The following is a 115,343-nucleotide window of genomic DNA, read 5'->3' on the forward strand; positions in this document are numbered from 1 at the left end:
GGGGAGATGGGGAGAAAATCTAAAATTTAAAATCTAAAATCTAAAATTGTATGAATATTCGTATTGGAAATGGCTATGATATCCATCGCTTAACTACCGAGCGTCGGTTGATTTTGGGTGGTGTGGAAATTCCTCATTTTTTAGGCTTATTGGGACATAGTGATGCTGATGTCCTGACTCATGCGATTATGGACGCAATGTTAGGAGCGCTTTCTTTGGGAGATATTGGACATTACTTTCCCCCTAGTGATCCCCAATGGGCTGGTGCTGATAGTTTAATGCTTTTAGATCAAGTTAATAATTTAATTCAAGCACAAGGTTGGCGAGTCGGTAATATTGATTCGGTAATAGTAGCAGAACGTCCTAAGTTAAAACCCCATATTGAAAAAATGCGCGAAAAGTTAGCCGGTGTTTTGCAAATCGAGCCAAATCAAGTTGGTGTCAAAGCCACTACTAATGAAAAATTAGGTCCCGTTGGTGAAGAAAAAGGGATTTGTGCTTATGCTGTTGTTTTGTTAATTAGATAAGTTAGTAGTAAGGGCTTTAGCCCTTTATTCAATCACTAAACAAGGCTAAACATCGACTGACATTTGATTGGGGATATGGGAGCGCCTTCACCGTGATCGTCAAAGGTAATAAATCAAGTGAAAGCTTGTCTTTGGTTATAATTTTGTAACTTTACTTTTGGTGTCTACCACCAATTTGATAAGTTATGGAGCGTCCATCAAGGTCAACAAATACCATTCCTCCCCTATTTTTGTCCACTTGTCGCCATACTTCGTAGCCCATAAGGATTGCTTTCTGCCAATCATTTGGGGAACACTGAGAGACTTCTAAGTGCGATGTCATATTTTTTATAGTTTTCAAAAGTTGTTCATCTACTGCACAAACGCCTTCTAAAAAATTATGATCCTTGGCATAAGCGAATACAAGTGCTGATATACCTTCCTCAATTGCTATTGCACGTCCCCCATCTTCTACTTCATCAACACGGGGATTGCTTTTACGTTTACGTTTAACTTCATTACATTTTAAGTTACTGCGAAGAACTGGCGACCAACCTAAAATAGCCGCATATGAAAGATGGAAAATGTCATGAAAACGATAACCATCGGTGAAGTAGGAGTTATCAGTAAGGTCATTCCCAATCTGTTCTCCGTCAATGAATGCCTTCATCTTTACAGAGTTATCTTTATTGACTTCAGTAATCTCTACCTCCAATTGCCTTGGCAACCTTTCGTGTTTTGGAAATTCTCTATCGAAGTTGTAGCCTGTAGCTTTAGCTTCTATTTGTAAATCTTTACATCCCCAACGGTCGCGACACTTCTCTAAATTATTATCAGCAATTTTTTCTAAATCTAAGTCAAATTTACTTGCTACATTCGCAACATACCAAAGCAAATCCCCCAGTTCTTCTTCTACACAAGCCTTAAAACGCTTATGAGAATCTCCATCACGAAGGTATTTTTTGTACTCTGTAAGCAGCGAACCTGCTTCACCTACCAAACCAAGTAAAGGCACTACAATTCCATTCTTAGTTCCTTTCGGAACTTGGTCACTTATCAACGCTTTTTCTTGATACTCGCGGAAATCCATTATTTACTCAAACTAGAAGTTACGAGTTAAATTTTACACCTTGTATTAAGTTCCGATTAAGGCACTATTTATACAAAGAATAGAAAAATTAAATATACCGAATTGTTATCCGAGTTATCAACTCTAAATTCAAAAGTTTTCTTGAAGCGTAATTTTATATTAGGTGTGATGAAAAAGAATTCTTTGTGTACTATATCCAAGAGGTCTTGGATGGCATGGATGTCCGTCTTTTGTTAAACCCAAGCAATAAAGAGGTTGTTGACTAGAAGAAATTAGACTTAGTACTTCTTTATTGCGGTTCTGAATTTTGGGATACATACCGCAGCCCCAAGCCACAATAATTAAGTCAGCGTGTTTTGTTGCTAATTCAATATAATTATCATTTTTTGAACCTATCGGGTCAGATACTTTACAAAGTTCATTTGGATCTGTCGCACGGTAAGCAAATAGGTTCACTACTTCAAGAGAACCATAATCCCAAGTTTTTGCAAAGTTAACACACTTAGTAAGCGTATTATCATTTTTGTTAGCATCGGCGGTACTTGGGTTAAGCATCACAAAAGTAACCTGCGGTTTCTTTTCATCCCATTTTCGCCCCAATATGTAGCGGTAATTTCCATCGATACAAGCATATTTTTCCATACTAATAAAATTTATAAGTCAGAAGTTACTTTATTGAGAAACAATTACTTTGATTAGAATAGACACAATTGCTGAGATTGTTCTGTCTTTATATTTTGTGCTTTCTGGGCGTTTTTATTCTTTTTATGCCCAGACTGAGTTTCTTGCTGATTTTTTTTCTTTAGTGTTGATATATTGTCTGCACTCTGATGAATGTTGTTCCCTATAGGAGCTAATAAATTATCAATTATCGTATCTTCCAAAGATAATTGTTGATAATTACTCTCATTCTCTGGCTTAGTCTTCTTAATGTTCCGCTGTTTCGGAGTAAATTTTAGCTCAATGATTTGCTGCTTGTGAGGCTCTAAATTTGGTAGTCTTTGGGCTAAAAATTTTTTAACTTTATCGTTTATACGCCATTTTGGCGGATAAAAATAATCTATTGGTTGAGGTGTTACAGTAAACTTTGATTTTATCTTTTTACGATTGCTTTTTAAATTAGGAAATGCTTCTCGGCAATATTTATCTGTTTCACAAAAAAGATTTTGACAGTCTATAGCCTGTAAGGGACGACCCCAGAGTGATTGAAAATTCAATCCCAAACGTTGAAATTCCTGTTCTTGGTTTTCAGTCATCCAATGAATGATATCACTGTAAGTTTTACCACCAGTATCAAGAAAACATTTGTCGATACCACGTTCAGCACCAGGACCTGCTATGGTAAAGCTATTGTCGTCAAAGTCTACAATTTCGCTATAATTAATATCTGTTGCTAATTGGTAAGCCATAAATTTACCAAGTAGCGGATATTCTTGAATAATAGAAAAAACTCCTTCAAGTGTTTTGGCTTTGACAATGCGAGTAATTACTTTATCTTTAAAAATCATCTTTTGAATTAATGCCAGATGATTCTGGTGCTTCTTTTCATAACCGAATTCTTTGCTGGCACAAGACATATATGCACTAGTATAAATGGCATATCCCGAATCCATCGCCTCTTCTAATATTTTTGAATATAGGTTAAAATCAAAATTAGATAATGTAATATAATCTCCTATCCTATTTTCTAAATATTTCCAAGTTTCTATTTTGTTGAAAATTTTAAATAGTAATATTCTGCATAGGACTTCTTCTTCATTTTGACTCCTATTATCATCGTAAATTACGTTTTTAATCAGATATTGGGAAACGCGATCGCTCACTCGATAAGCGTTACAAAACTTATAAGTATTAAGAATAGGGTCACTCGTCCAAGGTGGTGGTACATTCTTCAATTTGTTAAAAAATATTTCCTGACGCAGGGTAGCGAATCGCCAATAGGTATCAAAAGTTTCCTGTCTTACTCGCATATACTGTTTTCCTGGCTTGCTCTGCCTGAACTATTGTAAGGGACTTTCGGTGTTTGGTTCATATTATCTCCCATAAAAAGGGCGATCGCGTTATTTATCGAAAGAATTTGGTAAAGGTAAAGTTATAGAGATTTGACAAAACACCAATATCAATTACTTTAATTAGATACAAAACCGGACTCGGTTAGTTAAAATCACAATCTATATAACTATTCGTATATCTACCTAAATGTTCAGAAATCCTTGCATTTTCCCCAACTTTCGGCGTTTGCGTTTACCAATGATTCTGGCAACTATCACAGCACTCTTGGTTACCGCTTGCAACCCAGCTAATTTTAAAACCGAAGCCGCACAAAGAACACCACAGTTAATACTTAGTACTCTAAGCGACCCGAAAACATTTAATTATGCTCTGTCTCAAGAATCACCTAATATTTTCCCTTATACTTTTGAAGGTTTAACTACTCAAAACAGTATAACTGGAGAGATTGAGCCAACTTTAGCCCAATCTTGGGACATTTCTGATGACGGATTGCGGTTTGTTTTCACCTTACGTGAGAATTTGAAGTGGTCTGATGGTAAACCTTTAACCGCAGAAGATGTCGCATTTACTTACAATGACATTTATTTTAATCACGAAATTCCCACTGATGTTAAAGATGCTTTTAAAATCGGTGAAAGCGGTCAATTACCCAAGGTGAAAAAACTCGATCAACGGCGGATAGAATTCATTTTACCAGAACCTTTCCGACCTTTCTTGCAAAATATGACGACTCCTATTTTACCCGCTCATGCCTTACGAGAATCAGTAGAAAAAAAAGATGGAGAAGGAAAGCCGTTATTTCTACAAAAATGGGGTGTTGATACTCCTGTTGACCAGATTGTCACTAATGGTCTTTATAAATTAGGACGTTACAATACTACTCAGCGAGTTATATTTGAGCGTAATCCCAATTACTGGCGCAATCCCCAACCTTATATCGAAAAAGTAAATTGGGAAATTGTTGAATCTCAAGATACTTCCTTACTACAATTTCGTTCCGGTAGTTTAGATTCTATAGGAGTCACTCCAGATTACTTTTCTTTACTCAAACGAGAAGAAAAGCGCGGTAATTTTAAAATATACAACGGTGGTCCGGCAACTGGTACATCTTTTGTGTTTTTTAATTTAAATAAGGGTAAAAGAAACGGTAAACCTTTAATTAATCCCGTAAAATCAAAATGGTTTAACAATAAGGAATTTCGTCAAGCTGTAGCCTACGCTATCGACCGTCAAACCATGATTAACAACACATTTCAAGGTTTAGGTCAAACGCAAAATTCGCCGATTTCTGTACAAAGCCCTTATTACCTTCCTCCAGAAAAAGGATTAAAAGTCTACGATTACAACTTGGATAAAGCCAGAGAATTACTCAAAAAAGCCGGATTTAAATTTAATTCTCAAGGTCAATTATTAGACGATGCAGGAAATCGCGTCCGCTTCACTTTATTAACGAATTCTGGTAACAAAATTCGCGAAGCTATGGGAGCGCAAATTAAAGGAGACTTGAGTAAAATTGGTATTCAAGTTGACTTTACACCTCTTGCTTGGAACACTTATTTAGATAAAATATCGAATAGCTTGGACTTTGAGATGGCATTACTTGGTTTAACAGGTGGTTTGGAACCAAATGATGGTGCCAATGTATGGAAACCCGAAGGTGGTTTGCATATGTTTAATCAAAAACCCCAACCCGGACAAAAACCCATTGAAGGTTGGGAAGTTAGTCCTTGGGAAGCCGAGATTGCAAGGCTTTATGTCCAAGCTACACAAGAATTAGACGAAGCTAAAGTCAAGGAAATATACGCAGAAACTCAACGAATTACTCAAGAAAACTTACCTTTTATTTACTTAGTCAATCCTCTTTCACTATCAGCCATCCGTAATAAGTTTGAAGGCATCCAATATAATGCTATTGGCGGTGCTTTTTGGAATCTTCACGAAATTAAAATAACAGAAGAATAGGAATTGGTAATTGGTAATTGGTAATTGGTAATTGGACATAGAATAAACAACTAGAGAGCCGTTCGGCTTCCACTACAAATAGCTGATAAATCGTTCCCTTTCTCTCCTTATCTCCCCATTACCCATTACCCATTACCCATTACCCATTACCCATTACCCATTACCCATTACCCTCTCCTCTATGACTTCGGAAAAAGCTCTCCAATCTCTATTAAATGCCGTTGCTAGTGGTAATTTATCAACCGACGCAGCGTTTTTACAATTAAAAGATTTAGCTTATGAATCTGTAGAAGAGTTTGCCAAAATTGACCATCATCGCTCTTTAAGAACTGGTTTCCCGGAAGTAATCTGGGGTTTGGGTAAAACTCCTGAACAAATTGCTCGCATTATCGAGGTGATGCGTTTACAAAATCAAGTTGTTATGGCTACTCGCATCACTCCGGATGTTTACACGATTCTAGAATCCAAAGTTAAGGGATTGCGTTATTACGGATCTGCAAAAATCTGCGCGATCGCACCTCCTAATATTGAAGTTCGATATTCCGGTAATATTGGAATTATTTCTGCTGGAACTGCTGATTTAGCAGTTGCCGAAGAAGCCGCAGTTACTGCGGAACTTTTTGGTTTTCAGGTACAGCGGTTATGGGATGTGGGAGTTGCGGGAATTCACCGCTTGTTAAATAATCGCCACGTAATTGAATCAGCGACGGTATTAATTGTTGTCGCGGGAATGGAAGGTGCTTTACCAAGTGTTGTCGCCGGTTTAGCAGACTCTCCCGTAATTGCCGTTCCCACCAGTATTGGTTACGGTGCAAATTTTGGTGGTTTATCAGCTTTATTAACAATGCTCAACTCTTGTGCTGCGGGTATCGGAGTCGTGAATATCGATAATGGATTTGGTGCAGCCGTTTTAGCAGGACAAATTTTGCGTTCAGCCGAGAAATTACGGATGGCATAATTTATATATTTGGGATATCACGGTGATACTAACCAATAAATAAGTTAAAAATGAAACTTTGGTCAATTTTGGGTGGATTTGCTCTCAGTTTTTGGACGACTATTTTATTCTCAAATACTGTTAATGCGACTAGCCAAATACCTGTAAACTGGACTGTATTAGCTCAAAATATTTCCGACCCCGACCTTTTGGGTCAACTGCAAAAAGCTTTTAATAACTTTGTCGAAACAGGTCAAGTATGGGCGCTTTTAATTGGATTAGTCGTTGGTTATTTGATTCGTAATTTGACAAGCTATGGTTAACAGGTTAAAGGTCAAAGGTTTAAGGTTTAAGGTTTAAGGTTTAAGGTTTAAGGTTTAAGGTTTAAGGTTCAGGGGAACGCGACCATTACCAATTACTCAATTAACTGTCAACTGTCAACTGTCAACTGTCAACTAACTTTTATGACACAACAACAAACTTGGAGTCAGCGATTTGAATCAGCGTTACATCCTACTATTGCTCGCTTTAATGCCAGTATCCATTTTGATATTGAATTAATTGAATATGATTTAACTGGTTCTCAGGCTCATGCCAAAATGTTGGCGAAATGTGGCATTATTTCTTCTGAAGAAGGAGAGCAGTTAGTTACTGGTTTAGAACAAATTCGCCAAGAATACCGCCAAGGTAATTTTAACCCAGGTGTCGATTCGGAAGATGTACATTTTGCCGTTGAACATCGTTTGGTAGAAATAGTTGGTGATGTCGGGAAAAAGCTGCATACGGGACGTTCTCGTAATGACCAAGTAGGTACGGATACAAGACTTTATTTACGCGCACAAATTCAGCAAATTCAAAATTTAATTCGGGAATTTCAAACTGTTTTGGTTGATATTGCCGAACAAAATGTTGAAACTTTGATTCCCGGTTACACTCATTTACAACGCGCTCAACCTGTAAGTCTGGCTCATCATCTGTTAGCTTATTTCCAGATGACACAACGAGATTGGGAACGACTTGGAGATGTGTATCGCCGTGTAAATATTTCACCTTTGGGATGCGGTGCTTTAGCCGGAACTACTTTTCCCATTGATAGACATTACAGCGCCCAACTATTGCATTTTGACAAAGTTTATGATAATAGCCTTGATGGTGTTAGCGATCGCGATTTTGCGATTGAATTTTTGAGTGCAGCTAGTTTAATCATGGTTCATCTGAGCCGTTTGTCCGAAGAGGTAATTTTGTGGTCTTCTGAGGAATTTGGCTTTGTCACCCTCAAAGATAGTTGCGCGACAGGTTCGAGTATTATGCCTCAAAAGAAAAATCCTGATGTACCGGAGTTAGTACGGGGTAAAACTGGGAGAGTATTCGGTCATCTGCAAGCAATGTTAGTGATGATGAAAGGATTACCACTCGCTTATAACAAAGACCTACAAGAAGATAAAGAAGGTCTATTTGATGCGGTAAATACAGTTAAAGCTTGTTTAGAAGCAATGACAATTTTACTACGAGAAGGTTTAGAATTTTGCGATCGCCGTTTAGCAGTAGCCGTAGCGTCGGATTTTTCTAATGCTACCGATGTAGCAGATTATCTAGCAGCGCGGGGTGTTCCCTTCCGAGAAGCTTATAATCTCGTAGGTAAGGTAGTGAAAACCAGTATTGCAGCAGGTAAACTTCTTAAAGATTTGAGTTTATCCGAATGGAAGCAACTCCATCCCAAGTTTGAAAATGATATCTATGAAGCAATATCACCTCGTCAAGTAGTTGCTGCACGCAATAGTTACGGTGGAACAGGTTTTGAACAAGTAAGCAAGGCTTTACAAGCTGCTCGCGATCAAATTAATCAAGATTGAGCAAATTCATAGCGATTTTTACCGAGATGCTTCGCACGATACATCGCAGCATCCGCTTGCTTAAGTAATGTTTCTGAATTGTAAGCAGTATATGGATAAATACTAATACCGATACTAGCGGAAATTTTAGCAGTATGACCTTGTAAACTAATTGATTCTGTGATACTTGTGAGAATTTTGTCAGCTATTTTAGCAGCAACTTTTGGGTTGGGAATCCGACGTAAAATGATTGTAAATTCGTCCCCACCCAAACGGGAAACAGTATCGCTACCACGCAAACAATTGTTGAGTCGTTGAGCAACTGTTACTAATAAAAGGTCGCCCATTTCATGTCCTAAAGTATCATTTACTTGTTTAAAACCATCTAAATCTAAAAATAGTAATGCGAGTAAATAATTACCGTTTTTTGCCCAAGATAAAGATTCATGAAGTTCTTCTGCAAAAGCTTTACGATTAGGTAATCCGGTAAGAGCATCGTGATAAGCGATATAACGCAAATGGTCTTCTTGAAGTTTTAATTCATTATTAGAACGAGATAATTCATCGGCAGTACGCTTAAGTTGTTCTTCCAGAAGTTTACGTTTGGTAATATCACGAATAACTCCCACTAAGAATAAGTTACCAGCAGCATCTTTATGCAGGGAACGTTTAGTGGCAATGAGATGAAGTTCACCATTCACATCTGTAAATTCTTCTTCGTGTTCTAATAATTTTTGAGTGCGGAAAACATAGTCATCTTTTTTTCTAAAATCATCAGCTTCATTTTTCGGGAAAAAATCATAATCCAATTTATCAATTAACTTGTTTTTAGGACAGCCAATCAACTCACAGTAAGCATCGTTTAAAACAATCCATTGATGCTTTTCATTTTTAACATAAATAGGGTCAGCGACTGTATTAATAACTTGTCCTAAAAACTCCCTAGAACGCTTAAATTCTTCTTGGGAATGAGCGATTTGACCAGTAATAAAAATCACAGAAATAATATAAGTTATTAACGCCGGAATCAGCGGTATCCACCAACCTTTTAAAAAGAAAAAATACGCACTAACTGTTAACACAAAACTGAAAACTAATATTAATAATAAATTAGTACTTGAACTTCTAATTCGCCATCTAGTTATTGCCCCTACATAAGCCCAAATTCCAATCCATAAACATTCCATAAGTTCAGACCATACTTTAAGTAATTTCCTTCCTTCAAGAGCAGCGGAAATAATTTCATGGGTAAAATAAGCTTGTAATTCTACACCAGGTATAGACTTAGGTTCTTTGCTCATAAAACTACTAGAGTATGGAGTTAGTTTTAAATCCTGTAAACTGGGTGCAGTAGAACCAATTAGCACGATACGGTCTTTAATCCAACTTTTAGGTACCTCTCCATTTAATACTTTTCTTAAAGATATTTTGCGAAAACCATAAGATTTACCATCACAGCTTTCTTGACAAGCAGGTTTGGAAAAATTAGATAAAAATTGATAACCACCATCATCAGCTTTGACGTAGCCACCGTCATTATGTTGAAATCTAGTAAATGTAGCTTTACCCAATTGTAAATAGTTAGAATTTTTGGCTCTTTTAGGTGTAATACCCTCAGATTTTAAATACAGTCGCGCCAATTTTAAAGCAAAGCTTTCATATGCATTATTATCAATATGTAAATACAGCAAACCACGACGAACTTTACCGTCACTATCCACTACCACATTATTAAAACCTACTTGGTTTTTTTGACTTAATATAGATGGTGGACGAACGCGGTCATTTTGATTATCTGAGAGTAGTTCAATGCCAACTAAATTCGGTGTTGATTTAAATATTTTTTCCAGATTTTCATTACCAATTGATACTGGTAAATCTCGATAAATATCTAAACCAATTGCACGAGGTTGATAAGCTTTGATTTTTTGTAATAATTCAGCAACTTTACGATCAGAAACTGGCCAAGAACCTAATTCTTGCAAAGAAGCTTCATCTATAGCCACTATGGTAATCCGCTCTTGATATCTTTCAATTGGACGTAATTGAAAGAATTGGTCTAAAGCAGTCCATTCTAAAGATTGCAATAACCCTAACCAACGCAATACAAGTATGCAAAATACTACGCTGGAAGCCGTTATTAATTCTCTGTGTCTTTTGAAAAGTTTTTTTTGCAGTACAAAGATAGATTTTTGTAAATCTTTGCCTAGCTTTTTTCTTATTCCCATTACCCGTTCGGGAGAAAAATTGTCAAGTTAATCATTTGCTAAATAATTAATACAGTTAGGATGCTAACTATACTTTGTATTTAGGGATTTTGGTCAATTTCAATCGAATATCTGGATTAAATTCATTTAATTGGATGTAATTAACTGTTTACTCAAATCCTCAAAAATCTTCTTGCTGAATATGGTTCATGAGAAAAACTTACTTAGCTCTGTATTTAATGACGGTAATTATATCTATGAAGCAACAGGAGGTTTTAAAGTAACTATAAGTATTTGCTTAGTACAACTACTGATGTTACATAATAAAAGGGTACTTACAGAAACATACTATCGGCAAGTGCTAAATATTAAATTATTGATGTTTGTATGTGAATTTTAGTTTCCCTATACTATCTAGTTATAGGCTAATCATTTATATCAGTCTGTAAAAAATTTTATTTTACAATTAAATGTAAATTACTGAATAATCTGATTTTATTCCTTTGCTGACATGGCTTACAAATATTTTCTACTTGGGGATTTTTAAGTACTTTAACTTATCTAGCAGAACAGATAAATATTGTTTTTATACATTAAATTCTAATTGTGTTTGTGAAAACAAAATTTAGGCTAAAATAGCAGTAGCCACAATTGTTAGGACATTTTCCCGTTAAGAGTTATCTGTTGCCTGTTCCCTGCTTTTACAGAAGTTGGATTTTTAGAATAAGTATCTGTAAACAAGCTGACAAATTTGATCAAAACCCGACTTGCCACCCATAGGACTCCACCAGGGATAATCAGAATAACCAAAGCGCGATCGCAATAAAAACAGATATGGAAAATAAAAAAGCCAACAGAAGTAGATACTTCGGTTGACTGTTTGGACTTGATTTTACAAATTCAAATTGATCTAACTATTTCAACGATTTAGATAATACTTGAAATTAGTCGGACCTTTATAACCGGAGGCTTTAGCTAACTCTTGAAGATTTTGCGCTCCAGTATAGGTTTTACCCTTAATTTTCCAAGTGGGATAACTTTCAATACCAGCTGCTTTACACTCAGGTTTTATATTGTTGGGATTATCCGCAGGAGCGCAATCTATATGAGGTACTTCTTTGTAGGCTTCCTTACCAAATAATAGCTTTTGGTCGTGACAATGAGGACACCACCAAGCAATATATTCCATAGCTCCAATTTCTTTAAGATGACGAGCTAAGGCTATTTCTGCTTCCCCAGAAGTGGTAGTAACTTCCCAACCAACTCCCGGTATTGGATTTTGTTGCGGAACAAAATTAATTGCTCCACCTTGACTAGAATCAGTTTGAGCAGCAGTTCCATTAGGAGTGACACCAGCATAAACACCTAATGTCCCAATCAGCGTTACCATTCCGACAATAATTGCAGTAAAGAAAATTTGTCCTATATCTTCCCAACTACGACCAATAATAGTTAATACCAGCATCGTTAAAGAAAATAGAGCCGATGCAATACAGTAAGGACAAATAGTTTTGATTTGGCTAAATAACACATACATTAAATAGCTGCTGAAAACCGTCATGGAAATTGAGCCAATTAGCAAAAACATCCATGTTAAGTTTTCTAACTTCTGACGCTGTTCTTTATTTTCTCCGCTTTTGAAAAGCAAAGGTGCCAGAGCAAATACTAGCATACTAAAATATGCCAGAAAGCCGAACAAAGCTAGTGGTTGTCCGAGAATTGTAGCCCAAGGGCTAGAAAGAACACTGTTACATCCAGCAGCAGAACCGGCAGTTGCAGAGGAAGCGGTACAAGCAGCTTCTCCTCCGCTCAACTTAACGATGGTTAGATAACCAGTTACTAAAGCGCCACAGGAAGCGATTCCTGCGATTAGTAAACGCGAGAAGCGATGAATCCAAGGAGTAGAACGACGACGAATCATAAGCTAAAACATTATTAATTGGGAATAATAAATCGGAAATAGGGAATAAACTCGGATGTTATATTCTCAATCTCCATAACACTAGCAATTAAAACCTGATATCTTATAGCTTAATTTAGTTAAAACTAACGGATGCTGCAAGAACCGAAATTAAGTTTAGCTAACTTCACTAAAAAGAAGTAACGATGACGGTAATTCAGACAATATAGCGTTAGCCACAATTTTTAGGACATTTGCCTGTCAAGAGTTTCCTATTCCCTTAACAACAAAAGATGATGTCCTAGCCAATATGACCATTGCCATACAATCAATATTATTGTTTTGCTTGTTGAATGACCATTACTAACTACTACAATTGCTAACCACTACAATTCCCAATTTCCGTTGTTAAGAATGTAGCTTCAGAGAAGAAATTGATTCGGTTTGACCTTTGGAATTAAAATTAGACCGAGCAGCTTCTACAAACTGGCTGACACGGATTGGATCTATAGTTTGGTGGCGATTCCCGTGACGTTTCAAAGAACTCGAAACAATTACACCATCCGCAGCTTGCATTAGTGTAGCAATATTATCCCAACTCGCCCCACTACCAACAAATACCGGAGTCCCTTTCGCTGCTCTCGATGCTAATTCCAAATCTTCAGGATTGGGAGGATTACCTGTAGCCCAACCCGATAAAATCACTCCATCCGCCAATCCCCGCTCAATTGTATCTTCAACGGCATTCGTTAAATTAACCGAACCCAACGGACGAGCGTGCTTCACCAACACATCCGCAAGAATTTTCACATCAGAGCCTAATTCTCGCCGGTATCTGAGTACTTGATGCGCTTCTCCTTCAATTAATCCTTGGTCTGTTGCCATTACTCCCGTTAGCACATTAACCCGGATAAATTCAGCTTGGGTACAACTCGCGATCGCGATCGCACTTCTGGCATCATTCCTTAACACATTCAAGCCGATGGGTACAGTTACAAGATTTTGTATGCGCTGTACTACAATAGTCATGGCACTGACAATCGCCGGGTCTACCTGACTCTTGGTAAACGGGGCATCAAAAAAATTCTCGACAATAATACCATCAATTCCCCCGCTAGCAAGGGCGACTGCTTCTTGTTCGGCACGGTCAATAATGGCTTTGAGACTACCTCCCCAGCGCGGTGAGGTAGGCAGTGGTAACAGATGAACCACACCAATAATTGGTCTTCGGGTTTTAAATAACTGATATAGATCCACGTCTTTTTCTTTTACGGACTTTATGTGGTTTCCCGACTTGAAGGTAAATGTCACCTGATAATAAAGTAACCTTAGTTGCTACAATCGATATTATCGTGTATCATGTTTGACTCGCAGGAATCAAAAAATAATGTGCTTACAGTCTAGTCCGGGAATCAACCAGTATGCTCAGCGATTCGTACCATAAGTTTGGGTTTTACCCAAGCAAAAAACACACAAAGACTATTTTACCTGGATTACCGTCATCTCTTGACCAATAATTCCTCAATGGTACAATCTCCCAGATTTATCAATTACTGTAAGCCTGAAAACCTTTGCTTGAAATGACTTGAATCCTTTTCCTTATTTAAAGAGAGGTAAAAAATCTCAAAGACCTCCCCCAATAGATGTAAATTGACATCAAAAATTTCATAAGATATGTTAAGATAACAAGTGATACAAGAGGAGTCTGCCGCTCAAATTCCTGCGGCTTGCAGCTTTACCTAGAATAGTGTATGGTCTGCCACAGATACAGGCAATCGTTCGGGAAAATGCCAAAGCGTAACTCAGCCTGCGATTTCCTTTAGGGTAGCGACTTCTCTACAAAAGCCGATATTATTCGGCTGCTTCCTAACGAGCAAATGAGCGTGTTGTTTACGGACTGAGGTAATGTAAAATACCATAAATTAACAATATCTAAATAAAGTTAAATAGATTCAATAACAGATTTAAAAGCTGTTTTAGGTCTATGGAGAATGAATAAATTTTAGGTAAGGTCGAAATGATGTTTTACCTAATGTGGGTGTATATTGCTTAAGAATAGAAACCTTTAGCTCGAAACAGCAAAATATCTTTTATAATATGGGTGATAAGCCAACAATTGCAATTTCTCACCTAGGCTGCGAGAAAAATAGAATTGATACAGAGCATATGCTCGGTCTGCTTGTAGAAGCAGGTTACAGCGTAGATTGTAATGAAGAATTAGCAGATTACGTTATTGTCAATACTTGTAGTTTTATCGCAGCAGCGCGAGAAGAATCTGTTAAAACTCTAGTAGAATTAGCAGAAGCGGATAAGAAAATAGTGATTACTGGCTGCATGGCGCAGCATTTTCAAGAGCAATTACTAGAAGAGTTGCCAGAGGCAGTAGCCGTAGTAGGTACAGGCGATTACAATAAAATCGTCAATGTAATTGAGCGAACCCAGCTTGGTGAACGTGTCAAGCAAGTAAGTGCCGAGCCTACCTTTATTGCCGATGAAACAACGCCTCGCTATCGGACAACTTCAGAAGGTGTCGCTTATTTAAGGGTCGCGGAAGGGTGTGATTATCGATGTGCATTTTGTATAATTCCTCATCTACGGGGAAAGCAACGTTCGCGTACTATTGAATCAATTGTCGCAGAAGCAGAGCATTTGGCATCTCAAGGAGTACAGGAGATTATATTAATTTCCCAAATTACGACAAATTACGGTATAGATATTTACAATAAACCTCAGTTGGCAGAATTGTTGCGCGGTCTGGGCAAGGTAGATATACCGTGGATTAGAATGCACTATGCTTATCCAACGGGATTAACCCCAGATGTAATTGCGGCGATAAAAGAAACACCAAATGTTTTGCCTTACTTAGATTTACCATTGCAGCATTCCCATCCTGAAATTCTTCGTACCATGAATCGTCCCTGGCAAGGACAGGTGAACGATGCAGTCATTGAACGCATAAAACAGGCGTTACCAAATGCCGTGCTGCGAACAACGTTCATTGTGGGTTTTCCTGGGGAGACAGACGAGCATTTTAATCATCTGTGTGAGTTTGTCAAACGTCATGAATTTGATCATGTAGGTGTTTTCACTTTTTCAGCGGAGGAAGGAACAGAAGCGTACAACTTGCCAGACCAGCTGCCGCAACAAATCATGGATGAGCGGCGAGATACACTAATGGAAATTCAGCAGCCAATTTCTGGGAAGAAAAACCAACTTGAAATTGGCAAAATAGTTGATGTGTTAATTGAGCAAGAAAATCCGATTACGGGAGAACTAATAGGTCGTTCTGCTAGATTTGCGCCGGAGGTAGACGGACAGGTATATGTTCGTGGAGAAGCCTGCTTAGGGGCGATTGTGCCGGTAAAAATAGACAAGGCTGATGCATATGACTTATACGGTAAATTTGTTTGAATTTGACAGGGGAACGCCTATGGCCTTTCTGCCCGCCGAGAATCGGCTCCCGTACCGGCGACTTGTCGGCGTTGGCTAAGCCGACAAATGAATTAACACAAATATCGATTGAAAATAAAACTTAAAACATAGGAGAATTGATGAGTCTTACATTTGAAGATTTAGGAATTTCAGAACAGCGTCTTGCACAATTAGAAAAACTCGGTTTTACAACACCGACTAATATTCAAGAACAGGCAATTCCTCAACTTTTATCAGGTCGTGACGTAGTAGGTCAATCCCAGACGGGAACTGGTAAAACCGCAGCATTTTCTCTGCCAATTTTAGAGCGGATAGATGCTAATGAAAAAGCAGTACAAGCGATAGTTTTAGCTCCAACTCGTGAACTTGCAATGCAGGTTCATAGTGCGATCGCAGAATTTGTTGGTACTCAAAAATTGAAAGTTGTGGCAATTTATGGTGGTCAGTCAATCGACCGCCAAATGATGCAATTAAAGCGTGGTGTTCATGTTGTTGTGGGTACACCGGGACGAGTAATTGATTTATTGGATAGAGGTTGTTTGAAGCTCGACCATGTAAAGTGGTTTGTGTTGGATGAAGCCGATGAAATGCTGAGCATGGGCTTTATTGATGATGTAGAGAAAATCCTTTCTAAAGCGCCAAAAGAGCGCCAGACAGCTTTATTCTCGGCAACAATGCCGCCCTCAATTCGCCAGTTGGTGAATAAGTTTTTAAATGATCCCGTAACAGTAACAGTTCAACAACCAAAAGCAGCTCCGAATAAAATTAATCAGGTAGCTTACCTAATACCGCGTCACTGGACGAAAGCAAGAGCTTTGCAGCCTATTTTGGAGATGGAAGATCCGGAAACTGCGTTGATTTTTGTTCGTACTCGACGTACCGCAGCAGAATTAACCAATCAGTTACAGTCAGCTGGTCACAGTGTTGATGAATATCACGGTGATTTGTCTCAACAAGCACGGGAAAGATTGTTAGGACGTTTCCGCAATCGTCAAGTTCGTTGGGTAGTTGCAACTGATATTGCTGCAAGGGGTTTAGATGTTGATGAACTTTCTCATGTGATTAACTTTGATCTACCTGATAGTGTAGAAACTTATGTTCACCGTATTGGTCGTACTGGTAGGGCTGGTAAAGAAGGAACCGCTATTTCATTAGTACAACCCTTTGAGAGGCGCAAACAGCAAGTTATTGAACGTCACAACCGCCAGAATTGGCAAATGCTTCCTATTCCTACCCGCGCTCAAATTGAAGCACGACAGTTGGAAAAACTGCAACTTCAGGTTAAAGAAGCTTTGAGTGGTGAACGTTTGGCTTCGTTTTTACCGATAGTGCGCGAATTAAGCGAAGAATATGATGCTCACGCCATTGCAGCAGCAGCTTTACAAATCGCTTATGACCAAACCCGTCCGGATTGGTTAAAAGCAGAGAGCATTCCCGAAGAAGAAGAGAATTATTCTTCTTCAGGTAAACCCAGACTGCGTTCTTCTTCACCACGTCGTTCTTCTGGGGATAAAAGCCGCCGTTGGGTGCAATCGGAAGGTAACAACAGAGATGGAAATGGTAAGCGTGGTGGTGGAACTCCCAAACCCAAACTTAAAACAAACCATCGAGAAACTTCTTCCGTACATCAGAATCAATTCGGTTCTACCACCGCAAAAGAATCGGCATCTTCTTAACTACTAAATTGATTTTGTTTTAGAAATAATCTCTACTAGTTAGTAAATTTCAGATTTAATTTAGAACAACTTTACTGGTAGAGAAATCAAATTTTCATCAATCAGCAAGTAACTGGTTCCAATGCAAATTTCATGCTTCCGAATCGGGAAGAAGAAAGTTTAAAAGATAGCAATGGAGCCAGTAATTATTTTATTTTGGATTTTAGATTTTAGATTTTGGATTAGTTAGGAGTTAGTACCACCGCAGTTAATTATTACACCTTTAACCTTTGACCTTTAACCTTTGACCTTTAACCTTTAACCTTTAACCTGATTAATTCAACCAAGGACGACTAATTTCATCTAACTGAATAACTTCATCATCGCTTAATTTCCACCCTAAAGCACCAGCATTTTGTTTGACTTGTTCTGCTGTTTTGACTCCAGAAATGGGAATTACATTACCTTGAGCAATTAACCAGTTGAGAGCTACTTGTGCGGGAGTACGATTGTATTTTTCGCCAATAGTTCGTAATAATGATATAACTGGCTCAATTTTTTGTAAATTGTCTTTATTAAATCGCGGGTCTATTTTTCTGGCACCAGTCGGATTTATATTACTATCCGTGGCATATTTCCCTGTAAGTAATCCTTGAGCTAAAGGACTATATGCCAAAATTGTTATACCTAATTGTTTTGCTGTGGTAATAATTCCTTGGGTTTCAACTTGACGAGTTAATAAAGAATAACGCACCTGATTAACTGCTAAAGAGATGCCGCGACGAGCTAAAATTTGGTGTGCTTCTTGCATTTGACTTTGGGAATAATTACTCACACCAATTGCTTTAATTCTACCTTTTTCCACCTCCGTGGCTAAAGCATTCATCAATGTTTCTTGGCTCATAAAAAAAGTAAAAGGCCAATGTACTTGATACAATGCAACTTGTTCTAATTGGAGACGCTTCAGACTTTCGGTTAATGCATCGCTAACAGATTGAGCCGAAAATCGCCAAGGTAAAGGACCAAACTTAGTGGCAATTTGTACCTGTTTGTCCGTTTTTTTAATAAACTTTCCCAGCAATTCTTCTGAAAGTCCTAACCCGTAGACTTCCGCAGTATCAAAAAACGTAATACCCGCTTCAATTGCAGCATTAAAAGCTTGTTCTACTTGTTCTGAACCGTAATCATTGCCATAATTCCAAAATAGTTTATCACCCCAAGCCCAAGTACCCAGACACAAAGGGGTAACTGATATTGCATTTTGTCCTAATGTGATGCTTTCCACTGTTACTTAAATATTTTGATAATTTTGATAATACTTTATATCTAAGTGTAGCGCTGTTAATGATATTGAAAGCTTTCTTGATCAATAGTTAGTGAGATAATAGCAGAGTAGCTACCGATTAAATTAGATAATTGTGTCAGTCTAATTGTAGTGACTTCCACTAATCATTGATATTTTTACATTTAAATAGTAAATACTTATGACAAGTAGCAATTCTCTACCCAATCCAGAATCCAATAACTCCGAACAAATCAAATCTCTTCCTCGAATCAATATTTTAACCATGTTCCGTTTGGGTTTATTTCAAATGGGACTGGGGATTATGTCCCTGCTGACATTGGGAGTACTTAATCGAGTTATGATTGACGAACTTAAGGTTTTGCCCTTGATTGCAGCAGGTGCGATCGCCATGTACCAGTTTGTCAGTCCAGTACGAATCTGGTTTGGTCAGATGTCCGATACGAAACCGATTAAGGGCTATCATCGTTCTGGGTATGTATGGATTGGTGCAGTTTTTTTTACTATTCTTTCTTTTGTAGCGCTACAAGTTGTGTGGCAGTTGGGCTATAGCTTACAAGCAAGTGGATGGAGTTTTCAAACCTCCGGTTGGGCTGGAATACTAGCATTAATTTTTGCACTTTACGGTTTAGCTCTCAGTGCTAGTTCTACACCTTTTACGGCATTATTAGTAGATGTAACTGACGAAGACAACCGTTCTCAATTGATTGGGGTTGTGTGGTCAATGTTGATGGTTGGGATTGTGATTGGTGCGATTATCAGTTCTAGATTGCTAGAAACACCAGAAATTTGCGGCTCTGCTATTTTATCTTACGACCCTTCTCAAACTGGAAAAGTAGCGAATATATCGCAATTAAAAGCTACAATTAACCCCGTATTTATAATTATGCCAGCGTTAGTTTTCGGGCTATGTATTTTGGCAACATTCGGGGTAGAAAAAAAATATTCTCGTTACTCTTTACGTTCGCAAGTTGTAGAAAGAGAAGACCAAATAAGTTTAAAAAAAGCCTTCAGAATTCTGACTGCTAGCCGTCAAACTGGATTATTTTTCAGTTTTTTGCTGGTATTAACTATCAGTCTTTTTATGCAAGATTCAATTTTAGAACCTTATGGTGGAGAAGTGTTTGGAATGTGTATTGCTGAAACCACCAGATTAAACATTCCTTTTGGAATTGGTACTTTAATTGGAATTGCTTCGACGGGCTTTTTATTAGTACCACGTTTAGGGAAGAAAAATACAACTAAATTTGGATGTATCAGTGCAGCACTCTGCAATGGTTTAATTATTATGGCTGGATTTAGTGGTAGTAAAACTTTGTTAATGGGTAGTTTGTTGTTCTTCGGTTTAGCATCTGGAATGCTGACAGCAGGGGCTACTAGTTTGATGTTAGATTTAACAGCAGCGGAAACTGCGGGAACCTTTATAGGTGCTTGGGGATTAGCGCAAGCAATGGCAAGAGGTTCGGCAACGGTACTTGGTGGAGGATTTTTAAATTTAGGAAAAAAGCTGTTTGAATTACCAGTAATGGCTTATGGATTAGTGTTTTTTCTACAAGGAATTGGAATGATTTTTGCGATTTTATTATTGGGTAGAATTAACGTTAAAGAATTTCAAAAAAACGCTAAGTTGGCAATTAGTTCAATTTTAGAAAATGAATTAGATTAAATTAGTGGACAATTGACAGTGGACAGTGGACAGTGGACAGTTGACAGTTGACAGTTCATTGAATTATTGGTAGTGGTTGCGTTTCCTTTAACCTTTAGCCTTTAACCTTTAACCTTTAACCTTTAACCTTCATGAACGATTTGTGGAATAATATTTTAGAATTTTCTCAAAGTACTACTACTAGAATTGGAAAGCAATTAATGCAAGATTTTGGTAGGGTACAAGCTGATAGTAAAGCTGATGGTAGTTTGGTGACGAAAGCGGATAAATGGGCTGATAATCAAATTCGAGATGCGATTAGTACCCAATTTCCTAATCATGGTATTCTCAGCGAAGAAAATAATACGGTTTTTCCCGATAATGAATGGTGTTGGATAGTTGACCCTTTAGATGGTACTACTAACTTTACAAGGGGAATTCCTATTTGGTGTATTTCTTTGGGGTTACTCTACAAAGGTAGCCCTGTATTTGGCTATGTTTACGCACCACCAACTGATGAAGCTTTTTATGGATATTGGCAAGGTGATTCTGAATTAAGTTTACCTTCAGGAGCATTTTGCAATCATCGTCCAATCAAAACCAGTGACGATAATATAAGTAAAAATCATTTTTTCAATGTATGTTCTCGCAGCACGTCGGTAATTAATTCAGATTTTCCCTGTAAAATAAGAATGCTAGGTGTTGCTAGCTATAATTTCCTTACCATCGCTACAGGAGCGGTATTAGGTGCGATTGAAGGGACACCCAAAGTATGGGATATAGCCGGTGCTTGGGTAATTTTACAAGCTGCTGGAGGTTGTTGGATATCTTTGAAATCCCAGCCTTTTCCTTTGGTAGTAGGTGAAGATTATAGTTCTAAATCTTTACCTACATTAGCTGTAAGTAAACCAGAATTAATTAAGATTTTTAAACCTTTGGTGGATTAATTAGGTAATAGGGAATAGTTGTAGGTTCGCTTAGGCGTACAAAGAATGATAGTTTTTAACTAGAAATTAATCTATGCGCCGTAATCCAACATCTTGGTGATTGTTCAAATTATTTGTAAAAAAATGTTGTGTTACGACAGAATAATCATAATTGACGTTGCTTGTTTAACTTATTTTCCTGTCTAACCCAACCTAGGAGCTAACATATTTGTAGTGCGAGCATCTTGCTCGCTATTAGACATCTCCGAGAAAGAATCTAGAAACGCAAGGGTTCGCCTCTCTACAAGGTTTCTGAATGACGCATATTTAATTTCCGGAGATGTTTATTAGTTAGCAAGCAAGATGCTCGCACTACCTTAAATCCACTAGAATTAATAACATAAACCATTAAGAATTTATGCGTAAGTCCCGATCAAGTCCATATAATTAGTTATTATTCCCACATATGTACTAAAAACTAAAAATCCTTCTTCTCTTTATTCCCAATTACCAATTACCAATTACCAATTACCAATTACCCATTACCAATTACCAATTACCAATTACCCATTACCAATTACCAATTACCAATTACCCATTACAAATAATTATCGGTAATTTCACCATCTTCCAAGAATGCCACATTGTCAGCAAAACTCTGAATTCGGGAATCGTGAGTTACCATGACAACGGTGCTTCCACCTTCTTTAGCTAAATTACAGAGTAATTCTATAACAGCTTGTCCGTTATGAGAATCGAGTGCGGCAGTTGGTTCATCTGCCATAATTAATTGGGGATTTCCTGCTAAAGCACGGGCGATCGCAATACGTTGTTTTTGTCCACCAGATAAGTCACGGGGAAGCAAATTGGCTTTATTGGCTAATCCTACCATATCCAATAACTCTAAAGCCTGATGAGTGGCGGATTTTCCCTTAATACCTTTAATTTCTAAAGCGACTTGCACATTTTCGACTGCATTTAAAGCACCAAAAAGGTTGAAGCCTTGAAAAATAAAACCAATATTGTCTCTTCTAAAGCGAGATAATTTTTTACGAGACATCCGCGTAATTTCCTCCCCCAAAAGATAGACTTTCCCATTCGTAGGAGTCAAAATTCCTGCCAAAATTGATAATAAAGTGGTTTTTCCCGAACCGGAATGTCCCATTAACAGTTGAATGGTACCCTTGCTCACATCCAAATCGATTCCTTTGAGTGCTACGTAGCGCTGTCTGCCAGATTGATATACCATTTCTATTCCTCTAGCAGAAATAGCAGAGGTTTTCAATTTACTTACATCAGTAGATTGTGAATTATTCCAACTGTCTATTCTGTTCGTCACTATACATTGATTTTGAGAAATAGTCATTTCTTTTAGGGAAGGATATTAATTTTTAGGCTTTGTACAAGGAAGAGGTAAAATTACTTATAAGTTTTTCAGATGAGAACAAAAATTCACTCTTAAGATAGAACAGTTTACTTAGGAAAAATACTATGCTTTGAATACAATTGCCGGATCAACTTTGCTGACTTTCTGAATTGCAAATAAAGCTGAACCCACGCACATCAATACAGTTACACCAAAAACTCCCACGGCTGTGAATGGAGTAATTAAAATTACGATGCCTTGAGTTGCTAGTGTCCAAGCTCCTAACCCCCAACAAAGCAACATTCCGGGAATATAGCCAAGAATTGCCATCCACAAAGCCTGCTCGATGATAATGCCGTATATGACTCTATTGGACGCTCCCATTGCTTTGAGTGTTCCAAATTCTTTGAGATGGTCGGCAACTGCTGAGTATAATATCTGACCGACTATTACGACTCCAACAACTATACCGACAGCGGCACCCAAGCCTAAAATAAAACCGATTCCCGTTGACTGCTGCCAAAATACACGTATCTTTTGAGACAATTCTGCGGTGGTATATGCTTTAGTTTCAGGGAAGGTAGCTTCTAAACGTTTTTTGAGTTGGGGGATATTTTCACCGGGTTGTGCTTGAATTAACACGTAAGAAATGGGAGTATTTAAGCTTAATGTTGGTGGTGGTTCATTGGCAGATTGTTGTTTTTGAGCATTAGTATCTTTTTGGTAAACGTTTCGACATTGCAGTTCTTCTCCAACCCAGGTACAGTTAACATTCGTCGTCACGCTAGCATTAGCGTAAGCGTTGGCTGTTTCTAAGGAAGTAAACAGGACGGAACTTGAAACAACTGACTGGGTATTTTGGGTGAATCCGACTACCTGTACTGGTAAGGAGCCAACTTGAGCGGTATCTCCAATTTGTTTGACTTTGAGAGACTTCAAGTTGCTTTGATCAACAATTACCGTATAAGGGTTTCTCAGAGATTTTACATCACCTTCAACCATCTCTCCGGGTACAAATAGTTGTCCTGTGGGAGGAAATCCGAATACTTTGACTACATTGAGTTTTCCATTGGGTACATTCCATCTAGCAGAACCTTGGAGTAAAGCTTCGGCTCGTTTTACACCATCAACTTTTCTCGCTCTAACGGCATAATCGAATAGAAGTTGTTGAGTTAGTTCGAGGTGTACCATCTTATCGGATGCTAACCAGATATCGGCTCGAGAATTTTCTACTAAAGTTACGGTAGAACGAATCACCCCATTGAAGACTCCAGTTTGGATAGTCACTAAGCTAACAGCAAACATAATTCCGGCTTGAGCAACTAAAAACCGAGGAATATCTTCAAATAAGTTTTTGCGAGCAATAGAAACCATGAACAGAATTACCAAGAGAATTTATTTGATTTGCAACTTATACCCTAAATTAGATTTTAGATTCTAAAAAAGCTTTTAAGATTCCATCTGTCCCCATTATTTTTGATGCTTGGTATTATTTTTCCCCGTTAATTGATGCAATTTTAGTAATACTTAAGTAAGTAGGCATAAATAATTCATAAATAATTATCGTTGTGTAGCATACAAGGTAAACTTGGCTCAAAACTTTACCTCTAATCCCTACTCTCTACTCATAACAAGAATTTTGAACGCCTATCTACTTAGGGGTGGGAATTGATTTAAGATGCAGATTTTTTGAATTTTAGATTTCATCTTATATTTCATGAAAATTTCTCCTAAAAAATGGTTTTAATCGGTGTTAAAGTAAATATCTCTAAATAAATTCACCAATATAACAGCAACATTTTCCTCAAAGAATGCCTATTATAAATGAATTCAAGCACTTGAGAATATGGAACTTTTTGATAATTTTCAAGTCTAGCGGATAAAATATTTTATCTCACAGACTTGATGTCAATTTAAAATCCCTGCATCCAAAATTTATTGACTGTAGGTTAAATTGCAAAAGTTCCGGAGATTAATACACCATGCACGAAAACCGATAAAATATTCGTACATATGTACGCTATGCGTGAAACTACTTAAAATATCATAAGTTCTTTTATTGTAGATTAGCTCTCTCGACAGACCGCAATATGAGTAGTAATATCTTCCTCACTTTAGAACTTTAGTTAGTTTTAAATAGTTTTGTAAAGTCGCTTCAAGGATTGTTTATATTTACTTAATAATTAGTGTGGAGGTGAAATGGTAAATTTTACATTAGCGTTACTTACTAATGCAGCAAGATTATCCAAAGCAAATTTTGTACGCAAGACTCGTAAAACTGCCTTTGTTCAAGAGCAATTTTTGCTGTCGCTGCTTAATGCTTATCAAGAAACCGAATTTGGACAAGAGTATCGGTTTGCAGAAATTAAAAGTGTCGATCAGTTCCGAGAACGTCTACCAATTTTACCTTACAGCAGCTACGAACCTTACTTAGAGCGTATTGCCAAGGGAGAGCCAAATATTCTCACGCCCAACCCCGTTATTTACCTGAATTTAACAAGCGGTTCCACTGGTAAACAAAAATTGATCCCAGTCACCCAACAATCCCGTAAAATCTTGAATCGTAATAATCAGGTTAGTATTGGTTTTGCTGCTGAAGCCGCGCAAAAACGGGGTTTACCGATTGGTACAATACTTTTAACAAGTTCGGTACAATTATACGGACGTACCAGCGGTGGAATTGATTATGGCCCGGTTAGCGTTGGTGATTTACGTCTGAACAGTTTTCTTTATCAGCAAGTATTTGCGCTTCCTTATGAAGCATTGCAGCCACAAGATAATTTAGCACGTCATTACGTTTGTTTGCTTTTTGCTTTAAAAAATCCGTCTTTGAGGATTATCGCTGCCAATTTCCCGGTTTTAGCACTACAACTGTGTCAGTATTTGGAATCTCAAGCTTTAGAACTAATTGAAGATTTAGAACAAGGAACTATTGCTCCCTGGTTGAATTTGAAACCGGAATTACGAGCAAAATTAGAAAATAAATTATCTCCATCCCCGAAACGAGCTGCTCAATTACGTCAGATTTTACAAGACGAAGGAAGACTTACACCAAAATTAGTTTGGCCAAATTTGTCATTCATTACTACTGCTCGTGGTGGAACATCCGATTTTTATCTGCAAAAATTTCCCGAATATTTTGGTGATACCCCAATTTTTGGCGGAGTTTATTCTTCTGCGGAAGGTACTTTTGGCATTTATCCCGACTTTAATCATGATGGAGCCATTTTAGCGATTCAAACTGGTTTCTTTGAATTTATTCCCGAAGAGGAATGGGGTGTTTCCCAACCAAAAACACTTTTAGCTCATCAAGTAGAAGTGGGAAAATATTATCGTATTTTGTTGTCTAACTATAGCGGTTTGTATCGTTACGATATTGGGGATGTAGTAGAAGTTGTCGGCTGGTACCAAAAAACTCCTTTAATTACATTCCGACATCGTAAGGGAGGTGTGTTATCCTCAACAACAGAAAAAACCTCCGAATTTCACGTTACTCAGGTAATGCAGCAGTTAGAAAAGAAATTTAATTTATCTTTAGAAAACTTTTGTATTACTTTATCTGAAGATGGAATTCCTCCTCATTATTTAGTAAATATTGAATTAGCATCGGGTCATAGTCTTAATAATCCTCAACAATTTATCATTGAGTTCGACCGTTTGTTACAAGAAATTCATATTTCTTATGCAGCTAAAAGACCAAATCCAATACCATCACCCAGGCTAAGAATTATGGCTGCGGGAAGTTTTGCGACTATTCGACAGCGGCTTTTAAACACAGGAATTCCGGCTTCGCAATTAAAATTTCCTCATCTAAGCGACGATAGACAATTTCTCGCTGGATTAACTGTTGAGAAAGAAATAACTCTAGTATAAATTAATAATGAATAACAATTTAATGTCATCTTTATGAGGAAAATATTGTAAATTAAAATAGTATTGGTAGACGATAAAAAAATGTGACTTATCCTACCAATTACTTATAGATAACAATCGATTAATGATTGTTTAAAAAATAGTTAATTTGTCGATTGTTAATTAAGAAAAATAAAATCAACTAAAATTAAATAAAATTAAACTAAATTAATTTTATTTAACCTTACTTGTTAATTTAAATAAATAGAAAAATGAGGACACCATCACAAGAGAAGCATCTATCAGCAACTGAGAGCAAAAAGCAAATTGCAAGGGTTGATGGAAATACTTTAACTCCAGAGATTTTTGCAACAAAATATCAAAAATATGGTATCCCAGTTGTAATTACTGGTTTACTAGATTCCGACGAACTTAATTGGGATTTAGACTATTTACGCAAAAAATTGGGACAAAAAAAGTTTCCGGTTAGATTTTACGGACGTGAAAGATATCAGCAAGACAAGCGAAACTGGGAAAATATGGGAAGTGGGGTAGAATCACGCACTATACCTTTTAGCGACTATGCTGAAAAACTGTTAAGTGGAGAAGCTGATGAAAAAGATATTTATTTAGGTAAATGCTCCCTCACAAATACTCCCCTTGCAGATAACCCTAGTTTTGAGCGTTTAGAATCGCAACTTGGTTTGAGCATACCCGTAACTCCTTTAAATCTTTGGCTTGGTTTGGGGGGACATACAACTTGTCTGCACTGCGATGCCTTTGATGGTACTTTAATTCAACTCTATGGAGCTAAGAAACTGATTCTGTTTCCACCCAATCAATTATATAATCTATATCCTTTTTCACTATTAAATAATTTAATTTATGGGTTCAAACGACGAGCTTCTTACAGTCAGGTATATCCCCAAAAACCTGATTTTCAAGCCTTTCCTAAATTCAAAAAAGCACTTTCCCAATCTTACGAACTAGTTCTTAATCAAAGAGAGATTCTCTACATACCTGTAGGATGGTGGCATGAAGTTACTTGTTTGGGTGATGGAGTAGTGTGTTCGGTAAATCGTTTTTGGCGAGTATTGCCTATTTACCGTTCGTTTTTTTCCTGGAATAAATGGCGTATTCATTTATCTAGTATATTAGCGATACCTCATTTTTTTGCGATTGGGTTAACAAATATTATCGGTAAAAATAGAACAGAAAATCTCAAACGATTATTGCAAAGACTTTAATTAGTTAGGAGTTAAGAATTGGTTGTAGAGACGTAGCAATGCTACGTCTTTTATTGAGTTAGTAGTTCCTTGTTTTTTATCCTCAAGTAAATACTTGACATTTTATATATTTCAAATATGCAAAACTTATCTCAGATTATCGTTAAACAATTAGAAAAATTACTTACTAAAGATGGTTGGTTAGAAACGTTAGTTGCTAATAATTCTAAGGTAGGCAATTCCGTCTTTTTTGATGTCGAACAGTTCCCTTGGGCTAAAGATTTAGAAACTAATTGGATGGTGATTCGTAAAGAATTAGAACAAGTACTTGAAAGGGTAGACGAATTACCGAATTTTCAGGATATTTCTAAACGTCAATATCGCATTGCTAATGATAATCTTTGGAAAACCTATTTTTTATACGCATTCGGATTTAAAGCTACTAAAAATTGTGAAAGATGTCCGCAAACTACTAAATTGATTGAACAAATTCCGGGAATGAAAGTGGCATTTTTCTCAATTCTTGCTCCTGGTAAACATATTCCCAAACATCGTGGTAAACTCAAGACTTTGATTCGCTATCATTTGGGTTTAATTGTTCCAGAACCAAAAGAAAAATGTCAAATTCAAATAGCAGATGAAATTCGATATTGGGAAGAGGGTAAAAGTTTAATTTTCGACGATACTTTTTATCATGAAGTTTGGAATGATACGGATGGATATCGGGTAGTCTTATTTTTAGATATTGCTCGTCCTTTAAAATTTCCTCTTTCTGTGGTTAGTTCTTTAGCCAATAAGTTAATTACTGCTTCTCCCATCGTTCAAGAAGCTAAAGCTAATCATAAGTCTTGGGAAAATAATTTTGAAAAAGATGATAAAGGGAGTAGGGAGTAGGGAGCAATTCCCAAGAAGTCGGGTTTTTTTGAATTTACAACTGTGTAACAAGTACGTATTGTAAAAACCCGACTTTTCACCGAAAAAAAACCGCAGAGACGCAAAGAACGCAGAGGAAAGAGGTTTTTAGAGATGAACTGCACCCTACGGCTAAAAACCCAAGCTTCTCAAAAACGGTCATATTTTGCTTTTTCAAGGGCTTTACTTTGCTTGATGCTCAAAAATGTAGTTACTAAAGATACTGCTGCACCGACAAAAAATACTGCTATTCCACCATTTTTCCAAACTGGACCAAGAAAAATTGGCGAGAAAAATTGTCCTAAATTACTCGCTCCCGTACCAATTGCTAAAACGCTAGAACGTACTTGTGGAGGGTTTGATTTTGATAACGCATCATATAAATTGGGCATAACGATACCGAATCCCATTCCGAAAATAATCGCCGTGGGTAGAATCAGATAAATTTGTTCCACAAACGGTATAGTTATTAATGTTACTGCCATTAAAATAAAGCCTAGAGCGATCGCCTTTGCACTTCCCAAACGCTTGGCTAACTTGCTTGCACCCACGGCAGAAATTACAGCCGCACCAATGGCTCGCGATGCTAAAATTGCTCCATTAAGTACTGTATCGGCTCCGATTGCTTGTTTAAAATGTAGGGGAGCGTAGATAATTACTACATAAAAGATTGCAGATGTCAATGCTAAGGCTATAAATAAAGTTAAAGTACTTGAAGATGTCAAGCTTTGAATAAGTTGGTCTTTTTGATTTAGACCTATTGATAAAGTACTTTGACGCTTTTGCTTTGGTAATATTAAATAGGCAATGAGGGCGGCTGGTAAACCTAAACCATAGAGAAAAAAGGTAAATCGCCAATTGATTGAACCAAGTAAACCACCTAAAAGCGGAAAAATAATGCTGGCGATCGCCAATGCACTGGTTGTATAACCAAGGATGCGGGTTCGTCTTTCTCCTTCATACATACTGCTCAGAATACCGATACTCGCAGCGGCAACCCCTCCACTCGCAGCCCCCAATAATGCTCGTGATATTAATAAAGGGGTAAAACTCTGCATCAAACCTCCAATACTGCCGAAAATTGCGTAGCAAATCAGTGATGGAATTAGCACCTTGACTTTACCAATCCGGTCAGCGAGAATACCAAAAATTGGACTAAATAAAAAGATTGTCAGACAATGCATACTCACCAAAGTACCTACCCAACGCGGATCGATGGCGAGTTGTTCTTTGATCTCCGGCATTATTGGTGACACAACACTTCCCGTCATAGTAGTTAAGCTACCGCAAACAAGTAATACCAGTAACGTCGGAATTTGCTTGCGATTTTCTTTAGCTAGAAGCGACATAGATTATATAAAAATTCCTGAATAAATTTATCAGCCTTAAAAGTACACTAACCCAACTCATTGATCGTGAATAGGCAATTAGGAGAACAAAATCCCCTGCAAAGAAATAATGCAAGGGAAAATGGTACCTTAATATTTGAATTGTTTAAAGCTGTAACTGTTCCGCTGAAAAATCTCTTGATAAATCTCTAAGTAATCAAAGATTGATTCATCTCAACTTGCTGGGGTTTTTGCGAAAGATTCAACTTGCGATAATCAGCGATTTGTCCCTCAATTTCATTTTTGACAATTTGACGGTATTCAATATGATGCTCCAAAAGAGCGCACATAGATATATAAGATACTAATACTTTAGGATTATGCCTAAGTATTAAGAAAAGTTGAATCCAGAATTGAAAGCGTGTATTACGTTTAATACCCTGTCGCCAGATTATAATTAATAGCGCTTTTAATTCGATTAATTTCAGCATCTGGAACTTTTTCTGATAAAGTCGAGGTTCCATTTCTAGGTAATGACGATAAACTCGTCCCAGGAATTTCTTTGGTTCGTATAATTCCCAGAAACAGTTTACATATTCGGAAGCTAATTCTTCTATGGGACGAGTTGGAATAAAGTTAGTTAAGGAGGTTGTTTGATTCCCCGTATTACCTTTTTGGTCAATCTCTAACAAACGTCCTTCTTTTTCCAATCGATGCCATAATGCCGTATTTGGTAAAGCTTGTAGCAAACCAAACATTGCATTGGGAATTGCAGTCGTCTCCACAAAATCAATAATGCGAGATCCAGCCCCGACTTTTTCACCATCAAAACCGAGAATAAACCCAGCCATGACTCGCAAGCCTTTACGGTTGATTTTTTGGACAGCTTGTGCTAGTGAATTGCGGGTATTTTGATGCTTTTTGGTTAATGACAAACTATCTGTATCGGGTGTTTCAATTCCCAAAAATACGGAGGTAAAGTTAGCCGCAATCATTAAGTCCAGTAGTTCGTCGTCTTGCGCTAAATCTACTGAAGCTTCCGTTTGTAAGCTGAATGGATAACCGCGCTCTGCCATCCACGGAATCAGTTCTTTGAGTAAAAGCTTGACATTACGTTTATTGCCGATGAAGTTATCATCCACCATAAACACTGAATTCCGCCAGCCTAAATCATACAGTGTTTGTAATTCCTCAAGCAGTTGGGCTGGATTTTTAGTACGCGGTTTGCGTCCGTAAAGCACGATGATATCGCAAAACTCACACTCAAACGGACAACCACGAGAAAATTGCACCGACATCATGTCGTAAGCGCTCAGCTCAAGCAAATCATATCGGGGTATGGGCGTATTAGTAATATCCGGCTTTTCACCATCAGAGCGGAATATTCCCGAAGTTTCCCCTCTGCGGAGTGCTTCGACAAATAGGGGTAAAGTTATTTCTCCTTCATCTAAAACCAAAAAATCTACCCCTGCCGCTTGGGCTTCTTGGGGTACGGAAGTTACGTAGGGGCCTCCAACCGCAACTAGTTTATTACGCCGTTTTGCTTCTTTTATTAAATACAGTAAATCTGGTTTCTGAACAATCATTCCCGAAAGAATGACTATTTGGGCCCATTCCCAATCATCTGCGGTTTCTGGACCGATATTACGATCAACTAGTCGGAATTCCCAATCTTGGGGTAAAATAGCCGCGACTGTAATCATCCCCAAAGGAGGGAGAGTTACCTTGTGTCCAATTAATTCTATGGCTTTGTCGAAAGACCAAAAAGATTTCGGAAACTGAGGATATAGCAGTAAAACTCGCATTTATATAGCAATTTAGGTAAAGATTGCCGAAGTGATTTTGTGAGATTGAAATCCGAGGTTGGAAAATTTGAGCTACTGATGTTTAGTGAAAATTACTTTTTTTACTATTGTAGTTGCCCATGCAATAATTTTTACTCTTGCGGCACAAACAATAACAGACAAAAGTGTTACTGCTCATTATTACTACTCCCTAATCCTAAGCTGTCGCCCATTTAATTTGGATTTTTCTAGGCAGCTTTTACAATAGTGTGAGGTTTTTCTCTTATACAATCAAGGTTACACATTAGCTGAATCGAGATTTTCAAAGCCAACCTATTTATACATACATTACACAAAAGGTTATAATTTTTTTCAATCGAAGAATATTCACAGTTATGGATTCAATACATAAATATTAAATTTCTGTATAAAAATATGAGAATAAAAAATGATTAGTCGGCTATAATTTCAGTACTTTTATGCAAGCAATCCACATTTAAGTTAGATAAATCACTTTGAAATATAAGTGTTAACTATAAATAAGCCAATATGCAAGAACGTAAAAGTGTCATAATACACTCGACATTTGCTCAAAATCAGATAAAACTATGAAATTAAAACCATAATCGGGTAATCAAAAATAAAAATGCTTAAAATGTGAAGCTTTCTTTGATATTTTGCTTGTTTTACAAAAGGTTCTTGCTTAATTACTGAGAAGTTTGTAAATTTCTAATAAGATTGGCGGCAAGTCTTAAAGAATGAGACACAAACTTTTTGTCGTAATTGCTCATATAGTTAATTGCTTATATCAGGAGTGCCGTAATGGAAATAACTCCAACTCTGAAAAGCCAAACCGTTCAAAATCGCGTGCGAGAAGTCGGGATAAATCCAAATTATTGGTATCCCGCAGCTTGGAGCGATCAACTCAAACCGAATCAAGTAATACCCGTAGTCATCTGGAATATGGCGATCGCGCTTTACCGTTCCGAAAATGGTCAAGTTTACGCCATAGAAGATGCTTGTCCCCATAAAGGTATTCCTTTGCACAAAGGCGATGTTACAGGGGATAATATCACCTGTCCTTACCATGGCTGGCAATTTAACGGTGATGGAGAGTGTACGAGCATTCCCTACTTTCCCAAAGACCAAAAATTGCCCTGCGCCAAAGCACTTAGCTATGCCGTGCGGGAAAAGTATAATATAATCTGGATTTTTCCAGGAGCCATAGAAGATGCTGAAAATGTGGAATTGCCTTCAGTTCCAGAATATGATGACCAAAACTGGTTAGCTATTCCGATACCGGGACATTTTCAAGCTCATTTCTCCATCTGTAACGAAAATACAATGGACGTGTTTCACGGCTATTTACATAAAAACTTACAAGGCTGGTTTAATCCAGAATTAATGAGTTTACAAGCCACAGAAACATCAGTTGAAGCTGAATATCGAGTATCTTATCAAGGCTGGATGAGCAAATTTTTCGGATTTAGCGATACTGGGAACGAAGTTACAACTCGTACTGTCACAATTAGATATAAATATCCTCATTACCATAGTTCTTTAGAAGGAGTTTCTTCTATTTATTTAATGCGTCAACCAGTAGGGATACAATTAACAAAATCTTTTTCCTTACTATTTATCAAAATTCGTCTTCCGCAATGGTTTGTTAAACCCTTACAAAAACCCATAGCAAAAATAATTTGGTGGTTCGTCTTAAAAAGTTTTCTCGATCAAGACGTAGAGATGATTGAAAGCGAACAACGTACTTATTTAGCTAACCCCCAAAGACGTTATGTAGAAATTAATCCAGCAATCATCGCCTTACAAAGGGTAATTGTGGGTCAATATGAAAAATTTATGCAACAATCTAAAAAACTATCCAATGGCAATAATGAGAACTACGCATCTTCATCTACGGTCGTCAAGTCAAATTTAAGTTCTACTTAGTAGTTTTGACCGTCTGATATCACAGATTGGTGCAAAACGAGGAACGTAATTTTCAACCGCAAACATATATTAAAAACCAATTGTTAAATTTTAGGTGAGAGGAGCTATTGTGGAAGTTGTAGAAGAGTATATGCAGGGACTTTATCAAAGTGGTCTCTACCCGGATAAACTGATTTGTCATCACAAACATGGAAATTTAGTTGAAGTTGAAAATCCTACTAATGGTCAGCGATATAAACTTTTGACATTTTGCACGAATGATGTTTTGGGGTTAACTCAGTCGGAAGAAGTCAAGCAAGCGGCGATTGATGCCATTGTGCAGTACGGTACTTCTAACAGTTCTTGTTCGGTATTAAGCGGTAGAATTGACTTGCATCGTCAATTAGAGCAAGAAATTTCTGCTTTTAAACATTTACCCCATACTCATCTATTCCTTAATGCTTGGATGGCAATGCAAGCATTAATCGATGGCTTTTGTCATTTAGCGATTAATCTTCCCGGCTTTCGGAATACCAGAGAAACCTTAATTTTGACTGATGTTCTCAATCACGGTTGCATAGTTTCCGCCGTTACTAATGCTAGCAATCGTTCTGGGAAGATGTTTAGTCATAGCCCTGCCGTCCGTGTAAAAGCTTACCGCCATTGTGATGTAAGTGACTTGGCTCGGAAATTGCGCCGCTATGCTCAGCCCAACGATCGCATCCTGGTAGTTTCCGACGCGGTGTTTTCCATGGATGGCGATATTGCCCCATTACCAGAGATGCTAGACGTTTTAGAAAACTATCCCGGTAGCATCATCGTCATGGATGAAGCTCATGCTAGTGGTGCAATTGGTGCCAAAGGTGGCGGTATATACGACCATTTTGGTATTACACCCCAGCAGGTACTTGACAGGGGAATGGTGCCGTTAATTATGACTACTTTCTCTAAATTTGCAGCTTCCGCAGGTGCAGCAATCAGCAGTCATATGCCAGAAATGATTGACTTGCTCGATGTTTCTCCGACTTCTATCGGTACAATATCGCTCCCCCCAGCAACAGCAGCAGCAGCATTAGAAAGTATTCGTCAAGTTCAGCAAAATCCCGAATTAGTCGAAACACTACAAGCTAATACCCGTTATTTGCGATCGCGATTAATCGAACATGATTTTGCGGCAATCGGTGAAACTAATGTTATACCCGTACTAATGCCACCGGAACTAAATCCGAAACAATTCACTCGTCACTTGATGGAACATCACGGTATTTGGGTATCTGCGATTTGGTTTATTGCCAAACCCCGCTTAAGAATTACTGCAAATGCGCTTCATACTAAAGAAGAGATGGATAATTTGGTAGAAGCAATGGTAGAAACACGGGAACTTTTGTATAAACCGGCAACTGTTGCTACTGCTTAATTGTTGAGGTTATAGAAGCCCGGTTTTTTCAAAAAGCCGGGTTTTTTATACAGTTATCAGTTATCAGTTATCAGTTACCAATTACCAATTACCAATTACCAATTACCAATTACCAATTACCAATTACCAATTACCAAAAATCATTTATTTCCCAATACAAAATTTACTAAAAATTCTATCTAAAATCGATTCGGTTACTTCTTCTCCGGTAATTTCTCCTAAAGCATTAATTGCACCTCTTAAGTCTATTGTCCAGAAATCAAAGGGTAGTTGCTGCTCCATTGTTAACTGAACTTGTTCTAAAGATGTTTTTGCTTTGATTAATGCAGCAGCTTGACGTTGATTAATTGCCAAATCCATATCTGAGGCTTGTATATTTTCCATTTTTACTTGTTCTAAAATCGCTGTTTCTAATGCTTCAATGCCTTGATTTTTTGCTGCTGCCGTTAGGATTTTAGATTTTAAATTTGGGATTTTAGATTGAATATCTTTTGTTTCCCAAACTTCTACTAAATCAATTTTATTAATTACTAATATTAATGGACGGTGCTTTACTTGCTCGTAAATTTCTTGGTCTTCCTTTGTCCATCCCGTGGTTGCGTCGATGGTAAATAATACTAAATCTGCTGCTTGTGCGGCATTGCGGGAACGTTCCACCCCAATTTTTTCTACTAAGTCTTGTGTATCGCGGATGCCTGCTGTATCTAGCACTTGTACGGGAATACCACCTACTACTAACTGTGATTCAACTACATCGCGGGTGGTTCCCGGTAAATCGGTGACAATAGCGCGATCGCAACGGCTCCAAGCGTTGAGTAAACTGGATTTCCCCACATTTGGACGACCAACAATCGCCACTTTCAAACCTGTGCGTAAGAGTTCTCCTTTATCCGCAGTTGCGATTAATTTGGCAATTTCTGCGGAAACGTTTTTAATTTCTGATACGATGGCTTTATCATCCAACGGGGGTAAATCTTCCTCAAAATCGATTCTTGCTTCAATTTCTGCGACGATATCCAAACATTTAGCGCGTAACTGACGGATAGAATCGGCTAATTTTCCTTGCAAACCAGCCAATGCTGTTTGAGCAGCTTGAAGAGATTTGGCACCAACTAAATCGGAAATGCTTTCTGCTTGGGATAAATCAATGCGTCCATTTAAAAAGGCTCTGAGGGTAAATTCTCCCGGTTGTGCGAGTCGTGCGCCTTGTTCCAGACATAATTTTAGTACTTGTTGCACTGCAATGATTCCCCCATGACACTGGAATTCTATAACATCTTCACGAGTGTAGGAACGAGGAGCTTTCATGATTAACAGCAGCGCTTCATCTACCAACAGTTGTGTTTGGGGATGACGAATGTAACCGTAGAGAATCCGGTGCGATTCCACAACTTGTTTACCCGGTGCGTGAAAAATAGATTCAGCAATTTGTAAAGCTTGAGAACCAGAAACCCGCACAATTCCTACACTACCCTGTTGGGGTACAACAGCTGTGGCGATCGCCGCAATAGTTCCGGTTGTAGCAAAGATTTGAGACATTTAAAATGGGTAATTGGTAATTGGTAATTGGTAATGGGTAATGGGTAATGGGTAATTGCAAGAAATTTCAACTCTTAACTCATAACTCCTAACTCCTAACTCATAACTCCTAACTCCAAACTCCAAACTCCTAACTCATAACTCCAAACTCCAAACTCCAAACTCCAAACTCCAAACTCCTAACTCATAACTCCTAACTCCTAACTCCTAACTTTAGAATGCGCGTTAATATTTATCCAGAAGCTAATATCTGTTTAACAAAGTATTAGTTAAGAGGGGAACACCATGGAAGAACAAAAAATTAATTGCGCTCAAGCTTGTGTTAATGGTTGTGTTTTGGGAGATAAATGTCCCAATATTGAGTATAGAGACCAAGCATCACAGTTTATCCAAGATACTTCCTTAGAAAAAATGCTCGAAATTGCTGAAATCGCCAGAATGAAAAAGTTATCGGAACCGCCTAAATGGGTAATTCCCGATGAAATTTAGTTAGTTTAGCTTAATTTTAGGACAGGTCTCTCGTACCTGTCACCTATTTCATTTTATAAATCATTAATATCTATATTTAATTCTCTTAATTTTGCGGCTAAAAGTTCAGCACGTCGAGCTTCTCTATCAGCACGTTGAGCCTCTTGATTAGCACGTTGAGCCTCTTGATTAGCACGTTGAGCTTCTTGATTAGCACGTTGAGCTTCCTGTTGTGCTAATTCTTCAGGAGTGGGAATCAGTTCACCTTCATTGCTAAAAAAGCGTAACTTTTCTGCATAAATTCCCAGAAATAAACTTAACTGCTGACTCCATAACCAACCTTGAGGGTTTGGTTGCAGGGGCTGATATTCGCCATCAACTAAATGAAATCCCTGGAATTCTAAACTATTAGGATCAAACCAGAAATAATCTGGAGTCCGAAAAATATCTTGATAAATTTGTTTTTTTAAATCTCGGTCTGTTGCGGCGGTAGAATCTGAAAGTACTTCTATAATTACATTGGGATACTTACCACCTTCTTCCCAAACTACCCAACTTTTACGCGGTTTGCGTTCAGTTCCTAATACCGCAAAAAAATCTGGTCCACGAAACTTCTCTGACTTGAGTTGACGCGGGCTGTAATAGATGGTGAGATTACCCGCAACATAAAAGTCATTGCGGTTTTGCCAAAATAACTCTAGAGACTGTATCAGCAGAATCATCTGCCGTAAATGTAAATCGCTTTCCAAAGGTGGTTCGTCACTATATATATCTCCTGGGGGAAATATAACATCAATTGGGGTTTCTAAATTAGGGGTTTCTAAGTTGGTGACAGACATGGTGGCAAGTCTTGAACTGCTATAAGTCTAGCTTAGGGTGCGATTAGATGATTAATCGACTTTTACTCTGAACCGAATAAAACCAAAATTTGTACCAAGGGTATGGTTAATAGTACCGAGATTGACAATTACTGCACCTGTGGAATTATCTTGATTGGGACAGAAGTTATTCGGGGGAAGTTGAGTTCCTGGAGCAAAAAAACTACCATTATCACCATCAGTATTATCCGTATTAGCTGTAACTGTATTTGCTAAATTCACAGAAATACCTGTACCGGAACCAAAGCTATTGGGAACAAAACTAGTTCCCTTGGGGATGGAATCGCAAAATCTGACGTTTTCTACTGGTCGATTACCGTCAGCAAGGAAATACATCGTGTATTCTACTTCGTCACCGATTTCTAAAGGTAATTGCGGACTAATATCAAATACTCCCACTGGTGAAAGTTGAAACCAACCTGGTAAATTGTCAATAGGGTCGTTGGGGTCATCAATAAAAGAATCAAAGTTAATGCCGCTGATGGGAACGCCGTTTCTATATACGTTGGTAATCCTTTTCAAGCCGCGTAAACGCTCCGGCTCGCTGGGAACTGGGGAACCGACTATTACTTCTTCACCAATTGTTGCTGCATCATAATTTACACTTGTTGTTCCCTCTGGTGTGGTACGAGTGGGGTCTAAATAAGTGGCAATTGCGGGATTATTATATTCGCCGTTGGGTACATTTTCGTCGATGTTGGTAGTAAAAGTAATCGCAACACTACCACCACTAGCAATATTAAAAGTACCAAAGTTAAGGACAGTTTCGCCATCAATTGGATTGCTAACACTAGTACGAGTTGAACCACCATTTAAAGTAATTGTGGGATTAGTAGAACCATCAAAAGTAAAACCGTTGGGTAAAGGGTCAGATATATTAACGTTAGTTGCCGTAGATAAATTGGCAGCATTGGCAACTGTAATAGTATAGGTGGCTTTCCCTGGCTTGATAATTGGGGATTGGGTAGAAGTAGTTTTAGTAATAGTTAATTGTGGTAGACATTCGGCACCGGAACTAGCACCATTAATATTACCAACACTATTTGTAGTACCATTACTACCAGAAGTTGCGCCAAAATTGAGGTTAGGATTCACAGGATTGCCACCAGCACCTGATGCGCCGCCATTTGCATTAACTACGGCACCGGGGCTACTGAAGATAATACCACCACCACCACCACCACCGGGACCGTGGAGATTATTCGCGATTGAATCCCCACCCTTACCACCGTTAGCAGTTACCGTTAGACCTGCAAGGCTATTATTCGCAGCAGATACTACAACACTACCACCAGCACCACCACCACCGGCTCCATCCACACCTACATTTAAAGCATTGGCACCATTGGCATTAATAGTACCACTACCGCTAACGCTACCAGTACGAATCAAAGCCATACCACCACCCGCAGCACCACTACTTGCCAAACCATTAGGAAGACTTCCGGAACCATCATTAGTTGTTCCCGCTCCTCCTCCTCCTCCCAATACTAAGCGGCTGCTTGTAGAAGGAAAATCCGCACCCCCAAAACCACCAATAAATAATCGAGAGCTAAAGCTTCTACCACCCAAACCACCAGCACCACCATTACCACCACCACCACCCCCGGTATTTTCACCGTTAGGAAAGCGAAATCTTCCCAAAGGGTCTCCATCTGTACCACCACCACCAGCATTACCCGGCGCTCCACGAGCCGAGGAACCGTTGGGATAACCTTCAACGCCAGTATTTTCTAAAGTATTATTTGTAGAGTTAAAGATATATCTGGGTGTACCGGCAGTACCTTCACCTTTAGAACCGTTAGTATCATCAGTTGATAAAGTCCTGTAATCAGTTTGTGTATAACCAGTGGAAGCAGCGGCTCCGCCAAGCTGTCGCCCCGCACCCCCACGAAAGCCGGTTCCGCTAATATCTACAGTTGCGCCGCCTAAATTTAAATTACCGGCAACATCATAAACTAAAATACCACCACTAGAACCATTCCAAGAACTTGCTGTCAATCCTGAAGTAATAGTGGCACTAGAATATTGCGGTACGCGAATTACCTGATAAGTTCTTTGTCCTTGGGTACCAAAAGCAGCATTGTTATAAGAATTAATCAGTCCTCCTCCCGCACCTCTACCTTGAATTGTCACCGAACCACCAGCAACAGCTCCCGTGGCAACTACGTATTCATAATTACCAGCACTAAAGTTAGCATTATTCAGATTACCACTAGCCCCAATTTGTGAAGGGGGTGTAAAGTTGGTCAGAATATCATCAGAACCACCGGGCTGAGCATCTCCATAAGCATTAGTATTACTAGAATCAATATCCGCTCCCTGCATTTGGATAACTAATAACAAATCTCCTGGTTGAATTGGTGTTGATGCACCTGTGGGAATTCCTACGGGAATCGAAGTGTTACCAGCGTTTACATTTGCTGTACCAGCATAATAAGTATTAATAACACCGTTTAAATTATCAGCCGGTCCATCTTTACCGGGAACAGCGCATAATCTTGTTATGGTTTGGGCTGCAACTTCAGAAAAATTTCCTTCAACCACTAACAGTAAGCTTTGATAGCTACAAGTTGTAAATAATAGGATGAAACTACGAATTAGTTTAGATTTAAATGATGATTTCATAATTAGTTGATGGTTGATAGTTGATAGTTGATATAGCAATCCGAATTGAGATGTGAGAAAGTACTTAGATTCAAAGTTGGGAATAGAAGGCAAATTTGACTCATACCTGGCGACTGGAAGTCGCAGCTACACAAACCGGCACCCGCCGTGGCAGCGGGTTATTTAATTAAGTCCACGCAGGTGGACTTCGTTTGTGTAGTAGCGGTTTTAACCGCCAGATTATATATAAATTTCTTACAAATCATTTAGGATTGCTATAGTTGATAGTTGACCTTTGACCTCTTACCTCTTACCTTTGACCTGTCAAAGACTCTTCTTGCTGTGGTGGTGCTACTTTTTGTCTGCCGAAACCACCAAATAATTCGTTTACCTTGAAGCTGACGTTGAGATAGGGACCTCCCGCAGAACGATAACCAGTAAAATCGCGATCGTCGGCGCTACCGAAGGCATAACCGACACCAACACGAAAATCTGGTGTTAAATAATATCCAGCTTCTACGGCTACACCAAATTCGCTGTAATCTTCGCTTGGTTGACCAATCCAGCGTCCTTCAATCGCTAAATCGGTACGATATCCTAATTGATAATTTGCCCGTAATTGTGCTAGGTTGACGCTGCTGGCATTAGTAAAATTATTTGCTAAGTAACTACTACTATTACGGAAAGCATATTTACCGTATAATTCCCATTGCCAACTGGGTGCGTAGATGGCTTCTGCGGAAAAAAGATGGTCTATGGAACCATTTCCACTACCGGATAATAAGGTATCGGGTGTTATGGAAGGGTTTTGTCGATATTCGTATTTAAGTAAAGCGTTGAATTTATCGCTGTTGGGGTCACGATATGCGAAACCAACGCGGAGGTTGGCTGTATCTGCTAATCCCTCTAACAGTTGATTTGCTCCACCAGCTTGTTTGTACCGTATTGCTGCGGTCAATGCTGGCGATATTTTACCTGCTGCTCCTGCGGTAATTACTGTATTGTTGCCTTGATTCCCATCGCGATATTCAAAGCGAGCATTAGCGTTGAAGTTGGGATTATCGGTGTATTCCATGCCGATGCTGTAAGTACTTCCTTGAAATAAACCTAGGGAGGAAGCAGTTTGTCCGGTTGCATAGGGTTGGGCAAATCTGATACCTGTCGCAGAATTACCGAAAATATCTTTAAATACCCTTTCGTAACCTAAATCTAATTTCAATCCAGGTGCGAGACGAAGACGGTGATTTAAGCCTATGGTACCTTGGTCGTTCATCCCGTCGATACCGGCAAGCACTGAATAGCGTCCGTTGATTGTGGTATCTTCTGAAAATTTATGTTCGACGAGAGTATCTAAACTTGTAATATTGTTACCTTTTAACAAACCACCATCAAAGAATTGATGGGCTAATCGCATTGTTACACCGGGGTATAAACCCCAATCTAAACCGAGGGTGGTACGGTTGGGATAAAGAGGATCACTTTCGTTGAGATTTAGTTCGTTTTGAGCGCGGAAATTTAGACTCTCTGTTAATGGAACGTTGAGACTGGATACTAATTGACTCGCGGTTCCCTCAAATTGGTTATTAACTCTGTCTTCACGGGAACGATTGACGTATTCAACTTTTAAATCTGACTCACCAATTTTTTGCTGAATACCTGCTTTAAATGTAGACAGTGAGTTATCAATTTTACTTCCTGCTATCGGTAACGGTTGGGGGTTGAATAAGTCAAAAAATTGTGTTTGCTCAGCAGGAGCAATACCGAAATTTTCTTCATGGTCGTAACCTAGCTGAAAGCTAGTATTGTCAGTAACTTTAGCGAAAATATCAGCACCATAACGAGTTTGTCCGGGTACAAAACTCCAGGTCGCATTATTGCCAAAATTTTCTGTCACCGAACGGTAATAAGCTTGTCCTTTAAAGCTTTCACCAATGTTGCTATTTGCTTCTACACGATAAGCAGAACCACTGATATCAGCAAAATTGAAAGTATTGTGTTGCGAGCGCGCATATTCCCCAATGATGGAACCGGATGCAAAGGGAGCGTAAAAATCGACTCCATATAGTTGAAAATCCTGCGCTCCTTGGTCTTCTTTTAAATAACTAGCTCCTAAAAATGCGGTTTTATCTGGATTTGCGCTACCATTCCGTAAATTATATTGCAGTCTACCCCCGTAAAGTTGACTGTCTTCACCAGCTTCGTTTTGGTAAGTGACGACAATCCGATTGACTAAACTTGCTTCTAAAGGATTTAATTCGGTAGCAAGAATCGGACGACGGAATAAAATTGTCCCTCTCTCATAATCAATTTCATAATCGGAGCCGCGATATAAAGGCTGACGTTTAACTACCGTACCGGGACGATTAATTTCTTCTGATTCAATAAAAACGCTTTCACTACCGGGAATTACTGAGCGACGAGAAACAAAATAGTAACCGCTAGTTCCATTAGGAGTAATAGTATCTCGTTGAAAACCTTGGATATTATTGGCAAATAATCCAGTTACTTGTAAATTACCGATATTAAAGTTGCTTTTAAAACCGTGGAGTTGTCTGGTGGTAGCAGTATAAAGTTGGGATTGTCTGGCAAATTCTGGAGTATTGTAGTCACCCCACATCAAATAATCGGCTTCCGCTCCCTTGATATTCGGATTACGTTCGATACGAGCATAAACGCTGTCTATAGAAGGAGCAGTATTAGTAACCGTCGAACCATCACCGTAAACTGGATATTGTTTTTCACAAGATTGAATCCCCCCGAAGAGCCGATTGTCCCCATTACAATCTTCATTCAAAGGGCGATCGCTATTATATGCTCCCGTAAATAACCATTCTCCAACTTTACCTGTGGCAAAAACCGCTGCATCTAAATCTACAGTTGTACCTTTGTCAATCTCTTCGGGTTTAACAAAATCGCGGAAACTACCCCAATAATCGCTACCACCGGCTCCAATCCTTAAATTTACCATTCCTGTGGCTAAGGAAGAACGTAAATTAGTTACGAATTCTACATATGTAACCGCTTCTAAATCGAGATGAGGAGAAGTATTTTTACTGTAGATACTAGCGCTGACTTTTACCGTTTGAGCTTGATTACCGGCTTGTAAAGTTGCGGTAAATTCACCACCACGAGCGAGTACTTGAAAACCGGGAGCATCTGGTTTGTAGTCAGTACCGATAAATTTACCGGCATGACTATTTAAAGTAACTATGTCATCTTGCTTAATTAAATTACCATTTTCGTCAGTAATTTTACCTTGAAAATCAATATTAGAACGTCCGTCAGCAGGAATTCTGGCTTCTCCAACTGGATTAATGTAAATCTTGGCTGTTTGCTGCTCAACGATGACTTTAACGCTAACAGGATTACCTCCTTGAGCTTGAGCGGTAATCGTGTTTTCACCTGCGGATAAAGGAACGTTATACCAAATTTGAGTATGAAGCTTTTGTGATTCGTCTTTGTGAGTGTAACTGTTAATCATATTATCTATAGCCTTCCCATTCACCCTTACCTCGATTTTGGCTTCCGGATGGTGCTGAATCGTGATATTGGTAGTTTTGGTATTAATTACCCCAGCTTGGGGAGTAATCATACTCACTTGGTTAACAAGAGATAAAGGAATAGAAGAATTTTGTTTTTGTGGCTCAACTTCTTCAAGCGTCAAAGATGAACTATCGGCATGACTCCCCCCTACTTTCTGCTCCTTGCTTTCTGCTTCCTCTTGACTTGATTCTTCCGGTTGACTGGTTGGTGGTGAAAATAAGGCTTCGCTATCATCTTCTATTGCTAGATTTAATTCTGGTAAATCCGCATCTATTGGCTGCTTTTGAATAACTACACTTTGTGCAGATACACTCACAGGTAATACCGTTACAGCAGTAGTTAATATAAAATCTCGCTTATTTAAACTGAAATTTTTCATTATTAACCTCCCTCTGTTGAAAAGTTTGGTGCAAAGATGTTTTTCGCATTAACTTTTCGCTCCCCGAAAGCTGGAGTGACTGCAAAATTTATTCTTCCCATACTTCCAGGGGCTAAACGTATGGAACGAGATTGACTATTATGCTGAATTTTGTAAAGATTTGGAGCCTGAATATAGCCTGGTAAACTTGTGTAATCCAAGGTTGCGGTACGATTACCCGAAATCACGTTAGCTACAGAATACATTCCATTTACATCAGTTATAATACGGTTGCCATCATCCATAAAAATTACCGCATTCGGTACCCCCGGTTCTCCCGATTGTTGTTCACCATCAAAATTTTTATCGACAAAAACACGTCCAATTAAAGTCCCACAATCAGAAACAATACCTGGACGAATACTCAATAAATGGCTTGCTGTATTGCTTATAAGATTTCCAGCAGTAGCTACAGCCAAATTTCTACCGCTTCCTCGCATTCCATCAGGTGTAACCGTAACTGCATAAAATACACTTAGAATTGCTTGGGGTGGAATGCTACTAGCATAGTTAATTCCAATGGTTCGATTTTCGACTGGAGTCGTCGATACCCCTACTTGAGTTGTCGTACTACCATCACTTAAAGAGGCTTGTACCGATTTTTCCGCTAACTTCAAACCTAGAGGCAGGGTATCATTAACAGTCAAATTAGTCGCTGAAACCGCACCAGTATTACGAATTGCAATCTGGTAAATTACCGTATCTCCAGGTTCAACTGCACTTTTATTTGCAGTTTTGGTTATTTGTAAAGCTGCATTTCCGGCTCTAAAAGTTGTACTGTTGGTGTTGAAAGAGCCAATATTGTCACCTCCAAACACAGCTATATTAGTTATTTCGTTAGCTATCACGGGTATAGCTCCTTTGAGGATAATTTCAGGAAGCAATAACCACAGTAGGAAGTAACTATACCTCCACCGCTTTATTTTTAATCTCATATTTAATTAGATATTTAATTAGAAATTATTAAATTGGCAAGGTTTTACATTGACAAATTAAAAAATTATTCCTTGAAAAATAGATACTTAGTGTTCGTATTTTTTATACAAGATACAGCTATAGCCCTAATTTTTTGTGGTAAATGCTCGATCAAGTTTCTTAGGTAGATGCGGAGGTTACCTAAATACAAACGGTTCTTTTTGGTTTGAAACCAAATATAACAAGTTATCGATATAGCGAAAACAGCTATTATACGGAGAAGTAAATGAAAAACTATCGATTTAAGCGCATTATTCGCTAAAAAAGCGGAAAATTACGGACTTATCTCTATCTAATTCCCCAAAATTTTCGATGTGGGTGTTCGCGTGGGGGAAGCTTTAAAATCTTTATTTTTCGGCTCTGTGAGAAGCCGGGTTTTTTTTAGCAGAAAACTCGACTTCTTAATGATTGAAGAGTTAAAAAATATTATCAGTATTTTTGACAAGAATAGTATGTATTATCTTTCACAAAAAAACTCTTGTTTTAGTTTTTATTGACTACTAAATTATTTAGTAGAAATAAGGATTAAAATTTATCTATTTATCTGCGAAATATTTTAACTAATCATTCTATCGACTTACAAATCTATTCTAATTCAAGTAAATATATAAAATTAAATTGAAAAGCTGACAACAAACTATTAGCAATTATGTAAAAAAAGATGCCATGTGAAAAGTAAAAAATAATTCTCTAAATCCAAATAACAAATATATATTGAGTATGAAGAGGGTCTAACCCCCTGATATCATTTGTTTTCTGATGATTTATATATAAATAATTAGATTGACATAAATTAAATTTATGATTTATGGCATATTTAACCCGTACATCTTTTTTTTCAGCGATAACTAGTACTTTTACCGTTTTTATTTTACGAAAACGTATCTTTAGACTATTATCTAGCTCTATACCTAGAATTAAATCAAAATGTTTTGTTCGAGCTAATTTTTGTGAAAACAATCAATAAAAAATATTGTTATTTGAGTAATTTCACAAACACTAATGTATAAATATTTAAGTATATTTTATTTTTCTATATTGGTTCAATATATGTAAAAATATTCAAACAATTTTCCCCAATTCGATATATCTAACTCTTTAGCTAGATGACGATATTTAAAAATAAAAAATAAAAATAAAAAAATAGATTAAATATATAGATTATTTATAGAAGTAATTATTGCTAGAATTTATCTGGAGGAGTAAAAAAATTATGAATTTTATATAAAGATTTTCAAAAAGTATGAAATGTTGTTGCAATAAAATTATAAACTTTGTAATAGAAAGATTTCATCTATTTATAAAGTGTTCCCTCTGACTCAACAAAGTATTTTTTTAGCTGCGAGTAAAATTGAAGGCAATGAATAAGAAACAGGTTGAAGAGGTTATCAAGGCAATTATTGACCACAAGTATTCATGGGCTTGTGTTTTAATACTGCGTTTTCATGGATATGATCCGATAGATTATATACCTTATCGTACTTACATAAGATTACTCAAAGATAATTACCAACTTCAAAAAAAAGATACAAGTGATACTAGTGTTAAGACTGTAGATTTTAATGATTTTAAATCGAATAAAATGCATCTTGTAGAGCAAAAAAAATGTTAACAAATATTTTTGAAATTTACCTTGAAATTTTATTTGATTTCAGTATCGCTAGACATCAAAGTATTTCCATGATTAAGTCTTTGCTCATGCATGATTTCAAAGTTTAATTGAGATAAAATAACCACCTAACATCACCTAAAGACGATGCAAATGCTCAATTATATTTTCTCCAACAGCTTAATTTCCTGCTTTCGTGTGATGCTTCCATACTTCAATCAAAGCAAAGCGAACTATTGCTGCGGTCGAAATTAGTTAAAAATAAGTGTTTGAGCCAGAGAATGCTAATTTACAAGTAATTTGACTGCGGGTGTTAAACCCGCTTTTTTTGTAAAAAAACAAATAACTAGACAATCGGATATCCTAAGTTTAAATTTATTTATAGTTGTTCGCTTAAATACCTTTTTTAAATGACTTCCACCGTACCTACTCCGAAGAAAAAGTTTCCCACCCAAGCAATACCCGCTAAGATTTTTCATTGGGTTAACATTGTCAGTTTATTTATTATGCTCACTAGCGGATTACAAATTTACAACGCTAACCCAGTTTTTGGAGGGCGTGCGGGTTTACATATTCCCCCCATATTTACTTTAGGAGGTTGGTTAGCAGGAGGTAGACATTGGCATTTTGCCGCCATGTGGTTATTCTCCCTGAATCTTTTATGGTACGGAATTTATGTTTTAATTAGTCGCAGATGGCAACATCGCTTTGTCAGTAACAAAGATTTAAAAGCTTTACAGAAAACCAAAAATTCTCAGCGTTTGATTTATGCTTGGCATCGCATAGTATATACAAGTATTATTCCTATTCTTTTACTAGCACTACTTACGGGAATTGGAATGTATAAACCCGCTCAATTCCCTTGGATTGTAGATATGTTCGGCAGTTGGCAAGCATTACGAATTGTTCATTTTGCTTCGGTACCCTTAGTAGTTCTGTTTGCGATCGCGCACTCTTGGTTAGGATTAAAAGCAGGTGGTTCCCAACTTACCGAATCGATGTTCTGGTAATTAGCAATCAACTACTATCTACTCCCAATTACTCCTTAGATAAATTCGGTTCCACAACTTCTGGAAAACTCTCAAAGTTACGTCTTACCCAATCCATTCCCACTTCATTATTAAGTTTGATTTTGTGCTGGGAATTTGGATAAATTTTTCCTAAAATATCGGCATCTTGTTCTACCACAACTTTGGCAAATTCAAGGGCGGTTTTGCCAACAAATTTAGATATCGGGCTATTTGATTCTCCAAACATTAATATATACGTCCGCGTTTTATTCTCAGATTCTGGTACAAATAAGTGACATTGAGCAATTTTCCCGAATGCTGTTTCCCCGTGGAATATTACTAAATGAGGAAAATGATTTTCTAGATGAGCTTTAATGACTTTTGGTATTAGCAATAAATCGGGTTTTTTAATTTTCTCAGCTAAACTTACAGGTGCTTTAGGCATATTATAAAAAGCATGAGATTCATGTCCGTTATCAATAAATTTTTCAAATAATATCTCTTTAATTTTGAATAAGGGACGATGAGTACCGTTTTGATGGTTGTAATCGTGCATATTCAACAACATTGGCAGCAATTGTGTTTCTACGCTGATATCGGCTATATGACCAACAAAATCGTATTTAGATGCAATTTTATTTAAAATATTAGGAATAGGAATTTTCGCTTCTATTCCTCCGTAAGACCAAATAAAATTCCCTTGAATAATCAATTCTAAAGGTTTTAGTTGGGGTAAAGTTTTCTTCTTAGAACCAGGTAGAATAGTACAACCCTCCCTGTCAAATTCCAATGCATGAAACGGACAAACAACTACACTACTTTTATCTTCTGTTACTTCGCACCAACCTTCAGATAACATTGCTCCCATATGAGGACAAACATTAGGTAAAGCGTTAATTTCTCCCTTCACATCTTTCCACATTACATAATCAGCACCGTAGAGAGAAATTTTTCTCGGTTGATTTACCTGCAACATTGATTTATGCCCTAACAACCAAGGTGCGCCCAAAAGCATTGACATAGCTATTTTCTACCTTTTATTTATAATTTTATTTATAAACTAATACCAACATTGAATTTGTTAACTAAAAAGTTAGTTAGTTGTTAATTTAAACTGTTTGACCTATATTGTCAACGATTAAGCAAATTTTTAGTTAAGATAAGTTGGTCAGTTTGATGGAGAAAAGTGAGTCGTTCAAAACAGTCAAAATCCTTGTCCCGTAAACCTCGTCACCTACGCGATGCAGAAGCGACAAAAATGCAAATACTGAATGCAGCGATGGAAGAATTTGCTAAATACGGTTTAAACGGTGCGCGTACAGAAAACATTGCATCTGGTAGTGGAGTTACTAAAGCAATGATTTACTATTATTTTGAGAGTAAAGAAACTTTATATCAAGAAGTATTGAATCAACTAGCCTTACAGTTGAATGAATTAGGACTAGCTAAACTAAATTTAAATGAATTGCACCCAGAAATAGCTTTAAAAACTGCCGTATACGCATTTATTAATTACCAAGCGACTCATCCCAATTATGGGAGAATATTATGGCAGGAAGCACTTCAAAATCAAGGTAAATATTTTAAACAAATTGATTGGAACCAAAGTTATAAATGTTTGTTAGAAATTTTAGAAAGAGGAATAAACATCGGTTGTTTCCGACAATTTGACCCTTTTTTAACAGCAATGCACATCAACGGTGTTTGTAATTTTTACTTTGATGCTTACGAAAATATTAAACATCTGACACCAAATTTAGATTTACGAAGTCCAGAAATGATTGAAAGGCACGCACAAGCAGCAATCGATTTTATTTTGGCTGGAGTTGTGAACAAAGGAGAATAAAGATATAAATTCCAATTCCCCATTCCCAATTCCCCATTCCCCATTCCCAATTACCAATTACCAATTACCAATTACCAATTACCCATTACCCATTCCCAATTACCAATTACCAATTACCAACTCTTAATTATTCGCTTTCAACTTAGGATAAGCAATCCGCTTATGATGGAACTGTTGCCAAACTTTGACAAATATTTCGGCTATTTTCGTCATTTCTTGCCGTGTTAAGCCGGAATCTGAGAGTTGATTATCTTTCCACCTAGCCCGTAGAATATTATTAACCATGTTCAAGGCTTTTTCTGGTGTAGCATCTCTGAGCGATCGCAATGCGGCTTCACAAGAATCAGCTAGCATGAGAATTCCGCTTTCCCGTGATTGTGGAATGGGTCCTTCATAGCGAAAATCTTCTTCTTTTACTTGTAAAGTTGGATTATCTTTAGCTAGTTCTTGGGCTTGATGATAAAAATAAGCAATTTGCATTGTTCCTTGATGTTCTGGAATAAATGCTTGTATTGCCGTGGGTAAACTATGTTTTCTTGCCATAATTAATCCCTCACTGACGTGCTTTTTAATAATATCGGCACTTAACCAAGGGTCATTAATTTCAGTTTCATGCTTGTTTGGACCTCCCATTTGATTTTCGATAAATCCCATTGGGTCGTGCATTTTTCCGATATCATGGTATAATGTACCTGCTCTAATTAAATCAACATTACAGCCTAGTTCTTTGGCTGCGGCTTCAGCAAGGGTAGCAACGAACAAAGTATGTTGAAATGTTCCGGGAGCTTCTTTTGCCAGTCGTTTGAGTAAGGGGCGATTAGGAGAAGCCAGTTCTGCTAAACGAATCGGAGTCACTAAATCAAACAGTTTTTCTAAATAGGGACTTAATCCCAAAGCGACAATGCTCCAGCCCAAACCGGATAAAGCTAATAATCCCGCTTCCTGAAAAACAAGGTAAGAAGTAGGGGTAAATGCAGTACCCAGTAAGATTTTTAATAATAGGTAAACACCACCTTCAGTTAAGGAAATTCCAAAACCTAATACTGCTAATTCTTCACGAGAACGCAAGTGTTGAGCCATGGAGGTACCGAGTATTCCTCCTGCTGCACCAGCTATAATTGCTGTATTGCCGACTTCTAAGCTCATGGGCAACAATAAAATTAACAGCAATCCAATCACTGTCAGACCTAATTTGCGTCCGTAGAAACTGCCTAATAGCAAGCCTAATGCACTCCAAGTGCTAAAAGGAGTCCCAAAAATGAGTAACGACGGACACGATAGCGCTAGTAATAATACTAATAATCGGTCACTTTGACGCAATCGAATTTTGATGCGTTTTTCGACTAAAGCATAAACACTGATTGCTGCTGCGATCGCGCTTGCTAAATAGGTTAATTCCAGCCAATTAATTTCGCGGCGAATCAAATTGTAATTTTCTAATACTGCTAAATTCCAAGCTGTAATTATTTCTCCTTTTCTAACAATTAATTCACCTTTTTGCACCGTTACCATTACTGGCTGTATTTTGCCTGCTGCTTTTTCGGCTTGTAGTTGTGTTTTTTGTTCGTCTTGTTTTAAATTTGGCTGTAAAACGCTGACTAATAATTTATTTGTCCAAAATTTAGCATCTGGGGGTATTAATGACTTTTGTAAATGCAGGTTAATTACGTACTCTAAATTTTCTTGGGGTAGTCCGGAGTGAATACCTTGAGCTAAAATCAGTTGGGCAGTTTGTAAGATAGCGACTTGAATTTCTGACCATTCGTCATCGCTAAAGTCAAGTACGCTGGTGTCGTTATATAAAATTTCCCCTGGCTTTGATTGGCGAATTACTGCTAACTTAGCTTTGGCTTGAACGTACATTGTTCGCTTTTTTTCGATGATTCCAATTAGCGATCGCAAATTTTGTGGAGAAGTTTTGGCACCATAAAGTTGTAATTGGCTTAGGGCTTGTTTAAAATGAGGATTTGTTGTCGTAGTATCAATAGTTGGGATTTGTGTAAGGATAGCATCAGTACTATTGGCTACAGCCACACCTTGAGGTTTTTCATCCCTAGCAATGTCTTGATTACCATTTTCTAAGGATATTAATAATTGCTTCCATTCCTCGTCAGAAGCGGAACGAAGGAAAATTTGTGTTAAAGGATGCAATACCTCGCGATCAAAAAATGGAAAAGAACCAGCAGTTGTACGAACTTGATTTGCTTGCTGTAGCAATCGCTGTAAATTTTGCTCAACTGTTTGGTTAATTCGTTTATCCACCATTAACCATTGCCGAGAATTGCCTCTAGCAGCTTCGCGGAGTAATTCTGTTTCCTGTATATTTTCTATAGTCGCAGTATAAGGTGCAACAATTGTCTCACGAGCGATAGCTTCTTCTTGCAACTGGGGCTGGTTGTATAACTTGTGTCCCATTACTCCTGTCATAGTAACCAAAGCAATCGCAAAAACAACCACAGAATGCTGAGGAATAAAACCCCAAAAAGCTGCGTAAATACCACATTTAGGTTTAGCCGAATTTACCATTGAACTGGAACACAAAAATTTTTGATCGCGATTTTCACCGGGGAACGCCGCTCGTCGCAGGCTCCGCCGAGAATCGGCAGAGTGCCGACGACCTGTCTTAGATACATACAAGCGAAATAAGGCTTTGTATCGTCGCTTCCAAATAGCTGCTAGTTGAATTAAGGATTTAAAAAATGGCTGCGTTTTCATGATCTATGACCGCAGTTGTTTATAAGAATGGTTTAACACCAGACATTTCTGAACTGAAGCAGAGTTTAAACTTGCTGCCATCATAGTTACCATTGGATATAAATCCTGAGTTACTTCCTAATCAGTATAGTTTTTTGCTCGAAAAAGATTTTTAACTGTCCAGTGTAATGTCAAGTTGATTTTGTAAGTTCTGTTAATTTTTTTTTGGGATAAATCTAGTTAGCGTAAACGGATGATATGTGGAGCAGCAATTGCTTGTTGGGGAAAAATTAAATCTAAATCCACCTCCTTTTTTTCTAAAAACTGTGGTGACACTTGATAGGCTCCCGACCATACAGCGACTAATGCATCAGCTAATTTTACCATTTGGGAAAAGCTAGTTAATTGCCCACTAACTACTAATTTTGTCCGATCTAATCCTAAGTGCCAAGTTATCGGTATACCAGCCATGCTATTGTAGGCTCCCGAAATCGCACCCGCGATCGCGCTAGGAATCTGCGAGTTTTGATTGTTTGTGGTAATTGTTCGCAAACAAGTGAGACGAAAATCTTCTTGATTACTTGCAAAACAATAAAAAGCTGTGGCAATGTTATTAATTAGATTATTTTCTTTACCCAAGCAATTTTGTAATTCTACTAATCCCGCATTTTCTATCAATAGATTATTGACTTGTTGTAGCTTTTTTGGGACGTCAGTTGTAGTTTCACCGATAAAGGCAGTTATTTCGGAAACTAAAGTATTGCAATTAAGTTTTTCGTTTAATGATTGAGCGATCAGATAACATACTGCTAAGACTCCATCTTTTAATAAGGGATGATGATATTTTTGAATTGCCAGGAGCAAATTTTCTCGTAATTTGAGATTGTTTTCGTGAAAAAATAAGGCGATGGGTAGAGTTGATAAAATTAAATCTGCCAATACTAAATCGCACGGTGCTTCTAAATCCCAAGTTTGCTGTTGAATTTTATTCCATTGATCTAAGTCAAATCTACCTTGAGTTGAAAGCAAACTGTTTATTCCTTGAACTGCTGCTTTGCTCCATAAAAGAGGTTGTTCGGCAACTCTAGCAGCTAAAATTTGCCCGATTAAACACCCTACCAAAGCACCCCGAACTCTGCTTGTAAGTGAATAACGCATATGGTTACTAGTTGATAGTTGACAGTTGATAGTTGAGATAGAACTTATGCTCACAGAAAGCTCCAAAAACTCAGTATAGTTCTACCCCCGTTCTTTTTTTATGTTCTCTATTCCTATAATTGACAGACCAAACAAATCATGATGTATAGGTTATACATACAAGGGCGTAAACACTTATTCGGAATCATATGAGATTTTGGGATCAATTTCGCGGATGTAGCGATAATATCAGCTGTAATTAAATTAGTTAAATTACTTAATTTTAGGCTTTCTTAAGAAGTCTACTAAAGCCTGTAATCCTAAAACATAGCTTTTCGCGCCAAAGCCACTAATTTGCCCAACTGCTACTGGTGCAATATAGGAATGATGACGAAATTCTTCCCGACGATATATATTGCTCAAATGTACTTCTACAGTTGGTATATTTACTCCGGCGATCGCGTCTCGTAGTGCTACACTCGTGTGAGTATAGGCTCCAGCATTAATAATGATGCCATGATGTTTAAATAAAGCATCGTGAATGGCATCTACTAGAACGCCTTCATGGTTAGACTGCACGGCAGAAATTTTAGCTGACAAAGCACGTCCTTCTTCAACTAGCAGACGATTAATGTCATCTAAATTAAGTGAGCCATAAATTTCTGGTTCGCGAGTTCCCAGTAAATTCAGGTTCGGTCCGTGCAGTACTAAAATGCTGAAAGAAGGTGAATTTCCTTCCTGAGCATTTGAGCTACCTACCACGGCCAGAACGCTCGTTTACAGGAATTGGAATTAATTCAGCTTCCGGTTCAGCTGAAGGCCCTAAAAGAGCATCAATCAGCTTGCGTGTTAATTCCTTAAGCTTTTCGAGGACTTTTTCGATATAATCCATTAAACTGAACGCTCCTGAGTACTAACTCAAATGTCAACTATCGGTTACGGAGAAACTGATGTAAAAACAGTACCGTTGGTTGAGAAATTGGTTGATACCAAACCCCTCTGAATGGGGAGCAAGTGATTATTGATAACTACGAACTCTCCCTTCATTATTTTAGGTTATCACATTAGCCACAGATAGGGCGGCATCTAAGTTCTTTAGAAGGATTTTGTCAGCAGTGATTATCAACCGATGGTTGAAAAGCAATAGTCCGAAAGTATGAGAACATCCAGACTAGTAAAGATTTTGGCAAGCAAACTGCATCAGGTTGTTTCAGTTTTCTTTTTAGATTTAGTACCGGAAGTCTTGGATTTAGTCGTGGAAGTTTTTGATTTGGTGGTTTTGCGAGTTGATTTACCTTTAGGTGCTTTCTGGGCTAATAACTTCAAGGCTGTTTCTAAAGTTATGGTTTCTGGAGTTTCACCTTCTGGAATGCCGACATTTGTTTTGCCGTGCTTGATATAAACTCCATAAGGACCATCATAAATGTTTACGGCATCATTACTGTCTGGATGAGAACCCAATTCCCGCAATGGTTGCTTGGCTTTACTTTTGCTACCACGTCCTTTTTTGGGTTCGGATAATAATTCTAAGGCTCTTTCTAAGGTGATACTCAATACATCATCACCGGCTTTTAAGGAACGGTAATCTTTGGCATCTTTAAGATTATGAACCACATAAGGGCCGAAACGTCCCAAATTAGCTTGGATGCTAGCTTTTGTTTCTGGATGCTCTCCTAATTTTCTGGGAAGCGAAAGTAAACCAACAGCCATTTCCACCGTTACGTCTTCTGGCTTGACATTTTTAGGCAGGGATGCTTGTTTTGGTTTCGGATTTTCTTCGGATTTCTCACCCAATTGAACGTAGGGACCGTAGGGACCAATCAACATAAAAATTGGCTGAGCAGTTTCTGGATGGATACCGACTTGATCGGGACCTTCGGTTTTCTGCTTGAGTAATTTCTCGACTTGTTTGGGATCGAGGTCAGCTGGAGTCAAATCTCTGGGAATCGAAGCTGTAACTGTCTCATCACCATTTTCGGCTTCTAAATAAGCGCCAAATTTACCAATACGAATTTTGACATCTGGGATGTTCAAGTCCACAGTTCTTGATGTTAATACATCAATGATTTTTTCTTGTTCCCTAACCAAGGTATCCAAACCTTTTTCACCTAGATAAAACTGTTTGAGATAAGGTAGCCATTCAGCTTCCCCGGTAGAAATATCATCAAGAGTTTGCTCCATTCTTGATGTAAAGCTGGGGTCTACCACATCCGGAAAGTGGGTTTCTAGCAACTTGGTGACGGCAAAAGCTGTAAATGTGGGAATTAAAGCATTATTTGTTAATTGAGCATAGCCCTTATCAATGATGGTACCGATAATGCTCGCGTAGGTACTGGGACGACCAATTCCTTCACTTTCTAGGGTTTTCACCAAAGTTGCTTCGGTGTATCTGGCTGGTGGTTGGGTTTCGTGACCGACAGTTTCTAACTTTTGGCAATTAGGGCGATCGCCGACTTTTAAGTTTGGTAAAATGACTTCTTGATCTTCAAGGGCTGCTTCCGGGTCATCGGAACCTTCGACATAAGCTCTTAAAAATCCGGGAAAATCAATCCTTTTACCCGAAGAACGAAAACCTGCATCTTCTACCTGTAAATGCATGGTGATTTGGGTTTGTCTGGCATCTGCCATCTGACAAGCAACGGTACGCTTCCAAATTAAATCATACAGTTGCAGTTCTCTACCGCTCAAACCAGTTTCTTGAGGGGTACGAAAAGTGCTTCCAGCTGGACGAATCGCTTCGTGTGCTTCTTGCGCTCCCTTGGATTTTGTCGTGTATTGCCGGATTTGGGGAGACAGAAATTCTTTACCGTAAAGCTTTTGTACACAGTCTCTAGCAGCGGTAATTGCTTGTTCCGATAAATGTACCGAGTCGGTACGCATATAGGTAATATAACCTTGTTCGTAAAGGCTTTGAGCAACCCGCATCGTGTCCCGCGCCGAAAGCCGCAATTTACGGTTAGATTCTTGTTGCAGGGTGGAAGTTGTAAACGGAGGTGCTGGTTTGCGCGTTACCGGACGTTCCTCAAGATTTGTAACTTGCCAAGTTTTATTGTTTAACCGTTGTTTTAGAGCTTCAGCCTCTTCCTCGTTGAGCAGAACAACTTGACGACCTACAGTAATTTGCCCGCTTGTCGAGTCAAAATCACTACCAGTTGCTAATTTGGTTCCTGCTAAAGTTACCAACACGGAATTAAATGATTGCTCCTTATTTGCTTTGCTAGATGCAGGACTTAAAGTCGCTTTCAAATCCCAATAGCTACCGATATTAAAAGCACGACGTTGCTGTTCCCGCTGCACCAACAACCGCACCGCTACCGATTGTACCCTTCCAGCAGATAAACCCCAGGCGATTTTCTTCCACAACAAAGGTGAAAGGGTATAGCCCACGAGTCGGTCTAAAATCCGTCGCGTTTCTTGAGCGCGAACTAGTTGTTCATCTACATCACGGGTATTTTGCAGCGCTTTTTTAATCGCTTCAGAGGTAATCTCATGAAACACCATCCGCTTTGTGGGAACTTTTGGTTTGAGCAATTGGTATAAATGCCAACTAATGCTTTCCCCTTCTCGGTCTTCATCAGTAGCCAGAATTAGTTCCGTTGCTTCTTTTAGCGCTTCTTTTAGCTGAGTGACAATTTGTTTTTTGTTTTTGGGAACGACATATAACGGTTCAAAATTAGCTTCTACATTCACTCCCAACTGAGCCCATTGTTGTCCTTTGACAGCAGCGGGAATTTCACTGGCTGACTGCGGTAAGTCACGTACATGACCCATAGAAGCTTCTACTCGATAATCCGATGGCAAGTAGTTACGAATAGTTTTAGCTTTGGTTGGAGATTCGACAATAACGAGAGTTGACATGGAAGTTTCAAGAAAAAAATAGCGGCTTCGCTAAACAGTCATTTAGGGGACAATCAATAGGAAAATGTCAAGATATAATTTCACTACGGAGCAAGCAATAACTGTTAGATTAACTGCTTGACCCGATTGAAAGCCTTAATATCTTCCCGAAAGACAATGGAAATGCCGACTCTAGGTAAGATTATTCAAATTGGTTGATCGAGAAAGGCAGTCCTGTTCAATCTTTAACTTATATTGGGCATAATTGGCGACTACCATTTTTATTCATTGCAATTTTTCCCAAGGAATTGGCATGGCGATAGGCGATGATCAAATACTTACCAAGTAAGAATAACAAGGTTTTTTGACAAGCATATTTTACAATTTTTTACATAAAAACGTTTTTTAATGGGTAATTAGTAATTAAATCCGTGGAATCCCTTTCAATCCGTGGTCAGAAATTATCGATAATATAGTAAAAACTGATACTTGTTTTGATATGGCGTAGTTTGGGGAAAAAAGTTGTGATAAGATAATGCAGGAGAAGTACGTTCGGTAATTGTGTTCTTGTTATTAAGTAAAAGTCGCAAGCAGCTTTCCGGATGTCGCCTCTGCACGGTTGGATTCTGGAGAGTTTTATGTCAATCTACGTTGGAAATTTAGCATACGATGTTACTCAGGAAGACCTTACTAAGGTGTTTGCTGAGTACGGTGGTGTGAAGCGTGTTCAGTTACCTACCGATAGGGAAACTGGTAGAGCGCGAGGTTTTGGTTTTGTGGAAATGGAATCAGAAGCCGCAGAAAACGAAGCTATTCAAGCCTTGGATGGTGCCGAATGGATGGGTCGAGTTATGAAAGTTAACAAAGCCAGGCCGCGAGAAGACAGAGGCGGTGGTGGTGGCGGTGGCGGACGCTCCGGTGGCGGACGCTCCGGTGGGGGAAGCTGGGGTAGAGATAATAGCTATTAGGTATTATGCAAGTCTTAATATTTGATTGATTTTAATCATAGCTATACTGTAAACGGATAAAAACTTGAGTATCTGCGATATTCTAAGCGTAAGCTCATGCTTGGCTAACACTTCGTTGATAATGGCACTTTTAAACCGTTTTTAGTATTGCCTTAAGCTAAATATTATTTTTAAGTAGGGATATTTCACAAGTGGAATGTCCCTACTTATTATTTTGATTACCAGACTTAATGGTTCATGTGATTAATTTTGATAGTCCCTTGGTAGTGGGAGCGAGACGCTCCCAGATAGCCAATAGCGAGCTAGAAGTATGCCCTATGATGCGCTTCGCGTCACGCTTTGCCCTCCGGGTAGGCTACGCCAACGCACTAGGAATTACGAATTACCCGCCAGAATTAATCACATGAAGCACTAGTTCCCAGGCTGAGTCGGGCAGCCAGAGCAGCAAGAGTAAAATTAAAAGAAGAATTTTGGTTTATCGTCATCCCTAAGTGATGAATATTTGGGAAAAAACAATAGAATTAACACAGTTAGTATGAAAGTCGGTGGAGTCAAAACCTATATATCTCATGGATTTTGTTAATCTCGCATCCCAGTTAAATGCTGGAACGATAGTACCGGAAGGAATTGTAATAATCACCTTCTTAGGGGTTTTGATCGTAGATTTGATTTTAGGACGTTCGTCTTCGCGCTGGATTGGATATCTAGCAGTAGCAGGTTTACTTGCTTCTATCGTCGCGTTGTATTTTCAATGGGACAATATTAATCCCATCTCATTTCTTGGTGCGTTTAACGGCGATGACCTGAGTGTGATGTTTCGCGGTATTATTGCACTATCTGCGGCTGTCACCATTTTGATGTCAATTCGCTACGTTGAACAAAGTGGTACGGCATTAGCAGAATTTATTGCTATTTTGCTCACCGCTACTCTGGGAGCGATGTTTTTATCAGGGGCGAATGAGTTGGTGATGATTTTCATCTCCTTAGAAACCCTGAGTATCTCCTCTTATTTATTGACAGGTTATACCAAGCGTGACCCACGCTCAAATGAAGCCGCACTCAAATATTTATTGATTGGTGCTTCTAGTACGGCTGTATTTTTGTATGGCGTTTCTCTACTATACGGTTTATCCGGCGGACAAACTCAACTAAGCGCGATCGCCAATGGTATTGAAGCGGCAAACTTAGGTCAGTCTTTGGGTGTAGTGATTGCTTTGGTATTTGTAATTGCTGGTATTGGCTTTAAAATTTCTGCGGCACCTTTTCACCAATGGACACCGGATGTATATGAAGGCGCACCGACTCCGGTAATTGCGTTTTTATCTGTGGGTTCTAAAGCTGCGGGTTTTGCTTTGGCTATCCGGTTGCTAACATCAGTTTTCCCCCTCGTCGCTGGTGAGTGGAGATTTGTATTTACTGCTCTAGCGGTATTAAGCCTGATATTGGGTAATGTGGTCGCTCTTGCTCAAACCAGTATGAAGCGGATGCTAGCTTATTCATCCATTGCTCAAGCAGGGTTTGTGATGATTGGCTTGATTGCCGGTACACAAGCAGGATATTCGAGCATGATGTTTTACTTGCTAGTTTACCTGTTTATGAACTTATGTGGTTTTAGCTGCGTAATTTTGTTCTCCCTGCGGACGGGAACCGACCAAATTACCGAGTACTCTGGTTTATATCAGAAAGACCCACTTTTGACTTTAGGATTAAGTCTTTCTTTGCTTTCTTTGGGAGGTATTCCTCCTTTGGCTGGGTTCTTTGGTAAAATTTATCTGTTTTGGGCAGGTTGGCAAGCTGGTCTTTATGGATTAGTTTTACTGGGGTTAGTCACTAGTGTGGTTTCGATCTACTACTACATTCGTGTGGTTAAAATGATGGTAGTCAAGGAACCCCAAGAAATGTCCGATGCAGTCAAGAATTATCCCCCAATCAGTTGGAATTTACCTGGGTTAAGACCTTTGCAAGTTGGTTTGGTAGTAACTTTAATTGCTACTTCTATAGCCGGAATTCTATCAAATCCTTTATTTACATTGGCGAATAACTCTGTTGCGAACACTCCGATGTTGCAGCAATCGATGCTTGTTAATCCTCAAGTCAGTGTAGTTACAACTCAACAACCTTAATTGGTATTTACGTCTTCACTTGCTTTTTCAAGAAGCAGTTTGAAGATGATTTTTCGTGAATAAATAAGAGTTATTTTTGATCAACATCAAATGGCTGTTCGCAAATTGTGGACAGTCATTTTTGTAAGTATAGTGAGTTGGACAAAAATTAGAGAAGTCGGGTTTTTAGGATAAATATTCCGTAACATCACAAAATAGTCATAAAAACCCGACTTCTAGACAAAGATTAAAAAAATATTAAAATTGTTATCTGAGTACCTATTTTTTTAAGCTAATGAATTCTAAAATTTTCATTAAGTTAGGTTAAATTAACTTAACAGGCTGCTTACTACCCGTTTCGATGCGCTTTCGTTTTGTTTTTTGCTAACTAAGCAGTTTGAATAAGGAATATTAGAGATGAAAGAAGTTCTGGCACATATTGAGAAGAAGAAGCAAGAGTTTGCGAAGTTGGAATTTTTTGAATTTCTAGAAGATAAAAGTATTCCACCCAGACAAAGACTTGGTTTTGCACCTTGTTTTGTACCTTTTGTGATGGGATTTGGAGAGTTAAATCGATATGTTTGGCGAGATGAATCAACAAATGACCCAATTCAAGCTATCATCAATCAACATACCTATGAAGATGATGGTCATTGGATTTGGTTTTTAGAAGATTTGACAAAGTTAGGTTTCGATATGGCATCGACTTTTACAGATGCAACAAGATTTATTTGGAGTAAAGAAATTCAAGTTTCGCGACAAACATTTTATGAAATATATCGATGTACTTATAAGGCTGCTCCGATTCATAAATTAGTAGCAATAGAAGCAATAGAAGCAATAGCAGATATTTTCCTATCAACGACTACTTTGGTAGCTAAAGAATTAGAATTAACTTCTGGTATTGAATATAAATATTTCGGAATGCATCATTACTCAATTGATTCTAATCATAGTATGGATTCCGTTGAAAGTGTAGAATCTATTTCTAATATAAAGTTAGAAAAAGATGTAGAGGAAGAAGCTTTGGAATTAGTCAATGAAATGTTTGATTTGTTTACGATATTCGTTGATGTACTTGTGAAGTATGCCAAAAGATACGAGCTTGAAAGCTTATCAATATGATAGTGATTTTTATTGATGGCACAACTGCATCGGTATATCAATTATAAATTCAGTTCCCTCTCCCACTGTGGAATTACAAATTAATTGACCTTTGTGTTTATCAACAATAATTTGATAGCTAATTGATAAACCCAATCCCGTACCACTTCCTACAGGTTTAGTAGTAAAAAACGGGTCAAATATTCTCCGTTTTACTTTTTGTTCAATTCCAGAACCGTTATCTGAAATGCGAATTCTTGCTGTATTGGAATTGAGGATTTCTGTAACAATACGAATTATCAAATTTTCTCTTGTTTGATGGTTTGTTTGTGAATCTTCTAATGCATCGATGGCATTACTAAGAATATTCATAAACACTTGATTAAGTTGACCTGGATAACAACTAATTTGAGATAGTTGTCCATATTCTTTAATGATTTGGATTTCTGGACGACTATCTTTTGCTTTAAATCGGTGTTGCAAAATCATCAAAGTATTTTCTATTCCTTCATGGATATCCACGGTTTTTATTTCTGCTTCATCTAAGCGAGAGAAATTACGTAAACCTAAAATAATTGTACGAATACGTGAAGTTCCTATTTCTATTGATTTGAGAAGTTTGGGTAAATCTTCGATGATAAAATCTAAATCCATTTCTGAAGATTTTTTGGCAACAATAGAGTTATAATTTGTATTTTCTTGCTGATAAATAGCAATCAAATCGAGTAAATCTTTAACGTATTGATTAGCATGATTAATATTGCCATGAATAAAATTTACTGGATTATTAATTTCATGGGCAATTCCCGCTACCATTTGCCCTAAGCTTGACATTTTCTCAGTTTGAATCAAATGGGATTGGGTACTTTGTAAGTCTTGTAAAGCTTGTTTCAAAATTTGATTTTTATCACTAATTTCTTGGGTTCTCCGCGCAACTTTTTCCTCTAAGCTTTGATTGTAATGTTCCAAATCTTCTTTGGCTTCTACTAAATTATTATAAAGTATTGCATTTTTAAGGGAAATTGCAGCTTGATTAGTAATTAAATTCAGTAACTTTATGCGATTACGAGTAAATACTCCTGCTGTCAACTTATTTTCAAGATAAAGAATTCCAAATAATTTGCCTTGATTAATGATTGGGATACACAATATGCTTTTGGGTTTTTCGCTGAGTATATAGCTATCAGCAAGTAAAAAGTTTGGAATTGTAGTATCATCTATTCCTATGGTTTCCTTAGTGCGTTTGACGTAATTGATTAAACCTACTGGAACAGTTGTGCTAGATTCTAAGGGAATACATGGTAATTCTGTGAAAATGGAAGAGGTATTAGAATTACAACTAATTGCAGTAAGTTCTAAGTCTAATTTAGTATTTTTGTTTAATATTAAGGCAGATTTGGAAGCTCCTGCATTCTGGGTAATTACTTCCATTAATGTAGAAAGCAAATCTTCTAATTTTATTTGTTCGGAAAGTGCTTGAGAAGCTTTAATGACTGATTCTAAATCTAAATATGCGGAAATAGTACTGTTAGAACCAGAAATACTTTTACGATTACTAATTTCAGGTAGACGTGTAGCTTTACTTCCAGAAATTTTCTCCTGGGGATGAAAATCTGTTTCTTTGTGTAAAAGAATATGACTAAGTAATTGAGGATAGCGTTTTTGTAAATCCTTTACTTTAGCTTTTGCACCCCAACGAATATAACCATGATAAGCGTCATCAAGATAAGCTTTGGCTATTTTTTGTTTACCCCATTTCAAATAGAATTTAGCAGCAAGTTCGTTAGCTAATGCTTCTTCGTGGGTATATTCGTTTTCTTTAGCTCCACTAATAGCAAGTTCGTAACAATCTATTGCTTCAAGGTATTGATCTGTAACTCTATATAATTCGGCTTCTACCAGATAAAATTTATGTAAATAATTCATGGGAGCATAATACGCCCATTTTTTTAACTTTATCTGATTGGCTTCGACTAGGGTAAGTAAATTTTCTTGTTCTGATTCTCCCTGAGAATATAAGGCTAAAGCTGTTAAAGATTCATAAAAATGGAAGTTAGGGATTGAGATAAATCCTGCTCCACCAGCTAAATATAGTTTTGCTTGGGTAGCATTTTCTTGAGCTTGTTCGTATGCTTCAAACCAATAGCAAAGAATCAGTTTATGTAAATATAAGTAGTGAAGTCCTGATATATCTTTTGCTTCGATCATTGAAGCTATTGATTGGTTTTCATTGTAAGCTTCACCTGATAAAATACAAGGATTTTCGTTTTTTGATTGTAAATTGTGAACTGATTGCTGAAATATTTTACAGCAGTTAGATGTAGTCGATTGTTTTAATGTTTCTAAAGTATTAATATAATTTTGTGTTTGTTGTTCTATTGCCGTAAGTTCTTGACCCATAAAATAGTAATGTTGACAAATCTCTTTTGCAGAATAGCCAACAAAATCTAAACTGCCAATTTCTAATGCTGTTTGATAAGCATCGAGTAACAGCGGTAAAGTTTCTTTAATATGTGACTTTCCATGAACAATAAAAGCACCAAGAACGTAAAATGTTCTAGTTTTTATATTTTTGTCATCAGATTTTTTTACTAGATTTAAAGCCAATTTACCAAATTTGTCAGCAGTTTCAATATCATCCATAATACTGTTTAATAGGATTGCATAACATCCATAGTAAAATGCCGATAAATAACTACTACCATATTGAACGGATAGATTAATTTGTGACAAAACAATCAGTGAAAATAATTGCTGATCTGCTATATAGGTAGGTGGAATCATGCTAGAAGCAATACGCATGATTGCCAGTTTATTTGCATCGGTGATTGCAGGTAGATTTGTTAATTCTTCAATACTTCTATCTCCAATAATTGCAGCAGTTTTTTTAAGTTCTTTTTGAATATCTTCCTGACTAGGTTGTTCGGGAAAAGTAACTCCAAACTCTTTTAATATTTCACGGGTTATACTAATTGCTTTTACAAGTTTATTTTGAGATGTATAAACTTGAATTTTAATTTCATAAACTTTTACTTTTTCTAATAGTGTTTTAGCTTGTGTCAACACTACTTCTATAAACTCTTCTGAAGCCGGAAAATCACTTATTAGATATGTAACCTCTGCTAGGGCTTCATATAACCCCAAAGTTAGCTCATATTCCGTTTCCCAACAATTTGAAACAAGTAGTTCTCTCCCAACAGTTAAATACTTTAATGCTTCTTGATAAGCTGTTGATGAGATAGCACTTCTTCCAGCAATTAAGTTCATTTTTGCTAACTCGTTGCGTTCTTGCTGAACGTCGATTAATTCCAAAGCTTTATTGAACTGATTGACAATTTCAAAAATATCTTTTTCCCAAGATGTAGCAGAAGTTTTATTTAATAACAATTCTCCTATTTTTAAATGAATTTGCTGTTTTTCTGATTCGGGAATTAAAGAATAAGCAGCTTGTTGAACTCGGTCATGTATAAATTTGAATTGACTTGCGTTACAATGACCTAATGATATTTGATTATCGCCATAGGCGCTAGCGCCATCAAAAATTAATGCTGTTGTTGGATCATCTTGATTTGATGAATCATTTTTTTTATCAATAGGTAAAATTAATCCTTCTATTACAGAATCCCACAACTCTGTTATCGTATCGTTTGGATGGGTTTCATTGATTGTGGAAAGAGTTTGTAAGTCAAATTTATTGCCTATGCAGGCAGCAAATTTGAGTATTTTTTGATTATATGTTGGTAGCCTTTTGATTTGAAGTGCTAGAAATTCCACGACATCATCTGTAAGAGCTAATTTTCTTACATTTGCAACATCGCATTCCCAATGACCAATTTGATAGTTGAATTTAATTGCTTTATCTTTGTATAAACTCTTGAGGAATTGGTGAATAAAAAACGGATTTCCTTTAGTTTTAGCAAATATTGCTTGTGTTAATGCAATAACACTATCTACTTCACATTTAAGAGTTTCAGCGATTAAAATACCTATATCATTTTGGTCTAAAGGTTCTAAATTTATAGAACTGATTTTTACACTTGTTTTCGCAATTTCTCCGATTGTAAAATAAAGTGGATGGGTAATGGAAACTTCGTTGTCTCTGTAAGACCCAATTAATAGTAAAGCATTTTGATTTTGATTCTGATTTGTATTTGTGGATGTAAAGTTAGGTATTTTAATGCCTAAATTATTCCGCTGTGTTTGTAGATTATTGACAATATGATTCTCACTCATTAATAGCTGGATAAAGCTCAAAGAAACCGCATCTGCCCATTGTAAATCATCTAAAAATATAACTAAAGGATGTTTTCTAATTGCAAAAATTTGAATGAATTTATGAAATAAAAAATTCAACCTATTTTGAGCCGCAATCCCAGATAATTCTGTGGCTTTAGGCTGCGGTCCAATAATCAATTCTAATGCGGGAATTAAATTAATTATTACTTGGGCTTGGTCGCCTAAAACAGAGAGAATAGAAGCTTTCCATTGTTTAATTTGGGTATCGTTTTCACTTAATAATTGTTCAATTAAATTCTCTAAAGCTTTAACCCATCCTAAAAAGGGAATATTCTGTTGTAATTGATGAAATTTTCCTTGAATAAAGTAACCTTTTTCTCTAATAACAGGTTTGTAAATTTCATTTACCACGGCGGTTTTACCCATTCCAGAATCACCTTTTACCAGAACCATCTCTACACCTTTAACTATTTCTGATTTTTCTAGATGATGTTGGTGATGATTAATAACTCTATCGAAGGCAGCAAGTAATTCTTGGACTTCTATTTCTCGACCGTAAAGTTTTTCAGGTATTATAAAATGGTTGGAAATATCTTTTGTTGCTAACTCGAAAGTTTCTATAATTTGGTGATTTTCTTTATTATTTAGTAAATTATTCAAGCATAATTCTAAATCGTGTTTTAATCCCAAGGCACTTTGATAACGGTCTTCGGCATTTTTTGCCATCAATTTACAAATAATATTAGATATAATCTCAGAAGCTTTCGAGCTAATAATTTTCTCAATTGGTGGATGTTTAGAAATGTGGGAGTAAATCAAATCTAAGGGATTTTGATGATTGAAAGGTAACTCTCCAGTTAGCAATTCAAAATAAGTTACACCAAGAGAATAATAATCACTACGATAGTCAATACCCCGGTTCATTCTGCCAGTTTGTTCCGGGGAGATATAAGCTAACGTCCCTTCTATAATGCCAGGATTGGTAAGAAATTGAATTTCTTTAGATAAAACAGAAGCGATACTAAAATCAGTTATTTTTACTTGTTTAGTAATAGGATTAATTAAAATATTGTCCGGTTTAATGTCTTTATGAATTATATGATGATGATGTAATTGCTCAAGAGCTGATGCTATTTTGATGGCTATATCGAGAAAATAATTGAGAAAATCAGGAGTTTGACGTATTTTTTGGTAATTCCAACTATCCATTTCATCTGCAAGGGAAATTCCACCAAAGTCTTCCATTACAAAAGCATAGCTTGTGCCATATTTTTCTAAACTGTAAGATTTGATGATACCAGGTACATCTAAATTTTGAGTGATAAAATACTGATGTCGGAACTGGATGATTTGTTGGGAAGTGGGATGTTCAATTCCCATAAGTTTAATAATCACGGGTTTTTGGTCTTTTCGTCTAACTCCCCTGTAAACAATAGTTTGGCTGCTTGAATAAATTTGCTCAATGATGCTATAGCCACAAATTGCGGGAAATATATCTGATGATAAAATCATTTTTTCTCGTTTTTTTGATTTAAAGTACATTCTTAGTTCTATTGTTCCCGTCAAGTTAGTTGCATCATCATCACTTAATAGAAAAAAACATTAAAATATCTTATTTGGATAACAAAAATATTTATTAAGTATTATTACTTATTATTTTTTTGCAAAATAAAAAAGCCCGTTTAACCAGGCTAAGAATTGAACATAGATTTTAGGTTTAAACTTTTGTTATTTCATTTTTTGTTTGATATAAGCGACTACTTGGGTTAACTGTTTTTTCAAACCGTCTATTTCTGCTTGCATTTTTGCCATTTGTTCGTTGAGTGTATGTATTTCAGCGTCGGAATTAGAATATTCAGCAGATGTCGTTCCATTAGTTCCATTAGTTCCATTCGATACATTCGTATTTGCAGCAGCAGCAGCGACGGGTAGCATTCGAGGTTGCTTCGCTTTGGCCATTGCTGCTTTAATTGAGCTAATTAGCTGTTTTTGGTCAAAAGGCTTGTTGAGAAATTCAAAATGTTCAAACGGTTCAGAAATTTTTTCTGTAACTTCCTCCTTACGTCCTGACATTACAACTAAAGGGGTTTTTCTTAAATCTGGTTGTGACTGAATTTCTTGGTAAACTTCCCATCCGCTCATTTTTGGTAATAGGAAATCCAGCATAATCAAACTAAATTTTTCCTTACGGATTAATTTAAGTCCCTCTAAACCGTCTTTTGCTTCTAGTACCTGAAAGTTCCCTGGAGGTAGCATTTCTCGTACTTTTACCCTGACTACTGTAGTGTCATCAATAACTAAAATTTTATTATTTGCCACAATGATTCGCTCTAAAAGATAATTTAGGTTTAAATAGCGTTTTCGCCGAGAACACATACTAGAGTTCTCCCACTATATCCAAAATATATATTGATTGGGGGAGAGTATTTCCCGCGAAAATAGCAATTATATAGGTGTTATATAAAACATGACAATCTGGTTATTACTGGTTTAATTTATAGATTTCTTCAAAGTCTATTTTTGATTGTTGATCGGGGTATAATGCTGTAAGCTAATTGCGTGACAAAGCTACTCATTCTTACTGATTTGGGTAATTTTTTCGCGCCATACGTTCTATTACATCACTCAAACTTCCAGCTTGCAATTCTATTTGTTTGTGTTCAAGCCATTCAATTGCTGTTTGAGTCAAAGTCATTGTAAACCTGCGCTTAGTTTCGGAATAAATCTTTTTTCTAGCCATGTTGCTTTGGTGAAGCTGTCATATATAATATGAGTGTAACAACATTTGAAGGTCGAGTCAAATGCAATTAGTCGAAAAGCATATTATCCGACGACAGCACAGATTTTGGTCATATTGCGATTACTTAGCTTTACAATCAAAGCATCTTTACAATGCAGCTAACTATGTACAACGTCAATATTTTTTTAAAACTAAAAAGTATTACAACTCAATCGATATCTACCATGAAACAAAAACCTTAGAAGCTTACCGATACTTACCAACTAAGGTGAGTAAGCAGATTGTACGTAGAATTTCTGAAGCCTGGAAAGGTTGGTTAGCTGCGTTAAAAGATTGGTTTAAAAATCCTGAGAAATATCTTGGTAAACCTAAAATGCCTGGGTATAAACATAAAGAACATGGCAGAAATATTGTTATTTATCCAATAGATGCCTTATCAAAATCTGCTCTAACCAAAGGAGTTATTAAGCTTTCTCAAGCTAAAATTGAAATTCCCACTAAAGCAAAAAATATAAATCAAGTCAGAATTGTTCCTAAACTTAATCACTATGTTATTGAAGTTGTCTATACAGTTGATCAGACTGTTAAATCAACAGGTAAATATGCCGCAGGTATAGATTTAGGGCTTAATAATTTAATGGCTATAACATCCAATCATCCAGCTATAAAGCCTTTGTTGATTAATGGTAGACCGTTGAAAAGTATTAACCAATTCTTCAATAAAAGAGTAGCTGCATCCCAATCAATTGAAGCTTGGAAACAGATTAAAGAACTCAACACTAAGCGTGATAGAAGAATTGATAATTACCTCCATACTGTTAGTCGTAGAGTAATTATTTGGTGTCAATCAAACAGCGTTGGTCAAATAATTATAGGCAACAACCAGGGGTGGAAGCAAGACATCAATATTGGTAAGAAGAATAATCAAGCTTTTACCAAAATTCCTCATACAAAACTGATTAATTTGCTAACGTACAAAGCGCAACTAGCTGGCATTGAAGTCGTTTTAACAGAAGAGAGTTATACCAGTAAAGCTAGTGCTTTGGACAACGATACGTTACCTAGCTACAAAGCAAAATCTGATATTAAACCTGTGTTTAGTGGCAAACGTGTAAAGCGTGGTTTATATAAGACATCCACAGGTAAAACAATCAATGCTGACACCAATGGAAGTCTAAATATAGCAAGAAAAGTAATCCCAAACTTTATGAATGGGATAGAGGCACTGCCGTTTGTGCCTGTAGTTTTGGGACTTTGGACTAAAACTACAAACGTAAATGTCTAGCTTTGTCTATATATGTATAGCTAGGCATAGACATTTACGAACGGTTTGGGAATCAATGAAGTATGAATTTTAAATGTAGAGACGTGTTAGATCGCGTCTCCCAAGGTTTTCAAAATCACGCAAAATCATTTTCATACATTTTTTCAGCAAGGATGGGCAGGGATGCCCATCTTACAAGAGCTTCATAATATAATGCTGTAACTGTTAACCGTTAACTGATAATTCCCATTATTTAAAGATGTTGTCTATGACTTCTTCAAAAGCTTCTCTTAGATCGGAAATTACGGCAATGCCAACTTGGTTACGTCGCCCTATTGGTAAAGCCAGCGAAATCTCCACGGTTCAGCAGATTGTTAAACAGCGGCAAATTCACACAATTTGTGAAGAAGGACGTTGCCCGAATCGGGGAGAGTGTTATTCACAAAAAACTGCCAGCTTCCTGTTAATGGGTCCCACTTGCACCAGGTCATGTGCGTTTTGTCAAGTAGATAAAGGTCATGCACCAATGGCTTTAGATGCGGAAGAACCATTAAAAGTAGCGAAAGCGGTACAGCTTTTAGGATTACGCTATGTAGTCTTAACTTCTGTCGCTCGCGATGATTTATCTGACGGAGGTGCGAGTTGGTTTGTCAAAACAATAGAAAATATTCGTCAACTCAATGGTGAAACTCAAATTGAGGTACTCACACCAGATTTTTACGGACAAACGCAGCCGATTAAAGTAATTGTCGATGCAAAACCAGCCTGCTACAACCATAATATCGAGACAGTGCGACGCTTACAAAGTCCCGTGCGCCGAGGAGCAAAGTACGATCGCTCTTTACGAGTATTGCAAATAGTTAAACAAATTGACTCTACCATACCGACTAAATCGGGCTTGATGTTGGGACACGGTGAAACAGTCGAAGAACTCATCGAGACGATGAAAGATTTGCGTAATGTAAAGTGCGATCGCCTGACAATCGGTCAATATATGCGACCATCCTTAGACCATTTACCCGTGCAAAAATATTGGACACCACAAGAGTTTGAGGAATTGGCTACAATAGCACGTCAGTTAGGATTTTCTCATGTCCGCTCCGGTCCTTTAGTTCGTAGTTCGTACCATGCGGCTGTCGAATAGTCAACTATCTATAGTATTTATCTTGACAAAAAATTAGAGTATTGGCGAGTTTTAAGCATTTTATGAAAATCTTTCTAACGAATTTGGCGAAAAACGACATCTTTTTGGTATTTGTTGAGAAGTCCTTAAATTTAGGAGAACGATTATGGCTAAAGTTGGTGTAGATGTTGCTCAAACGGATGCTAAAGCACCTTTCCCTTTCCGCACGTTAGTTAGCGCTATTCTGCTGGCTGGAAACATTTTAGTAGCGGCAATTTACTTTCACGTTATTAATCCGTAATTCACGAAAACTGCAATTGCTTGATATTTAGACTCGATTTGAGATCAAATGGGAGTAGTTGTTTGTAGTAAGAACTTTAGTCTTTAAATTAGGGGCTAGAGCGACTTACTACGAACTTTGAGTAATTTTCATTCAGTCCACCACGTTAGTTATGACAGGTTCGTAGTTGCATTAGCGAAGCGGCTGCTTAGCAGCTTTTAGCGCTGTAAATTAAGGGCGCGCATTCCAACTACAAGCCATCATAATTAATCTGGTGGACTATTAGTACTTGACCAAAGTCAGCGGTACTCCGCCGTGCAATGGCGGGCAGTAAGCTGACCGGCGGCCGGCGTTCCCCGGTCAATTTTTATTTTTTCCCTGGTTTATTTTCTGTTTTAGGAACAGGTGGTATTGAATCATGCACATCCTCAGTTAATGGACGTATTGGATCTAATGTACTACGAAATAAAAGCGAATTGTCATGTCTGCCTTAATCAAGTCGGAAGTTTGCCGCTTGATGTAAGATTTTGAACTTGTGATAATTGCCAAACTAGGCACGACAGGGATATTAACGCAAGCATTAACCTCTCTTGTGAGGGACTACGGATTTTGACACGCCAGTTGCCTCAAGTCGGGAAACCCGCCCATGGCACTGGCTCCTCTGGAACGGGGGATAAAGCGATGAAGTGTGCAGAGCGGGGGGTTTCCCCCATGAACAACTTCATCAAGAAGCCTGTCGCCCAGATGTAAGTCGCAGTAAGGGAGGACGCAAAAAATCCACTCGAAGCTTTCTGTTGGGCAGGAAGCAAAGCGGTGTACGCGAAGCGTCACTGTAGGTAGTTCACTAATTAAGTGAATTTGATAATTGATTGAATTTAATTAACAACTTAAGTAAGAAGTTGTAAGAAGTTGAGAAATACTTTTAATTACTTTAATTACTTTAAATAATTACTTGAAACAATTAAATCAAAAAGACTAAATTACTATAAATATAAAATATCAATTAAAATTCATCAAATAAAAATAAATGAGAATAATTATCAAATTTAATATTTAGTATAGACTTGAGCCAAGGTATCATAAATTAACTCAATAGCGAATAAAAAATGACAGAGAGATAAGGATGTATCTTCTGCCATCAATTAAAAAGTTGAATTATATGGAAAATTTTCTTCAGTAAAATCTAGGAAAGCCTGTGTTAATTCGAGCAGAAGAATGTTAGTTACTAGCAGATTGAACAAATCCTAAAGTTAAGCTATCCTTAGCCAAGAAGTGAGATAAATGATAGGCACGCTCTTCAGTTTTGAGAAGAATTTGCTCGTATAAATGCCGTGTAGCTCTATCACCCAAACTCTCAGCCTGAGAAGCTTGACGACGAATTACACCAATCATAGCTTGCTCTGCACTCAAGTCATTTTCGATCATTTGACGGCAAGAATAGATACCATCGGATTCTGGTTCAAAGCAGCATAATTCGGCTAATTTACTGAAAGAAGCAGCAGGTACACCACCAAGTCCGTTCAATCGTTCTCCAATTTCATGGACATGACCTTGCACTTCTTCATAGCAATCGCTGAAAAAGTCGTGTAGTGAATAGAATTCGGAACCTTCTACAACGAAATGATGTTTTTGGTACTGTATGTATAGGGCTTGAAAACTCGCTAAGACAACGTTAAAACCTTCACAAACTGGCTCTGTAACGCTCTTGTCAAGTAACACTGGATTATCATAAACCTGACCAAAATTTTGTAATAAAGTTTGTGTGTTAGCCATTGTTCTCCTCGCTTATTATCGCTGATTTGCTAATTACTTCGTTTTTATATCTTAACACCATAAAAATCAAATGATGTCTGTAAAATATTACAGATTTTTGAGTTTTTAACTCAATTTTTACTAGTTACAAACATATTTTTCTCACCTTATTGACATCTTTTTTTGCTTAATTGAGTTAATTGAGTTTGCCATTTTATCTAAAGCCTGCACTTGAAAGCTTATAGCTGCAAAATCACTTAGGATTTAGGCAAGCAATGCAAGAACATTCAAATCAACGAATCTGATAAGTACATTTAAATAAAAGTACTTACAGATAAGATTTGAGTAAACTTACTTAAAAATAGCGAGTATTTTTGTTTTAACAAGCCAAATTGGCAGATTTTTCCGGAAAAGGGAGTAGGTAATGGGTAATTAAATCCGTGAAATCACTGCAATCCCTTTTAATGCCTGGTCGCTAATGGGTAACTGTCAACTGTCAACTGATAAAAAATTTTTATTTTTTTTCAAAAGTTACTGAGAAATCTTTGCATTTAATTTATAATGGTTTGAGAGAAACTGAGTTGCAAAGTTGAATGCAATGCATTGTAAACAACTACTGCAAGTTTATTGCACTTTGAGGGTACCTATCTTGAAATCGTTTGATTTGCAGTCACAGACAAAACACGTTGTTGAGGTGAATTGGGCAGACCGTTGGCAAGTCTATAAAAGGTTGGAGGAATTACACATTCCTTGTTCGTGTAGTCCTAATCAACCTTTAACAGTTGAAATTGCTAATACCGCTGCTGCGATTCAACTTTGGAGTGTGATGCGGCAATTAAATGCTTCCCGCCAAGAGCTAATCATTACTCTTAAGGAATGTTTTAATTATCGTCCGAGACATCTGTAATTAGACAATTAGAGGGTCATCTGGGTGTAAATCCTTGCTCCCGTTTTAGCTTTGGATCAGTTGTTGATTGTTATACAAAATTGGTTAAATAATCATGGGAAAATCTCAGTGTAGTGAAGTGTCAGAATTTTGTCTTGAAGGGCGATTTTTAGATTTTGTAATCAAGGATGGTTACAAGCTCAAAGGTTTACTATTAGCGACTTCTGAAGGCGAACGCTATATTAAATTAGCTAAACATTTAAGAATTGCTTTCGATTTACGTTTACCCCCTGGCACTTGGTTACAGGTCGTAGGTGAAAGAAGATATGATACCAAAACGGGTGAAGTCAAATTAAAAGCCGAACGAGTTATGGCTGCTCGTAGATCAGTGGAAATCCCAGAAGAAGTACAGACTATCCCGACAGAGAAGCCGAAAGAGAAATCAGTTAAAAAAAATATATTAGTGTGTCAAAAATCTAGCTGTATGAAGCGCGGTGGTCAAAAGCTGTGTCAAGCTTTAGCAGCTTCGATCAGCGAACGTGGTTTAGAAGACCAAGTTGCGATTAAAGGTACGGGCTGCATGAAAAATTGTAAAGCAGGACCCAACTTGATCATGCCAGATAAAACTCGCTACAGCAAAATTCAGGCAGAACAAGTATCTACTTTGATGGACAAACATTTTGGTCTTAAAGAAGGAGTAGAAATACCCGTATCAGAAGTAGTTAATGTTAATACTTTGTAAACTGGACAACATTTAATGCAATAATTTACTAACTGACTTGCAGTTAAAGGTTTTAATATACCTGTTTTTTTTTTGATAAGTATTTTCAACTACGGGATTTACAAAGAATCGGGTTTCTTTGAATATCTGTATTGCCACACAAGTATCATAGAAATCCGACTTCTAGTTGAATAATGTGTATTTAGCTAGGAACAAACATCGCGATCGCAAAAAAACAAGTTAGCAAAATATTCACGGATGGCAGACCAATATGATGCTATAAACCAATACATTCAAGTTATTTGGGAAAATTAAAACTACCAAATCTTAATCAAATTCAACTCAAACCCCGGTAAAACATCTTCACCAGAGACAGTTTGGGGTGAATTCAATATTTCTACTTCTTTTCCTGGTCGATAAATTTCTACTATTTTATTTTTGGGGTCAATTAACCAACCCAAGCGAACTCCATTGTCAATATATTCTGCCATTTTATTTTGCAGCTTTTTGAGCGAGTCACTACTCGAACGTAACTCTACAACAAAATCCGGTGCAAGTGGTGAAAACTCTTCTTCTCGTTGTTTTTGGGTTAATTCATCCCATTTTTGATTACTTACCCAAGAAGCATCGGGAGAATACACAGCACCATTAGGTAAGGTAAAACCAGTAGAAGAATCAAAACTAATTCCTAAATTAGTATTATCATTCCATAACCATAGTAAAGCGGTGATACTAGAATTTTTCTTTCCCGTCCAAGGATAAGTCGGTGCCATAATAATAACTTCTCCGGTAGATGCACGTTCAAGCTGCAAATCTTCATTTGCTGAACATAGTTCTTTAAACCCTTGAGTATCTAATTTAGGAATATTTAACGCGATTGAATTCATAATTAACTCCTAGCTTGAAAATTGGTAATTGGGAATTGGGAATTGGTAATTGGTATTTTCCTAACTCCTAACTCCTCACTCCTCACTCCTCACTCCTAACTCCTAACTCCTCACTCCTAACTTAATCACCTTCCCACCAACTTATCTCTTAAATGCTTGATTCTATCTCTAAATTTTGCCGCTTCTTCAAATTGGAGATTTTTAGCAGCTTCTTTCATCTGGGTTTCTAATTTATTAATTAATTGCGGAATATTTTCTAAAGGTATTTCATCAACGTGTTCGTCTACCACTTGCAAATCTTGTGAATTTAAGCGTCGTGACACTTCTAAGAAAGATAAAATTGCATTGCTGGATTTCTTCTTGACGATTGACTTCGGGGTAATATTGTGCATCTTATTATGTGCCATTTGAATACCTCGACGACGCTCGGTTTCGTCGATCGCCTTTATCATACTATCGGTCATTTTATCGCCGTATAAAATGGCTTGTCCTTTGACATGACGTGCAGCTCTACCAATAGTTTGAATTAAAGAACGCTCAGCACGCAAAAATCCTTCTTTGTCAGCATCTAAAATCGCTACTAAAGAAACTTCCGGTAAATCCAAACCTTCTCTTAACAAGTTAACCCCAACTAATACATCAAACACACCATCGCGCAAGTCTTGAATAATTTCAATTCTTTGAATCGAATTAATCTCGGAATGCAGATATCTAACACGAATGCCGCTATCTTCTAAATATTCCGTTAAATCCTCAGCCATTCGCTTGGTTAAGGTAGTAATCAACACTCTTTCGTTGAGGTCTACTCGATCTTTAATTTCGCCTAATAAATCATCAATTTGACCTTCAGTAGGACGTACAATCACTTCTGGGTCAATTACTCCAGTTGGTCTAATAATTTGCTCAGCAATATTATCTTCAGAAATTTCTAATTCCCAATTACCAGGAGTTGCGGAAACAAATATACATTGATTAACTTTTTCCCAAAATTCTTCGGCTTTTAAAGGACGATTATCAGCAGCACTAGGAAGCCGAAAACCATGCTCAATTAAAACCTTTTTTCGCGCTTGGTCGCCATTATACATCCCGCGAATTTGAGGAATAGTAACGTGAGATTCATCGATCACCAACATCCAATCTTTGGGGAAATAATCAATTAAACATTCTGGTGGTTCCCCTGGTTTCCTCCCTGCAAGGTGACGCGAATAGTTTTCTACACCGTTACAATAACCAACTTCGCGCAACATTTCCAAATCATAGCGACAACGTTGGTCTATACGTTGGGCTTCTAATAACTTGCCATCTGCTTCCAATTCTGCTTTACGGGCTTTTAATTCTGCTTCAATATCCGCACAAGCTACTTCTAACCTATCTTGCGGTGTGACAAAATGACGCGCAGGGTAAATATTTACTGCTGTCAAACTTTGCAGAATTTCACCCGTAACCGGATCAATGTAACGAATAGCGTCTATTTCATCACCGAAAAATTCAATACGAATAATTCTATCTTCGTATGCCGGACCAATTTCTAAAACATCACCGCGAACCCGAAACTTTCCTCGACCCATTTCTATATCGTTACGGCTGTATTGAACTGATACTAAGTCTCTAAGTATTTCCCGCTGGTCTACTGACCTCCCCACTTGAAATGGAATTGCAGCATTTAAATATTCCGAAGGCATTCCCAAACCGTAAATGCAACTAATTGAAGCAACAACTATTACATCTTTACGTTCAAATAAAGACCTGGTTGCGGAATGTCGCAACATATCAATTTCATCATTAATTTGAGCCGTTTTTTCTATATAAGTATCGGTAACGGGAATATAAGCTTCTGGTTGATAATAATCGTAGTAACTGATAAAATATTCCACCGCGTTTTCGGGGAAAAACTCCCGTAACTCATTACAAAGCTGTGCGGCGAGAGTTTTATTATGCGCCAAAACAAGAGTCGGTTTACCTATTTTCTCAATCACCCTTGCGATCGTGTGAGTTTTTCCCGTACCAGTTGCACCCAAAAGGGTCTGATAACGGTTTCCTGCTTCAATAGTTTCCACAAGCTGCTTAATTGCTTTAGGCTGGTCACCTGTGGGTTCAAAAGGGGCTTTTACCAGAAAATTTTTCATACAGCTTGCAAAAACTTTAACCTATTTAATGGTAACGAATAGTGCCGCCTGGCGAACTGAAAATGGCAATTTAAAGAAGACAATTTATATACATTAATGTTTACAATACTTTACAATTAAGTTTGACTTATGTGTCAGTTTTAAAGATACTTATATCTGTACAAGGTTTTTTAAAGTTACACTTAATAAATAAAAGTAAATTTTTAATTTACCGTCATCATAGTCAAATTTATTTGTTAGAGGCATAAAATTATGACCGTCAGCAGTAATGGTAGACAAGCCAGTACTAGACAAAGACGAATCAAAACTGGATTGGAAACCAGTACAAAATTAGAAAATATAAAAGGTGAAAACGTGAGTACAGATAATCAAAATAACAATACTGATAAGGTTGTAAAAGCAGATGCTGCAAAAGAAGAAGTAACCGGAACCCTTGCGATTTCTGGGAATCGTCCTATTACCAGCAGCGACTTAAATATTGCAGGTACAATGATGGTTTCCGGGGAACGTCCCATTAGCAGCAGCGATTTGCAAATTGTTGATACCGTAAATATCATGGGAATTCGTCCCATTGGGGCAAACAAGATGCAATACTCCGAGACAATGAATTTATCTGGAATTCGTCCTATTGCTAAGAGCGATTTGGTGGTTTCACAAACTTATTCTGTTATGGGTAATCGTCCGGTTGCATCCAACGAAGTTGATGATAGTTACTCTTTGATGGGCTTTTTAGATTAGATTTAAAATCATTAGAAGTCTGGTTTTTACTAGCCTACTGTACACCAGACAATGGTTATAAAAAACCCGACTTCTCGAAACTCACCAGACAATGATTAGAAGTCTGGTTTTTACTAGCCTACTGTACACCAGACAATGGTTATAAAAAACCCGACTTCTCAGAACTGATGGTGCGATTAAAAAAATTCCCTCCGCTAAATTAAAGGAAGGGGTTTCAAGTGATGGGAATATTAATTAACTTATGTTAAGAAGCTTTGGGTATATCTTGTGCGGGACGTTGACTGTTGCGGATACCCTCGATGGCTTCCTTATAGCTTTTAGCTTTAAAAACGGCGGAACCTGCAACAATTGCATTTGCACCAGCTTCCAAGACTTGCCAGGTATTGTTGACTTTTAGTCCACCATCAACTTCAATCCACGGATCAAGTCCGCGTTCGTCACACATTTGACGCAGCTTGCGGATTTTGGGTAAAACTCCAGGAATGAAGCTTTGACCACCAAAACCGGGGTTAACGCTCATGATCAGCACCAAATCGCATAAATCCAGACAGTACTCAATCATATCCAAAGAAGTACCGGGGTTTAATACAACTCCTGCCTTTTTACCAAGTTCCTTGATTTGTCCTAAAGTGCGATGCAAGTGAGGAGAAGCATTATGCTCGCAATGAACGTAAATGTGATCTGCTCCGGCTTTGGCAAAATCCTCTACATACTTTTCAGGTTCCACAATCATCAAGTGGACATCCAGAGGCTTTTGAGTTACCGGACGAAGCGCCTCCACTATCAGAGGACCAATCGTTATATTAGGTACAAAACGACCATCCATTACGTCAACGTGAATCCAATCGGCTCCGGCTTCGTCTACAGCACGAACTTCGTCACCAAGACGACTAAAATCTGCTGATAGGATGGATGGAGCGATCACAACGGGTTTTTTAGATTGTTTATTGGTCATGGCTAGTGGGTCTTTAAGCGTCCTCTTCTGTAATCATTGTAACAAAATATTGAGATTTATCTCATGAAAAATTGGAAATTAGACAATGGGAGATGGGAATTGGGAATTGGGAATTGGTAATTGGTAATTGGTAATTGGTAATTGGGGATTGGTAACTCCGAACAACTAACAACCATCAACCAACAACCATCAACTAACAACTAACAACCAACAACTAACAACCAACAACTACTTTTTTATGAAAAAACTAATCTGGGTGATTTTGGGTTGTGGTGCTTCTTGCTTGAGCTTGCCGGTATTTGCTTTGACTACTTCTATTAGTAGCGAAGGTATTGATGCTTTGAGGTTACATAAACCACCATATAATTTATCTGGTAGAAAAATTGCTCTTGGTCAAGTGGAAATTGGTCGTCCTGGTCAATTTGGAGTAGATAAATCTGTTTCTAAAAATCGTTCTGTGTCTTTGGCTGGTGTTTTTCAGGGTAATCAACCCGCTAAGTCTGATAAAGGAGTTGACCCTCATGCCTATAATGTTGCTGGTGTAATGGTCAGCAATGATAAAGGGTTTCGGGGGATTGCTCCAGGAGCGCGTCTCTATTCCTCTGCTGTTGGTTCTATCAAGGGTATGGGTCAACCCGAAGAATGTTTATCGACGCAACATATTGCTTTGCAAAATGGTAATGATGTACGCGCTATTAACTTTAGCTTTGGTGAACCTTTAAGCCGCGACCCTAGACCGGAACCAGTTTTGGATGGTAAAGCTTTACTTACATTATGTGTTGATTGGTCTAGTCGGGTTCATAATGTTTTATATACTATTGCAGGTAATCAGGGTAAGGGTGGTATTCCCATCCCTACAGATAATTTTAATGGAATTAACGTTGCTTTTTCCTCTCGTCGAGAAAATATTTTTAGAAAACTTGACGTTTCTAATTTGGTAGCTATTAATCAGTCAATGAGCGCACGCTTAGCTGGTAAGGAACTTAATTTAGGTCCGCGTCGTACCATCAGCATTGTGGCACCTGGGAATAATATTCGCTTGCTCAATCCTAATGGACAAATTAAAAAGGTCACGGGTACGAGTTTTGCCGCACCTCACGTTACAGCCACTGTGGCTTTATTGCAAGAATTTAGTGATACGATGTTAAGAAAATCCCTAAAATCACCTGCTCCCCAACAACTTGCTTGGAGTCTTGATGCTCGCCGTCATCAAGTAATGAAAGCTGTTTTACTCAATTCAGCGGAGAAGATTAAAGATGATGGAAATGGTTTGAAGTTGGGGATGACTCGTACTTTAATTGATAAGCAGAATCAAGACTGGTTAGGTTCTGATGCTTACAAAGACGAAGCAATTCCTTTACATAATCAGATGGGAACCGGACATTTAAATGCTTTTCGTGCTTACCAACAGTTTAGCGCTCGACAATGGAGTCCATCCCAAGCAGTACCTGCTATTGGCTGGGATTATCGCACAATTTTAACCGGAACATCTGCGGATTATACTTTAGCAAAACCTTTACAAAAAGGCAGTTTTGTGTCTATTACTTTAACTTGGGATAGGTTAGTAGAACTCGAAGATCAAAACAAAAACGGTAAATATGATAAAGGGGAAAATTTTCGCGATCGCGGTTTGAATAATCTCGATTTGCATTTAGTAAAAGCCGATAGTCAAAATTCCAACAATGGCAGTACTTGCGCTTCTGTTAGTCAAGTTGATAGCGTGGAGCATATTTTCTGTGAGATACCAGAAGATGGTAATTATAAAATTAGCGTCAAGTTTAAAGACAGCATCAACGAACCAACTCAACCTTATGCTTTGGCTTGGTGGACTCCTTAAACAGTTAACAGTTGACAGTTATCAGTTAACAATAAACTTTTGGTGTTACTAAGTATGTATCCTAAAAAAAACACGACTTCTGTGATGATCGCGTATATGTCGGGTTTTTATCAGCATGAAAGTGGTGTTACGGATGTTTATCCTAAAAACCCGACTTCTGCAAATAGTCAAATCAATTTAACATTTATTAACATTCTGCCCAAGTCAGAAGAAATTTAAGCAGGGTTGTGTTATATCTCAACTTGAAACTCTGTGCAATCTGTAATATCTAAACTTTTATAATCACTTCCTGCTTCTTCACAGAAACTTAATACTAAAATAAAATAAGTATAAAGTAACACTTTGAATTCTAAAAAACCCGGATAAGGAATTCATTCCAATGGAATCTTATGTGTGGAATTTAATTCGCTCCTCCTTCACTCAATTATTTTATCCGGAGTGACGAAATGTTATTCGCTAAATCTAATATATCTACTGATGTTCAGACGTTCATCGAAAAATTAGCACGACTTGATCTCGGACCAATTGCCTATAGACTTATGTATTGTAACGAAGACAAATGGAATATTCAACAAACAAACCAAGCGATTTTACAATATCTAATGTTTTTGTTGTTGATTTATCTTTACCCTAACGGTGAACTTGTACCGAATGAAGAAATTGACCGGGTATGGCATTACCACATTCTTGATACTATCAAATACGCTGAAGATTGCGAAATGCTATTTGGTCGATTTATCCATCATTTTCCTTACTTTGGCAAGCGGGGGAAAACGGATCAAGATAATCTACAAAAAACTTTCGAGCAAACCCAAGTACTTTTTCAAGAACACTTTGGAATCAACATGGAAATCACAAACAAAAAGAGCATTGCATCTGATTGTCAACCTATTGGTAAGATAACACAACTTGTTCGACCGCGTGTAGATATCGGTGAAATTTTTACTGCCGGGTATCGATAGAGCGATATTTGATTTTTGAAAACCTGTAAGTATATTTTGTGTTCCCTATCTCGACTAGTTATAATTGCTGCAACAACCGCAGTTCAAACTGTTATTTTGAAACTACGGTCAGGTTAAATAAAAATTAAACCGGACTCCTGTAAACTAGCGGAAATTACCGTTAATTATCATGGAAGGGTCAAAATTTTGCCAACTTGCTTTTAGCGAACCGTTATCTAGATACGCCTTCAAAGTTAAACTGTCTCCATTGGAATCTAAACTACTCGAAGCATTCAAGGTAAAATCAATGTTACTGTAAGCGTGGATGGTTTGATCGGGAATCATATTTTTGATAGTCGGAGCGTGTTTAATACCATTGATAATAACAGTTACAATGGTCATAGTTTGAGAATCGTTCCAACCATACCAATGATGATTTTTTGCAACCCATTCTAATGTTAAGGTGCTTGCCGAATGAGGTATTTTTTGAAGTAGCGCTTCTTTAAGAATCGGATTTCCATCAATTTTGATATTGGAATAAATGTTACATTGTTTATCCCAAGAATCGATAACCGCAAGCAAAAAATCTATTTCTATACTTTCATGAGCGGGAAGTCCAGCGAAAGTAATTACTTTTGTATATTCTGTTTCTTTTGTTAGTTGTGTTTGAGTTGTAAGGCTGAACAATTTATCACCTTTAAAGATTAAGTAAGGAATAGGGAACAACAATAATGGACGAATAATCAATCTTGAAGTACTTTAATATTGGTTTGCCAAGTTGAAGGTAATATTGTCAAATTGGAGTTGATTTCTCCGAGAAAATAGTTCAACTGCAAGCAAACTCCTTTAGCTGTATCATCTACTTTCCATATAGACGCACCAATATTAGCTCCTGTTAATAAATGCAAACGCCGAATAAACTCGTTTCCTGTATTTCCAGCCGCAACATTGCATCCGTAAAGCAACAAATTGGGTACAGACCAAGTTTTCAATTGAGAAGCATAATGTTTGAGATTAAATAAGTTAAAATTACTCTTTCCTAAATATAAGCAACCAGGAGAACCGTTAGAAATAATATGAAGACTTTTGAGACGGTTACATTTATTTAAAGTTTGAGTAATTTGTTCAACTTCATGATAATTGGATCGAATAAGAATTATCTGTGAACAAGGTAATAAAGCTTGAACTAAACTCTGAAAGTCTTCCACAGCATCGTCAATAAAAACTAAAGTACGGACGGTGTTAAAGCTGACTTTCTGCTCATTATACATAAAATATTGTTGAGAGTTACTGTTTAAATTTAAAAATCATCTGATTCACAATTTCTGATTATTGAGTTGAAAATACTGTTTTCTGCAACTAAAAAATCTAGATGATTATCTATATTTTAATACTGCTAATTCTGGTTGGATTGATGTATATTCATTGGTAGTCCAAATCCCAACTCCTACTTTTGTATTTGTTCCTTGCGTGCTGGCCAAAGTAGAGATTTTTGCGCCGGTTGTTTTGTACAAACGTAAAATAAACTTTTTGCCAATCTCCTCAGCACCTAGGTTAGATCCGTATAAGAAAATGTTCTTAACTGACCACTTTTTTAATTGATAAGCATAATAATTAAAGTTATGGACAGATAAACTACTATTACCTAAATACAAACAACCCGGTGAACCTTGGGAAATAATATGAATATCCCCAAGTGGAAAGTTTTTCTGCACTGCATAAGTAATTTGGTCAATTTCTTGCTTATCCGGTCTTAATATTATCACCTCCGCTTGAGGCATTATATCTTGTGATATACGCTCTTCTAATATATGAAAATCTTTAATAGATGGGTCTATAACAACTAAAGTAGGAACTCTATTATCACTCATTGTTTGATAGTTATGCTCTGATAAAGTTTCGGAGTCTTCCTAATGGAATGGTATTAATTACCGCAGTTTTATTGCAGAAATTTATATCAAAAAATATACTTCCGCAAATAGCATTGACTAGAGAATATGTGAGTCAAAGCAAATACTTTGAATGATAAAAAAATAGATGCATAGCCCCGATATTTTAAGTCGCTGTAAGTGCATTTTTATGTATGACCCTGATGATTCAAGTTGTTATAAGTGTGAGAAAAGATGCATGACCCTGATGCCAAATACCTCTATCAGTGTATTCCAACTGTGTATACCTTGAATAAGGAAAACTGCTTTATAGGCAGAAAGCAGATTACACGCTCATATTGTTAAGCAGTATTTCCTATTTGTCAGCAGGGAAAAGTTAAGTAAAAGGTAGTTATTGTAGTAATAAATATACTGAAAAACTAGCTTCTATTTTACTTTAGCGAAAAGAAAAAATATTGAGGTTAAAGGTTGAAGGTCAAAGGTTGAAGGTTAATTCTTACTATCAACTATCAACTATCATTCAATAGCTTGTAGTAATTCTTGAGCTTCTGTTAATTCCCTTTGCATACCTAGAGTTTCAAAATCTTTTATCGCTTCATTTGCCCAACGTTTGGCTATATTTGAATTACCAAGTTTTTCTTCTAAACGAGCTAAAGAACGCTTTGTATATGCTCTACTACATTTATCTTGATTGTTTTCTGCTATTTGTAAAAGTTCTGTTAAATAATTTTGCGCTTGATTTAATTTTCCCTGTTTGATTGCAATATCTGCTAAAAAATCTTTAGCAAGAAAACTCGCACGTTTCCAATTAATTAACTGAGCTTGCTCGAATATTTGTTTAAATAATGCTTTACTTGCTTGATAATTTCCAGTTTTATAATTAATCTCGCCTTGATAATACAAAATATGTAGGGATAAGCCTGTCGCACTCAAGGGATTAATCTGAGAATTATTTGAATTATCTAATAAATTTTGAGCTTCATTTAACCAATCTATTGCTCTAACAAATTGCTGCTTTTGAATATGCCATACACCAATATGAATCGCTAAATCAACTTGCATATCCAATGTTAAATGCTCGTGCAATTCCCAAGCTTGAATGAATAAATTATCAGCTACATTTAAATGCTCTTCTTGCCCCATCAAGGTAAGCTTCCAAGCGCGATCGCCAAGCATTTCAGCGGCGATCGCCAAGTCTTGACGAGAAATAGCTGCTTGAGCGAGCCATTCCAACCATAATAGCGGTCCTTCCCAATCAGTTAAACGATTTTGCCGGTAAGCGAGGGAATATGTATAGCATTTCACATTCCGCCAAAGTTGACACAAATCGCTGTAACGGTCATGTTTAATACACCATTCAATTATTTCTGTCAAGTTATCCCATTCTTGGTGCAAATGTTGATAATCTTGCCATTCTCGCCAATCTTTAGCTCCGTGTTGTTGAGCAAACTCTAAATACCAGTTTACCCAACGCTCGCGAGCATTCTTTTCAAACTCAGGATTGCAAAACATTTCTCCGCTCGCGTATTCGCGAGTTAAAGGTAACATCCCGTAACGTTCTTGACGATAATTAATCAAGGAAAGTTGTTGCAATTTAGCTAAACCATCTGCGGCTTTCAAGGTATTATCTACCCCAGCAACTATTCGTAATGCTGACGTTATTGGTGGTTTAGCAAATAGTGACAATGCCATTAAAAAGTAGTAAGCCGGTTGTCCCTTCAATGGCTGCACGGAACTGTCGAAATAAAATCGGCAGAAATCTCCTCGATCGGGTATCAAACAAGAAGTAACATTATCGAAGCTGTAACCAGCATTTAACTGTCCAATGGCGTAGATGATTGCGGCGGGAATTCCCCCTGTGGTTTGATATAGCTGGACATATTGCTTTAAACTCAAGTCTACTTGTTTCTCGGCTGCTTTTTGTTGAATTAATATTAAAGCTTCGGTTTGAGTCAAAGATGATAAACGAACTGCATTGAAAGGGGTTTTTTCTCGACTAGTAATTAAAGCTTTTACTGTTGGTGGAAGTTCGTATAAAAAGCTTAGTACTTGTTGTTGTTCTTCTAAAGTATCTAAGTTATCAATAATTAGTAAAGTCCTCATATTTGCCAAGCATTTGTAGATTTGCTCGTAGGCTTGTTCAAAACTTGCGGGAGGAGAATGATCAAAGTTAATTGTGCGGATTATACTTGTAAAAATATCCCTTAAAGTTTTTTCTCTTCTTAAGCGCGGTAAAATTCCTCTAGAGGTGAAAAATTCAGTTTTTGCAGAAGTAAAAACGATTAATTCAAAAGTTGGAATATCTTCTGTTAAGGACTTTTCTAAATCAATATCTTTACTAGCTTGCAAACAACGGTAAGCAATATCCAAAGCTAAAGTAGTTTTTCCCACACCTCCGATTCCTTCGATGTTTACACAAGGAGTTAAACTTTCAAAAGAAAGTAGTTCTAAGAGTCTTTTCGCTTCAGCTTTCCGACCGATTAATTTTGTATAATCTCGTGATGGTAGATTGTGATATACGGGTTGAGGTATTTCTGGAAACTTCAGGTTGTTAACAAAAGTTTCTTTTGCGATTAATTCCTTAGCAATTATTTTTCCTTTTTCTGCCTGATAAACCTGCTGTTCAAGAATTGCTTTAAAATTAGTTTTGTTAATTTTTTTTTCTAAAGCTTGCGACAACCGTTTCCACAGTTTTGGCCCAACGTCATTTTTGATATATTCCTCCGTATAACCACCTTCCGCAGCAATTTGGTTGTATTTTTGACCTTTCCAGGAACCACCTAAAACTAAAACCTCTATATTAGAAAGATGCTTGCCTGTTTTAGCCATAAACAGGCTGGACACAAGCATTAAAACTTCTTGAAAGGAAATATTGTTACTTGGAGAGCTATGATTTTTATCGCTCATTGCACCACAAAATTAAAGGAGTAGGTTAATAAAATAGTTTACATAATATTTGTTTACTATTAATTGCCTGTATCTATAGGATATTATATGATATGATTGTCAAGTCTGTAATCTAGATAACTTTTATTATTTTATAGATTTAAGTTGCAAAAATTGAATAAATAATTGAGAAGAATATTCTGTTGCCAAAACTGTAACCACCCAAGTATTCTCCAATTTTAGATGTCATAGTCAGAGTAAATTGGGATGGTGAGAATTGTAGTCATATGAAGCGAAAATTAAGCAACGCTCAGCAAAACTTTTTACAAAGACGTTACGCGGTGAGTTTAGGAAGACGTTATGTTCTAGCTGCTGCGGGCGTAATGCTTATGGGTGTGATTGGATGCTCTCAATTAAATAATACTAGTAACAGCGCTCTTGCTGAATCACCTTTACCGCAATCGGAATTACCAGTGTCAGATAAAGCTGCATCGCTGGAGACAAAATTAGTGTCCGCGAATACTAAATTTGGCTTCAATTTATTTGAGCAATTGTTAGTTAAAGATAATCACAAAAATATATTTGTTTCACCTTCAAGCATAGCTCTTGCTCTAGCCATGACTTACAACGGGGCTAGTGGTAGTACTCAACAAGCAATGGCTAAAGCACTAGAATTGCAAGGAATAAATCTTCAACAGATAAATTCCGATTATGTACAATTAAAAGCTAGTTTAGAAAACCCCGACCCCCAAGTAACATTAAATATAGCTAATTCATTATGGGTGGATAAAAATGCTAGCTTGAGACCAGATTTTATTCAGAGAAATCAAGATTTTTATCAAGCTAAGGTGACAAATTTAGATTTTGGGGATACACAAGCACCTAATACAATTAACAATTGGGTTCAAGAAAATACCCAAGGTAAAATCGAAAAAATTGTCGATAAAATCGACCCAAATCAAGTCCTATTTTTGCTGAATGCAATTTACTTTAAAGGTAGTTGGACAAAGGAATTTAAATCAGAAAAAACAGCCGAATTTCCGTTTTATCTCTCGTCAGGAGAGGAGAAAAAACATCCGATGATGTCGCAATCGGGTGATTATAGATATTACGAAAACGAACAATTTCAAGCCGTGAGTTTACCTTATGGTGAAAATGGTAGAATCAGCTTTTACATATTTTTACCCAAAGAAAATTCTAGTTTGAATTCTTTTTACCAAAACTTGAATGCAGAAAATTGGCAAAAATGGATATCTCAGTTTGGTAAGCGAGAAGGATTTGTGCGTTTACCCCGCTTTAAAATGGACTATGAAGCGACATTAAATGATGCACTTTCGGCTTTAGGAATGGCAGAAGCATTTAGCGATGGTGCTAATTTTTCTTCCATGGGAAATAACCTTAAAATTACCGAAGTTAAGCATAAAACTTTTTTAGAAGTGAATGAAGAAGGAACCGTTGCGGCTGCAACAACCTCAGTGGGAATTGCATTGTTGTCAGCCCAACTACCTACAGAACAACCATTTGAGATGATTGTTAACCGTCCCTTTTTCTGTGCTATTCGAGATAATCAAACCCAAAGCGTCTTATTTATGGGTTCAATTGTAGAACCACTTACTTAATTAGTTAAAAAGCTAAAAAATCAACAATTCATATTTTAATTAAGCAGTGGGAGGAGATGTTTTTGGTGCAGCTACATCAATGGAAGGGACGCTAATTTCCGAATTAGTGTCCTCTGTTTGTTCTGTTTTTTTGTAATGACAATCTTCATTTTTTTCTACAGTAAAATCATCGCGATCGCTCTTAGTAATGGAAGGACGTACAGCATTTAAAGCCGTTTTAATTACAACAGCACTGGGAACCGCTACAACTACACCTAAAAGCCCACCAATTCTAGCTCCCGTCAGTACAGAAATTAACACCCAAGCGGGATTTAAGCCTGTAAAACTACCTAGAATCCGTGGAGCAATGATATTTTCCAGTATTTGTTGAACGATTACAGCAGCCAATAATGCTCTCATTCCAATCCAGAAATCTTGCAGTGCGACCAAAGATGTGGTCAGAGCAATCCCTACAGAGCCACCAAAGGGAATTAACGCCATAATCCCGATAGTCAAGCCAAAAAGCAAACCAAAAGGTACTTTCAGCCATAAAAACGTCGGAATTAAAGCTGATGCCATACAAACGGATAAAATTATTTGAGTGATAAAGAAATTTTGAAAGCTAAGACGTACTGTTTCCGAAAACGGTTTACTAAATCGATCCGGAAGCCAGCCAATCAAGCTTTGCCAAAGTTCTGCTCCATGTTGTAGCAAATAAAACGTTAAAACCATAGTCAAGACAATATCAAGCAAGCTCGTTACCGTGACCACCGCTAAATTCAAAACCTGCCCGGCTATAGCTTGTAATTGTCCTTTAACACGGTCATTAATCTGGACTACTAAAGCATCCAGATTGATTGGTAAACCTAAATTATCAGCTTTTTCGTTGAGCATCATTAGCTGATAACGTCCCGAATCAATCAATTCCGGTAAACGAGCTACCAATTGCTGAGCTTGAGTAAGCGCTAAAGGTACAAGTGTGACACCTAATGCCAATAAAATCGATAAACTCAGTAAAAATACTAAAATTGCAATAGGTTCACGTTTTAGACCTTGACGCTCCATCCAGGTTACGGGATAGTTGAGCAGAAACGCTAATACCGAAGCTCCGGCTAAAATCACTATCAACGAGTGGAAGTAATCAAAAATTACTGAAAACGCCCAGCCATTAATTACTAACAGTGGAGCAAAAACGGCGATCGCGCCGATTCGCGCTATTGGTGTTAAGCTTTGCCACCAGTTAAGGAGCTTAAGTTTATGCATAAAAAAAGCCGATTGCCGTTAACTAATTAAGTCTTCGATTGTAAGCTTATTATCCCCGACTACAGACCAATCATTCATCCTCCTAGTTTAGGATTTTACTCAGACTAATGAAGCATTTTAAATCTATTTCTAATTCCAGTATTTCTGATTCAAGCAAACTAAAAACAGAAGATATTTCTCTAATGGGAATGCTGATATACCTAATTCCGGTGATTGGTTTTTTTCCTTCCCTATGGACGCTTTATCGAGGTGAAGCAAGCCGAGAACAATTAAGAACTTGCCGTTTGTCAATTACATTAGCATTAACTTGGATAATCGGGTACATACTTTTAGGAACTGGAGCTTCAAGTTCGGATTTTTTTGCTTTGCGTTTGTATATTCTTAACAGCTTTGTGACCAGCAGTTATTTTGTGGTCAGCGTATGGTTAATTATTCGCACAGTCCAAGGTAAGTCTCAAAGATTACCGGCATTTAGCCAGTTTGCGGAAAAATTCTTAGTACGTGAACGACTACTTAAGAAGACGCAAGGCAGAAAGGGCAAAAGCTTATAATAAAAGCAATTTAGCTGATGCAATCAATGTCTAGATATTTATATTTCTTGAAATAAAAACATTTGTTGTCAAGCCGTCTTGCACTAGGATTATCAATGACTTTACAGCCAAATTTAGTATCAAGTTGCCATACTTCTATTAAACATCTCCGGATTAACTAAAAAAATAGGAGAAATACTGCTATAAGTGTTGTGGTTGACACGAAAGTTGTGTCGTTAGCACTGATAATTAAGAGTTAGCTATTATGGGTTGATTCGTCCGATACGAATGCAAAACAGAAATTTGAATTTTTATCAATAAGTGTGAGGAAGTCAGTGACCATTCAAAGAACTTCGGCGCAAGACAGCCATTCTGCGTCCCCTCCCAACTCAAATGACAAAAAAGAAAATAAACCTAAATCGGGAAAGTGGTTGTGGTTCTGGGTTGGGATGAGTGGTATTGCGATGATATCGGCTACGGCAGGAGCGCTTTTAGCAGTTTCCTTGAGCGGTAGTCCTTTCATGCAAGCCAATCTTAGCCCCGATGAAGCCGCTGTATTCGAGAAAGATAGTATTGCTGGGGGTGGACTACGGTTTTCCGAATTAACTCGTCCGGTAAATGTTTTAATTATGGGAATGAGCGTACTTCCCGACGATGTAGAAAATCCTCCATCTGAAGTTAGAGATTTAGGATACTTACCTCAAGTAAATTCTTTTAATGGTCTTGCTGATGTGATGCTGCTGGTCAAATTCGATCCTCAGACCAAAAAGTTGACCATGCTTTCCATACCCAGAGATACTCGTACTGAAGTAGAAGGATATGGGATAAAAAAAATCAATTCCTCTAACGCTTTGGGTGGTCCAGCTTTAAGTGCTAAAAGCGCGAGTAACCTTTTAGGAGGAGTTGCAATCGACCGCTACGTAAGGATTAATGTTCTGGGAGTAGGTAAGCTAATCGATGCTTTGGGAGGAGTAACGGTAAACGTTCCCGAAGATTTAAAGTATCAAGATGATTCTCAGCATTTATACATCAATTTAAAAGCAGGTAAACAGCATTTAGATGGTGACAAAGCGCTCCAGCTTTTACGCTTTCGTAATGATGGTAGGGGAGATATTGGTCGGATTCAACGTCAGCAAGTGCTGCTGCGAGCATTAATGGATGAAGCCCTCAACCCTGCAACGTTAACGCAATTACCTCAAATTCTTAACGTAGTCAAAGAAAATATTGATACTAACTTGAAAGTAGAAGAATTGTTAGCGCTGGTTGGTTTTGGAGTCAGAACCAATCGTTCTAATATGCAAATGTTAATGGTACCCGGTCGATTTAGCAGTCCTAGCGAGTATACTGCTAGCTACTGGATACCAGACCCTGAGCGTATAAGTGCTATGATGGCTCAGCACTTTGGTATAGAAACTGATAATCAATTTCAATCTGCTGAACCAGCATCTTTACGAATTGCGATTCAAAATCGTACTGGCAGCGATAATATTCGTTTCCAACGCTTGACTAGAAAATTACAAAAAGCTGGTTATACTAACACTTACGTCACAAAAAGCTGGACTCAACCTTTACAATCAACCCACATTGTTGCTCAACAGGGAGACGAAACCAGCGCTGAATCAATTCGTAGTCTCCTAGGATTTGGAGAAGTGCGAGTCGAAAGTACTGGTAGTCTTGATTCCGATATTACGATTCAGTTGGGTGAAGATTGGTTGAAAGAATCGGATGCTCCGGAATCTTCTAATGATATACCATTGTTATAAGTCGCTAAATAAATGGCAACTGGCAGAACAGATACTTCAAGTTATTATCTCTGCAATAATCAGGCCATTCTAGTTGTTCAATAATTAAAAATGATCTGTTTTTACTTCCGTCAAACTCTAGTTTGACGGAGAGCATTCAAAAAACATGATGATTCAATTCGACTGTGACGAAAATTCTAAAATCCAATCCTCTAAAATCGGATTTACTAATTCTGGAGCTTCATCCTGGGGACAATGACCTACCCCTTCTAAAGGGATAAACTTGGTTACTTGGGGAAACTCAGCCAGCTTTCTACCTAACTCTATTGGTTCCCAAGGATCTGCTGTCCCCCATAAAATAATCGCCGGACAAGGTAGGATTGGTAACAAGTCTTCTGCTAGGGGACCCCTTGAATAAGCAGTAAACGCTAAAAATACGGCTGCTGCACCTGGATCTTTGGCTGGAGCCATTAAAATATCGACTAATTCGTCAGTAACAGCTAAACCCAAAGGATAAGCTTGCAGCAGAATCGAACGCACGGTTTTGGGTTTAGCAATTTGATTAAAAAAGAATTCGCCAATAGGCTTGACAGAAAGTATTCTTTGCAGTATTGGCGCTCCCATACGCCGATAATAAGGCAACTCTGCTTGTTTACGTTCGTGCAAAAGTCGTAGAGAACAGTTAAGCAACGCTATACCCAATGCAATTTCTGGGTTATCGACTGCGGCTTGCATTGCGACTATACAACCGATGGAATTTCCTACCAAAAAAGCAGATTCACCCACAACTTGACGGCAAAAATCAGCTATCAACTGTCCCCAAGTTTCAAATGTATAAGCAATTTCTTCATTGGGTTTGGGTTTGGCTGAAGCCCCAAAACCAATCAAATCAACAGCATAAACACGACAATTTTCTGCTAACACAGGGATATTTTTTCGCCAATGTCCCCAAGAAGCCCCAAAGCCATGTATCAAAACAACGGCAGAGCCGGTAGTTCCCTGAGTTTGATAGCAAATGGGAAAACCTTGCCACATCCAGGTTTGTGTTGAACTAGATACCAGGGTAGAAATAGAAGTATTCATGGAATTTTATATGTAAAAATAAAAGTAAAAGCAAAATAATATTACATTTGAGGTTTTAATCCTCTAACCCCCAGGAATTTAGGGGAGTTTGTCGATTGCCTAAATATTTAGTCAGAGTCTGTGATATAGGAGGGAGCAGAGAACAGGGAACGGTTTTGAAAGTCTTCGAGGGTAAGAATTTTACGATTTTTCTTGCCCTAAACTACCCGGCTACCGCTATATCAAGCAGCTACTGCAAACTTTGTTTCTAAAAGCAAGTCTAGAAACATCTTTTGTGCTTGTAAACCGAAATAATTAACTGATAATTCCGATTCTAGGGATTCTAGTATTTTTACATTTAATGCTGTAAGGGGATAAACTTCGGTTAAGAAAATTTATTTACCAAGGCAAGGCGCAAAAAACACAAAAGTAGACAGCTAAATATGACTTATTTTGCCGGATGTTTGTATTGTGGCTCAGACAGCGAGCTTGAGCGAGATGCTCATACTACCATCCATCATTTATATTTTGCCAGACTACTAGAAGCTTGTCTTGGATATCAAAAATCTAGTTGAGATTTTGTTAATACATAGAAGGGAATAGCTGTATAACTGAGCAGTAAATATAAATATATAAATATTTTTGCTTGGCTACTTATTGGATGTCTTACCTCTAAATTATTTTCAGTATTTTTTCTGATGTCAATTCAAGTATTTGTAAGATAGCTAATCAATTAATCAATCACGGTTAATTTCAAATAAATGGTTTCTAAACACAATAAATAGCTCAATATTTAATGTATTAAATAGCAAAATACGGCTGAAAAACTGCTTTGTAGATGGATTATATTGATTATGGCAATTTTAAACTGCTTAGAAGAAAAAATCTCATCTTAGTTAATGAATATAAAAAAATCTCAAAATTACTAAAAATAATGCAAGACGATATTTCCAGATTTATTCAGTAGTTTTACAATTTACGACAATTAACGGTGAACTATAGAATTATTGCATATCAGTTAAGCATCTACACAAAGGGTGGCTTGAAATTGGACGCGGCAAGCCCACATGAAAAATGTGTTTTGCTGTTCCCAGTTCCTTCCAGCAACCAAAAATATGAGTGTACTAGAGACAATGGATACCCCCGTAGGAAAATACGCACCTGATTTTGAACTGCCAGGAATTGATAATCAAGTACACCATCTAAGACGTTATTTAGAAAGATTCCGTGCAGTTGGCGTAATTTCGATGTGCAACCGCTGCCCCTATGTAGAGTTCTATATAGACAAACTCAAACAACTACAGGCAGAATTTGGTCCACAAGGCTTTACGCTGATTGGAGTCAATGGCAACATTGCCCAAAATGACCCCAAGGAAAGCTTTGACAACATGAAAGCTTTTGCAAGACTTAATCAATTAAATTTCCCTTATTTATGGGATTCAACTCAAGACGTAACTCGTAGCTTTGGTGCCACTAACACACCAATGGCATTTTTAATTGACCAAGATGGTATTGTGCGTTACAAAGGTCAAGTGGACAGTACCGCTCAGCAACCAGGTTCAGCAGAAAAAGCTTATCTAAAGAATGCAGTTGTTGCTTTATTAAAACAACAAGAAATCCGTGTCGCCGAGACAGAAGCTCTAGGTAGTAGTTTGGTATGGCGAAACTAGAGACAGATAGTCATTCTACTGATATCTTAAATGGTACGGCAAATACAAATTTTGGATAAAGCTTAACTTCATGGGAACAGGTTACCGACGGGTTTTACTGAAACTGAGCGGTGAAGCCTTAATGGGCAGTATGGGCTACGGAATTGACCCCGAGGTGGTTAATTCCATAGCTTCAGAAGTAAAAGAGGTTGTAGCCACTGGCGTTCAGCTTGCCATAGTCGTAGGAGGCGGAAATATATTTCGCGGGATGAAAGCTGCTTCGGCGGGTATGGATAGGGCCACCGCTGACTATATCGGCATGATTGCAACAGTGATGAATGCCATGACTTTGCAAGAATCCCTCGAACGAATAGGTGTACAGACGCGCCTACAAACCGCGATCGCTATGCAAGAAGTAGCCGAACCATATATACGTCGTAAAGCCATCCGTCATTTAGAATTAGGACGGGTGGTGATTTTTGGCGCGGGTTCTGGTAATCCCTTCTTTACAACTGATACGACAGCTGCTTTAAGAGCAGCTGAAATCGATGCGGAAGTGATTTTTAAAGCGACTAAAGTAGATGGAGTATACGATTGCGATCCACATACTAACAGCAACGCCAAGCGTTACAAATCACTAACATACGCACACGTTTTAAATAATGAATTGCGAGTAATGGATAGTACTGCGATCGCCTTATGTAAAGAAAACAATATCCCTATTCTTGTCTTTGACTTGAATACGCGGGGTAATATCCACCGCGCAGTTATGGGAGAATCTATTGGCACCATTGTGGGAGGTTCTTGTGAAATTAGCTGATGCTGAGAGTACAATGCAAAAGACCGTTGAAGCTACTCAACGTTCTTTTAATACGATTCGCACTGGTCGGGCTAATTCAAGTCTACTAGATAAGGTTATGGTTGAATATTATGGTGTAGATACAGCTTTAAAGTCTTTAGCGAATATCAGTACACCTGATGCTACTACCATCACAATCCAGCCCTATGATCAAAGCAGCTTGAATTCAATCGCAAAAGCGATTTCTCTTTCCGATGTGGGTTTAACTCCTAATAACGATGGTTCTACCATTAGGCTGAATATTCCGCCTTTGACTACCGAACGTCGTAAAGAATTTGTCAAACTCGCTTCTAAGTATGCCGAAGAAGGGCGCGTTGCTATTCGCAATATTCGCCGAGATGCTTTAGATTCGATTCGCAAGCAGGAAAAGAATGCTGAAATTTCTGAAGATGAATCGCGAGATTTGCAGGACGAAGTGCAAAAGTTGACAAATAAGTACACAGCAAAAATAGACGATTTGTTTGCAGATAAAGAAAAAGAAATCACAACTGTTTAAGATTGTGAATTGAAACGCCGCAGAGTTGGAAGTTTTTAACCATATAGTTATGAGTTAACTTCTAGCTCTGGGCTTTTTATTGGAAATATCGAATCTAACAAACTCAAAAGATTGTTTTTTCTCACACCGCGATGGCGAATACTAAGTAATTTTCTCAAACAGATATGGCAGTATTCATCTCAAATTTACTCAAACTTAATCAAATACCTGGAATATTTTACAAAAAGTTTTTAATTAATTTCCTCGGTTAATTGTAATTTATTAGCGGTTATGCAAGCTCTAAGTATTAAAATCGATAATTACAGAATTCGGGTTTTTATGAGGATTTTCTGATATTACGGATATTTATATCGTAAAAACCCAACTTCTTACCCCACGAAAAATTCAGGTGAAAATATAATGTAAAGTCAAATACATATAAGTAAATTAAAATGATGCAAGCAAAATTATGGAATTTAAAAATTTATCCTTAATAGTTATATTTACGGATGAACATAGTTAGTTAAGAATAAATATTCAGATAAATAGAAATAAGATAACTGTAAGTAAAATTTTTACGAACTAAGTCGTAAAATCGGTAACAGTTTAGTTTGATAAGCCCGTCACTCTTATACACGATATATTGAGGAGCAAAAGTTTAATTATATGTACGATTGCATCATCGTCGGCGCAGGTCCTGCTGGTGGCACAGCTGCATACCATTTAGCAAAACAAGGACGTTCGGTACTTGTATTGGAAAAGGAATCCCTACCGAGGTATAAACCCTGCGGTGGTGGAGTCTCCCCTGCGATCGCTTCATGGTTTGACTTCGATTTTAGTCCTGTAATTTCTCTCAAGGTAGACACCATCCGGTTTACCTGGAAAAAAGGAGACCCTGTAGAAAGCAAAATCCAAACCATTGAACCAGTATGGATGGTACAGCGAGATGTTTTTGACCATTTCCTAGTGCAGCAAGCGCAGAATCTTGGTGCGGAACTCAAAGACGGTACTGAAGTAAAATCAATTGAGTTCAAAAGCGACTTTTGGCAAGTAAATACAGCAAATGGTACATTTTCGGCACGCTACCTGATTGCAGCAGACGGTGCAGCCGGACCAATGTCAAAATGGCTCGGTTTCAAAGAACCCAAGCGCCGTTTAGCAGCAGCTTTGGAAGCACCTGCTACATCTGGACAAGAGAAGTCTAAGATTCAGTTTGAATTCGGCACAATTAAAAACGGCTACATTTGGAGCTTCCCAAAAGCAGATGGTCTTTCTATTGGGGCTGCAAGTTTCCTTGGTGGAGAACCTGATAATTTCACGAAAATTTTTCAGGATTGCAGTTCGATGTTGGGGGTGGATGTGAATGCTTGCAAAGAGTACAGTCACCCTTTGTGTTTGTGGAATGGAAATAAAACACTCCACACCCAAAACGCTGTCTTAGCTGGAGAAGCAGCTTGTGTAGTTGACCCCATGACAGCAGAAGGGATTCGTCCCTCAATTTTTAGTGGAATGAAAGCCGCTGAAGCTGTCAATAAAGCTTTGGGTGGCGATATTAACGCCCTAGAGCAATATACTGAAGTCATGACCGAAGAATGGGGCGCTGATATGGCTTGGGCGCAAAAGCTTGCAGGCGCATTCTATCGTTTCCCTGGTGTTGGTTACAAAGCGGGTGTAAAACGTCCTACTGGTAGCCAAATTATGGGTCAAATTCTCTGCGGACAATTACGTTATGGTGACGTTGTAGGCCGCGCTCTCAAGCGTTTGGTTCCCTTCGGATAATTGGCATGAGAGAAGTCGGGTTTTTATCAGGTTTGTGTGAGATTACGATATTGATCATAAAAACCCGACTTCTTTACAAATCTGGGATGAGAAGTCGGGTTTTTTGCCTAAGTCTTAACTAAATTTATTCATTAAAAAATATAAAGCTGCTGTGGCGATCGCCATACAAAATATTCCCGCAACACCTGCTAGCGGTTTTTGATTTTTACCTGTAATCCACTCAGATGTTTTACCAGTGTAATTAATTAAACCAAGGGTATCAATAGTTGCTATTGACCACACCCAACCCGCATGCAGTCCCCAAGCTAAACCCAGACTGCCATTATCGGCAAATCTTGCTAAGACTAAGACCATTCCCATTAACCACAGTCCCGGTAGTTGGGGAGTTGTTTCGCGTTGCTCCCAAACTAAATGTAGCAATGCAAAAATTAAGCTGGAAATTACTGCTGCGGTTAAAACGGAATAATCTTGTTCGAGTTGACTGAACAGAAAACCTCGAAATACCAGTTCTTCAATTCCACCCACTAATAGCCCTACCAACATAATCGAAAATAATGTGGATGGTACGGATTTTAGATTTGATTGTTCTAAGCTGCATAAACCTAAAGACAACTGACAACCAAATACAAAAGCTAAACTTACCACTGCTAAGCTAAAACCTGAAAATAGTGAATATAAAATTGACAAATTTCCGTTCCAACCATAACTTGAAAAAGATTTATCAGTAAGCCAACTAGTCAACAGTAGGACAAAGGGAACTAGTAAATAAAGAGAAACTAATAAAGGAATTTTTTGTTCGGGTTGCAAAGGTTGCTGCGGTTTCCAATCCAGTACTTTTGTCAAAATCAATCCAATCGGTAACCAACATCCTATCCAAATAAGAAAAAAAGCCACTACCACAACTAAAGAAGGCGCATCTTTCCACTGGGACACGAAGTTGTTGGTTAATGGCTCAAATAAGGCTATCAAAATAAACGAAAGAAACACAACGGACTAATCTAATCGCTTTCAAGATGTTTTTTATTCCTGAATAAAAAAGAAAAAGTGGCTGAAAATATCGAGTGTTTAGAAAAGAGAAGCATTAATTGCATCAATACTTCTCTACTGAGTGCTTTACGACTCGCAATTGAATCGCTTTACCTTTCTTTACTCAATTTTATGCCAAAAAAATTTCCGAGTAATCTAGTCGTTTAGGCACATTTAGCTTGATAAAAACTAATTAAAAATTTGCCAAAACAACTCATTTTCTACGATTGCACGGACAAGTTATCAAAAATTGTCTTCAAACTTATCCTCAACATAAGAAAAATTTACTCTTCTTCTTCTTCTTCTTCTTCTTCTTCTTCAACAGAATCTTCGTCAACTTCTTTGTTATCGCTGTCAACTTGAATTAAGTGAATATGTTTGTATCCCAACTTAATTTCAAACTCATCACCGGATTTTAAACCCATTGCTTTGGTATATGTAGCACCAATCACAATTTGACCGTTTTGATGAACGCTAACTCTATAAGTCGGTTCGCGACCTCGACCATCTTTTGGTGTTTCCGGACTCAAGGGAATTCCCCTAGCCGATAACAACGCGTCGTAAAAATCTGTGAGGTTAACTCTTACCTGACCATTCTTAGTAGTAGTGTAATAACCGCACTGCTTTGCTCTTTCTCGTCTTGGTAAAGTAGACAATTCTTTGACTTTTGCAAGCAGTGTTTTTCCTGTTAATGGCGCTGTTGCTGTTTCACTCATTACACTCAAATTTTCCTTAATCTGTGCTTTCGCGATCAATAATGCGGTTTTATGCCTGAACTAAAGGCAATTTTTAAACATCCGAACATCAAGCTTCTTCGGACTTTCAACTGAACTTCAATTCCTGCTTATATAATTCCCTGAGTCAATTTTTGTGGTATTCCACAATATTTTACTCATAAATTACGGTCTTTACGGGAATTAATTTTGGCTATTTTACACAGTTTTAGCCGATGTTTACAATCAGGGATGAAAAATTTTTCTCTCACCAACTTTAAACCAAGCTAATTAACTGTAATTTGCTTTGACAAAACACACAAGTCTACTACTACAAAAAGTTGCAAACTCAAAAATGTAGCAGGCATTTTATTTTCAGCCAAAGTCTTTTAAACCTGAAGAGTTGTAGGATTTTCCCTAACATTACTCTGTGGCTCTAGACTGCATAGTATTAGCTAAGGGATTACAAGCATATACCCTTGAAGACAGCCAATAGAGACAAAAAAAATTATGTCTCTAGATTACGAAGAAACAAAGCTATAGTTACCGCGCTTGTGCGGCAATTTATTATGGTTTTGTTACCTCGTAATTTTATATTAAATACTAACATGGACTAATAATAGCAAAATAATTGTTTAAGTTTTAATTATTTTTGCTGTTATGCTTTTATCTATTGTTCTGTCCTTAAGGGGCTAACTGTTGCTCCAATAATTTTCTCAAAATTCATTTAAGTTTGAGAAGCTGTTTAAAGGTTTCATAGTTACATATCCCACTTTCACCGAATATTCCTTTATCGGTAACACTGGCTAATATACAAAGCGCATGACAAGCAAATCCAATATCAGATATATTAATCAATTGCTTCAAGTCTTCTATATAATCTTGAAATCGATTGGGGTATAAGTAAAATCAAGATTTCTGCCAATTCAACCGTTAAGAATGGTGCGATTGTCCGATAATAAAGCAGTTATCGCCAATTGGTATCTTTCAAGAAATCTTATTTGTGCTATTCAGGTTTTGTGAAGAATGCTCTTGAAATCAGGGCTGACTCGCAGAAACTCTCTGTTAAAGTTTGTCTAAAAGTAAACTTATATTAATGGATCTGGTTGATAATTTTTTTGCTATGGTTGTCAGAGTTGGAAGGGGTTGGGCGTTTTGTGAGAGAATTTTTATTAAGATTCTCTTTTATAATTAGTCATTGTTAAACAGCTATTTAAACTTGGTCAACAAGGAGATATAAAAATTCGATTTGATTCCTGTTAGCCCTACGGGTGGCAAGGTCATAATTACTTAATAAGGGTGAGATAATAGGGAACAGGGAACAGGGAACATCAAAAAGTCCTACTTTGCATCCCGAATTTTCCTAAAACTCACATATTACTCTTATAAATCCTCCTTGTTATAAAGTGCTGTATTCACAACAATTTTCTTTAATGGGCAAGAACAGTTAAAGTCGGAACACGAGGTAAAATGCAAGTTAATTTTCAAGTTATTCGGCAAAATCAAAATACATCTCCTACTGTACAAACTTACCTTTTGGATGTAGAAGAGGGCAATACAATCCTTGATTGTCTCAATCGGATCAAATGGGAGCAAGATGGGACTTTAGCATTTCGTAAAAATTGCCGCAATACAATTTGCGGTAGTTGTGCTATGAGGATTAATGGACGTTCCGCTTTAGCTTGTAAGGAAAATATTGGCAGCGAAATAGCTAGATTTGCTTCACTTGTATCCTCGGTAAATCAAGCAAATTCTATCCCTGAAATCGCGATCGCGCCATTGGGTAATATGCCTGTACTAAAAGATTTAATTGTTGATATGAAAGGTTTTTGGAACAGCTTAGAAACTGTTTCTCCTTACGTCAGCACTGCTGCAAGAAAAGTACCACTACGAGAGTTTTTACAAACACCAGAAGAAAGACAACAGTTAGAGGAAACTGGTAACTGTATCATGTGCGGTGCTTGTTATTCCGAGTGCAATGCATTGGAGGTAAATCCAGATTTTGTCGGGCCTCATGCCCTTGCGAAAGCTTATCGAATGGTGGAAGACAAGCGCGACAATGAAAAGCAAAGTCGTCTAGAACAATATAACGAAGGAACAAAAGGAGTTTGGGGTTGTACTCGTTGCTATTACTGCAATAGCGTTTGTCCGATGGGTGTCGCACCTTTAGATCAAATTAGTAAAATTAAGCAATCTCTTTTGGAAACCAAACAAGCAAGCGATAGTCGTTCAATTCGCCACCGCAAGGTATTGATAGAGTTGGTAAAAGAAGGTGGTTGGATTGATGAGAGACAATTTGGTTTACAGGTTATCGGGAATTACTTTAAAGATATTAAAGGTTTGCTAAGTATTGCTCCTCTAGGTTTGAAAATGATGGCTAGAGGTAAATTTCCTTTGACTTTTGAACCTTCCCAAGGAACTATGCAGGTGCGTTCTTTGATAGAAGCGGTGGAACGAGAAAAGGTTAATAAAGATTAAGATTTTGATACTTCTTCGCTTATGACGGGAGCAAGCTAAACCTATGTGCCACTTTTCCCATGGGAGTTTTTAATGTATGAGTAACAAAAAACTAATAGTTACAATTTATATGCCGATTTTTTTACTTAGTTTTAATAAAATTAACAAAAAAATGAATTGAATCAAAATTTTTCACATATTCTTTAGGAAAATTTTAAGTTTATGTACCAATCGGACAGGCGACAATGAAGAAAAGCATCTAATGGTAGTCAATCAGTTCTCATAAAGGTTACAATTGTTTACAATCTCAAAAAATCAGAAATGTTGAATTAATTACTTTTTATCTAACTCTAGGTACTTGTAAAGCATGGTTAAAATCTGCAAATATTAGCAATTAATAATCATAAATATAAAAGTACTCTTGTATGCAAAATTTCTAGAGTGCCAGATTTGCACTTTGAACTACCTGGGTTTTCTACTTTTTGTGAGATGTACCCGGTCTAGGAATTTATTTAATTGTGAACTTATCGCCAAAATTCATTTTCACCACCCTTTATGCCTAGTGCTATGAAGACCGCTCAGACACCTAAAGACCTCGTGCGGACTTATCTGCGTGAAATTGGTCGCGTACCACTTTTAACTCACGAGGAAGAAATACTTTACGGCAAGCAGGTACATAATGCCACAGTCTTGCAATCGGTAAGAGAATCTCTTGCTGTGGAATTAAAACGTCAACCGAGCTTAGAAGAATGGGCCTCATGTGCCAAGTTAAAGCCATCTGAATTAGAAGAAACAATAGAAAAAGGCGAAATAGCTAAACGCAAAATGGTAGAAGCCAATTTGCGGCTTGTGGTTTCGGTGGCTAAAAAATATATAAAACGTAATGTTGATTTACTTGACTTGATTCAGGAAGGTAGTATAGGAATGCAACGGGGTGTGGAAAAGTTTGACCCGACAAAAGGTTATAGATTTTCTACTTATGCTTATTGGTGGATTCGTCAAGCAATTACCCGCGCAATTGCCGAAAAAGGTCGTACTATTCGTCTGCCCATTCATATTACCGAAAAGTTAAATAAAATTAAGAAAGCACAGCGTCAACTATCTCAAAAATTAGGACGTGCTGCGACAGTTTCTGAATTGGCACAAGAGTTGGAGTTAACTCCCAAGCAGGTACGAGAGTATTTAGAAAAGGCAAGGGTTCCTTTATCTTTGGATTTGCGTTTGGGAGATAATTACGATACAGAGTTAGGAGAAATGTTAGAAGACCCAAATGCTTCTCCAGAAGATTTTGTGATGCAATCTTCATTATCCTACGAATTAGAGTGCTTAATTTCAGAACTTACTCCCCAGCAGCAACAGGTTATTACCTTGCGGTTTGGTTTAAATGATGGAAAAGCAATGACACTTGTGAAAATAGGTGAACAGCTTAATATTAGTCGCGAACGAGTACGGCAAATTGAGCGAGAAGCTCTAAATAAACTTCGCAAGTCGAAAGGTGATATGGATGAATATTTGGCTAGTTAAAAATATTAATAGTTATACTTGGTATAAGTAGCTAATTTATGACTATTTGAAAAGGGGAAAATGTGGGGGAACTGATCAAACAGACCCACTAGTTTCCTCTTGATTTTTTGATCACCTTTAAACTTTAACTTCCTGTATTTATCTATTGGGTGAGAAAATACCCGCTCTTGGTACGGTTACAACGACTTTCATCCCATAACATATTCGTTACATTAATACCACGCAGAAAAATTCCAAGTATTCTAAGTTTCAAAAGCTACGCAGCATCTCAAGCAAAAGTTATTTATTATACTAGTGGTAATAAAAATATTAAAATATAAGGAGAAAAAGCATGAGTAACCCATCCAATAATAGAGTTTCCGAGTTTTTTAATAGCGAATCCCAGACTTCTAATTCATTGTGGCAGTATGTTAGCTCTTTAAGTCCTGAAACAATTACCCAATTATCCAAACCTTCTTCTTCTGAAGTTTTTGGGGTAATAGAGCGCAATATTATCGGACTTTTGGGAAGTTTACCCTCAGAACCCTTTCATGTCAATATTACGACTAACCGCGAAAATTTAGGTAAGCTTTTAGCATCAGCAATGATTAGTGGTTATTTCTTACGCAATGCAGAACAAAGGATGAACTTTGAAATTGCCTTGCAAGATAGTGAAGTTAATGAACAAACTAATCGCGATCGCGATTAGTATTTGATTAGTATTTAAAAGTGAATGTTGTGAATGCACAATTATTAGGTAAAGCTTGTGTACAGAGGGCGCGCCATATTTCACAAAAACGTTACTATATAAAGAGCGAATTTTTCCTTGCTTATTAAGGTTTGACGATCAAAACCGAGCAATGAGCATCTTCTGTCACTTGAGAGCTAACGGAACCTTGAACAATTCGCTTCATTCCCGTCAATCCACGACTGCCAATTACAATTAGATCGGCTTGATAAATATTCGCAAGGCGAGTGATTTCTTCTGCTGGGTCACCCATTACCAATTCTAAATCACTTTTAACAGGTAATTGCTGCTGATAGGATTCTAGTTGTTTTTCTATCTGTAAATAAGAAATTTCAGATATATTTTGAGGATGGTCTGCGGCTAACTGCATTTCTGATTGGGGTGGAGGAAAGACATGACATAAAACGACTTTACTCTCTTTTTCCATTACCAATTGCCCTAAAAACTCAATTATTCGTTCGGTCATTTCCGAACCATCCAAAGCTGCCACAATTGTTTTTAGCACTGATGAGTATCTCCCGCAAATAAGCCCCTAACAAAATGAACAGTTAGAAATCTAGGGCTACGTAAACCCTTTATGCTTATTTATTTATTATTTACTTATAATTAATTAATTAAAATTAATAATAAATAAACATTTTTAGATTTCTAACCTTTAGATTTTAGTTTGACCTGCTAAATTAACTTTTATCAAAATTAGCAGAAAAAATTAATAATTAGCTAATCAGAAACAGCAGATTGTGAGACAAGGTAACAAAAGGACTATGGTATTAGGAAACAGAGAAGCAACAGAAAGAATTTAAGAGTTATGAATTTATTTTTCATAATTATTAACCTTTGATTTTTGACCTTGAACCTTTAACCTTCTTGTACTCGTCGTCTTACCGACTCAGCATGGGATGGTAAACCCTCTGCGGTGGCTAGTAAATCGATTGCATCAGCGACTTTACCCAATGCAGTTTGCGAGTACTGAATAATACTAGAGTGTTTTAAGAAAGTTTCTACTCCTAATGCTGAAGCATATCTAGCTGCGCCAGAAGTAGGTAAAGTATGATTTGGTCCAGCTAAGTAATCTCCTACGGCTTCTGGTGTAGAATGACCTAAAAATATTGCCCCAGCATGACGAATCAAAGGTAATAATTTCCAAGGGTCGGATACTTCTAACTCTAAATGTTCCGGGGCAAACTCGTTAGATAATTCGGCGGCTACTTCCAAGGACTCTACTATCACTACTAAGCCGTAGTGAGCTATAGCTTTTTCTGTATTCAACCGTTTTGGATGGTCAACTAGTTGCCTTTCTAATGCCACCTGCACGTCTTTAGCTAAACTAGCATCGGTAGTTATTAATATTGCTGCTGCTAATGGATCGTGTTCTGCTTGGGCTAATAAGTCTGTTGCAACGTGTACGGGATTTGCTGTGTTATCGGCAATAATTAGTACTTCACTCGGGCCAGCTAATGAATCAATTCCAACCGTTCCGTAAACTAACTTTTTCGCCAAGGTGACGTAAATGTTTCCCGGACCAGTAATGACATTCACTTTGGGAATCGTTTGAGTTCCATAAGCTAAAGCGGCGATTGCTTGCGCCCCTCCAACACGATAAATTTCTTCGATTCCGGCTTCTCGTGCAGCGACTAATACTGCTGGATTAATTCCTTTTTCACCTCCTGGGGGTGTCACCATAACCCGACGCGGAACTCCTGCCACTTTGGCTGGAATGGCGTTCATCAATACGGTACTTGGGTATGAAGCCCGGCCACCTGGTACGTATAAACCCGCAATGTCTACGGGAGTATATCTTTTACCTAAAACAATTTCATCTTCACCGAAATTTACCCAGCTTTTGGGAACTCGTTGTCGATGAAATGTTTCTATATTGTCGCAAGCCAACTTGATTGCTTCTAACAAATCCTTGGAGGTATTTTCGTAAGCTGCATCGATTTCCGACTTACTTACTCGTAATTCTTCAGAGTTAAGGATTTGTCCATCAAATTCGGCAGTGTAATGTAATACTGCTTTATCACCTTGGCGCTTCACCGCTTGCAGTACTTCCCGCACCGTTGCTTCTTTGTGAAGCACCTGTTCGTCATTAGTGCGATCGCAGATACGTTGCAATTCTGCTATAACGTCTGCCTGCTGATTAATAATTCGCAGCATGGAGTAAGGACTATGCTTTCCTAGAGACAATTCGGGGATTTGAGGAATGGGAGTATTGCTTTTTGCCTAGCCTAGATGTAGGCAAAGTACGCGCTCTCTCTCCTCTAGCTTAACCTGTATTTTTTTAATACTCCCACGCTTGATGGTGGGATGAAAAATAATTTAAGACGGCAACTCCTGGTGTTTATCCTACCTAGGCTTGGATTGACTCTAGCGAGGTCAAGTTTTTTGAACTTTTTAGGGAAGGCAATTTGTAAATACTTCCCTAGAATATCTCTAACTTTAACCGATTGCCAGTGGTGAGGGCTGCCTGTGTACATCCACTTTTATTCCCCTCCCTTTTCAAAACATTGTATGGACTAAGTATAATTTTTGCTTATTTTCTAGCTTACTAACTATTATTAGTACAGACACAATATAATATTAAGCCTCTACATTTAAATTACCAAACTATTTTTAATTTATAGCTTTTATTTGCCGAGAATATCTACTGTTTACGATCCGGACTTATATCCAATAATTTTAATCAACACATAGTAACAGATGGTATAGATTAGACAATTTTGTGTATGTATTGTATATGGAATTTAATTTTAACTTATTTCTGACTGGGAATGCACGTTTTTAGATTTTGGATTAAAAGAGTTAGGAGTGAGGAGTGAGGAGTGAGGAGTGAGGAGTGAGGAGTTAGTGCTTATCAACTGTCAACTGTCCACTGTCAACTGTCCCAAAACTTGTTGATTGGTATGAAATGGGACTTGAGAAAAATTACACATCAGACCATACTTCATGGTCGTGACTAAATGCTGCAAAAAAAATTAAATTATATGGATAGCATCAAAAAACCGTCTGATAAAGCAATTCCTAGCTGTGCCTGGAGTCGTGCTATTGGTTTGGGTTGGGAACAGCCTTATACCGTTCGTAAAGCTAGTAATATTGATGATGGTCCTTGGCAGGGAATGCCCTTGGGTGGTTTTGGTGCTGGTTGTATTGGTCGTTCTTCACGGGGAGATTTTAACTTATGGCATATCGATGGTGGGGAACATACTTGGAAAAATATCCCCAGTTGTCAGTTTAGCGTTTTTGAAAGTAGTAATCATCAAGATATTACTTATGCATTATCTACTGAACCGAGTAATGATGGTACTTTGTCGGCATGGCAGTTTTATCCTCAATCTGAATCCGCAGCGGATTCTACCGGAACTTATCATGCTTTATATCCTCGCAGTTGGTTTATATACGAAAATGTATTTCAAGCACAGTTAAGCTGCCAGCAATTTTCCCCGATTTGGGCTGATAATTATCAAGAATCTAGTTACCCGGTAGCGGTGTTTGTTTGGAATGCTCATAATCCTACAAATGCGCCGATTACTCTGAGTATTATGCTGACATGGCAAAATATGGTGGGGTGGTTTACTAATACTGTGAAGTCACCTGAAGTGCAAATGCGGGATGATGGTAGTCCGGTTTATGATTATCAACCGAATATAGGCGAAAGTAAAGATAATTTTAATCAGTTAATTACAAATTCTCAATATATTGGTTGTGTATTAGATCGAGTGGGTATTGTTGAACCAGCTGAAGGTGAAGGTACTTGGTGTATTGCTACTTCAAAACATCCGAAAGTTGAAATATTTCATCATACTCGATGGAATCCAACCAGTACTGGTGAAGATATTTGGCGAAGTTTTGCTGAAAATGGTTCTTTGGCTAATATTACTGATGAAACTCCTGCTATTCAAAACGAACAAATAGCCGCTGCAATCGCGGTGCGTTTTACTCTTGAACCGGGAGAAACTCTCTCCATTCCTTTTGCGATCGCGTGGGATTTTCCAGTCACAGAATTTGCATCTGGAATTATCTATAAGCGCAGGTATACGGATTTTTTTGGCGTTAATGGTAAGAATGCTCTGAATATCGCGATTACTGCTCTTGAAGAATATCAAAGTTGGCTTGATCAAATTCAAGTTTGGCAACAGCCAATTATTCAACGTCAAGATTTGCCAGATTGGTTCAAAATGGCTTTGTTTAACGAACTTTATGACCTTACTGCTGGGGGTACTTTGTGGAGTACGGCTTCCACTCGTGACTCGTTTGGTCAGTTTGCTGTACTTGAGTGTTTGGACTATCGTTGGTACGAAAGTTTGGATGTACGGCTTTATGGTTCTTTTGGTTTACTAATATTGTTTCCGGAATTGGAAAAAGCAGTAATTCGCGCTTTTGCTAGAGCAATTTCCGACAGTGATGAAAATACTCGTGTAATCGGCTACTACTATACTATTGGTGCAGAAAGCCCTCTAGCAGTTCGCAAAGTAGCCGGTGCAACACCCCACGATTTGGGCGCACCCAATGAACACGTTTGGGAAAAGACAAATTATACTAGCTATCAAGATTGTAACCAGTGGAAAGATTTAGGTTGTGATTTTGTGTTACAGGTATACCGTGATTTTATTTATACAGGTAGTACGGATATCAAATTTCTTGGGGATTGCTGGAATGCGATTGTGGAAACTTTAAACTATCTCAAAGCCTTTGATCAAGATGGAGATGGGATTCCCGAAAATTCCGGCGCACCAGACCAAACCTTTGACGATTGGCGGTTACAGGGTGTAAGTGCTTACTGTGGGGGTTTATGGTTAGCAGCTTTAGAAGCGGCGATCGCCATTAGCGAAGTTTTATCAAGTCAGTCGGTACAAATCGAGAATTTAGCCGCGCAAAAAGCAGTTTACCAAAATTGGTTAGAAAAATCTCGTCCTGTTTATCAAGAAAAGCTATGGAACGGAAAGTTCTACCGTCTTGATAGTGAAAGCGGTTCGGAAGTAGTAATGGCTGACCAATTATGCGGACAATTTTACGCTCGTTTATTACAGCTACCAGATATTGTACCGAACGAATGTACGATTACAGCTTTAAATACTGTTTACGATGCTTGTTTCCTCAAATTTCACGAAGGTAAATTTGGTGCCGCTAACGGTTTGCGTCTCGATGGTTCTCCTGAAAACCCCGATGCAACTCATCCCTTAGAAGTTTGGACAGGAATCAACTTTGGTATTGCTGCTTTTTTAGTACAGATGGGAATGAAGTCAGAAGCATTTAAGTTGACAGAAGCTGTAGTAAATCAAATTTACGAAAACGGTTTGCAGTTCCGCACTCCCGAAGCCATTACAGCGGTTGGTACATTCCGCGCTTGTGTTTACCTTAGAGCTATGGCAATTTGGGGAATTTATTTGATGCTAGATTAACTAAGCAGGATAAGGGGATAAGGGGACAAGGGGATAGGTTAGGAGTTAGTTGACCTTTGACCTTTGACCTTTGACCTTTTATTCATCAAATCTTGATGTTTAAAAAGCAAATGAGATTAACTTTAACGATAACCACAACTAATAACTCGGACTATATGTTCACGTTGAACAAGTTTTGTAGCGAAAAACTCGACTATAAGAAATGCTTTTGATCAAAAAACTGATAATTATCGTATTTTTAACAATAATTTCTATGCTAAAAGTATCTCATTGTAAATTATTTACTAATTAGAGTTTGTACTTAAAACTACATAATCATCTACTTAACAGAATTAACACATAATCAACACTAAATCAAGGTGGAAGTAAAACTTTGATAAAGTATAAGATGTTTATGGACGCTAAGGGCTGAAATTTAATAAGAATGCATTTAATGGTAATCAATAGTCTGCTAAAGTAATAACTTGGGTTTGGCTAAAAAAATGTTTTACTTTCAACTTTTACTTGACGAAAATACACTAAATATTTATATAAGCAAGATGAATGAATAATTAGTAATCATTAATACGGGTGCAAAGAGCTAATTCAGTGGTTAATAATCAGGATAAAGCCTTATATTAAAAGTATTTAAAGCTCTTTTCAACTACCGCTACAAGATTTAACTAGAGTCAATAAAATTACCATTACTCAGAGATTAAACAATGGACTCGTACCCACAGTTGGGAGTTCAGAAAGCGGACGTTGAGATAAACAATACTCCATCCCTGATTGCTTCATCTGCTATTGACAAGCTTTGGAAGCAAATGGTTGGGGATAGTAATTTGACATCTGAGTTTAACCAAGCTTGGATTTGTCGTGAGTTTAAATTAGGTGATGAACTTACTCAGTACAATTGCAAGCAGCATTCAGCAGTTAGCGGTGGTGTTGTTTATTTAGTTTGTCGGGGAAAAGTCCGCTTACTGGCTTTTGATACATCTTTAAAAAAGGAAGTTTCAATTCAATTGCTCAATCCAAATCAAATTTTTGGAGGAGATAATGCATTTTGCGGTGATTTTGCAGAATATCGAGCTGTTGCATCTAGTAGCGGAATTATAGCGCAAATTTCTTTACAGGATCTTGATACTTGGTTACAGCGTTATCCGACTTTGCACGATTATTTCTCGGAAGCGAGTAAATCACGTCAAAAATTGATTTTTTTCAAGACACTGACTCAATTGCGTTCAGCGAAACTACCTTTATCACAAAATACCCCAATTCTACAAAAATTACTTCCTTATTTTCTCAACATCGAAATTACTGCTGGTTTACATTTGACAACATCATCTCCATCGGAGGGTCGTTTTTGGCTTGTTAGCGGGGAAATTGGCAGCATTTCGGGGAAAGAAAGGTTGCCGATTATCGGTGAGAGTTGGGGATATCCTCATCTGATTCCAGAGGATTTGATATCTTTAACGGATTTATCGCTATTTTATCTACCGAAAGAACACTTTGATTTAGTAGCGGAGATTATACCGGAGCTAAGAAGTCAAAAGGAAGCTGAGGAAGAAGATGTAAATAACGAAGCTGAGGAAAAAAACAATCAAGTTGAGTCGGAATTTGAGCATGTTGCTGGGGAAGAAGATGATAATTGGACTGAGTATATAAGATTCAAGAATCAACATCCTCCGCGCCGGTGGTTTCGGACTTACCCTTTTATTCAACAGCAAAGTTCATCGGATTGCGGTGCAGCAAGTCTGGCAATGATTAGTCAATTTTGGGGTAAACGTTTTAGTCTGAATACTCTACGTTCAATAGCACGCATCAACTGTATGGGTGCGGAGTTTAGCGATTTAGCTAATGCGGCTCAAAGCATCGGATATCAAGCTTTAGCAGTACGAGGTGCTGTGAGCGAGCTAGAGTCTCATAAATTACCTTGGATAGCCCATTACCAGGGTAATCACTACATTGTTGTGTGGTTAATCAAGGGTAAAAGTGTGTTAATTTCAGACCCAGCGATAAATAAACGATGGCTTTCTCGTTCAGAATTTGAAGCAAAGTTTACGGGATATGCTTTACTTTTATCTCCAACAGAGCGTTTTTACGAACGCAAGAGCGAAGCAATCTCGTTGACGTTGAGTCGCTTGGTGCAATCTTTTAGGGATTATCGGCTTGTATTGGCAAAAATAGTGATTATTTCGATGCTATTACCACTTTTGGGTATAGTTCCAGCGATATTAGCCCAAAGTGTAATAGATGCAGTCGTAACCCTCAAAAACTTTGATTCTAACTTTGATTATATAAATATTTTTGCCCTTGGGTTTCTTGTATTCGGATTGGGGCGTATCGCTTTAACATCAATCCGTCGTTGTTTGGTTGATTATTTATCTAATCGCTTGGATTTAACTTTGATTGGTAATTCGATCGGTCATACCTTGAATTTACCATTATCTTTTTTTGCATCTCGCAGAGTAGGAGACATTCTCAGCCAAATTCAAGAAAATCCTAAAATTCACCGTTTTTTAACTCGTCAAGCCATAACTACCATTTTGGATGGATTAATGACGGTTATTTACTTTGGGCTGATGGCTTATTACAGTTGGGAACTCACTTCAGTGGTGGTGGGTTTTATTTTGCTGATGATGGGTTTGAGTACCGTAACAAATCTATTTTTGCAAAATTTGCAGCGGGAATATTCTTTTAACTTTGCTGCTCAAAACTCTGCAATCTCAGAAATGATTACTGGTATTGTCACAATTAAGGCTAACGCTGCGGAGAATGCTTTGCGATCGCGCTGGGAAGAACGTTTTACCCAGACAATGGAGATACGTCAACAAGGTCAAAAAATCACTAATAGTTTACAGTTTGCAACTAGTTTGATTAATCATTTGGGGAATACCACGGTGTTGTGGTACGGCACCCACATGGTAATAAATGCTCAAATTTCCATAGGGGAATTTATCGCTTTTAATATGCTGATCGGTAATACCATAAACCCAATGTTGGCATTGGTAAAACTGTGGGATGAATTCCTGGAAGTATTAGTTTCTGTTGAAAGGCTTGACGATATTTTAGCTACTCCATCCATAGAAAATCCGCAAAAACCTTTAACATTACTACCTTCAATTCGCGGTGAAGTGGATTTTGAGAATGTGAGTTTTGGCGGCACTCAAGAACAACCGGGCGATATTATACAAAATATCTCTTTTCATGTCAAACCCGGACAAACTATCGGCATTGTGGGAGCGGATGATTCTGGTAAAAGCACTTTGGTTAAGTTGCTTACTGGTTTGTACCATCCCGATAGCGGACGTATTTTGATTGATGGACACGATATGCAAAAGTTGTGTCCCTATTCTTTGCGGAGTCAATTAGGTGTAGTACCGCAAGAATTTTTCCTGTTTTCTGGAACCATCCGAGAAAATATCACTTTGTACAATCGAGAATTTAGCCTTGAAGAAGTTAAAAATGCCGCGAAATCGGCAGGAGCGCAGGCTTTTATCGAGGAACTACCTTTTGGTTACAACACCATCATTGGAGAAGCAGGAATAAAACTGAACGGGTTACAGCAGCAAAAAATAGCTGTTGCTCGGGCTTTAATCAAGAATCCCCGCATTTTAATTGTGGATGAAGTTAGCAGTTCGGTTGATTATGCTTTCGAGTATCAGTTTCAACCAAATTTAGCTGGCTTTGATGCTGCTTTTATTAATACTTCATCCACATTTCGCACCACCTTTATCGTGACTCGGAATCTTAGTAGCATCCTAAATGCTGATACTATTTTACTTCTCGACCGAGGTGTTTTAGTAGACCAAGGCACTCATGAAGAGTTAATGAGAAAAAATATAGTTTATCCCAGGTTAATACAACAGCAATTAAACATTTAATCTTACTCATAGCAACTATTTACTTGCAGCGCTATATGCAAATCTTTTGCAAATAAAAATTTTCATAAGAGAGGTTAAAAAGGCTTTAGTTTTTTGATAATTACGTAAAATTAAGCGGGCATAAATAGCTATCTTTATACTACACTGACATTTCGATTAAGTGTATTTTATGATGTTATATGAAAACTTTATATTTAATTTGATAGATAATACCAATAAACTGTATTGGTTGCAACTATTCATCCCGCTTCATTGCTGGCAATTGGAATAAACTTCATCATAAATTTAAAAACCCTGACAATATAAGTAAGACAGTAAAACCCTTTATTTGTAAAGCTTTTAGCTCAAATTTTTCGACAGTAAATCAAAAGATAGCTGACAAACAGGACTTAATTAGATGGCTAATTGTTGCTAATTACAATACGATATATATTTGATAAGTTTCAGTCACTTAGATAAAAATAATTACAACCAAAAAAATTAAAAATAAAGAAAAATTACGACATTAACATCCTAATTTTGTAGGGGGTCACACCCCTCATTAAATAATAGATAAGGGACAAAATCTAAACTTGCACAATACTTAAGTATTCGTATAATTATATTAAGTAGATTTAGTTGGTGAAACTGATTTCCTAGACAGATGACATTTCAGAAAAAAAATAGTATAAATACTAATGTGTTATCAACAATTAAAGATGAAGAATTATTGTTTGCTATACTAAAAATAAGAAATTTCACATAAATACTCCTAAAGTAAAATAGTTTCTATTTATACAAAATATTATCAGGGTCGAAGAATTATATTAGGAGTTTAGGAAATTGGAAAAAGCCGAAATTGCATCTACCAAGTACTAACTTAGATTTTTTATTACCAGTCATCTGAAATGACTCTAAGTAATTCTTTGAAGCATGGTAGTACTATTGCCAACCTACTGCCACTGAAATTTATCTATTTCAGTAGTCGTAAGCATCCGTTCCGATGGCAGGAAAGTCGGCTTTTTAGTCAAAGGTTAAATTAATGAAAAGGATCATCAGGTTAAATGCAGTCGAAATTTTATGCCAATCGGGCATTATTGTAGGGATGAACCAGCATAGTTTGCACAAGAGCGAACATTTAGCTCCCCAGAAATTGATAGTATCGGGGATGAATTTTGCCTCACGAACAGAGGCTTTTGTAAATACGGCAAATACAAAATGTAATACATTACTTGCATTTAAAGCAGCAATTGCAAAAACACGATTCTTTCGTACATTTTCTTCTTGCCTAGTTAAAGTTCAAATCAAACTGGCACTTCTAAGGAATGACGGTGGTAACTTCATGTATAGAAAGGTCATTTCTACCTACGAAGATGCAGAAAATAAAAGGAAAATTAGCTCCCGTCTTATCAAGTTGAATGGCGATGGTGGGACAAAAACTGATTAATTACATGGCGTGGGACAAACAAACTGTTTTATCGAA

General features: G+C 37.5%; 82 protein-coding genes. 43 read left to right on the forward strand and 39 right to left on the reverse strand.

All coding sequences use genetic code 11. From position 1 onward, the window contains the following. Positions 1–50 precede the first annotated feature (50 nt). The gene (gene ispF / locus IQ247_RS00630) at positions 51–527 is read left to right on the forward strand and encodes a 2-C-methyl-D-erythritol 2,4-cyclodiphosphate synthase (RefSeq protein ID WP_193915779.1); all 477 of its coding nucleotides are present in this window, start codon (positions 51–53) and stop codon (positions 525–527) included. 151 nt (positions 528–678) lie between these two features. On the opposite strand, the gene IQ247_RS00635 is transcribed toward ispF, so the two are convergent. From IQ247_RS00635 to IQ247_RS00645, 3 genes are all read right to left on the reverse strand, one after another. Next, positions 679–1,596, reverse strand: a complete 918-nt coding sequence (locus IQ247_RS00635) for a nucleoside triphosphate pyrophosphohydrolase family protein (protein WP_193915782.1) — start codon at positions 1,594–1,596, stop codon at positions 679–681. A gap of 159 nt (positions 1,597–1,755) precedes the next feature. Further along, positions 1,756–2,238, reverse strand: coding sequence for a DUF1643 domain-containing protein (locus IQ247_RS00640; protein WP_193915785.1), 483 nt, complete (start codon positions 2,236–2,238; stop codon positions 1,756–1,758). Between the two features lie 53 nt (positions 2,239–2,291). Next, positions 2,292–3,566 carry a nucleotide kinase domain-containing protein gene (locus tag IQ247_RS00645; RefSeq protein ID WP_193915788.1) on the reverse strand — a complete coding sequence of 425 codons (1,275 nt, stop codon included), beginning with the start codon at positions 3,564–3,566 and terminating at the stop codon, positions 2,292–2,294. Positions 3,567–3,795: 229 nt separating this feature from the next. On the opposite strand from IQ247_RS00645, the gene IQ247_RS00650 reads away from it, so the two are divergent. The 4 genes from IQ247_RS00650 (at position 3,796) to argH (ending at position 8,361) form a co-directional block, all read left to right on the forward strand. Continuing rightward, entirely contained in the window at positions 3,796–5,571 is a 1,776-nt protein-coding gene (locus IQ247_RS00650; RefSeq protein WP_193915790.1) for an ABC transporter substrate-binding protein, read from the forward strand. A gap of 181 nt (positions 5,572–5,752) precedes the next feature. Next, positions 5,753–6,529: a nickel pincer cofactor biosynthesis protein LarB gene (gene larB / locus IQ247_RS00655; protein ID WP_193915792.1), complete on the forward strand. Its 777-nt coding sequence runs from the start codon at positions 5,753–5,755 to the stop codon at positions 6,527–6,529. 50 nt (positions 6,530–6,579) lie between these two features. Beyond that, a complete protein-coding gene (locus tag IQ247_RS00660) occupies positions 6,580–6,831 on the forward strand; it encodes a hypothetical protein (protein ID WP_228059372.1) in 252 nt (83 codons plus the stop codon). 141 nt (positions 6,832–6,972) lie between these two features. Further along, positions 6,973–8,361 carry an argininosuccinate lyase gene (argH, locus tag IQ247_RS00665; protein ID WP_193915794.1) on the forward strand — a complete coding sequence of 463 codons (1,389 nt, stop codon included), beginning with the start codon at positions 6,973–6,975 and terminating at the stop codon, positions 8,359–8,361. Here the strand turns inward: argH and IQ247_RS00670 are convergent. The 3 genes from IQ247_RS00670 to btpA form a co-directional block, all read right to left on the reverse strand. After that, on the reverse strand, positions 8,352–10,568 hold the full coding sequence (locus IQ247_RS00670) for a CHASE2 domain-containing protein (protein WP_193915797.1): 2,217 nt from the start codon (positions 10,566–10,568) through the stop codon (positions 8,352–8,354). The two genes, argH and IQ247_RS00670, sit on opposite strands and share 10 nt — an antisense overlap. A gap of 898 nt (positions 10,569–11,466) precedes the next feature. After that, positions 11,467–12,468 (reverse strand): vitamin K epoxide reductase family protein, encoded by a 1,002-nt coding sequence (locus IQ247_RS00675; protein ID WP_193915800.1) that lies wholly within the window; start codon positions 12,466–12,468, stop codon positions 11,467–11,469. Positions 12,469–12,855: 387 nt separating this feature from the next. Beyond that, positions 12,856–13,704, reverse strand: a complete 849-nt coding sequence (gene btpA / locus IQ247_RS00680; RefSeq protein ID WP_193915803.1) for a photosystem I biogenesis protein BtpA — start codon at positions 13,702–13,704, stop codon at positions 12,856–12,858. Positions 13,705–14,544: 840 nt separating this feature from the next. On the opposite strand from btpA, the gene rimO reads away from it, so the two are divergent. Both rimO and IQ247_RS00690 read left to right on the forward strand, forming a co-directional pair. Further along, positions 14,545–15,858, forward strand: a complete 1,314-nt coding sequence (rimO, locus tag IQ247_RS00685) for a 30S ribosomal protein S12 methylthiotransferase RimO (RefSeq protein WP_193915806.1) — start codon at positions 14,545–14,547, stop codon at positions 15,856–15,858. A gap of 140 nt (positions 15,859–15,998) precedes the next feature. Beyond that, positions 15,999–17,555, forward strand: a complete 1,557-nt coding sequence (locus IQ247_RS00690) for a DEAD/DEAH box helicase (protein ID WP_193915809.1) — start codon at positions 15,999–16,001, stop codon at positions 17,553–17,555. A 313-nt stretch (positions 17,556–17,868) separates the two neighbouring features. Here the strand turns inward: IQ247_RS00690 and IQ247_RS00695 are convergent, their stop codons facing one another. Continuing rightward, the gene (locus tag IQ247_RS00695; RefSeq protein ID WP_193915812.1) at positions 17,869–18,819 is read right to left on the reverse strand and encodes an aldo/keto reductase; all 951 of its coding nucleotides are present in this window, start codon (positions 18,817–18,819) and stop codon (positions 17,869–17,871) included. A 199-nt stretch (positions 18,820–19,018) separates the two neighbouring features. Between IQ247_RS00695 and IQ247_RS00700 the strand changes: the two genes are divergently transcribed. After that, positions 19,019–20,503, forward strand: a complete 1,485-nt coding sequence (locus IQ247_RS00700) for a BCD family MFS transporter (protein WP_193915816.1) — start codon at positions 19,019–19,021, stop codon at positions 20,501–20,503. Positions 20,504–20,634: 131 nt separating this feature from the next. Beyond that, the gene (locus IQ247_RS00705) at positions 20,635–21,429 is read left to right on the forward strand and encodes an inositol monophosphatase family protein (protein WP_193915819.1); all 795 of its coding nucleotides are present in this window, start codon (positions 20,635–20,637) and stop codon (positions 21,427–21,429) included. Positions 21,430–22,006: 577 nt separating this feature from the next. Here IQ247_RS00705 and IQ247_RS00710 read toward each other — a convergent pair. Together IQ247_RS00710 and IQ247_RS00715 are read right to left on the reverse strand one after the other, a co-directional pair. Next, entirely contained in the window at positions 22,007–22,774 is a 768-nt protein-coding gene (locus tag IQ247_RS00710) for an ABC transporter ATP-binding protein (protein ID WP_193915822.1), read from the reverse strand. Between the two features lie 123 nt (positions 22,775–22,897). Then, entirely contained in the window at positions 22,898–24,148 is a 1,251-nt protein-coding gene (locus IQ247_RS00715; RefSeq protein ID WP_193915825.1) for an FtsX-like permease family protein, read from the reverse strand. An 825-nt stretch (positions 24,149–24,973) separates the two neighbouring features. Here IQ247_RS00715 and IQ247_RS00720 point away from each other — a divergent pair. The 3 genes from IQ247_RS00720 to IQ247_RS00730 all read left to right on the forward strand — a co-directional run bounded on the left by IQ247_RS00720 (position 24,974) and on the right by IQ247_RS00730 (position 28,746). Beyond that, positions 24,974–26,647 carry a GH3 auxin-responsive promoter family protein gene (locus IQ247_RS00720; protein WP_193915828.1) on the forward strand — a complete coding sequence of 558 codons (1,674 nt, stop codon included), beginning with the start codon at positions 24,974–24,976 and terminating at the stop codon, positions 26,645–26,647. Positions 26,648–26,898: 251 nt separating this feature from the next. Further along, the gene (locus IQ247_RS00725) at positions 26,899–27,873 is read left to right on the forward strand and encodes a cupin-like domain-containing protein (protein ID WP_193915831.1); all 975 of its coding nucleotides are present in this window, start codon (positions 26,899–26,901) and stop codon (positions 27,871–27,873) included. Positions 27,874–27,990: 117 nt separating this feature from the next. Then, positions 27,991–28,746, forward strand: a complete 756-nt coding sequence (locus IQ247_RS00730) for an aspartyl/asparaginyl beta-hydroxylase domain-containing protein (protein ID WP_193915834.1) — start codon at positions 27,991–27,993, stop codon at positions 28,744–28,746. A 167-nt stretch (positions 28,747–28,913) separates the two neighbouring features. Here the strand turns inward: IQ247_RS00730 and IQ247_RS00735 are convergent, their stop codons facing one another. Together IQ247_RS00735 and IQ247_RS00740 are read right to left on the reverse strand one after the other, a co-directional pair. After that, entirely contained in the window at positions 28,914–30,113 is a 1,200-nt protein-coding gene (locus IQ247_RS00735) for an MFS transporter (protein WP_193915837.1), read from the reverse strand. Between the two features lie 188 nt (positions 30,114–30,301). Continuing rightward, positions 30,302–31,897 (reverse strand): B12-binding domain-containing radical SAM protein, encoded by a 1,596-nt coding sequence (locus tag IQ247_RS00740; protein ID WP_193915840.1) that lies wholly within the window; start codon positions 31,895–31,897, stop codon positions 30,302–30,304. Between the two features lie 801 nt (positions 31,898–32,698). Between IQ247_RS00740 and IQ247_RS00745 the strand changes: the two genes are divergently transcribed. Further along, complete coding sequence (locus tag IQ247_RS00745) at positions 32,699–33,823, forward strand: aromatic ring-hydroxylating dioxygenase subunit alpha (protein ID WP_193915844.1); 1,125 nt, start codon at positions 32,699–32,701, stop codon at positions 33,821–33,823. A 109-nt stretch (positions 33,824–33,932) separates the two neighbouring features. After that, entirely contained in the window at positions 33,933–35,219 is a 1,287-nt protein-coding gene (locus IQ247_RS00750; RefSeq protein WP_193915847.1) for an aminotransferase class I/II-fold pyridoxal phosphate-dependent enzyme, read from the forward strand. Between the two features lie 144 nt (positions 35,220–35,363). Here IQ247_RS00750 and mnmE read toward each other — a convergent pair whose 3' ends face one another. Beyond that, positions 35,364–36,758: a tRNA uridine-5-carboxymethylaminomethyl(34) synthesis GTPase MnmE gene (gene mnmE / locus IQ247_RS00755; RefSeq protein WP_193915850.1), complete on the reverse strand. Its 1,395-nt coding sequence runs from the start codon at positions 36,756–36,758 to the stop codon at positions 35,364–35,366. A 285-nt stretch (positions 36,759–37,043) separates the two neighbouring features. Here mnmE and IQ247_RS00760 point away from each other — a divergent pair, with 285 nt between their 5' ends. Continuing rightward, positions 37,044–37,247 (forward strand): hypothetical protein, encoded by a 204-nt coding sequence (locus IQ247_RS00760; RefSeq protein WP_193915853.1) that lies wholly within the window; start codon positions 37,044–37,046, stop codon positions 37,245–37,247. A gap of 53 nt (positions 37,248–37,300) precedes the next feature. Here IQ247_RS00760 and IQ247_RS00765 read toward each other — a convergent pair whose 3' ends face one another. The 4 genes from IQ247_RS00765 to IQ247_RS00780 form a co-directional block, all read right to left on the reverse strand. After that, on the reverse strand, positions 37,301–38,065 hold the full coding sequence (locus tag IQ247_RS00765) for a Uma2 family endonuclease (RefSeq protein ID WP_193915856.1): 765 nt from the start codon (positions 38,063–38,065) through the stop codon (positions 37,301–37,303). A gap of 51 nt (positions 38,066–38,116) precedes the next feature. Further along, positions 38,117–40,732: a DUF11 domain-containing protein gene (locus IQ247_RS33020; RefSeq protein ID WP_193915859.1), complete on the reverse strand. Its 2,616-nt coding sequence runs from the start codon at positions 40,730–40,732 to the stop codon at positions 38,117–38,119. Positions 40,733–41,021: 289 nt separating this feature from the next. Next, complete coding sequence (locus IQ247_RS00775) at positions 41,022–44,633, reverse strand: TonB-dependent receptor (protein WP_193915862.1); 3,612 nt, start codon at positions 44,631–44,633, stop codon at positions 41,022–41,024. Positions 44,634–44,635: 2 nt separating this feature from the next. Then, entirely contained in the window at positions 44,636–45,607 is a 972-nt protein-coding gene (locus tag IQ247_RS00780; RefSeq protein WP_193915865.1) for a DUF7507 domain-containing protein, read from the reverse strand. Positions 45,608–47,007: 1,400 nt separating this feature from the next. Between IQ247_RS00780 and IQ247_RS00785 the strand changes: the two genes are divergently transcribed. Then, a complete protein-coding gene (locus tag IQ247_RS00785; protein WP_193915868.1) occupies positions 47,008–47,259 on the forward strand; it encodes a HetP family heterocyst commitment protein in 252 nt (83 codons plus the stop codon). Positions 47,260–47,666: 407 nt separating this feature from the next. After that, positions 47,667–48,266, forward strand: coding sequence for a cytochrome b/b6 domain-containing protein (locus IQ247_RS00790; RefSeq protein ID WP_193915871.1), 600 nt, complete (start codon positions 47,667–47,669; stop codon positions 48,264–48,266). Between the two features lie 28 nt (positions 48,267–48,294). Here the strand turns inward: IQ247_RS00790 and IQ247_RS00795 are convergent, their stop codons facing one another. Beyond that, positions 48,295–49,287, reverse strand: a complete 993-nt coding sequence (locus IQ247_RS00795) for a Rieske 2Fe-2S domain-containing protein (protein WP_193915873.1) — start codon at positions 49,285–49,287, stop codon at positions 48,295–48,297. 165 nt (positions 49,288–49,452) lie between these two features. Here IQ247_RS00795 and IQ247_RS00800 point away from each other — a divergent pair, with 165 nt between their 5' ends. Next, entirely contained in the window at positions 49,453–50,112 is a 660-nt protein-coding gene (locus IQ247_RS00800; RefSeq protein ID WP_322745362.1) for a TetR/AcrR family transcriptional regulator, read from the forward strand. A 123-nt stretch (positions 50,113–50,235) separates the two neighbouring features. Here IQ247_RS00800 and IQ247_RS00805 read toward each other — a convergent pair whose 3' ends face one another. From IQ247_RS00805 to topA, 5 genes are all read right to left on the reverse strand, one after another. Next, on the reverse strand, positions 50,236–52,827 hold the full coding sequence (locus IQ247_RS00805; protein ID WP_193915876.1) for an HD family phosphohydrolase: 2,592 nt from the start codon (positions 52,825–52,827) through the stop codon (positions 50,236–50,238). Between the two features lie 219 nt (positions 52,828–53,046). After that, a complete protein-coding gene (locus tag IQ247_RS00810) occupies positions 53,047–53,964 on the reverse strand; it encodes an ADP-ribosylglycohydrolase family protein (protein ID WP_193915879.1) in 918 nt (305 codons plus the stop codon). A gap of 252 nt (positions 53,965–54,216) precedes the next feature. Further along, complete coding sequence (gene aroQ / locus IQ247_RS00815; RefSeq protein ID WP_193915882.1) at positions 54,217–54,705, reverse strand: type II 3-dehydroquinate dehydratase; 489 nt, start codon at positions 54,703–54,705, stop codon at positions 54,217–54,219. After that, positions 54,695–54,835 (reverse strand): hypothetical protein, encoded by a 141-nt coding sequence (locus tag IQ247_RS00820; protein ID WP_193915885.1) that lies wholly within the window; start codon positions 54,833–54,835, stop codon positions 54,695–54,697. The genes aroQ and IQ247_RS00820 overlap by 11 nt, the downstream gene beginning before the upstream one ends. A gap of 308 nt (positions 54,836–55,143) precedes the next feature. Continuing rightward, the gene (gene topA / locus IQ247_RS00825) at positions 55,144–57,801 is read right to left on the reverse strand and encodes a type I DNA topoisomerase (protein ID WP_193915888.1); all 2,658 of its coding nucleotides are present in this window, start codon (positions 57,799–57,801) and stop codon (positions 55,144–55,146) included. A 617-nt stretch (positions 57,802–58,418) separates the two neighbouring features. Here topA and rbp point away from each other — a divergent pair. The 3 genes from rbp to IQ247_RS00840 all read left to right on the forward strand — a co-directional run bounded on the left by rbp (position 58,419) and on the right by IQ247_RS00840 (position 61,975). Next, the gene (rbp, locus tag IQ247_RS00830; RefSeq protein WP_193915891.1) at positions 58,419–58,748 is read left to right on the forward strand and encodes an RNA-binding regulator; all 330 of its coding nucleotides are present in this window, start codon (positions 58,419–58,421) and stop codon (positions 58,746–58,748) included. 569 nt (positions 58,749–59,317) lie between these two features. Beyond that, on the forward strand, positions 59,318–60,871 hold the full coding sequence (locus IQ247_RS00835) for an NAD(P)H-quinone oxidoreductase subunit N (RefSeq protein WP_193915894.1): 1,554 nt from the start codon (positions 59,318–59,320) through the stop codon (positions 60,869–60,871). 396 nt (positions 60,872–61,267) lie between these two features. Then, entirely contained in the window at positions 61,268–61,975 is a 708-nt protein-coding gene (locus tag IQ247_RS00840; protein ID WP_193915897.1) for a hypothetical protein, read from the forward strand. Between the two features lie 9 nt (positions 61,976–61,984). Here IQ247_RS00840 and IQ247_RS00845 read toward each other — a convergent pair whose 3' ends face one another. The 3 genes from IQ247_RS00845 to IQ247_RS00855 all read right to left on the reverse strand — a co-directional run bounded on the left by IQ247_RS00845 (position 61,985) and on the right by IQ247_RS00855 (position 68,930). After that, positions 61,985–67,732 carry a protein kinase domain-containing protein gene (locus IQ247_RS00845; RefSeq protein ID WP_228059373.1) on the reverse strand — a complete coding sequence of 1,916 codons (5,748 nt, stop codon included), beginning with the start codon at positions 67,730–67,732 and terminating at the stop codon, positions 61,985–61,987. A gap of 186 nt (positions 67,733–67,918) precedes the next feature. Beyond that, a complete protein-coding gene (locus IQ247_RS00850; RefSeq protein ID WP_193915903.1) occupies positions 67,919–68,509 on the reverse strand; it encodes a response regulator in 591 nt (196 codons plus the stop codon). Between the two features lie 259 nt (positions 68,510–68,768). Then, on the reverse strand, positions 68,769–68,930 hold the full coding sequence (locus IQ247_RS00855) for a hypothetical protein (RefSeq protein ID WP_193915906.1): 162 nt from the start codon (positions 68,928–68,930) through the stop codon (positions 68,769–68,771). Positions 68,931–68,991: 61 nt separating this feature from the next. On the opposite strand from IQ247_RS00855, the gene IQ247_RS00860 reads away from it, so the two are divergent. From IQ247_RS00860 to IQ247_RS00870, 3 genes are all read left to right on the forward strand, one after another. Further along, positions 68,992–70,215 (forward strand): RNA-guided endonuclease InsQ/TnpB family protein, encoded by a 1,224-nt coding sequence (locus IQ247_RS00860; protein WP_193915909.1) that lies wholly within the window; start codon positions 68,992–68,994, stop codon positions 70,213–70,215. Between the two features lie 247 nt (positions 70,216–70,462). After that, entirely contained in the window at positions 70,463–71,338 is an 876-nt protein-coding gene (gene lipA / locus IQ247_RS00865) for a lipoyl synthase (RefSeq protein WP_193915913.1), read from the forward strand. 145 nt (positions 71,339–71,483) lie between these two features. Beyond that, positions 71,484–71,618, forward strand: a complete 135-nt coding sequence (locus IQ247_RS00870; protein WP_193915916.1) for a photosystem I protein PsaX — start codon at positions 71,484–71,486, stop codon at positions 71,616–71,618. 1,197 nt (positions 71,619–72,815) lie between these two features. Here the strand turns inward: IQ247_RS00870 and dpsA are convergent. After that, positions 72,816–73,370 (reverse strand): DNA starvation/stress protection protein DpsA, encoded by a 555-nt coding sequence (gene dpsA / locus IQ247_RS00875; protein ID WP_193915919.1) that lies wholly within the window; start codon positions 73,368–73,370, stop codon positions 72,816–72,818. Positions 73,371–73,998: 628 nt separating this feature from the next. On the opposite strand from dpsA, the gene IQ247_RS00880 reads away from it, so the two are divergent. Beyond that, entirely contained in the window at positions 73,999–74,256 is a 258-nt protein-coding gene (locus IQ247_RS00880; protein WP_193915922.1) for an Asr1405/Asl0597 family protein, read from the forward strand. Between the two features lie 94 nt (positions 74,257–74,350). After that, the gene (locus IQ247_RS00885) at positions 74,351–74,977 is read left to right on the forward strand and encodes a (2Fe-2S) ferredoxin domain-containing protein (RefSeq protein WP_193915925.1); all 627 of its coding nucleotides are present in this window, start codon (positions 74,351–74,353) and stop codon (positions 74,975–74,977) included. A 296-nt stretch (positions 74,978–75,273) separates the two neighbouring features. On the opposite strand, the gene IQ247_RS00890 is transcribed toward IQ247_RS00885, so the two are convergent. Both IQ247_RS00890 and uvrB read right to left on the reverse strand, forming a co-directional pair. Then, entirely contained in the window at positions 75,274–75,843 is a 570-nt protein-coding gene (locus IQ247_RS00890) for a Uma2 family endonuclease (RefSeq protein WP_193915928.1), read from the reverse strand. A gap of 125 nt (positions 75,844–75,968) precedes the next feature. Further along, positions 75,969–77,969: an excinuclease ABC subunit UvrB gene (gene uvrB, locus IQ247_RS00895; RefSeq protein WP_193915931.1), complete on the reverse strand. Its 2,001-nt coding sequence runs from the start codon at positions 77,967–77,969 to the stop codon at positions 75,969–75,971. A gap of 252 nt (positions 77,970–78,221) precedes the next feature. On the opposite strand from uvrB, the gene IQ247_RS00900 reads away from it, so the two are divergent. Beyond that, on the forward strand, positions 78,222–78,707 hold the full coding sequence (locus tag IQ247_RS00900) for a hypothetical protein (RefSeq protein ID WP_193915934.1): 486 nt from the start codon (positions 78,222–78,224) through the stop codon (positions 78,705–78,707). Positions 78,708–78,951: 244 nt separating this feature from the next. On the opposite strand, the gene rpe is transcribed toward IQ247_RS00900, so the two are convergent. After that, positions 78,952–79,662: a ribulose-phosphate 3-epimerase gene (rpe, locus tag IQ247_RS00905; protein WP_193915937.1), complete on the reverse strand. Its 711-nt coding sequence runs from the start codon at positions 79,660–79,662 to the stop codon at positions 78,952–78,954. A gap of 238 nt (positions 79,663–79,900) precedes the next feature. Here rpe and IQ247_RS00910 point away from each other — a divergent pair, with 238 nt between their 5' ends. The 3 genes from IQ247_RS00910 (at position 79,901) to IQ247_RS00920 (ending at position 82,461) form a co-directional block, all read left to right on the forward strand. Then, positions 79,901–81,499, forward strand: a complete 1,599-nt coding sequence (locus IQ247_RS00910) for a S8 family serine peptidase (RefSeq protein WP_193915939.1) — start codon at positions 79,901–79,903, stop codon at positions 81,497–81,499. A gap of 54 nt (positions 81,500–81,553) precedes the next feature. Continuing rightward, positions 81,554–81,718 (forward strand): hypothetical protein, encoded by a 165-nt coding sequence (locus IQ247_RS00915; protein ID WP_193915942.1) that lies wholly within the window; start codon positions 81,554–81,556, stop codon positions 81,716–81,718. 227 nt (positions 81,719–81,945) lie between these two features. Next, the gene (locus IQ247_RS00920) at positions 81,946–82,461 is read left to right on the forward strand and encodes a glycine-rich domain-containing protein (RefSeq protein ID WP_193915945.1); all 516 of its coding nucleotides are present in this window, start codon (positions 81,946–81,948) and stop codon (positions 82,459–82,461) included. Between the two features lie 144 nt (positions 82,462–82,605). On the opposite strand, the gene IQ247_RS00925 is transcribed toward IQ247_RS00920, so the two are convergent. From IQ247_RS00925 to IQ247_RS00940, 4 genes are all read right to left on the reverse strand, one after another. After that, positions 82,606–83,187, reverse strand: coding sequence for a hypothetical protein (locus tag IQ247_RS00925; RefSeq protein WP_193915948.1), 582 nt, complete (start codon positions 83,185–83,187; stop codon positions 82,606–82,608). Beyond that, complete coding sequence (locus tag IQ247_RS00930) at positions 83,184–83,711, reverse strand: DUF4347 domain-containing protein (RefSeq protein WP_193915951.1); 528 nt, start codon at positions 83,709–83,711, stop codon at positions 83,184–83,186. Before IQ247_RS00930 ends, IQ247_RS00925 begins: the two co-directional genes overlap by 4 nt. 105 nt (positions 83,712–83,816) lie before the next feature. Then, entirely contained in the window at positions 83,817–84,311 is a 495-nt protein-coding gene (locus IQ247_RS00935) for a DUF4347 domain-containing protein (protein ID WP_193915954.1), read from the reverse strand. A gap of 534 nt (positions 84,312–84,845) precedes the next feature. After that, entirely contained in the window at positions 84,846–87,236 is a 2,391-nt protein-coding gene (locus IQ247_RS00940; RefSeq protein ID WP_193915956.1) for a tetratricopeptide repeat protein, read from the reverse strand. 266 nt (positions 87,237–87,502) lie between these two features. On the opposite strand from IQ247_RS00940, the gene IQ247_RS00945 reads away from it, so the two are divergent. Beyond that, positions 87,503–88,834 (forward strand): serpin family protein, encoded by a 1,332-nt coding sequence (locus tag IQ247_RS00945; protein ID WP_193915958.1) that lies wholly within the window; start codon positions 87,503–87,505, stop codon positions 88,832–88,834. 39 nt (positions 88,835–88,873) lie between these two features. Here IQ247_RS00945 and IQ247_RS00950 read toward each other — a convergent pair whose 3' ends face one another. Next, on the reverse strand, positions 88,874–90,076 hold the full coding sequence (locus IQ247_RS00950; protein ID WP_193915960.1) for an AI-2E family transporter: 1,203 nt from the start codon (positions 90,074–90,076) through the stop codon (positions 88,874–88,876). Between the two features lie 107 nt (positions 90,077–90,183). Between IQ247_RS00950 and IQ247_RS00955 the strand changes: the two genes are divergently transcribed. After that, entirely contained in the window at positions 90,184–90,627 is a 444-nt protein-coding gene (locus IQ247_RS00955; RefSeq protein ID WP_193915962.1) for a hypothetical protein, read from the forward strand. A 314-nt stretch (positions 90,628–90,941) separates the two neighbouring features. Continuing rightward, entirely contained in the window at positions 90,942–92,369 is a 1,428-nt protein-coding gene (locus tag IQ247_RS00960; protein ID WP_193915964.1) for an LCP family protein, read from the forward strand. Positions 92,370–92,522: 153 nt separating this feature from the next. Here the strand turns inward: IQ247_RS00960 and IQ247_RS00965 are convergent, their stop codons facing one another. Beyond that, positions 92,523–93,431, reverse strand: a complete 909-nt coding sequence (locus IQ247_RS00965) for an alpha/beta fold hydrolase (protein WP_193915966.1) — start codon at positions 93,429–93,431, stop codon at positions 92,523–92,525. A 1,094-nt stretch (positions 93,432–94,525) separates the two neighbouring features. On the opposite strand from IQ247_RS00965, the gene IQ247_RS00970 reads away from it, so the two are divergent. The 4 genes from IQ247_RS00970 (at position 94,526) to IQ247_RS00985 (ending at position 98,172) form a co-directional block, all read left to right on the forward strand. Continuing rightward, positions 94,526–95,080, forward strand: a complete 555-nt coding sequence (locus IQ247_RS00970; RefSeq protein WP_193915969.1) for a thioredoxin family protein — start codon at positions 94,526–94,528, stop codon at positions 95,078–95,080. Positions 95,081–95,150: 70 nt separating this feature from the next. Next, a complete protein-coding gene (gene pyrH / locus IQ247_RS00975) occupies positions 95,151–95,879 on the forward strand; it encodes a UMP kinase (protein WP_193915971.1) in 729 nt (242 codons plus the stop codon). After that, a complete protein-coding gene (gene frr / locus IQ247_RS00980; protein WP_193915974.1) occupies positions 95,866–96,414 on the forward strand; it encodes a ribosome recycling factor in 549 nt (182 codons plus the stop codon). Before pyrH ends, frr begins: the two co-directional genes overlap by 14 nt. A 645-nt stretch (positions 96,415–97,059) precedes the next feature. Then, on the forward strand, positions 97,060–98,172 hold the full coding sequence (locus IQ247_RS00985) for a geranylgeranyl reductase family protein (protein WP_193915977.1): 1,113 nt from the start codon (positions 97,060–97,062) through the stop codon (positions 98,170–98,172). Between the two features lie 114 nt (positions 98,173–98,286). On the opposite strand, the gene IQ247_RS00990 is transcribed toward IQ247_RS00985, so the two are convergent. Together IQ247_RS00990 and IQ247_RS00995 are read right to left on the reverse strand one after the other, a co-directional pair. Beyond that, positions 98,287–99,105, reverse strand: a complete 819-nt coding sequence (locus IQ247_RS00990) for a CPBP family intramembrane glutamic endopeptidase (RefSeq protein WP_322745364.1) — start codon at positions 99,103–99,105, stop codon at positions 98,287–98,289. Positions 99,106–99,482: 377 nt separating this feature from the next. Then, complete coding sequence (locus IQ247_RS00995; RefSeq protein ID WP_193915983.1) at positions 99,483–99,914, reverse strand: AbrB/MazE/SpoVT family DNA-binding domain-containing protein; 432 nt, start codon at positions 99,912–99,914, stop codon at positions 99,483–99,485. A gap of 1,467 nt (positions 99,915–101,381) precedes the next feature. Between IQ247_RS00995 and IQ247_RS01000 the strand changes: the two genes are divergently transcribed. The 3 genes from IQ247_RS01000 to IQ247_RS01010 all read left to right on the forward strand — a co-directional run bounded on the left by IQ247_RS01000 (position 101,382) and on the right by IQ247_RS01010 (position 104,580). After that, positions 101,382–102,389: a succinate dehydrogenase/fumarate reductase iron-sulfur subunit gene (locus IQ247_RS01000; protein ID WP_193915986.1), complete on the forward strand. Its 1,008-nt coding sequence runs from the start codon at positions 101,382–101,384 to the stop codon at positions 102,387–102,389. 546 nt (positions 102,390–102,935) lie between these two features. Then, positions 102,936–103,892, forward strand: a complete 957-nt coding sequence (locus IQ247_RS01005; protein WP_193915989.1) for an RNA polymerase sigma factor, RpoD/SigA family — start codon at positions 102,936–102,938, stop codon at positions 103,890–103,892. A gap of 331 nt (positions 103,893–104,223) precedes the next feature. Next, complete coding sequence (locus IQ247_RS01010) at positions 104,224–104,580, forward strand: DUF760 domain-containing protein (RefSeq protein ID WP_193915992.1); 357 nt, start codon at positions 104,224–104,226, stop codon at positions 104,578–104,580. A 124-nt stretch (positions 104,581–104,704) separates the two neighbouring features. On the opposite strand, the gene IQ247_RS01015 is transcribed toward IQ247_RS01010, so the two are convergent. Together IQ247_RS01015 and hisD are read right to left on the reverse strand one after the other, a co-directional pair. After that, positions 104,705–105,124 carry a universal stress protein gene (locus tag IQ247_RS01015; RefSeq protein WP_193915995.1) on the reverse strand — a complete coding sequence of 140 codons (420 nt, stop codon included), beginning with the start codon at positions 105,122–105,124 and terminating at the stop codon, positions 104,705–104,707. A 353-nt stretch (positions 105,125–105,477) separates the two neighbouring features. After that, positions 105,478–106,776 (reverse strand): histidinol dehydrogenase, encoded by a 1,299-nt coding sequence (gene hisD, locus IQ247_RS01020; RefSeq protein WP_193915998.1) that lies wholly within the window; start codon positions 106,774–106,776, stop codon positions 105,478–105,480. Positions 106,777–107,603: 827 nt separating this feature from the next. Between hisD and IQ247_RS01025 the strand changes: the two genes are divergently transcribed. From IQ247_RS01025 to IQ247_RS01035, 3 genes are all read left to right on the forward strand, one after another. After that, a complete protein-coding gene (locus tag IQ247_RS01025; RefSeq protein ID WP_193916002.1) occupies positions 107,604–110,018 on the forward strand; it encodes a GH116 family glycosyl hydrolase in 2,415 nt (804 codons plus the stop codon). A gap of 701 nt (positions 110,019–110,719) precedes the next feature. Beyond that, positions 110,720–113,881, forward strand: coding sequence for an ABC transporter transmembrane domain-containing protein (locus IQ247_RS01030; RefSeq protein WP_193916005.1), 3,162 nt, complete (start codon positions 110,720–110,722; stop codon positions 113,879–113,881). A gap of 1,021 nt (positions 113,882–114,902) precedes the next feature. Then, the gene (locus IQ247_RS01035) at positions 114,903–115,307 is read left to right on the forward strand and encodes a hypothetical protein (RefSeq protein WP_193916007.1); all 405 of its coding nucleotides are present in this window, start codon (positions 114,903–114,905) and stop codon (positions 115,305–115,307) included. The last annotated feature ends 36 nt before the right edge of the window (positions 115,308–115,343 follow it).

It is taken from the genome of Plectonema cf. radiosum LEGE 06105, assembly GCF_015207665.1.
Classification (GTDB): Bacteria; Cyanobacteriota; Cyanobacteriia; order Cyanobacteriales; family Nostocaceae; genus Rivularia; species Rivularia radiosa_A.

Bases quoted from the DNA above. Each gene is read 5' to 3' on its own strand.
- IQ247_RS00955 (WP_193915962.1), top strand. From the start codon at position 90,184: ATGAAGCATTTTAAATCTATTTCTAATTCCAGTATTTCTGATTCAAGC.
- IQ247_RS00900 (WP_193915934.1), top strand. From the start codon at position 78,222: ATGACCGTCAGCAGTAATGGTAGACAAGCCAGTACTAGACAAAGACGA.
- pyrH (WP_193915971.1), top strand. From the start codon at position 95,151: ATGGGAACAGGTTACCGACGGGTTTTACTGAAACTGAGCGGTGAAGCC.
- rimO (WP_193915806.1), top strand. From the start codon at position 14,545: ATGGGTGATAAGCCAACAATTGCAATTTCTCACCTAGGCTGCGAGAAA.
- IQ247_RS00870 (WP_193915916.1), top strand. From the start codon at position 71,484: ATGGCTAAAGTTGGTGTAGATGTTGCTCAAACGGATGCTAAAGCACCT.
- IQ247_RS00735 (WP_193915837.1), bottom strand. From the start codon at position 30,113: ATGTCGCTTCTAGCTAAAGAAAATCGCAAGCAAATTCCGACGTTACTG.
- IQ247_RS00660 (WP_228059372.1), top strand. From the start codon at position 6,580: ATGAAACTTTGGTCAATTTTGGGTGGATTTGCTCTCAGTTTTTGGACG.
- ispF (WP_193915779.1), top strand. From the start codon at position 51: ATGAATATTCGTATTGGAAATGGCTATGATATCCATCGCTTAACTACC.
- IQ247_RS01005 (WP_193915989.1), top strand. From the start codon at position 102,936: ATGAAGACCGCTCAGACACCTAAAGACCTCGTGCGGACTTATCTGCGT.
- IQ247_RS01035 (WP_193916007.1), top strand. From the start codon at position 114,903: ATGAAAAGGATCATCAGGTTAAATGCAGTCGAAATTTTATGCCAATCG.
- IQ247_RS00690 (WP_193915809.1), top strand. From the start codon at position 15,999: ATGAGTCTTACATTTGAAGATTTAGGAATTTCAGAACAGCGTCTTGCA.
- IQ247_RS00645 (WP_193915788.1), bottom strand. From the start codon at position 3,566: ATGCGAGTAAGACAGGAAACTTTTGATACCTATTGGCGATTCGCTACC.
- IQ247_RS00775 (WP_193915862.1), bottom strand. From the start codon at position 44,633: ATGAAAAATTTCAGTTTAAATAAGCGAGATTTTATATTAACTACTGCT.
- IQ247_RS00965 (WP_193915966.1), bottom strand. From the start codon at position 93,431: ATGAATACTTCTATTTCTACCCTGGTATCTAGTTCAACACAAACCTGG.
- IQ247_RS00715 (WP_193915825.1), bottom strand. From the start codon at position 24,148: ATGGTTTCTATTGCTCGCAAAAACTTATTTGAAGATATTCCTCGGTTT.
- IQ247_RS00930 (WP_193915951.1), bottom strand. From the start codon at position 83,711: ATGTATAATGAGCAGAAAGTCAGCTTTAACACCGTCCGTACTTTAGTT.
- uvrB (WP_193915931.1), bottom strand. From the start codon at position 77,969: ATGAAAAATTTTCTGGTAAAAGCCCCTTTTGAACCCACAGGTGACCAG.
- IQ247_RS01030 (WP_193916005.1), top strand. From the start codon at position 110,720: ATGGACTCGTACCCACAGTTGGGAGTTCAGAAAGCGGACGTTGAGATA.
- IQ247_RS33020 (WP_193915859.1), bottom strand. From the start codon at position 40,732: ATGAAATCATCATTTAAATCTAAACTAATTCGTAGTTTCATCCTATTA.
- IQ247_RS00810 (WP_193915879.1), bottom strand. From the start codon at position 53,964: ATGCGTTATTCACTTACAAGCAGAGTTCGGGGTGCTTTGGTAGGGTGT.
- IQ247_RS00635 (WP_193915782.1), bottom strand. From the start codon at position 1,596: ATGGATTTCCGCGAGTATCAAGAAAAAGCGTTGATAAGTGACCAAGTT.
- IQ247_RS00780 (WP_193915865.1), bottom strand. From the start codon at position 45,607: ATGAGATTAAAAATAAAGCGGTGGAGGTATAGTTACTTCCTACTGTGG.
- rpe (WP_193915937.1), bottom strand. From the start codon at position 79,662: ATGACCAATAAACAATCTAAAAAACCCGTTGTGATCGCTCCATCCATC.
- IQ247_RS00640 (WP_193915785.1), bottom strand. From the start codon at position 2,238: ATGGAAAAATATGCTTGTATCGATGGAAATTACCGCTACATATTGGGG.
- hisD (WP_193915998.1), bottom strand. From the start codon at position 106,776: ATGCTGCGAATTATTAATCAGCAGGCAGACGTTATAGCAGAATTGCAA.
- IQ247_RS00935 (WP_193915954.1), bottom strand. From the start codon at position 84,311: ATGAGTGATAATAGAGTTCCTACTTTAGTTGTTATAGACCCATCTATT.
- dpsA (WP_193915919.1), bottom strand. From the start codon at position 73,370: ATGGCTAACACACAAACTTTATTACAAAATTTTGGTCAGGTTTATGAT.
- IQ247_RS00740 (WP_193915840.1), bottom strand. From the start codon at position 31,897: ATGCGAGTTTTACTGCTATATCCTCAGTTTCCGAAATCTTTTTGGTCT.
- IQ247_RS00650 (WP_193915790.1), top strand. From the start codon at position 3,796: ATGTTCAGAAATCCTTGCATTTTCCCCAACTTTCGGCGTTTGCGTTTA.
- IQ247_RS00745 (WP_193915844.1), top strand. From the start codon at position 32,699: ATGGAAATAACTCCAACTCTGAAAAGCCAAACCGTTCAAAATCGCGTG.
- argH (WP_193915794.1), top strand. From the start codon at position 6,973: ATGACACAACAACAAACTTGGAGTCAGCGATTTGAATCAGCGTTACAT.
- IQ247_RS01025 (WP_193916002.1), top strand. From the start codon at position 107,604: ATGGATAGCATCAAAAAACCGTCTGATAAAGCAATTCCTAGCTGTGCC.
- IQ247_RS00725 (WP_193915831.1), top strand. From the start codon at position 26,899: ATGAGGACACCATCACAAGAGAAGCATCTATCAGCAACTGAGAGCAAA.
- topA (WP_193915888.1), bottom strand. From the start codon at position 57,801: ATGTCAACTCTCGTTATTGTCGAATCTCCAACCAAAGCTAAAACTATT.
- IQ247_RS00885 (WP_193915925.1), top strand. From the start codon at position 74,351: ATGGGAAAATCTCAGTGTAGTGAAGTGTCAGAATTTTGTCTTGAAGGG.
- IQ247_RS00950 (WP_193915960.1), bottom strand. From the start codon at position 90,076: ATGCATAAACTTAAGCTCCTTAACTGGTGGCAAAGCTTAACACCAATA.
- IQ247_RS00890 (WP_193915928.1), bottom strand. From the start codon at position 75,843: ATGAATTCAATCGCGTTAAATATTCCTAAATTAGATACTCAAGGGTTT.
- mnmE (WP_193915850.1), bottom strand. From the start codon at position 36,758: ATGTCTCAAATCTTTGCTACAACCGGAACTATTGCGGCGATCGCCACA.
- IQ247_RS01010 (WP_193915992.1), top strand. From the start codon at position 104,224: ATGAGTAACCCATCCAATAATAGAGTTTCCGAGTTTTTTAATAGCGAA.
- IQ247_RS00805 (WP_193915876.1), bottom strand. From the start codon at position 52,827: ATGAAAACGCAGCCATTTTTTAAATCCTTAATTCAACTAGCAGCTATT.
- rbp (WP_193915891.1), top strand. From the start codon at position 58,419: ATGTCAATCTACGTTGGAAATTTAGCATACGATGTTACTCAGGAAGAC.
- IQ247_RS00765 (WP_193915856.1), bottom strand. From the start codon at position 38,065: ATGTCTGTCACCAACTTAGAAACCCCTAATTTAGAAACCCCAATTGAT.
- IQ247_RS00710 (WP_193915822.1), bottom strand. From the start codon at position 22,774: ATGACTATTTCTCAAAATCAATGTATAGTGACGAACAGAATAGACAGT.
- IQ247_RS00920 (WP_193915945.1), top strand. From the start codon at position 81,946: ATGTTATTCGCTAAATCTAATATATCTACTGATGTTCAGACGTTCATC.
- IQ247_RS00940 (WP_193915956.1), bottom strand. From the start codon at position 87,236: ATGAGCGATAAAAATCATAGCTCTCCAAGTAACAATATTTCCTTTCAA.
- IQ247_RS01000 (WP_193915986.1), top strand. From the start codon at position 101,382: ATGCAAGTTAATTTTCAAGTTATTCGGCAAAATCAAAATACATCTCCT.
- IQ247_RS00820 (WP_193915885.1), bottom strand. From the start codon at position 54,835: ATGGATTATATCGAAAAAGTCCTCGAAAAGCTTAAGGAATTAACACGC.
- larB (WP_193915792.1), top strand. From the start codon at position 5,753: ATGACTTCGGAAAAAGCTCTCCAATCTCTATTAAATGCCGTTGCTAGT.
- IQ247_RS00835 (WP_193915894.1), top strand. From the start codon at position 59,318: ATGGATTTTGTTAATCTCGCATCCCAGTTAAATGCTGGAACGATAGTA.
- IQ247_RS00705 (WP_193915819.1), top strand. From the start codon at position 20,635: ATGAACGATTTGTGGAATAATATTTTAGAATTTTCTCAAAGTACTACT.
- IQ247_RS00670 (WP_193915797.1), bottom strand. From the start codon at position 10,568: ATGGGAATAAGAAAAAAGCTAGGCAAAGATTTACAAAAATCTATCTTT.
- IQ247_RS00945 (WP_193915958.1), top strand. From the start codon at position 87,503: ATGAAGCGAAAATTAAGCAACGCTCAGCAAAACTTTTTACAAAGACGT.
- IQ247_RS00675 (WP_193915800.1), bottom strand. From the start codon at position 12,468: ATGATTCGTCGTCGTTCTACTCCTTGGATTCATCGCTTCTCGCGTTTA.
- IQ247_RS00970 (WP_193915969.1), top strand. From the start codon at position 94,526: ATGAGTGTACTAGAGACAATGGATACCCCCGTAGGAAAATACGCACCT.
- IQ247_RS00840 (WP_193915897.1), top strand. From the start codon at position 61,268: ATGAAAGAAGTTCTGGCACATATTGAGAAGAAGAAGCAAGAGTTTGCG.
- IQ247_RS00795 (WP_193915873.1), bottom strand. From the start codon at position 49,287: ATGTCAATGCTTTTGGGCGCACCTTGGTTGTTAGGGCATAAATCAATG.
- IQ247_RS00860 (WP_193915909.1), top strand. From the start codon at position 68,992: ATGCAATTAGTCGAAAAGCATATTATCCGACGACAGCACAGATTTTGG.
- IQ247_RS00845 (WP_228059373.1), bottom strand. From the start codon at position 67,732: ATGTACTTTAAATCAAAAAAACGAGAAAAAATGATTTTATCATCAGAT.
- IQ247_RS00855 (WP_193915906.1), bottom strand. From the start codon at position 68,930: ATGGCTAGAAAAAAGATTTATTCCGAAACTAAGCGCAGGTTTACAATG.
- IQ247_RS00720 (WP_193915828.1), top strand. From the start codon at position 24,974: ATGGTAAATTTTACATTAGCGTTACTTACTAATGCAGCAAGATTATCC.
- IQ247_RS00760 (WP_193915853.1), top strand. From the start codon at position 37,044: ATGGAAGAACAAAAAATTAATTGCGCTCAAGCTTGTGTTAATGGTTGT.
- IQ247_RS00985 (WP_193915977.1), top strand. From the start codon at position 97,060: ATGTACGATTGCATCATCGTCGGCGCAGGTCCTGCTGGTGGCACAGCT.
- IQ247_RS00915 (WP_193915942.1), top strand. From the start codon at position 81,554: ATGTATCCTAAAAAAAACACGACTTCTGTGATGATCGCGTATATGTCG.
- IQ247_RS00995 (WP_193915983.1), bottom strand. From the start codon at position 99,914: ATGAGTGAAACAGCAACAGCGCCATTAACAGGAAAAACACTGCTTGCA.
- IQ247_RS00910 (WP_193915939.1), top strand. From the start codon at position 79,901: ATGAAAAAACTAATCTGGGTGATTTTGGGTTGTGGTGCTTCTTGCTTG.
- IQ247_RS00790 (WP_193915871.1), top strand. From the start codon at position 47,667: ATGACTTCCACCGTACCTACTCCGAAGAAAAAGTTTCCCACCCAAGCA.
- lipA (WP_193915913.1), top strand. From the start codon at position 70,463: ATGACTTCTTCAAAAGCTTCTCTTAGATCGGAAATTACGGCAATGCCA.
- IQ247_RS00700 (WP_193915816.1), top strand. From the start codon at position 19,019: ATGACAAGTAGCAATTCTCTACCCAATCCAGAATCCAATAACTCCGAA.
- IQ247_RS00785 (WP_193915868.1), top strand. From the start codon at position 47,008: ATGAATAAGAAACAGGTTGAAGAGGTTATCAAGGCAATTATTGACCAC.
- IQ247_RS00730 (WP_193915834.1), top strand. From the start codon at position 27,991: ATGCAAAACTTATCTCAGATTATCGTTAAACAATTAGAAAAATTACTT.